104 protein-coding genes, 1 tRNA gene, 1 pseudogene and 1 other annotated feature (1 of these 107 running past the window's edge) are annotated in these 94,234 nt (G+C 39.9%); of the genes and pseudogenes, 12 read left to right on the top strand and 94 right to left on the bottom strand.

The genetic code is table 11. From position 1 onward, the window contains the following. Window positions 1–93 precede the first annotated feature (93 nt). The 9 genes and pseudogenes from HU830_RS07530 to HU830_RS09105 all read right to left on the bottom strand — a co-directional run bounded on the left by HU830_RS07530 (window position 94) and on the right by HU830_RS09105 (window position 9,387). Window positions 94–909, bottom strand: coding sequence for a glutamate ABC transporter substrate-binding protein (locus HU830_RS07530; RefSeq protein WP_176943151.1), 816 nt, complete (start codon window positions 907–909; stop codon window positions 94–96). Window positions 910–921: 12 nt separating this feature from the next. Beyond that, on the bottom strand, window positions 922–1,659 hold the full coding sequence (locus HU830_RS07525) for an amino acid ABC transporter ATP-binding protein (protein WP_324196345.1): 738 nt from the start codon (window positions 1,657–1,659) through the stop codon (window positions 922–924). 351 nt (window positions 1,660–2,010) lie between these two features. After that, window positions 2,011–3,456: a glycoside hydrolase family 1 protein gene (locus HU830_RS07520; RefSeq protein ID WP_176943150.1), complete on the bottom strand. Its 1,446-nt coding sequence runs from the start codon at window positions 3,454–3,456 to the stop codon at window positions 2,011–2,013. A gap of 30 nt (window positions 3,457–3,486) precedes the next feature. Beyond that, on the bottom strand, window positions 3,487–5,361 hold the full coding sequence (locus HU830_RS07515; protein ID WP_176943149.1) for a beta-glucoside-specific PTS transporter subunit IIABC: 1,875 nt from the start codon (window positions 5,359–5,361) through the stop codon (window positions 3,487–3,489). A gap of 92 nt (window positions 5,362–5,453) precedes the next feature. Then, window positions 5,454–6,296, bottom strand: a complete 843-nt coding sequence (gene licT / locus HU830_RS07510; protein WP_176943148.1) for a BglG family transcription antiterminator LicT — start codon at window positions 6,294–6,296, stop codon at window positions 5,454–5,456. A gap of 1,016 nt (window positions 6,297–7,312) precedes the next feature. Beyond that, a complete protein-coding gene (locus HU830_RS07505; RefSeq protein ID WP_176943147.1) occupies window positions 7,313–7,894 on the bottom strand; it encodes an ATP-binding cassette domain-containing protein in 582 nt (193 codons plus the stop codon). Between the two features lie 63 nt (window positions 7,895–7,957). After that, window positions 7,958–8,191 carry a helix-turn-helix domain-containing protein gene (locus HU830_RS07500; RefSeq protein WP_176943146.1) on the bottom strand — a complete coding sequence of 78 codons (234 nt, stop codon included), beginning with the start codon at window positions 8,189–8,191 and terminating at the stop codon, window positions 7,958–7,960. A 334-nt stretch (window positions 8,192–8,525) separates the two neighbouring features. Beyond that, window positions 8,526–8,705: a hypothetical protein gene (locus HU830_RS07495; protein ID WP_176943145.1), complete on the bottom strand. Its 180-nt coding sequence runs from the start codon at window positions 8,703–8,705 to the stop codon at window positions 8,526–8,528. A 416-nt stretch (window positions 8,706–9,121) separates the two neighbouring features. Further along, window positions 9,122–9,387 (bottom strand): annotated as a pseudogene (locus HU830_RS09105) (Txe/YoeB family addiction module toxin). Between the two features lie 678 nt (window positions 9,388–10,065). On the opposite strand from HU830_RS09105, the gene HU830_RS07485 reads away from it, so the two are divergent. Beyond that, window positions 10,066–10,350 carry a type 1 periplasmic-binding domain-containing protein gene (locus tag HU830_RS07485; protein ID WP_176943144.1) on the top strand — a complete coding sequence of 95 codons (285 nt, stop codon included), beginning with the start codon at window positions 10,066–10,068 and terminating at the stop codon, window positions 10,348–10,350. 41 nt (window positions 10,351–10,391) lie between these two features. Further along, entirely contained in the window at window positions 10,392–10,652 is a 261-nt protein-coding gene (locus tag HU830_RS09225) for a substrate-binding domain-containing protein (RefSeq protein WP_176943167.1), read from the top strand. Between the two features lie 136 nt (window positions 10,653–10,788). Here HU830_RS09225 and rplS read toward each other — a convergent pair whose 3' ends face one another. From rplS to HU830_RS07400, 16 genes are all read right to left on the bottom strand, one after another. Continuing rightward, entirely contained in the window at window positions 10,789–11,139 is a 351-nt protein-coding gene (gene rplS / locus HU830_RS07475) for a 50S ribosomal protein L19 (protein WP_176943143.1), read from the bottom strand. A 154-nt stretch (window positions 11,140–11,293) separates the two neighbouring features. Further along, the gene (locus tag HU830_RS07470; RefSeq protein WP_176943142.1) at window positions 11,294–12,472 is read right to left on the bottom strand and encodes a multidrug effflux MFS transporter; all 1,179 of its coding nucleotides are present in this window, start codon (window positions 12,470–12,472) and stop codon (window positions 11,294–11,296) included. Between the two features lie 55 nt (window positions 12,473–12,527). Beyond that, a complete protein-coding gene (gene trmD / locus HU830_RS07465; RefSeq protein WP_176943141.1) occupies window positions 12,528–13,274 on the bottom strand; it encodes a tRNA (guanosine(37)-N1)-methyltransferase TrmD in 747 nt (248 codons plus the stop codon). Further along, a complete protein-coding gene (gene rimM / locus HU830_RS07460) occupies window positions 13,264–13,794 on the bottom strand; it encodes a ribosome maturation factor RimM (protein ID WP_176943140.1) in 531 nt (176 codons plus the stop codon). The genes trmD and rimM overlap by 11 nt, the downstream gene beginning before the upstream one ends. A 209-nt stretch (window positions 13,795–14,003) precedes the next feature. Beyond that, a complete protein-coding gene (locus HU830_RS07455; protein WP_176943139.1) occupies window positions 14,004–14,258 on the bottom strand; it encodes a KH domain-containing protein in 255 nt (84 codons plus the stop codon). A gap of 9 nt (window positions 14,259–14,267) precedes the next feature. Continuing rightward, entirely contained in the window at window positions 14,268–14,546 is a 279-nt protein-coding gene (gene rpsP / locus HU830_RS07450; RefSeq protein ID WP_176943138.1) for a 30S ribosomal protein S16, read from the bottom strand. Between the two features lie 85 nt (window positions 14,547–14,631). Further along, window positions 14,632–16,068: a signal recognition particle protein gene (gene ffh, locus HU830_RS07445; RefSeq protein ID WP_176943137.1), complete on the bottom strand. Its 1,437-nt coding sequence runs from the start codon at window positions 16,066–16,068 to the stop codon at window positions 14,632–14,634. 10 nt (window positions 16,069–16,078) lie between these two features. Further along, entirely contained in the window at window positions 16,079–16,420 is a 342-nt protein-coding gene (locus HU830_RS07440; RefSeq protein ID WP_176943136.1) for a putative DNA-binding protein, read from the bottom strand. A gap of 3 nt (window positions 16,421–16,423) precedes the next feature. After that, window positions 16,424–17,761, bottom strand: coding sequence for a signal recognition particle-docking protein FtsY (gene ftsY, locus HU830_RS07435; protein WP_176943135.1), 1,338 nt, complete (start codon window positions 17,759–17,761; stop codon window positions 16,424–16,426). Continuing rightward, on the bottom strand, window positions 17,761–21,318 hold the full coding sequence (smc, locus tag HU830_RS07430) for a chromosome segregation protein SMC (RefSeq protein ID WP_176943134.1): 3,558 nt from the start codon (window positions 21,316–21,318) through the stop codon (window positions 17,761–17,763). The genes ftsY and smc overlap by 1 nt, the downstream gene beginning before the upstream one ends. Before the next feature lie 11 nt (window positions 21,319–21,329). Next, complete coding sequence (gene rnc, locus HU830_RS07425; protein ID WP_324196347.1) at window positions 21,330–22,028, bottom strand: ribonuclease III; 699 nt, start codon at window positions 22,026–22,028, stop codon at window positions 21,330–21,332. Window positions 22,029–22,074: 46 nt separating this feature from the next. Then, window positions 22,075–22,317, bottom strand: coding sequence for an acyl carrier protein (gene acpP, locus HU830_RS07420; RefSeq protein ID WP_176943133.1), 243 nt, complete (start codon window positions 22,315–22,317; stop codon window positions 22,075–22,077). A gap of 3 nt (window positions 22,318–22,320) precedes the next feature. Beyond that, on the bottom strand, window positions 22,321–23,325 hold the full coding sequence (gene plsX / locus HU830_RS07415; RefSeq protein WP_176943132.1) for a phosphate acyltransferase PlsX: 1,005 nt from the start codon (window positions 23,323–23,325) through the stop codon (window positions 22,321–22,323). A 12-nt stretch (window positions 23,326–23,337) separates the two neighbouring features. After that, window positions 23,338–25,359 (bottom strand): ATP-dependent DNA helicase RecG, encoded by a 2,022-nt coding sequence (gene recG, locus HU830_RS07410; protein ID WP_176943131.1) that lies wholly within the window; start codon window positions 25,357–25,359, stop codon window positions 23,338–23,340. A gap of 25 nt (window positions 25,360–25,384) precedes the next feature. After that, a complete protein-coding gene (locus HU830_RS07405; protein WP_176943165.1) occupies window positions 25,385–27,031 on the bottom strand; it encodes a DAK2 domain-containing protein in 1,647 nt (548 codons plus the stop codon). Between the two features lie 59 nt (window positions 27,032–27,090). Next, window positions 27,091–27,456: an Asp23/Gls24 family envelope stress response protein gene (locus HU830_RS07400; RefSeq protein ID WP_176943130.1), complete on the bottom strand. Its 366-nt coding sequence runs from the start codon at window positions 27,454–27,456 to the stop codon at window positions 27,091–27,093. Between the two features lie 196 nt (window positions 27,457–27,652). Between HU830_RS07400 and rpmB the strand changes: the two genes are divergently transcribed. Then, window positions 27,653–27,838, top strand: a complete 186-nt coding sequence (gene rpmB, locus HU830_RS07395) for a 50S ribosomal protein L28 (protein WP_176943129.1) — start codon at window positions 27,653–27,655, stop codon at window positions 27,836–27,838. A 60-nt stretch (window positions 27,839–27,898) separates the two neighbouring features. On the opposite strand, the gene HU830_RS07390 is transcribed toward rpmB, so the two are convergent. The 30 genes from HU830_RS07390 to nagE form a co-directional block, all read right to left on the bottom strand. Further along, window positions 27,899–28,696 (bottom strand): inositol monophosphatase family protein, encoded by a 798-nt coding sequence (locus HU830_RS07390; protein WP_176943128.1) that lies wholly within the window; start codon window positions 28,694–28,696, stop codon window positions 27,899–27,901. Window positions 28,697–28,713: 17 nt separating this feature from the next. Next, window positions 28,714–29,538: a PTS system mannose/fructose/sorbose family transporter subunit IID gene (locus HU830_RS07385; protein WP_176943127.1), complete on the bottom strand. Its 825-nt coding sequence runs from the start codon at window positions 29,536–29,538 to the stop codon at window positions 28,714–28,716. Then, window positions 29,535–30,356: a PTS mannose/fructose/sorbose/N-acetylgalactosamine transporter subunit IIC gene (locus tag HU830_RS07380; RefSeq protein WP_176943126.1), complete on the bottom strand. Its 822-nt coding sequence runs from the start codon at window positions 30,354–30,356 to the stop codon at window positions 29,535–29,537. Before HU830_RS07380 ends, HU830_RS07385 begins: the two co-directional genes overlap by 4 nt. A gap of 40 nt (window positions 30,357–30,396) precedes the next feature. Then, window positions 30,397–30,870 carry a PTS system mannose/fructose/N-acetylgalactosamine-transporter subunit IIB gene (locus HU830_RS07375; protein ID WP_176943125.1) on the bottom strand — a complete coding sequence of 158 codons (474 nt, stop codon included), beginning with the start codon at window positions 30,868–30,870 and terminating at the stop codon, window positions 30,397–30,399. Between the two features lies 1 nt (window position 30,871). Continuing rightward, a complete protein-coding gene (locus HU830_RS07370) occupies window positions 30,872–31,327 on the bottom strand; it encodes a PTS sugar transporter subunit IIA (RefSeq protein ID WP_176943124.1) in 456 nt (151 codons plus the stop codon). Between the two features lie 437 nt (window positions 31,328–31,764). Next, entirely contained in the window at window positions 31,765–32,418 is a 654-nt protein-coding gene (locus HU830_RS07365; protein ID WP_176943123.1) for a thiamine diphosphokinase, read from the bottom strand. 4 nt (window positions 32,419–32,422) lie between these two features. After that, on the bottom strand, window positions 32,423–33,079 hold the full coding sequence (gene rpe / locus HU830_RS07360; protein WP_176943122.1) for a ribulose-phosphate 3-epimerase: 657 nt from the start codon (window positions 33,077–33,079) through the stop codon (window positions 32,423–32,425). Window positions 33,080–33,083: 4 nt separating this feature from the next. Further along, the gene (gene rsgA / locus HU830_RS07355) at window positions 33,084–33,974 is read right to left on the bottom strand and encodes a ribosome small subunit-dependent GTPase A (RefSeq protein ID WP_176943121.1); all 891 of its coding nucleotides are present in this window, start codon (window positions 33,972–33,974) and stop codon (window positions 33,084–33,086) included. Between the two features lie 8 nt (window positions 33,975–33,982). Next, window positions 33,983–35,926, bottom strand: a complete 1,944-nt coding sequence (gene pknB, locus HU830_RS07350) for a Stk1 family PASTA domain-containing Ser/Thr kinase (protein ID WP_176943120.1) — start codon at window positions 35,924–35,926, stop codon at window positions 33,983–33,985. Then, complete coding sequence (locus HU830_RS07345) at window positions 35,919–36,674, bottom strand: Stp1/IreP family PP2C-type Ser/Thr phosphatase (RefSeq protein WP_176943119.1); 756 nt, start codon at window positions 36,672–36,674, stop codon at window positions 35,919–35,921. Before HU830_RS07345 ends, pknB begins: the two co-directional genes overlap by 8 nt. Before the next feature lie 3 nt (window positions 36,675–36,677). Then, window positions 36,678–38,024 (bottom strand): 16S rRNA (cytosine(967)-C(5))-methyltransferase RsmB, encoded by a 1,347-nt coding sequence (gene rsmB / locus HU830_RS07340; RefSeq protein WP_324196344.1) that lies wholly within the window; start codon window positions 38,022–38,024, stop codon window positions 36,678–36,680. Next, window positions 38,002–38,949, bottom strand: coding sequence for a methionyl-tRNA formyltransferase (fmt, locus tag HU830_RS07335; protein ID WP_176943117.1), 948 nt, complete (start codon window positions 38,947–38,949; stop codon window positions 38,002–38,004). Before fmt ends, rsmB begins: the two co-directional genes overlap by 23 nt. A gap of 4 nt (window positions 38,950–38,953) precedes the next feature. Continuing rightward, complete coding sequence (gene priA / locus HU830_RS07330; protein ID WP_176943116.1) at window positions 38,954–41,332, bottom strand: primosomal protein N'; 2,379 nt, start codon at window positions 41,330–41,332, stop codon at window positions 38,954–38,956. Between the two features lie 84 nt (window positions 41,333–41,416). Beyond that, window positions 41,417–41,686 (bottom strand): DNA-directed RNA polymerase subunit omega, encoded by a 270-nt coding sequence (gene rpoZ, locus HU830_RS07325; protein ID WP_176943115.1) that lies wholly within the window; start codon window positions 41,684–41,686, stop codon window positions 41,417–41,419. After that, complete coding sequence (gmk, locus tag HU830_RS07320) at window positions 41,687–42,304, bottom strand: guanylate kinase (protein WP_176943114.1); 618 nt, start codon at window positions 42,302–42,304, stop codon at window positions 41,687–41,689. It lies immediately after the preceding gene. Window positions 42,305–42,379: 75 nt separating this feature from the next. Further along, a complete protein-coding gene (gene recN, locus HU830_RS07315) occupies window positions 42,380–44,074 on the bottom strand; it encodes a DNA repair protein RecN (protein ID WP_176943113.1) in 1,695 nt (564 codons plus the stop codon). A gap of 21 nt (window positions 44,075–44,095) precedes the next feature. Next, entirely contained in the window at window positions 44,096–44,911 is an 816-nt protein-coding gene (locus tag HU830_RS07310; protein ID WP_176943112.1) for a TlyA family RNA methyltransferase, read from the bottom strand. A gap of 4 nt (window positions 44,912–44,915) precedes the next feature. Beyond that, window positions 44,916–45,794, bottom strand: coding sequence for a polyprenyl synthetase family protein (locus tag HU830_RS07305; RefSeq protein WP_176943111.1), 879 nt, complete (start codon window positions 45,792–45,794; stop codon window positions 44,916–44,918). Further along, on the bottom strand, window positions 45,794–46,033 hold the full coding sequence (locus HU830_RS07300; RefSeq protein ID WP_176943110.1) for an exodeoxyribonuclease VII small subunit: 240 nt from the start codon (window positions 46,031–46,033) through the stop codon (window positions 45,794–45,796). Before HU830_RS07300 ends, HU830_RS07305 begins: the two co-directional genes overlap by 1 nt. Beyond that, the gene (gene xseA, locus HU830_RS07295; protein ID WP_176943109.1) at window positions 46,026–47,366 is read right to left on the bottom strand and encodes an exodeoxyribonuclease VII large subunit; all 1,341 of its coding nucleotides are present in this window, start codon (window positions 47,364–47,366) and stop codon (window positions 46,026–46,028) included. Before xseA ends, HU830_RS07300 begins: the two co-directional genes overlap by 8 nt. After that, the gene (gene folD / locus HU830_RS07290) at window positions 47,359–48,219 is read right to left on the bottom strand and encodes a bifunctional methylenetetrahydrofolate dehydrogenase/methenyltetrahydrofolate cyclohydrolase FolD (RefSeq protein ID WP_176943108.1); all 861 of its coding nucleotides are present in this window, start codon (window positions 48,217–48,219) and stop codon (window positions 47,359–47,361) included. The genes xseA and folD overlap by 8 nt, the downstream gene beginning before the upstream one ends. 56 nt (window positions 48,220–48,275) lie before the next feature. Continuing rightward, window positions 48,276–48,689: a transcription antitermination factor NusB gene (nusB, locus tag HU830_RS07285; protein ID WP_324196343.1), complete on the bottom strand. Its 414-nt coding sequence runs from the start codon at window positions 48,687–48,689 to the stop codon at window positions 48,276–48,278. 18 nt (window positions 48,690–48,707) lie between these two features. Further along, window positions 48,708–49,115, bottom strand: coding sequence for an Asp23/Gls24 family envelope stress response protein (locus HU830_RS07280; RefSeq protein WP_176943107.1), 408 nt, complete (start codon window positions 49,113–49,115; stop codon window positions 48,708–48,710). 144 nt (window positions 49,116–49,259) lie between these two features. After that, a complete protein-coding gene (gene rpmA, locus HU830_RS07275; RefSeq protein ID WP_176943106.1) occupies window positions 49,260–49,541 on the bottom strand; it encodes a 50S ribosomal protein L27 in 282 nt (93 codons plus the stop codon). A 19-nt stretch (window positions 49,542–49,560) separates the two neighbouring features. Continuing rightward, window positions 49,561–49,908 (bottom strand): ribosomal-processing cysteine protease Prp, encoded by a 348-nt coding sequence (locus HU830_RS07270; RefSeq protein WP_176943105.1) that lies wholly within the window; start codon window positions 49,906–49,908, stop codon window positions 49,561–49,563. 8 nt (window positions 49,909–49,916) lie between these two features. Next, window positions 49,917–50,225 carry a 50S ribosomal protein L21 gene (rplU, locus tag HU830_RS07265; protein WP_176943104.1) on the bottom strand — a complete coding sequence of 103 codons (309 nt, stop codon included), beginning with the start codon at window positions 50,223–50,225 and terminating at the stop codon, window positions 49,917–49,919. An 8-nt stretch (window positions 50,226–50,233) separates the two neighbouring features. Then, window positions 50,234–50,303, bottom strand: a sequence feature (ribosomal protein L21 leader region). Between the two features lie 69 nt (window positions 50,304–50,372). Then, entirely contained in the window at window positions 50,373–50,546 is a 174-nt protein-coding gene (locus HU830_RS07260) for a hypothetical protein (protein ID WP_176943103.1), read from the bottom strand. After that, a complete protein-coding gene (locus tag HU830_RS07255) occupies window positions 50,539–51,207 on the bottom strand; it encodes an NAD(P)H-dependent oxidoreductase (protein ID WP_176943102.1) in 669 nt (222 codons plus the stop codon). The genes HU830_RS07260 and HU830_RS07255 overlap by 8 nt, the downstream gene beginning before the upstream one ends. Window positions 51,208–51,261: 54 nt before the next feature. Further along, window positions 51,262–51,453 carry a CsbD family protein gene (locus HU830_RS07250; RefSeq protein WP_176943101.1) on the bottom strand — a complete coding sequence of 64 codons (192 nt, stop codon included), beginning with the start codon at window positions 51,451–51,453 and terminating at the stop codon, window positions 51,262–51,264. A gap of 129 nt (window positions 51,454–51,582) precedes the next feature. Beyond that, complete coding sequence (gene nagE, locus HU830_RS07245; RefSeq protein ID WP_176943100.1) at window positions 51,583–53,565, bottom strand: N-acetylglucosamine-specific PTS transporter subunit IIBC; 1,983 nt, start codon at window positions 53,563–53,565, stop codon at window positions 51,583–51,585. 589 nt (window positions 53,566–54,154) lie between these two features. Between nagE and HU830_RS07240 the strand changes: the two genes are divergently transcribed. Further along, on the top strand, window positions 54,155–54,520 hold the full coding sequence (locus HU830_RS07240) for a DUF805 domain-containing protein (RefSeq protein ID WP_176943099.1): 366 nt from the start codon (window positions 54,155–54,157) through the stop codon (window positions 54,518–54,520). A gap of 256 nt (window positions 54,521–54,776) precedes the next feature. Here HU830_RS07240 and HU830_RS07235 read toward each other — a convergent pair whose 3' ends face one another. From HU830_RS07235 to HU830_RS07225, 3 genes are read right to left on the bottom strand one after another with little or no spacing between them, the layout of a single operon-like run. Next, window positions 54,777–55,049, bottom strand: a complete 273-nt coding sequence (locus HU830_RS07235; RefSeq protein WP_176943098.1) for a GNAT family N-acetyltransferase — start codon at window positions 55,047–55,049, stop codon at window positions 54,777–54,779. Next, window positions 55,040–56,020: a biotin--[acetyl-CoA-carboxylase] ligase gene (locus HU830_RS07230; protein WP_176943097.1), complete on the bottom strand. Its 981-nt coding sequence runs from the start codon at window positions 56,018–56,020 to the stop codon at window positions 55,040–55,042. Before HU830_RS07230 ends, HU830_RS07235 begins: the two co-directional genes overlap by 10 nt. Window positions 56,021–56,032: 12 nt before the next feature. Then, window positions 56,033–56,581: a biotin transporter BioY gene (locus HU830_RS07225; protein WP_176943096.1), complete on the bottom strand. Its 549-nt coding sequence runs from the start codon at window positions 56,579–56,581 to the stop codon at window positions 56,033–56,035. A gap of 232 nt (window positions 56,582–56,813) precedes the next feature. On the opposite strand from HU830_RS07225, the gene ppcA reads away from it, so the two are divergent. Further along, window positions 56,814–58,325 (top strand): phosphoenolpyruvate carboxylase, encoded by a 1,512-nt coding sequence (gene ppcA, locus HU830_RS07220; protein ID WP_176943095.1) that lies wholly within the window; start codon window positions 56,814–56,816, stop codon window positions 58,323–58,325. A 226-nt stretch (window positions 58,326–58,551) separates the two neighbouring features. Here ppcA and HU830_RS07215 read toward each other — a convergent pair whose 3' ends face one another. The 7 genes from HU830_RS07215 to HU830_RS07185 form a co-directional block, all read right to left on the bottom strand. Then, the gene (locus HU830_RS07215; protein WP_176943094.1) at window positions 58,552–59,412 is read right to left on the bottom strand and encodes a helix-turn-helix domain-containing protein; all 861 of its coding nucleotides are present in this window, start codon (window positions 59,410–59,412) and stop codon (window positions 58,552–58,554) included. Between the two features lie 5 nt (window positions 59,413–59,417). Then, window positions 59,418–59,864, bottom strand: coding sequence for a hypothetical protein (locus tag HU830_RS07210; RefSeq protein WP_176943093.1), 447 nt, complete (start codon window positions 59,862–59,864; stop codon window positions 59,418–59,420). Between the two features lie 99 nt (window positions 59,865–59,963). Beyond that, a complete protein-coding gene (locus tag HU830_RS07205) occupies window positions 59,964–60,311 on the bottom strand; it encodes an MDR/zinc-dependent alcohol dehydrogenase-like family protein (RefSeq protein ID WP_176943092.1) in 348 nt (115 codons plus the stop codon). A 151-nt stretch (window positions 60,312–60,462) separates the two neighbouring features. Continuing rightward, window positions 60,463–62,178: a GH32 C-terminal domain-containing protein gene (locus HU830_RS07200; RefSeq protein WP_176943091.1), complete on the bottom strand. Its 1,716-nt coding sequence runs from the start codon at window positions 62,176–62,178 to the stop codon at window positions 60,463–60,465. Between the two features lie 491 nt (window positions 62,179–62,669). After that, window positions 62,670–64,199, bottom strand: coding sequence for a glycosyltransferase family protein (locus tag HU830_RS07195; protein WP_176943090.1), 1,530 nt, complete (start codon window positions 64,197–64,199; stop codon window positions 62,670–62,672). 215 nt (window positions 64,200–64,414) lie between these two features. After that, window positions 64,415–64,687: a helix-turn-helix domain-containing protein gene (locus tag HU830_RS07190; protein WP_176943089.1), complete on the bottom strand. Its 273-nt coding sequence runs from the start codon at window positions 64,685–64,687 to the stop codon at window positions 64,415–64,417. A gap of 214 nt (window positions 64,688–64,901) precedes the next feature. Then, window positions 64,902–65,438 (bottom strand): hypothetical protein, encoded by a 537-nt coding sequence (locus HU830_RS07185; protein WP_176943088.1) that lies wholly within the window; start codon window positions 65,436–65,438, stop codon window positions 64,902–64,904. 741 nt (window positions 65,439–66,179) lie between these two features. Here HU830_RS07185 and HU830_RS07180 point away from each other — a divergent pair. The 4 genes from HU830_RS07180 to HU830_RS09060 are packed head-to-tail and all read left to right on the top strand — an operon-like array spanning window position 66,180 to window position 67,698. Then, entirely contained in the window at window positions 66,180–66,569 is a 390-nt protein-coding gene (locus tag HU830_RS07180) for a type II toxin-antitoxin system HicB family antitoxin (RefSeq protein ID WP_176943087.1), read from the top strand. Between the two features lie 22 nt (window positions 66,570–66,591). Then, window positions 66,592–67,179: a tyrosine-type recombinase/integrase gene (locus HU830_RS07175; RefSeq protein ID WP_176943086.1), complete on the top strand. Its 588-nt coding sequence runs from the start codon at window positions 66,592–66,594 to the stop codon at window positions 67,177–67,179. Next, window positions 67,179–67,445, top strand: coding sequence for a site-specific integrase (locus HU830_RS09220; RefSeq protein WP_407647497.1), 267 nt, complete (start codon window positions 67,179–67,181; stop codon window positions 67,443–67,445). The genes HU830_RS07175 and HU830_RS09220 overlap by 1 nt, the downstream gene beginning before the upstream one ends. Then, complete coding sequence (locus HU830_RS09060) at window positions 67,423–67,698, top strand: tyrosine-type recombinase/integrase (RefSeq protein WP_194946746.1); 276 nt, start codon at window positions 67,423–67,425, stop codon at window positions 67,696–67,698. Before HU830_RS09220 ends, HU830_RS09060 begins: the two co-directional genes overlap by 23 nt. A 240-nt stretch (window positions 67,699–67,938) precedes the next feature. On the opposite strand, the gene HU830_RS07160 is transcribed toward HU830_RS09060, so the two are convergent. From HU830_RS07160 to miaA, 4 genes are all read right to left on the bottom strand, one after another. Beyond that, window positions 67,939–68,012: transfer RNA gene (locus HU830_RS07160), tRNA-Arg, on the bottom strand. A 48-nt stretch (window positions 68,013–68,060) separates the two neighbouring features. After that, on the bottom strand, window positions 68,061–69,401 hold the full coding sequence (gene glnA / locus HU830_RS07155) for a type I glutamate--ammonia ligase (protein WP_176943085.1): 1,341 nt from the start codon (window positions 69,399–69,401) through the stop codon (window positions 68,061–68,063). Window positions 69,402–69,419: 18 nt separating this feature from the next. Beyond that, window positions 69,420–69,791 (bottom strand): MerR family transcriptional regulator, encoded by a 372-nt coding sequence (locus HU830_RS07150; RefSeq protein WP_176943084.1) that lies wholly within the window; start codon window positions 69,789–69,791, stop codon window positions 69,420–69,422. An 83-nt stretch (window positions 69,792–69,874) separates the two neighbouring features. Next, window positions 69,875–70,801 (bottom strand): tRNA (adenosine(37)-N6)-dimethylallyltransferase MiaA, encoded by a 927-nt coding sequence (gene miaA / locus HU830_RS07145; protein ID WP_176943083.1) that lies wholly within the window; start codon window positions 70,799–70,801, stop codon window positions 69,875–69,877. Between the two features lie 103 nt (window positions 70,802–70,904). Between miaA and HU830_RS07140 the strand changes: the two genes are divergently transcribed. Continuing rightward, window positions 70,905–71,090, top strand: coding sequence for a DUF3042 family protein (locus tag HU830_RS07140; protein ID WP_176943082.1), 186 nt, complete (start codon window positions 70,905–70,907; stop codon window positions 71,088–71,090). Between the two features lie 131 nt (window positions 71,091–71,221). On the opposite strand, the gene HU830_RS07135 is transcribed toward HU830_RS07140, so the two are convergent. The 13 genes from HU830_RS07135 to HU830_RS07075 all read right to left on the bottom strand — a co-directional run bounded on the left by HU830_RS07135 (window position 71,222) and on the right by HU830_RS07075 (window position 83,340). Further along, window positions 71,222–71,623, bottom strand: a complete 402-nt coding sequence (locus tag HU830_RS07135; RefSeq protein WP_176943081.1) for a rhodanese-like domain-containing protein — start codon at window positions 71,621–71,623, stop codon at window positions 71,222–71,224. Window positions 71,624–71,638: 15 nt separating this feature from the next. Continuing rightward, entirely contained in the window at window positions 71,639–72,598 is a 960-nt protein-coding gene (locus HU830_RS07130; protein WP_176943080.1) for an ROK family glucokinase, read from the bottom strand. After that, window positions 72,591–72,806 carry a YqgQ family protein gene (locus HU830_RS07125; RefSeq protein WP_176943161.1) on the bottom strand — a complete coding sequence of 72 codons (216 nt, stop codon included), beginning with the start codon at window positions 72,804–72,806 and terminating at the stop codon, window positions 72,591–72,593. Before HU830_RS07125 ends, HU830_RS07130 begins: the two co-directional genes overlap by 8 nt. An 11-nt stretch (window positions 72,807–72,817) precedes the next feature. Then, on the bottom strand, window positions 72,818–73,492 hold the full coding sequence (locus HU830_RS07120; RefSeq protein WP_176943079.1) for a rhomboid family intramembrane serine protease: 675 nt from the start codon (window positions 73,490–73,492) through the stop codon (window positions 72,818–72,820). 60 nt (window positions 73,493–73,552) lie between these two features. Further along, window positions 73,553–73,702: a 50S ribosomal protein L33 gene (rpmG, locus tag HU830_RS07115; RefSeq protein ID WP_176943078.1), complete on the bottom strand. Its 150-nt coding sequence runs from the start codon at window positions 73,700–73,702 to the stop codon at window positions 73,553–73,555. A gap of 78 nt (window positions 73,703–73,780) precedes the next feature. After that, window positions 73,781–75,886 carry a peptidoglycan D,D-transpeptidase FtsI family protein gene (locus HU830_RS07110; RefSeq protein ID WP_407647496.1) on the bottom strand — a complete coding sequence of 702 codons (2,106 nt, stop codon included), beginning with the start codon at window positions 75,884–75,886 and terminating at the stop codon, window positions 73,781–73,783. A gap of 84 nt (window positions 75,887–75,970) precedes the next feature. Then, entirely contained in the window at window positions 75,971–76,267 is a 297-nt protein-coding gene (locus tag HU830_RS07105) for a HesB/YadR/YfhF family protein (RefSeq protein ID WP_176943077.1), read from the bottom strand. A gap of 53 nt (window positions 76,268–76,320) precedes the next feature. Beyond that, a complete protein-coding gene (gene greA / locus HU830_RS07100; protein WP_228765873.1) occupies window positions 76,321–76,794 on the bottom strand; it encodes a transcription elongation factor GreA in 474 nt (157 codons plus the stop codon). Between the two features lie 69 nt (window positions 76,795–76,863). Then, on the bottom strand, window positions 76,864–77,514 hold the full coding sequence (udk, locus tag HU830_RS07095) for a uridine kinase (protein WP_176943076.1): 651 nt from the start codon (window positions 77,512–77,514) through the stop codon (window positions 76,864–76,866). A gap of 53 nt (window positions 77,515–77,567) precedes the next feature. Continuing rightward, a complete protein-coding gene (mltG, locus tag HU830_RS07090; RefSeq protein WP_176943075.1) occupies window positions 77,568–78,722 on the bottom strand; it encodes an endolytic transglycosylase MltG in 1,155 nt (384 codons plus the stop codon). A gap of 71 nt (window positions 78,723–78,793) precedes the next feature. Then, window positions 78,794–81,214 (bottom strand): phenylalanine--tRNA ligase subunit beta, encoded by a 2,421-nt coding sequence (gene pheT, locus HU830_RS07085; RefSeq protein WP_176943074.1) that lies wholly within the window; start codon window positions 81,212–81,214, stop codon window positions 78,794–78,796. 6 nt (window positions 81,215–81,220) lie between these two features. Then, window positions 81,221–82,264: a phenylalanine--tRNA ligase subunit alpha gene (gene pheS, locus HU830_RS07080; protein WP_176943073.1), complete on the bottom strand. Its 1,044-nt coding sequence runs from the start codon at window positions 82,262–82,264 to the stop codon at window positions 81,221–81,223. 311 nt (window positions 82,265–82,575) lie between these two features. Then, a complete protein-coding gene (locus HU830_RS07075; RefSeq protein ID WP_176943072.1) occupies window positions 82,576–83,340 on the bottom strand; it encodes a TrmH family RNA methyltransferase in 765 nt (254 codons plus the stop codon). Window positions 83,341–83,444: 104 nt separating this feature from the next. Between HU830_RS07075 and HU830_RS07070 the strand changes: the two genes are divergently transcribed. Together HU830_RS07070 and yidC are read left to right on the top strand one after the other, a co-directional pair. Next, entirely contained in the window at window positions 83,445–83,717 is a 273-nt protein-coding gene (locus HU830_RS07070) for an acylphosphatase (RefSeq protein ID WP_176943071.1), read from the top strand. 22 nt (window positions 83,718–83,739) lie between these two features. Next, window positions 83,740–84,726 (top strand): membrane protein insertase YidC, encoded by a 987-nt coding sequence (yidC, locus tag HU830_RS07065; RefSeq protein WP_176943070.1) that lies wholly within the window; start codon window positions 83,740–83,742, stop codon window positions 84,724–84,726. Between the two features lie 270 nt (window positions 84,727–84,996). Here yidC and HU830_RS07060 read toward each other — a convergent pair whose 3' ends face one another. The 12 genes from HU830_RS07060 to rplT form a co-directional block, all read right to left on the bottom strand. Beyond that, entirely contained in the window at window positions 84,997–86,499 is a 1,503-nt protein-coding gene (locus HU830_RS07060; protein WP_176943069.1) for a HAMP domain-containing sensor histidine kinase, read from the bottom strand. Further along, entirely contained in the window at window positions 86,496–87,185 is a 690-nt protein-coding gene (locus HU830_RS07055; RefSeq protein ID WP_176943068.1) for a response regulator transcription factor, read from the bottom strand. The genes HU830_RS07060 and HU830_RS07055 overlap by 4 nt, the downstream gene beginning before the upstream one ends. 148 nt (window positions 87,186–87,333) lie before the next feature. Further along, entirely contained in the window at window positions 87,334–88,752 is a 1,419-nt protein-coding gene (gene gndA / locus HU830_RS07050) for an NADP-dependent phosphogluconate dehydrogenase (RefSeq protein ID WP_176943067.1), read from the bottom strand. 41 nt (window positions 88,753–88,793) lie between these two features. Then, the gene (locus HU830_RS07045; RefSeq protein WP_176943066.1) at window positions 88,794–89,345 is read right to left on the bottom strand and encodes a YceD family protein; all 552 of its coding nucleotides are present in this window, start codon (window positions 89,343–89,345) and stop codon (window positions 88,794–88,796) included. Window positions 89,346–89,347: 2 nt separating this feature from the next. Then, window positions 89,348–90,505, bottom strand: a complete 1,158-nt coding sequence (locus tag HU830_RS07040) for a nucleotidyltransferase (RefSeq protein ID WP_176943065.1) — start codon at window positions 90,503–90,505, stop codon at window positions 89,348–89,350. Window position 90,506: 1 nt separating this feature from the next. Next, window positions 90,507–90,842: a ribosome silencing factor gene (gene rsfS, locus HU830_RS07035; protein WP_176943158.1), complete on the bottom strand. Its 336-nt coding sequence runs from the start codon at window positions 90,840–90,842 to the stop codon at window positions 90,507–90,509. A 27-nt stretch (window positions 90,843–90,869) separates the two neighbouring features. Continuing rightward, window positions 90,870–91,451, bottom strand: coding sequence for a bis(5'-nucleosyl)-tetraphosphatase (symmetrical) YqeK (gene yqeK / locus HU830_RS07030; RefSeq protein ID WP_176943064.1), 582 nt, complete (start codon window positions 91,449–91,451; stop codon window positions 90,870–90,872). Beyond that, the gene (locus tag HU830_RS07025) at window positions 91,441–92,088 is read right to left on the bottom strand and encodes a nicotinate-nucleotide adenylyltransferase (RefSeq protein WP_176943063.1); all 648 of its coding nucleotides are present in this window, start codon (window positions 92,086–92,088) and stop codon (window positions 91,441–91,443) included. The genes yqeK and HU830_RS07025 overlap by 11 nt, the downstream gene beginning before the upstream one ends. A gap of 16 nt (window positions 92,089–92,104) precedes the next feature. After that, window positions 92,105–92,416, bottom strand: coding sequence for a YhbY family RNA-binding protein (locus tag HU830_RS07020; protein ID WP_176943062.1), 312 nt, complete (start codon window positions 92,414–92,416; stop codon window positions 92,105–92,107). A gap of 10 nt (window positions 92,417–92,426) precedes the next feature. Beyond that, window positions 92,427–93,548, bottom strand: a complete 1,122-nt coding sequence (gene yqeH, locus HU830_RS07015) for a ribosome biogenesis GTPase YqeH (RefSeq protein WP_176943061.1) — start codon at window positions 93,546–93,548, stop codon at window positions 92,427–92,429. Next, window positions 93,538–94,065, bottom strand: a complete 528-nt coding sequence (locus HU830_RS07010) for a YqeG family HAD IIIA-type phosphatase (protein WP_176943157.1) — start codon at window positions 94,063–94,065, stop codon at window positions 93,538–93,540. Before HU830_RS07010 ends, yqeH begins: the two co-directional genes overlap by 11 nt. Before the next feature lie 96 nt (window positions 94,066–94,161). Beyond that, window positions 94,162–94,234: the 3' portion of a 50S ribosomal protein L20 gene (gene rplT / locus HU830_RS07005; RefSeq protein ID WP_176943060.1), read on the bottom strand. 284 nt of this gene lie beyond the right edge of the window; only the last 73 of its 357 coding nucleotides appear in the window; its start codon lies beyond the right edge, outside the window — the gene reads right to left on this strand; the stop codon is at window positions 94,162–94,164.

Genomic DNA, 94,234 nt, shown 5'->3' with positions numbered 1-94,234 from the left:
TTAAACTGGCGATCAACGCCAAAACACTCGACAACAAGGTCCAGCCGAAACCAACCAGGAGTTGCGAGCCATAATCCGTAAAAATTTTCAGCATTATTGATACAACTCCTTATAATTAAATCCGGGTACCTTACTAAACCATTTTTTGATGAGGCGATTGTATTCTCCATCCGCCTTCATTTCGTCTATTGCCTGATTAATCGCTGCTTGCAGACCCTTTTGACCTTGATTAACAGCGATTCCATAAGGCTCATAGGTAAAGGTACCCCCGCGAACTTCAAAGCCCGGATTTTGGACAGCTAAGCCGTATAAAATTCCGTTATCCGTGGTCATCGCATCTCCTTGACCTGACTTGAGGGCATTCATGGCTTGGGCATAATCTTGGAGTTCTAAAATATGGGCTTTGGGAGCCACTTTCTTAATATTTTGGACCGAATTAGCCCCGACAACCCCGATCACCGTATGACCATTCAATTGTTTAGCATTTTGAATCGGAGAATTTTTCGGAACTAAAAGAGATTGACCAGCTTTGAAATAAGTTTTGGAAAAATCAACGATCTTTTTTCGATCATCAGTAATCGTGAGGGTGGCGATAATTGCATCAATATTTCCGTTCTTTAAGAGTGGGATCCGCGATTGGGAGGTCACAGTTAGAAAATCGGCATGCGCATCTTTTCCCAAAACCCGTTTAGTAACAGCTTTAGCAACATCAACATCAAACCCCTTTTGTTGACCATCGCGGACATCAGTCAGACCAAATAGCCGCACATCCCCCTTAACACCCCAAGTTAAAGTCTTGGAGGACCGAGCATTGGTTAACGCCGACTGTTGGGAAAGACTTTGTCCACAGCCGCTAAAGACAACTAAACTACATAATAGTAACGGCAACAACCATAGTTTCTTCTTCATACCGCTCGCTCCTTAGTGCGTAATAATCTTACTCAAAAATTGTTGGGCCCGTTCCGTTTGCGGATGCTCAAAGAAACTCTGACTGGAATCATCTTCCACGATTTGGCCATTATCCATAAAAATTACCCGGTTAGCAACTTCTTTAGCAAAGCCCATTTCGTGAGTCACAATTAAAGAGGTCATATCGCTATCGGAAGTAATCGTTTTAATAACTTGCAAAACATCATCAATCATTTCCGGATCAAGTGCTGAAGTTGGTTCATCGAACAAGAGTAATTTTGGCCGCATGGCCAAGGAACGCGCAATCGCTACCCGTTGCTTTTGCCCACCAGAAATCTGCGAAGGCATATTATCTGCCTTGCTTTCTAAGCCAACCATCGTTAAAAGCTTCATCGCCCGTTCGCGATTTTCCGCTTCGGGAACATGACTAACAATTCGAGGAGCTAACATAATATTTTCCAAAACACTTTTATTCGCGTATAAATTAAAATGTTGAAAGACCATCCCCACATCCCGTCGCAAAACATTGAGGTTTGTCTTTGGATCAGATAAGTCATGATTATTAACAATCAACTGTCCTTCCTGAATCGACTCCAATCCGTTCACCGTGCGCACTAAGGTACTTTTACCAGAACCTGAAGGTCCGATTAAGACGACGGTCTCACCCTTATCGATCTCCAGATTAATATCCGTCAAAGCGTGAAACTGACCATAATATTTCTGAACATCATGGAATTCGATCATTGACATTGTTTTCACTCCCTAAAATATTTAAATTAATTTAGATTTAAATGGTTTTTCAACACTCAAATTTATAACATTAAAAAAAGCAAATTAAATCTAATAACAAACATTATACCACTAGATAAGAATCTCTGACAATAATTTCTAGGAATATTTTTTGAATTCAACTCATAAATTAGTGTTCTCTAATTTAGCATCATTTAATAAGATAGCGATAACATATCTTGATTCTGGCTTTTTCTGCCTTCATAAAAAAGCTATCTGGGTTTGTCAATTCTGTATTTTTATAAGAAAAAAACACTTCGCATTTCCCGGATTAATTAAAGGAAATCTCGAAATGTTTATTTAGGAAAAATTTTAAATCTCTGCTCCATTGCTGGCAATAACTCTTTGATACCAATCAAAGGAAGCCTTTTTATAACGTCTACCACTACCTTGCCCTTGGTCATCTAAATCAACATAGATAAAGCCGTAACGTTTAGACATTTGCCCCGTGGAGGCACTGACCAAATCAATGCAACCCCAAGGAGTGTAACCCATTAAATTGACGCCATCACTAATTGCTCCACGCAAAGCTTCGATATGGGAACGAAGATATTTAATGCGATAATCATCTTGAACAAGATGTTGCGCATCAGGATGATCAACGGCTCCCAGACCATTTTCGACGACAAAGACTGGTTTTTCATAGCGATCATTTAATTCATTCAAGGCAATCCGTAGACCCATGGGATCAATCTGCCATCCCCAAGCACTTGCTTCTAGGAAAGGATTGGCGACTCCGTGAACCAAATTCCCGTTGACTTTTGCTAAATCTGGATCAGTAACATTAATCGCACTAGACATATAATAGGAAAAACCAATGTAGTCAACTGGATTAGCAGCTAAAGTCTGCAAATCTGTCGCGGTAATTTCTAGATCATCATAATTAACCCCATAACTTTGCATCAAGGAACGCGTATAACTAGGATAGTGTCCCCGGACTTGGACATCTCCACAAAATTGATTCATCGCCTGATTTTCTTTCAAAGCTGCTAACTGGTTAACTGGATTGGCATCATAAGCATAAGTTGTTGCATAAAGTAACATGCAGCCGATCATTAAATCTCGCCGCTGTTGATGAGCATAAGCTACTGCTTGCGCGCCGGCCACAAATTGATTGTGCCAAGCTTGATAACGATTAACCATCGCATCGGCTCCCTGAGCAGCCACTAGTCCCTGCCCCATTACGGGAATATTCAAAGCAGAATTGATTTCATTGAAAGTCATCCAATACTTAACTTGCGGGGCATAACGCTGCAGCACAACTCGAGCGTAACGATCAAAAAATTCAATCAACTGTCGGTTTTTCCAACCACCATATTTGGTAACCAAATTTAAAGGCATTTCATAGTGACTCAGAGTAATTACCGGTTCAATTTGATATCTCAAGCATTCCGCAATCACCTGATCATAGAATTGAAGTCCTTTTTCATTCGGACTAGTTTCATCACCTTGTGGAAAGATTCGCGACCAAGCAATCGAGAAACGGTAACACTTAAAACCCATCTCCGCAAATAAAGCAATATCTTCCTTGAAATGGTGATAGTGATCAATCCCTCGATGATTCGGATATGAATACTTGTTTGAATCAATTTGCCAGTTAAAATCTGGTTGATTGACAATTTTAAACCGGTCTTGACCTCCAGGTAAAGCATCAGCAATGGATAGGCCCTTCCCAGCAGTTTGATAAGCACCTTCCAATTGGTTAGCGGCGGTCGCACCACCCCAAAGAAAATTGTCAGGAAATTTAGTTGGGATCATTAATAATTCCTTTCTAGCTCGTTAGAGACTTTAAATTACATACAAGGCTACATCTTTAATTATAACGCTTTCAGCAGTTGTTGGCACGATATCAATGAAGTCCGGGGTATTAGTCACAACTACAATAGTTATTGGATCATAACCAGCAGCTTTAATGGCTGATAAATCAGCCTCGAGAAGTAAATCTCCCGTTTGGAAATAATCACCGACTTGAACATTTGTCTTATAGGGCTTGCCTTGTAACTCAACGGTATTTAACCCTACGTGAATTAACAGCTCAATTCCTGTATCACTCGTCAATCCTACCGCATGCTTGGTTGGGAGAATCGTCGTTACTTGACCGTTAAAGGGTGCATAAATCTTCGAATCTTGTGGTTGAATAGCAATTCCCAACCCTAAAATTCCTTCCGCAAAAGTCGCATCAGCGACTTTATTTAAAGGACTGACCAGACCAGCCACGGGGCTGTAAACTTTCTGAGTTACTTGTGAACCACTAGCAGGTGTTTGTTTAACAGTTGCTTGATCAGTAATCGAATCCAGCGCCTTCGGCTCAGTAAAGCCAAAAGCTAAAGTTACGATAAAAGTCAAAACTAGCGCTAAAGCAGCCGCAATAAGTGCTGAAATAAAGTTTTGCGGAATTGTATGATTGATAAATTGGGGTAAAGCTAAGAGCGATGGTGAAGCAAAAGCAAAGGCCCGGACATTAAAGATTCCCATGACCAAACCAGCTATTCCTCCACTAACCATGGCGGCATAGAGCGGACGCCGATACTTTAAGGTAACCCCATATAGAGCAGGTTCAGTTACCCCCGCTAAGAGGGCTGAGATTCCGGCAGCAGTGGCTACTTGTTTAGTTTCTTTATTTTTGGCTTTAACAGCTACTGCTAAACTAGCAGCCCCTTGAGCTACATTAGCTATTAACATAGCCGGTAAGATTAAAGAATCTGGATGCGCAATACTAGCTGTTAAAAATAACGGTGCAAAGGCCCAGTGCATTCCGGTCATCACAATTAAAGGCATTAAGGCGGCCATCAAAGCCATCGTCAACCAACTGGCTTTACTTTGGATCAATAAAACTAACCAAGATAAGAAGTTTCCAGCATAACTACCCAAAGGTCCAATCACTACTAAAGCCAAGACCCCCACGATAAAAATTTCCAGAAGAGGCTTTATGATACTTTTGAGACTGACTGGACAAACTTTATCCAAGCCCAATTCAACGTACTTCATGGCCCAAACAACCATTAAAATCGGGATTACCGAACTACTGTAAGTAGCTAAAGTCACGGGTAACCCCATTAAACTAGCAGGTTTAGCTGCTTGGACTAAAGCCGTATAGTTAGGGTGCAACATGATTCCCGCAACTGTCACTGCTAACATCGGATTAACCTTAAAGTATTTAGCAGCCGTAAAAGCTAATTCAACTGGTAAAAAGTAAAAGGGGGCATCCCCAAAGGCGCTCAACAAGCTATAAGTAGTTGTTTTAGTACTTAACCAACCCATGGTTGTTAAAACAATGATGATCACTTTGATCATCCCCCCACCAATTAAGGCGGGAATTAACGGGGACATGCAGGCACTGATAAAATCAGCAAAACGATCAAAAATTTTCTTTTTTTCCTTAGTCTGCGTTGAATTGTCAATCCTCTTTTCCTCGGAAAAATCCCATAATTTACTTAAGGCCGTATAATAATCGGAAACGGCATTACCAATAATTACTTGATATTGACCATTTTGATGATTGACTCCTAAAACTCCCGGAATTGCCTTAACCTGCTCATCGTCTACAATACTTTCATCTTTTAGTTGAAAGCGAAGCCGCGTAACACAATGCGTCAAACTTTTAACATTAGCTGCTTGCCCCACAGCATCATAAATTTGTTGGACCGATTCTTGAATTTTCATTCTTTAAACTCCTTACTTGAAGATTAAAAAAGACCCAGCTCTTCTTGCAAATAGAAGAACTAGGTCATGCGCACTTTTTTTATGCTAACACCCTATAAATTTTTAACTAAGCGATTAATATGAACAGTTAAATATAATAATTCTGAACGATTAATTGCGAAATGGTACTTTTGTTGAACCAAAGTTTGGATTTGTAAAGCACAGGCATATGCTTGAGCATAGCGTTCCTGTAAGATGGTCAAAAGAGTCTCGTCTTCATCATCATCGTAGTGTTTGTGTAACAGAATTCGTTGCGCAAAAAACTTGAGGTGGGTAATAAAGCGATAGTAATTTAATGATTGCTCATCAAACTCCGTATGGAAATAATTTTTGACTAAATCTTCGACTTCTTTGATAATCGTTGTGACTTCTAAAGCTAAATTTTGTTCGGCTGGGGAGCTAGCTTCTGCATTGACAAAATGAAGAGCAATAAAAGCCACCTCATCCTCAACTAATTGCACTCTCAATTGTTCTTGAATGACGGTCAAAGCTTTTTGACCGACAGCAAATTCTTCCGGATAAAAGCGAGCAATATCCCACTTCAATGGATTATGCAAATTAATCCCTTCTTGCTGGCGCTCTACGGCAAGATGTAAGTGATCCGTTAAATTGACATAAATAATTTCATCCAATTGTTTGCCGAGCTTCATCTTCGCGTAATTAATAATTCTTTCGGCAACTTCGACTTGTTCGAGAGGAACATCCAACATTAAATCTGTGAATTTATTCATCGTAGCCGGATTTTTCAACAAGAAAGTTTTTTCTACCTTATCTAAATTAACTTCTTGATTCCGTTTTTTACCGAAAGTAATTCCCGGGCCTAACAACAAGACTTCTGCTCCAGCGTGATTGGTCGAAATCGCTGCGTTGCTATTTAAAACTCGTTTAATTTTCAATCAATCACCACTTTTCTGAATCAAAAATAAAAAGACTTACCCACAGATTATTGTGAATAAGTCATGCTCAATTACTTGATAACACCTTATTTAAAAAAATACTATTAATCTCATTGCACCTGCTTGCCCGTAGCAATCACATTGCAACCGTTTTTATATTAGCACCCACGATATTATCTGTCAATTGTATTTTTTTGAAAAAATGCTAAATTTCGGCAATCTAAATTAGACTCTATTTTAAATATTTCTTCGCCGAAAGACCAGCGAACCTAACAATAGAAACAACTCCAGATAGATTAAATAACAGATACTTATAGCAGTTAAATCCAGCCGAGTTAGTTTAGATAAGTGGGGGTTAACTAATTGCGCTCCCAAATTAGGCATATTCAAAGGTTCCCACTTGAACCAAAGATGTTTGGCTTATACATCATTTCTCCAAAAACTGTTCCCACTAAATAAGTAAACAATCCTGTTGTTAAGGCTAAAGTGGGACTTTTAAACCCGGTTGTTAAACAAAGAATAAAGCTAATAATTAAAAGTACAACCAAGAAATTACTCAATAAATCTCTCAGCCAAATATGGTCTAAACTTGGTCCAGAATTCCTTTGCAAAATCAGAGATAATCGTCGTGGTAGAAAGAAAGTCTTCAAACCAAAGCTAATTTCCCCACTAACAAGATATCATCTCAAACAACTAATAAATAGGGTTAACCACTTACTAATTAAAACCTGAGTATAAGAATGCTGACGATATAACAAGGCCTTCAAGATCCCCGTCTGTATTTCTTGAACAATTATCGTACTGCCTAGAGCAATTAAATATAAGTCAAGCAAGGTTGAAGCGTAAAAATTATTTTCTAAAGCACCTCGAGGATTTAAACTTTGGGGATTATAGCGCGTATAAAGCGCAATTTCTGTTTAGAAAATAAGTAAGGTTAAGAAGAATAATCGTTGACTTGGACGTTTCAATAATTTATATAGTTCTTGTTTAACCAAAAGAAACATGTCTGACCTCCTTTACTTTCCCTGGACCTGAAGAAGATCTAATAGGGATGTCTCCAGATCTCCTCGAATTTGATGAATATCTAAAATTTTAATTTGCTGGTCCAGTAAGCTTTGAAATAATTGATTAGAAGGAAGCGGTTCATCTAGAATTACTAATTGCGGTTGATTAACTAAAGCCAAGGCTAAGCCCAACTTTTGTTTCATTCCCAAAGAATAGCCTTTACTTTTTTGATCGATATAGTTTTCTAAATGTAACTGATAAATAATTCTGGAAACTCGTTGTTTACGATGAGGACCACTGGCAAACATCTGCAATTGCTCACGTCCAGTTAGACTCGGTTGCTCAATCAATGCTCCTACCCTCTTAAGGGCTCGATGGTTCTGTTGACAAACTGGAGTGCCCGCAACTTTAATAGTCCCCGTACAATGAATAAGTCCCAAAATGGCCTTCATCAAAGTGGTTTTTCCCGCCCCATTTGCGCCAACTAAACCTACGATCTGCCCACTAGTCATCGCAAAAGTTACTTTTTTCAAAATTGAATGTGAACCATAATTTTTCGTAACTCCCTCGACCTGTAAAATTTTTTGTTCCAAGAAAAATCCCTCCTATTGTGATGACTCCGAAAAGGTCCAACCTTTGGGAGTCATTACAAGGGACTATTTTTGTGTTTCGATTTGCTCTGAATCCAGTTCTATCAACTCATCTAAAACTTGCCCAGGAGTTTTTTCTAGGGCAGTAGCGATGGCAGTTAGTGTCTTGACTGTGACGCCCGCTAGACCTCGGGGGCTTTCGACCGTAGACTGCAAACTTGACTGAGTTATCCCCGTTTTTTTGCTAATCTGATATCTGGTAATCTGATTCAATTCAAGATACTTTTGTAAAGTTGACATAAAATTTTCCCCTAATTAAATAAATTTATAATGCTCAATATCAATGTTGCAATACTTAACGCTAAAATATCTAAGTATTACTAGTCTTTTTTCATATTATAATGAGTATACACAAACAGAGGCAGTGCCCTTTGAAAATTATTATTTAAGACTGCTTATAAAGTTGCTACTAAATTAATCATTACTGCGATTAGTAATAGTCGGTTAGTTGTTTCTTTCTTGTCAGTTTTTTTTGATGGTTGTGTTTACTCACCATCTCTCTAAAATTAACCTAACACCTTATAACGTGGTACTTGCCAATAGATACGGAAATTAAATCAAAAAATCTAATCTTTTAGCTATTTTTAAACTCTATTGATCTTTTCTTTATCAAGCCACTAAACTCGCTTAGATCTTCTAGGGTTGCTGCTTTTTTTATAAAACTGCGAGCCCGTGATCTATCTGAAAGATATTTTGCTCGTGCTTTGTTCTTCTCCTGCCAGCGCTTGTTGGCTTCAGTTTGTTTATTTGTCATACTAAATCCTCCGTAAAATTATTCTAAGAATTATACCAACTATGATTGCTAGTAAAATTAGTAAAAGATATTTAGTAAGTTGGTGATTAGATTTTTTCATGATAGCATTGAACATACAGCAATAAGCAAGGCTTTTTGTCTTGCTTATGTCTAAAACTCACTTGTGAAAGATTAGCTTGAGTAAACATTTTGTCTGGTAGTCAGCTGGATATGCCCAAGCAACTATTGCAGTTCATTCTGCAATTTCTAAGGTTATCTCTTTACTAGTGAGTTTTTTCTTTCGCTGTCTGTTTAAACTTCTCACCTCCTCTCTATATTTAGATAATGTTATGCGTAGTATAAAATATCAATAGATTATTGAAATTAATCCCAAAAAATACCGCCATATTAGGCGGCCGGATTGCTTGTTCTTTGACCTATTCATAATGACTCCATGCTGCATAAACATAGACTTTTTTTGATATCTCATCTACACGATAAACTACTCGATGTTGTGCATTTAATCGTCTTGAATATAATCCTCGACTAATTGGCTATAACTTTTCAAATGACTGCGTTGGTTGATAGGAATCTTCTTTAAGAGCAATGACTGTTTTTAAAAATTAATTTTTTGGATTTTATTTTTTAGCTTTTTCAGATCGCTTTTGGCAGAATTTTTAATCTCAACTTGATAACTACTCATAGATTATCCCAATCAAGTTCATCAACATTAGTAAAGCCACTTTTATCATTTTCACGTTCATGAACTCTAGCCAATGTGCCGTTATTTTCTAGACATAGTGTTTCAGCAATTGAATCCCAATCTTTTTTAGAAATAATGATTGCTGTCTGATTCTCATCGCCATTAGCTGGTGTGATAGTAACTGGTTTTTTTGCTCATTAATATCTTTCAAAATTTGGTAAAAGTTTTGACGTGCTTTTGTGGGGGAATAATTTTCCATTTCGATCACCTCTAAACAGATTATAACGTACATTATGATTTACATCATTTTACCAAATAATTAGTATTGAATCTGTACTTTTTAGCAAACGGTGTACGACTTTAATATAGGTGGAATCCAATAGATCCTAATGGCTCTTTTTAGAGATTTTAAAATTATCAATTAATTATCATCTGTATCTTGATAGTCAAACAAAAACGTGAGAACAGCTGAAAGAACATAGGTTATAAAAATTCCTATTACAAAAAGAACAAATCCTTGGCCAACAAAGACCGGTAAAGTTAAGATACTTGGAATCACCGAAGCTGAGGCACTAGCACCGGAGATTCCAATAATTGCGACCGAGATTGTAGCAATTACAAATTTTTTTTATATTTTAAAGTGACACCGTAAATCGAAGGCTCGGTGATTCCAAAAAAGTGAATTTAAATCCAACTATTCACTACATTTGCATTGATCGAGAACCTATTCAACATTCTGATACCGTATTTATTTCTTCCAATCATCATCAGGAAGCCTTTGAAGCAACGGAAGAACTCTTTAACTCAGGAGTAAAATTTCCCCTAATTATTCACTATGATAGAGAATCAACTTCTTCTAAAGAACGAAAAAAAGGATTTAAGGATGCTCTACGAAAAAATAACCTTATTTTTGATAACAAAAAAATGAACTTATCTTTAATCCTCAAGAAACACCCTTGTTGAGTTATTAAAACAAGCTCTTTCCCTTCATCCAGATATAGACTATCTTCGCGATTAACGACAACATTGCACTCGATCTACTAGAAACTTTACCTACTTTAAAAAAATCCATTCCATCAGATATTAAAGTAATCGGTTTTGATGATAGTTCAATAGCCAGACACTGTTACCCTAAACTTTCTTCTGTTCGCCAAGATACACAAAAAATTGCTGATTTAGCAGTGGCTTCGCTAATCAATCGCATCGATCAAGTTCACAAAAATATCGAACCGGTAAAATTAATTGTTCGTGCTTCAACCTCTTAATATTTAATTTAACCTGGAAAATTTTTCTGATGATAATCATTGGAATCAGAGAAAATAATTTACCCCACAGAAAAACCCTTGCTGATCAGCAAGGGTTTTTAGTAGTCTTTGAAAAATTAGACTTAATTGAAAATTCTTAACGGCGCTTTTCTGGAATCCGAGCTGCCTTACCACGTAATGAACGTAAGTAGTACAACTTAGCCCGACGAACACGACCATGACGAATAACTTCAATTTGAGAAACACGAGGTGAATGTAATGGGAAAGTTCTTTCCACACCAACACCACTACTAATCTTACGAACAGTATAAGTGGCACTAATTCCGGTTCCCCGGCGCTTGATTACAACACCTTCGAACAACTGAATCCGTTCCCGACTACCTTCAACAACTTTCGCATGAATACGAACGGTGTCTCCAGCACGGAAATCAGGAATATCATCACGCAATTGTGACTTAGTAACTGCATCAATTAATGGGCTTTGCATAAGAGCCCCTCCTTTAGACTGATACTCATGTAAATCGAAATATTACAGCGGAATATCGTTGAATTTTTAACATACAAGTTAGATGATAACACAATCTCCAAATTCTCACAATTGCTTATTATTTTTTTCAAAAAGAAACTTTAGGCTGCTGACTTTAAGATAGACTATTCTTTGGAAGAAGAAAATAAATTCCAATTCCTATTAACCAAGCTCCTAGAATTAGCCCAATCATCGGCAGCGGAGAGTGGCTGTTAAAGCCCCCCACTAAAGGAGTGGCCAAGCCGCCGATAATATTGGTAACCAAACCGATTAAAGCCGAGGCTCCTCCGGCTTGTTGACCCTTTAAATTCATCGCTTGTGCTGTCGCCGCGGTATTGACGATTCCAATTACCAACATCATTAAGAAAAGACCGCTAATTAGAATATAGGCTTGGGGTTGCACTAGCATCAATCCGAAGGTCAATCCGGCTACTCCTAAACCAGCAATCAAAGTTCTGCGCAAAAGCACTTCTTCAGAAATTTTATTTACCAACTGGCCAACTAAATTACTGCCTAAAACAATTCCCAGCCCATTAAAAGCATAGAGTAAACTAAATGCTTGGGGTGAAAAATGATAGATCCCCTGAAAAATGAAGGTTGAACCAGCAATATAAATGAATAGACCGCCTAAAATAAATCCTTGAGTTAAGACATAATTCATAAATTGACGATCGCCCGCCAGACTTCCCAGATCACGAAAAGCTTGCTTTAGATTAGCTTGCCGCCGTTGTAAAGGGAGACTTTCTGGCAGTAGATAGCAGATCCCCAAGAATAAGACCAAGCCGAGGAGTCCCAGAAAGGCAAAAACCCCCTGCCAGGGAGTAAAGTGAATAATTACTCCTCCTAAAATAGGGGCAATAATTGGAAACAAGCCATTAATCGCCATCAAGACCCCAATGAAACGGGACAATTTTGCTCCCGAGAATTGGTCACGTGCAATCGACCGCGCAAGAACTTGACCAGCGGAACCACCTAAACCTTGAATAAAACGCAAAGTAATTAAAATTTCGATTCGGGGTACCAAAATCATCACTCCAGAAGTCAGAGCATAGATAAAAACACCCACCAGTAGAGGTTTTCGCCGGCCAAAATGATCACTTAAAGGTCCAATAAAAATTTGGCCTAAAGCTAGCCCCAAAAGGCAGGCCGTAATTGATAACTGGGCTCCTGCTTGACTAGTATGGAGGTCAGCTTGCAAAGCGGGGAGTGCCGGTAAATACATATCCATCGACAGTGGTCCAAAGGCACTCAAGGTTCCGAGTAAAAAAATCAATATTTTTCGATGTCTAGTCATTGGCTCTACCTTTATTTATCAATCCAACTTTAAAAATCTTGGAGCTCAAATTTACTTAAAGTTCTGTTTCAGCTTCTTTTTCCTTGGCCAACCGTTCTAAGAATTCTTGATCAGCCGAGGTTAAATCAACCTGTTCTAAGAGATCAGGACGTGCAAAATAAGTTTTGCGAAGCGCCTGTTCGTGGCGCCATTGAGCAATTTTAGGATGATTTCCACTTCGTAAAATCTCTGGAACAGTTTGCCCCCGATATTCTACGGGCCTTGTATATTGGGGATACTCTAATAAGCCTTGCGCAAAAGAATCCGTGTAGGCAGAAGTTCCGTTCCCTAATATTCCTGGAATAAAGCGCGCGGTAGCATCAATCATCATCATGGCCGCCATTTCTCCACCGGTAAGAACAAAATCACCAATTGATAATTTATCCGTTGCCAAAGCCTCAATCCGGTGATCAAAGCCTTCATAGTGACCACAAATAAAGACTAAGTGTTCTTCTTGCGCTAACTCTTGGGCCACTTCCTGATCGAACTTTCTTCCTGCTGGATCTAAGAGGATGACTCTTTTAGGCTCCCCATCTTGAGCATTGATGGCATCTAAAGCTCGATAAATTGGCTGGGGTTGTAAGAGCATCCCTGCTCCCCCACCATAAGGCGTATCATCAACATGATGATGCTTATCATCGGAATATTGACGAAAATCACAGAGATTAATTTTCAAAAGTTGCTTAGCTTGCGCCTTTCCCAAGAGAGATTCATCTAGTGGAGCAAACATTTTAGGAAACAAGGTTAGAATATCAATCTTCATCGATCAACCCCGCTGGTAGGGCGACTTGTGCGGTTTGTTCTTGGACATCAACCTGCAACAAAACAGTCGGTAAAATCGGAATCAAAATTTCTGAACCCACTTGATCTTGAACTACCCAAACATCATTCGGACCTAAGGCCATAATATCTTGCACCTTTCCTAGATAGCCTCGTTTTTGGTCGTAAACGGTAATCCCTAAAATCTGATGATAATAGTATTGTTTTTCTGATAAAGGCGGTAAATCAGCTTGAACAATCATTAATTCCCAATTCTTGTACTTTTCAGCCGTTGTCAAATCGGTGATTTGATTTAACTGAACTAGCCAAAATTTCAACTGTGGCCGCGCTTTTTGGACCTCGACAGGTAAATAAGTCGAACCTTGTGGTTGATGTAAATATAATCGCGTTTGGGGGGCAAAACGTTCTTGAGGAGAATCAGTAATTACCTGAATCTTCAATTCGCCCTTTAAACCATGTGTATTAATAATTCGCCCCACACGTAAATAATTTTCTTGTTTCATAACTTGTAAACATCCTTATACTTAACAAAGTTAACCATTGCTAAAATTTGCCAAACGGTTAACTAACTAAAAAAATAGGTGAATGAAAACCAAAATTTTCATTCACCTATCCATAAATTAGCTAGAACTGTTTAGCTTTAAAGCGTAACTTCGTAATTCTTATGTTCAGCAAACACTAAAACTACAGTTCTATTTTATTGATTATTAAATTAGGCTTCTGCTTGGGGAATGATATTTAGCTTAATTCGAGATTGATTATCTCGATTCTGCGAATAAATAATCGTCCGAATTGCCTGGGCCACTCGACCTTGCTTCCCGATAATTCGCCCCGCATCCGCCACACTTAGATACAAATCGTAGGTGAGACAATCGGGACTAGTCTTAACCTCAACACGCACCTGATCCGTATCTTGAACAAGTGGCTTAACAATCGTTTGCAGTAAATTAGGAATATCTCTTTCCATGAATAATGACTACTTAGCTTTCTTAGCCAATTTAGCTTCATGAAATTGCTTCATAATTCCCTGTTTTTGCATGAGATTGCGAACAGTGTCTGATGGTTGAGCACCCTTGCTTAACCAATCCAAAGCAGCTTCAGCATCAATCTTAATTTGTTCACTTCGTAATGGGTTGTAATAACCAATTTCTTGGATAAAACGTCCATCACGTGGAGAGCGAGAATCAGCAACTACGATTCGGTAAAAAGGGCGCTTCTTGCTACCCATCCGACGCATTCTAATCTTAACAGCCATAAATAAATTCCTCCAAAATCAATTCTTAATAAACGTTATTATACTGAATTTCGAAAACTGTGTAAAGTGTTTTTTCTTTACACGGTTAAGATTTAAATCTTTTTACTTTCTTCAAGCGCTTTTTCTTGCGTTTTTTCGTTCGGCGAACCATAGAGCCCATCGCCATCTTTCCCAATTTTCCAGAAATTCCGTTGCCCATCATTTGTTCCATCCCATTAAGGTTACCCTTGGACATCTTTTGCATCATTGTTTGCATTTGCTTAAATTGCTTAATCATCCGATTAACTTCGACAATCGGACGCCCAGCACCGGCAGCAATTCTCCGGCGACGGGAAGGGTTCAATAAATCTGGCTCTTGCCGCTCTTGCAGAGTCATGGAATAAACGATTGCTTTCAGGTGCTCCAAATCTTGGGGATCCATTTGGGCATTTTTTAAAGCTGGATTATTCGCCATACCGGGAATCATCTTCATGATTTCATCCATTGGTCCCATCTTTTGGACTTGTTGGAGTTGATCGACAAAATCATTGAAATCAAAACTATTCTCTTGCATCTTACGCGTTAAGGTTTCGGCCTGTTGCGCGTCATAATCTTTTTCAGCTTTTTCGATCAGGGTCATCATATCGCCCATGCCCAAAATCCGGTTAGCCATCCGATCTGGATGGAAGACCTCTAGAGCCGCTAACTTTTCCCCAGAACCAATAAATTTAATCGGCTTCCCGGTAACCGCGCGAATTGACAAGGCGGCTCCACCACGGGTATCACCATCCAATTTGGTTAAGATTACCCCAGTAATATCCAGTTGCTCATTAAATCCTTCTGCGACGTGGGTAGCTGCCTGCCCCGTCATGGAATCAACGACTAACAAGATTTCATTGGGTTGAGCCAAGTCTTTTATTCGACGAAGTTCGTCCATTAACTGCGTGTCAATTTCCAAACGTCCAGCTGTATCAATCAAGACATAGTCATTTTTTTGTTCTCGAGCTTGCGTTAAACCATGTTCGACAATCGTTACCGGATCAACTTGGGTTCCTTCATCGTAAACCGGGACTTGCAGTTGTTGACCAATAGTCTGTAACTGCTCAATCGCTGCGGGCCGATAAACATCGGCCGCAATTAACAAAGGTCGGGCCTTTTGTTCAGTTTGTAAATAATGGACTAATTTTCCCGCCGAAGTCGTTTTTCCGGCCCCTTGAAGACCAACCATCATAATGATTGTCGGAATTTTAGGAGCGTTATTTAAGGCAACGGCCGTTGTCCCCATCACTTTAGTTAATTCTTCATTAACAATTTTGATTACTTGTTGAGCAGGAGTTAAGCTTTCAAGAACTTCACTCCCAACAGCTCGTTCACGGACGGTTTTAATAAAGGTCTTGGTTACGTCAAAGTTAACATCGGCTTCCAGCAAGGCCAATCGAACCTCACGCATCATTTCCCGAACGTCAGCTTCAGTAACCTTACCTTTACCACGTAATTTTGAAAATGTTTTTTGCAGGCGTTCACTTAATCCTTCAAAGGCCATGATATCTCCCCTATTCACACTGCGCTAATTTTTGAATAATCGTTGTCAACTCAGAATCATGCGCATATTTTGTTTGAACTATTTGTTGAAGCTGCGTCACTAATCGACCGCGGACTTGAAAATCACGATAGAGATGGAGACGTTCTTCGTAATTTTCTAAACTAGTTACGGTTCTTTTTAAATTATCATACACTGCCTGGCGACTAACATGGTGCAATTCAGCAATTTCACCTAAGGAATAATCATCTCCATAATATAATTGGAGATATTCGGCTTGCGTCTTTGTCAACAAGGATTGATAAAAATCGGCTAATAAATTGACCCGCGTCGCTTTCAAAATATCATCACTCATCGCTTACTCCGTCTGTAAAAGTTCACTAAAGAGTCCAGTAGCATATTGTTGAGGATCAAAGTCCCGCAAATCGGTTACTTTTTCACCCAGGCCGACTAATTTAACGGGAATATGAAGTTCTTCATTAATTGCGAGAACGATTCCTCCCTGCGAAGAGCCATCCAATTTCGATAAAACAATTCCCGTTACTTGGGTTGCCTTTTGAAATTGCTTTGCTTGGACAAGACCATTTTGGCCAGTAGTCGCATCGATAACTAGTAAGACTTCTTGTGGGGCTGTCGCTACCTGGCGGGTAATAATTCGCTTAATCTTTTCCAATTCTTTCATCAAGTTGGTATTATTTTGCAGACGACCAGCCGTATCCACTAAGAGTAAATCGTAATCTTCTTGAGCAATCTGTAAAGCCTCATAAACTACCGCAGCCGGATCACTGCCAGCGGGTTTAGCAACTGTTTCTACACCGATTTTACTTCCCCAAGCCTGTAATTGCTCAATTGCTCCAGCTCGAAAAGTATCGGCGGCAGCTAAAAGAACTTTTTTCCCAGCAGCCTGATATCGCGCTGCTAATTTACCAATCGTGGTGGTCTTTCCAGCACCATTTACGCCAACAAATAAAATCACGTTTAAGTTTTGCGGATCTAAATCATTCAACTGTTGTTTCGTGATTGGATTTTCAGTTGTATAAATTTCCGCCATTTTTTGGACAATTACTTGGGCAACATCGGCCTTCGACTTGGCATTTTGTAACTTAACTTCTTCGCGCAAGGCATCCGAAATTTTCAAAGCCATATTATAGCCAACATCAGCTTGAATCAAAAGATCTTCTAAATCTTCAAAGAAATCTTCATCTACACTCCGAAAGTTAGCTAAAAAGCCATTGAGCTTCTCCCGGAAGCTATGTCGGGTCTTCTTTAAACCAGCATCATATTCAGCCGCATCATCTAGTACTGTTGCTTCGACTGCCGGCTGTTTTTTCTCTGAAATATCGGAATTTTCTTCGATTTCCGCAGAATTTTCCGTTGCAGTTAAGTCGGTTCCCGCTGCGGGCTTCGCGGTTTCTTTTTCTATCTTTGGCGACACTACGGCTGCGGTTTCGGTCTCAGAAACAGCCGCTTGCGAACCCTCGACTTTTACTTCTGGAGTTACTTCTACCGAACCTTCAGAAACAGAATCCTCGGTCGCAGACGCTACGGGTGCTGCATCAGTCTTCTCCTCAACATTTGCTTCCGGAGAACTTTCAGGAACAGATTCCTCGGTTGCAGGGGCTACAGGAGCGGTATCTTTTTTTTCTTCAACATCTGTTTTTGGCGTTTTCTTTTTAAAAATATCAAATAATCCCATTAAGACACCTCATTTTCTGCAAGATTCAGTTGAGTTGTCACAACCTTTGATACTCCGTAATCTTGCATCGTAATTCCGTACAGTCTTTTGACATGCATCATTGTTCCCTTTCGATGGGTAATAATGATAAATTGCGTTTGGTCATCGTAATGCCGCAGATAGTTAGCAAAACGTTCGACATTCGCATCATCTAAAGATGCCTCAGCTTCATCAAGAACACAAAAGGGCACTGGCTGGACTTTCAAAATTGCAAATAATAACGTGATTGCAGTCAAGGCCCGTTCTCCGCCCGAAAGTAAACTTAACTGACGGAATTTCTTCCCTGGTGGCTGAGCAATAATTTCAATCCCGCTATTTAATAAGTCATGTTCATCCGTCAAAATCAAACGGGCTTTTCCTCCACCAAACATCTGGGGAAAGATTTTTGCAAAAGCTGCTGCTACTTGTTCAAACATGGCTTGAAAACGGCGACTAACCTCTTGATCCATCTCGTGAATTGTTCCCGTTAATTGTTTGCGTGCCGTTAAGAGATCTTCTTGTTGTTGCTGTAAAAAGTCATAACGTTCTTTGACTTGTTCATAGTCCTCAATTGCCGCCAAGTTTACTGGACCTAAATCATCCAAGCCCAATTTCAATAATTTCACTTGGCTTTGAGCCTTCTCTAAAGACCAATCTTGCTGGGGAACTTGTTGCAGGGCAGCTTCATAACTTAAATGATAATTTTGTTCCAGCTGATTTACTTTATGACTTAACTGGCTTTGTTGAGTAGCTAATTCAATGGCGACCGTTTCTTGTTCTTCGCCTGCTTGAGCTTGTTGCGCCAATGCTTGTTGTAAATGTTGTGCTAAAGCTGAAGCTTGATTCAATAATTCTTGCCGATCTTGTTGTTGTTCTTGCAGTTTTTCCCTGAGCCTGGTTACTTGCCCTTGTAACTCCGTAATCTGTTTTTGCACATCTTGATGCGACGTGGCCAACTGATTATGATCAGAATTCAATTGTTGCAGCTGTTGCATCAATTGTCGGACTTGTTCTTCTTGTTGTTCCAGTTCAGTTTGCGAATATTGGGCCAACTTTTGTTCATTTTGAAGTTCTTTTTTTGTCAAAGTAATCTGGGTTTGATAATGCTGCACTTGTCGTTGATAAAGACGCTCTTGTTCATCAAAATCGGTCAACAAAGCCTGCTGCTGCTTTAATTGCGCTTGATTTTGCGTGATCTTTTGTTGCAGGTGGGTCTGTTGCTCTGAGCTTTGTTGGGCCTGTTGTTCTAATTGCTGTTGCTTGTTTTTATTAGCTTGTACCGCTGCTTGTAATTCTTCAGCCTGTTTTTGCAAAGTCTGCAACTCTTGCTGTTGAAACTTAAACTGACCCGAACGTTCCTGCTGTTCTTGAATTGCTTTTTGTAAGCTTTGTTGCGCTAGTTCAGTTTGTCTTTGTAACTGTTCTTGTTTACTTTGAGCTTCTTGCCATTGTTTTTTAACCGCCACTAATTGTTTTTGGGCAACTTGTAAGCTCTCTGTCAAGTGGTCAAGCTGACTATGTTGGCTAAGTAAGGCTCCTTTGGTCTTAACTTGCCCCCCAGTCATCGCTCCTCCAGGATTGATCAAATCTCCTTGGAGAGTCACAATTCGAAAACGTTGCTGACTGAGATTACTAGCAACAACCGCGGCCTTCATATCCTGAACTACTAGTAAACGACCGAAAATATGTTCCACAATTGCCTGTAATTCAGAGGGAGCTTGAATTAAGTCGCTTGCTAGACCTAGAAAATAGTCCTGTGCTTTTAAATTACGCAATTCAGATTCATTTAGTCGCCGCGATTTAATAACCGATCGAGGTAAGAAAGTAGCCCGACCGGCCTTATGTTGCCGCAAAAAGGTAATTGCCTGGCGAGCAGCAGTTTGATCGACCGTCACTATTGACTGTAGCTGGGCTCCAGCCGCACTTTGCAAAGCCACTTGGTAACGCTCGGGGACTTGAATTAAATCAGCTAAAACTCCCACAATTCCACGCAATTGAGGCGCGGAAAGGATCGCCCGAACTCCCTGATAAAAGCCTTGGTGCTGCTCAATCACCTGTTGTAAAGAACGTTGATTGGCCTGTAATTGCTGTAACTTTTGCAGTTGACCATAGTATTCTCTCTGATAACTTTGAACTTGCTGGGAATTTCGTTGAGTTTTAGTTACTTGCTGTTGATGTTCAGTTTGCGCCTGTTGAACTTCTTTTTGCTGCACCAAACCTTGTTTTTGCAAAGTTTGGACTTGGTCTGCTTGGACTCGGACTCGCTCTTCTTGAAGCTGAACTTTTTCTTGCAACTGTTGAGCTGACTTTTGTTCATGATCTAATTGAACAGTTAAATACTCCTGTTGATTCTTTTGGGAGGTCTGCTGTTGAACCAGTTCAATATACGTCGCTTGCAGTGTTTTGATTTTAGTCGCAATCTGTTCAGGGTCATTGGTGAAATCAGCCTGAATTTGCTTTAAGTCAAGTTCTAACTTGGCTAACTGTTCGCTAGTCGCTGTAATTTGAGCGGCTTGTTGTTGCCGAGTTTGCCGGGTTTTTTGAGCTTGCTGTTGTAGTTTCTCACAACGAACTCGCAATTGCTGCTGGTTGTTGCTATTAAAATCGGAACGTTCAATAGCCAATGCCTGTTGACCTTTGAGAACTTCCAATTGACGACTAAGATTGGTCAGTTGTTCCTGCTGAGTATCAATCGCACTCGTTAATTGCTGACTTTGAGTTCGGTTCTCTGTAACTGCCGTTTGATCAGCCTGAACTCGTTCTTGAACAGCCTGCTTTTGCCGAGTTAGCCGCTGATTCTTTTGCGCTAAATCTTCCTTTTGCTGAGCCAAATTCTGAATTTCAACTGCCAAAATATTTTGTTCCAATTCAGCAAATTGTTTTTTTTGGGTTTGATAATCCCTTGCTAAACTAGCCTGCTGCTTTAAAGGTTCCACCTGACGAGCCAATTCCTGGGTAATATCAGCCACGCGGTATAAGTTAGCATCCGTTTGTTCCAACTGCTGTTGAGCTTCTTGCTTACGCAATCTAAAATGCGCCACACCCGCAGGCTCTTCAATAATCGATCGTCTTTCGACAGGGTTACTATTAAAGATTGCTTCAACTTGTCCCTGAGAAATAATCGCTAAGGAATGCCGTCCTAAGCCGGAATCCAAAAACAAATCTGTGACATCTTTAAGCCGAACCTTTTGATTATTAATCAAAAATTCGCTAGTGCCATTACGAAAAAGCCGCCGCCGCACTTCAACCTGGTCTCGGTTCAAGGCGATTCGGCGATCATGATTATCAAACTGAAGTAAAACCTCTGCTCGGTTGACAGCCGCCTTACTACTACTACCGGCGAAAATAATATCTTGCATTTTTTCTCCCCGGAGATTTTTAGCCGACTGTTCCCCCATTACCCAACGAATTGCATCAATTACGTTACTCTTTCCACTCCCATTCGGTCCAATAATCCCAGTAATCCCCGGTTCAAAGTGAAATTTGGTTTTTTCACCAAACGATTTAAAACCATTAATTTGCAAAGCCACTAGCGTCAACAATAATTCCTCTACTTTTTATGCAAATATTGTAAATACTTTTGGGCAGCACGTTGTTCTGCACTTTTCTTGCTATGCCCGGTTCCAATTGTTAACTCTTTTTCATTAATCAATAATTGAATCCTAAATTTGGTTCCTTGATCAGAATCTTCCGCTAGGAGAACTTGGTAATCAATATTTACATCCCCATTGCGCTGCAATTCTTCTTGCAATTCGGTTTTAAAATCATTTTCATCACTAAACTCACCACTATCAATATGATGATAAACCGTTTGCTGCAAGAATTGTTGGACAGCTTGATTACCCTGATCTAAATACAAAGCACCGTTAAAGGCTTCAAAGACATCTTCTAGTAAGGTGTCTCTTTGACGAGCCCCGGCTTTTTCTTCCCCATTACCAAGATTAATAAAATCTGGTAGACCTACTTCTTGACAAAACTTGGAAAAACTAGCTGTACAGACAATATCAGCTCGTAATTTAGTCAGTTGACCTTCTGATAATTGGGGAAACTTCTTATAAATATATTGCGAAACATTTAATTCTAAGACCGCGTCACCTAAAAACTCCAATCGTTCATAGTCAGGAACATGTAGTTCACGATGTTCATTGGCATAAGAAGAATGGGTCAAAGCAGCCTGCAAGAGACTCCAGTCGCGAAACACAATCCCATACTTTTCTTTTAAAAGGCTCATTAACTCCGAATTAATCACTAATTTCCCCTTCAACTATTCTTCTTATCTCGTGCGAGATTAAATTTTAAGCCTGGTGGTCGGTTATATATTTGACTACGGCGCCAACAGTTTCGATCTTAGTAGCTTCCTCATCGGGAATTTCTTCGCCAAAATCATCTTCTAGTTCTAATTCAAATTCCACCATATCAATCGAGTCGGCGCTGAGATCAGTTTGAAAGTTAGTTTCTCGAGTAATTGTCGTCACATCAACATCGAAACGTTCTGCGAGCATTGCCGCAACTTTTTTAAAAACTTCTTCTTCATTCATTTTTTAAGACTCCTTTTTCTGCTGATCAAAATAGGTCATAACTTGCATCAGCATTCCTTTATTATACATCAATCGTAATTGCACTAAAGCGTAATAAATAGTCCGGGCATCGGAAGATCCATGAGATTTTACTACGGGAGCTTTGACCCCCATTAAAACCGCCCCACCATAAGCCGAGACATCAAAAGTATCTTTAATTGACTTTAAGGCTGGCTTAGCTAAGAGGGCTCCTAGTTTGGATCGTAATCCTTGGGTCAATAAAGCCTGTTTGAGCTGGGAAATCAAAATCTTGACACTACCCTCAGTCGCCTTTAAAACCGCATTGCCGGTGAATCCGTCGGTAACCACAACATCAGCAACACCTTTGAGTAAATTGTCGGCTTCAACATTGCCAACAAAATTCACTGAAGCTAGTTCTTTTAAAGCTTGATAAGCTTCTTGATGCAAGCGGTCACCCTTATCATATTCACTTCCATTATTAAGTAAACCCACTCTTGGTTTAGCAACTCCTAAAACTTCTCGAGCATAAAAAGAAGCCATAACTGCCCATTGTTCCAAATAGCTAACTTTCACCTCAGCATTGGCTCCCGCATCAAGATAACAGATTCCCGGTTGATCACTCATCGCTGGTAAGGTCGGCATCAAAGCTGGCCGAGCAATATTTTTTAATCGGCCGATGATAAAAATCCCAGCTGCCATTAGAGCCCCAGTATTTCCTAGGGAAAATAAAGCGTCTGCTTTTTGATCTTTGACCGCTTGAGCTGCCAAAACCATCGAGGAATCCTTTTTCTTACGGATCGCCTTCATCGGCTCATCGGTTCCCAAAATTTCACTTTTAGTATGCACAACTGTAATTCGTTTGGAATCTTGTAAATACTTTTTAATTTGCTCCTGATCACCAAACAACAAAAATTCTAAATCTGAAAATTCATTTCGAGCTCGTTCAACACCCTCAACTACTACTTTGGGAGCATAGTCGCCACCCATCGTATCTACTGCAATTTTCATTTTCTTACCTCATTAATCTAAGCTAGTTTGAGCTTTCATCTTTAAATATGCTCGCAAGACCGGATACCGATTCAATTGGGGATCAACCGTAAATAAAGCCCGCGCTTCTTGGCGGGCGGTAGTTAACATTGCTGTATCAGCAACTGGATCAGCGACTTTAAATTGCGGTAAGCCCGATTGATTTTGACCAAAAAAATCTCCGGCTCCCCGCAACTGAAGATCTTGTTGGGCTAGGCGGAAGCCATCGTTAGTCTCGGTCATAATCTTCAAGCGCTGTAAAGCAGTTTCATTCTTCGGATCCGCCAAGAGAATACAAGTGGCCGTCTGTTGCCCACGACCAATCCGCCCCCGCAATTGATGTAATTGCGATAAGCCAAAGCGCTCAGCATTACAAATCACCATTACGGTAGCATTAGGAACATCAACCCCAACTTCAACAACCGTCGTCGCTACTAAAATATCTAACTCATGGGCTTGAAAAGCGGCCATTACTTCCTCTTTAGCGGTTGAATTCATCTGACCATGGACTAGGCCCACTTGGGCTTGGGTAAAGTGCTTTTGTAATTTTTGCTGAATTTCTTCCGCATTAGCCAAGTCCAACTGCTCTGATTCACTGACGAGGGGTGCGATCACAAAGGCTTGAGCCTTTTGGGCTAATTGAAGGCGCAAAAAGTGCTCCACTTGATCGAGCTTACTCCAACGCAGCCAATAGGTACTAACCGGTTGTCGTCCTTGGGGTAGTTCATCAATCGTTGATAAGTCTAGTTCTCCATAAGCGGTAATCGCCAAGGTCCGGGGAATCGGTGTTGCGGTCATCATCAAAGTGTCCGGAACCGTTCCCTTTTGTCGAAGAGCTCGCCTTTGTTTAACTCCAAAACGGTGCTGTTCATCGATTACCACTAAGCCTAGCTGCCGATAAGTAACTCCTTTTTGAAACAAAGCATGGGTTCCCACAACGATATTCACGCTGCCCTGCTCAATCTGAGCCACTAGTTCGCGATGCTCTTTAGGAGTTAAATCGCCCGTTAACAAAGCAACTTTCATCTGAAAAGGTTGGTATAAGCGCAGCAGTTTTTGATAATGTTGGCGAGCTAAGATTTCTGTGGGAACCATCAGAGCCGCTTGAAAGCCGGCAGTTACGCTGGCAAAAATTGCGCTTGCGGCCACCGCCGTTTTACCACTACCAACATCCCCCTGTAACAAGCGGGCCATCGGTTGTGGCCGACGCAAGTCGGCTAAAATTTCTTTTAAAACTCGGCTTTGGGCCGAAGTCAATTGAAAAGGAAAGCTTTGAATAAATTGGGCAACATAATCACTACTATAATTTTCCACTAAGCCTGGTGCCTGCTGGTCAGAAGACAAACGCAATTGAATTAGGCGGGCTTGATATAAGAACAGTTCCTGAAACTTAGCTGTCCGCCGCGCTGCCTGGGCTTGGGCTTCATCTTGAGGAAAGTGCATCCCAGCAATCATCTGTCTGGCGGTTAACAAGTGATACTTAGTTCTAATATTTACGGGTACTGGATCTTCAATTTGCTGCTGATACTTCTGCCAAGCTGCCGTAATCAACTTCCGTAAATTTTTTTGCGACAGCCGCTTCTTGGTTTGATAAACCTCGGTCATCCCTGTCTGTTCACGTTGCGATAAAACTTTCATCCCTGTCAAAGATCGCTTAGTTTGACTCCAACGGCCGTAAAGTAAAGCCACTTGACCTTCCACAAAGCGATCTTGTAACCACGGCTGATTAAAAAAAGTAACCGGGATAGCTTCATTTTCCACTATCAACCGGACTACTAATAAACTCTTCTTATAACCCAAACGTTTCAACAAGGGTCTACTAGCTACTAGACCCTCTAAAACTAACTTTTCTTGATCTTGAGCTGTTTGAACTGACTTAATAATCAAATCATCATAACGCTTGGGGAAATAATATAATAAATCATAAATCGTTGTGATTCCCAAATCAGCTAGTCCGGCTTGAGTTTTGGGACCTACCCCGGGCAAATAACTGACCGCTTGCATCAGTTCTGACATTGGCTACTCCCTAGATTACTGATCCTTATTCCACTGCAATCAAGTAATGATAAACTGGTTGATCTCCCTGATGAATTTCGCATTCTAATTCGGGGAATTGGTCTGCAATAGCGGATTCTAAAGCTTGAGCTTCTTTAGACTTTCCTTGAGAACCGACTAAGATTGTCACAATTTCGCTTTCTTCGTCAACCATCTGAGCAATAAGCTCAGTTCCCAATTCCAAGATATCAGTGCCATTAGCAACGATCTTGCCATCTACTAAACCAATATAATCATTTTCTTTAATTTCTAAATTATCCAATTTGCTATCACGAACCGCTGTAGTAATTTGCCCACTTTTGACAGTCGTCAAAGCAGCCGTCATATCTTCTTGGTTACTTGCTAAATCCGCCGTCGTATCAAAAGATAATAGAGCTGTCATGCCTTGGGCAATCGACTTACTTGGAACAATTGCGGTCGGAATCTCCACCACTTGACTAGCCTGTTGAGCGGCCATCACAATATTCCCATTATTTGGTAAAATCAGGACCCGCTGGGCATTAGTTTCTTTAATCGCGGCCACAATATCCTGAGTTGAGGGATTCATGGTTTGTCCCCCGCTAATAATGTTCGTGACTCCCAGGCTCTTAAAAAGCTTCTGCAAGCCTGCTCCCGAAGCAACCACGATAATTCCATAATCTTTTTGCGGTTGAGAAGCTTGGGGCTTTTCCGTTTCAACAATTGACTCGTGCTGAATCCGCATATTATCAATCTTAATTTTACTTAAGGCTCCATAACAGCGCCCGTAAGTAAAAATCTTTTGTGGGTGTTGTGTATGCACATGAACTTTAACAACTTCCTCATCAGCAACGACTAACAAGGAATCTCCTAGTTCACTTAAATGTTCCCGAAAACCTTGGTAATCAAATAATTCCTTGCTTGTAGGATCTTGTCCCAATTGGACCATCATTTCCGTACAAAAACCATTCTTAATATCCGCCGTCGTAATATCAGCGGTTGTAATCTGATTTTGCTGGACAGATTGGCGGTGAGCCGCATTAAGCATTTCGTCCATTTCATCTTCATCGGGTTGATAGTGATCCTTGGAAACAACTTCACCACCCAGAGCCTCTACGAAACCTTCGTAAATAAAAACCAAACCTTGGCCACCGGAATCAACGACTCCGACCTCTTTCAAAACTGGTAAAAGTTCCGGGGTTTGCGCCAACGCTGTTTGCGCTCCTTCTAAAGCAGAGACCATCACCGTTGTGGCATCGCTGGCCTGATTACCAACTGCTTGAGCTTGAACGCTAGCTTGTTTTGCAACTGTTAAAATTGTCCCTTCAACCGGTTTCATCACAGCTTGATAAACAGTCTTAACTCCATCAGCCAAGGCTTGAGCTAAATCCAAGGAGTTTAAAGTGGCCTTTCCTTGGACACTTTTAGCAAAACCACGAAAAATTTGCGAAGTAATTACTCCCGAATTACCCCGAGCTCCCATTAAAAGTCCTTTAGCTAAATACTGGGCCAATTCACCCACATTTTCTGATTCAGCCTCATTAACGGCTTTATAACCCGATTGAAAGGTTAAATTCATATTCGTACCGGTATCTCCATCAGGGACCGGGAAAACATTTAATGAATTAACAAATTGCGCATTCTGTTTTAAATAACGCGATGCCAGCCGCACCATCGTTCTAAATTCACTCGCTGTAATTGTTTTAACAACTGACAATTGCTATTCTCCTCCAACTAATCTTCTTCTAGGATTTTAACACCTTGGACAAAGACATTAACTTTTGCAGTCGGTGCTCCGAGCATGGTTTCTAAGTTATACTTCACTCGATTTTGAACATTGCGTCCCACCTCAGAAATCTTCACACCGTATCCAACAATAATATAAACGTCAACAACCGTCCCAGATTTTTCCTGGCGGACAACGACACCCTTCGTATAATTCTCCCGCTTTAAAATTCCGTTAACTCCATCACGAAGTTGATTCTTGCTAGCCATACCCACAATTCCATAGATATCCGTGGCAGCACAGCCAACAACGGAAGCAATTACTTCGTTGGAAACTTCAACTTGACCGAACTTAGTCTTAATTGATATTGCCATCGAAAACACCTCGATTCCTAATCGTATCAATATTAAATTTTATCATAGCCCCTAGCTTTGCGAAAGAGAAAGAACAACCTTCAGCCTGTCAAGTAATTTCACTTGCAATTACTCTTGCATTCTAATTTTGAAAATGGTACTATCACAAGAGTGTTATATCAACAGAAAGTTTATCTAGGACAAGGAGGTTTGTCCCGTGGCTAAAGATTTTATTACTGGTAAGAAGACTACTTTTGGTAACAAGCGTTCCCACGCCTTGAACTCATCACGGCGTTCATGGAAAGCTAACTTACAAAAAGTGCGGATTTTAGTTGATGGTCAACCAAAGCGCGTCTGGGTTTCTGCTCGGACATTAAAGTCTGGTAAAGTAACTCGAGTTTAATTTTAAATTTCGAGTTTAATTACCAAAAAAGAATTGGGATATTCAATCCCAATTCTTTTTTTATGGCTTGGAAGTCGGAATCGCTGCTAAAATTTCCTGATTTAAGTGGGGACCGGCCGCAATAATATCTTGATCGGTGGGTGTAGTCTGGAAATCAAATTCCTGTCCACTTAAAGTCAAGAATTGAACGCCCGCTTCTTGAGCGAAAGCTAAACCAGGTAGTAAATCCCAAGGTTTCATAGCGCTCTTATTAATCATTCCATCAATTTCTCCCTTAGCCAAAGCCACCATCCCTAAGGAAGCACAACTCATGGTTTTGAGAGTGCGAGCTTGCCGCATAATCTCCATTGAATGCGCCCGATTCTGAGTCAAAAAGTCAAAACGACAACCCAAGGCGCTGTCTTCTAGAGAACGATCTGGTCGAGTTGCTAGCGGTCGATTGTTGACAAAACAACCTTCTCCTGCCAAAGAATGATAAAGTTTATGATCCATAACATCATAGATATAACTGATCTTCCCCTGACCAGCAGCATAGACACTCAAAACAATCGCAAAATCTTTTTTAAAATAAACCAAGTTTGAGGTTCCATCAATAGGATCAATCACCCAAGTTAAATCATCGACTTCAACTTGGGTCTGATTACCATAACCTTCTTCACTAATAATCGCCGCTTGCGGAAATTTCTTTCTAATCATTGTTGTTAAATACTGTTCGATAGATTTATCAATATTCGTGACAAAATCATGAGCATTAGCCTTCGTGTCAATTTCCAATTTTTGCTGTAATTTATTCTGTACCATTTCTCCAGCAGTCAAAACCCACTGTTGGGCCCAAAAATCGATCTGATAAAAATTCATTACAAATTCCTTTCTTCCTAAACAATAATTCCCCACATATAAAGTAAGGTTCCCAGAACCAATAAACCAATAATCAAAGATACAACATGTTTTCCATTCGTCTTTTTTAAGTACCAATAACAAGCATAAGTTAATAAAATTGGGAGCAAATTAGGTAATATCTTATCCAGCATTGATTGAAAGTTGAGGGTTGTTCCTTTGGCCAGCTTTAACTTAATCCCTAATTGTAAATGAACATTGCTGACCACCAAGGCTGCTACAACCACTGTCCCCATGGCGTTAGCAGCTGTCGAAAAGCGTTGAATAGCGGTCTTACTATTGGAATTACTTAATAGAGACACTCCTCGTTCATAGCCTTCTTTTAAGCCGAACCATTTCAAGGGAAACCACAAAGCGTTGATCATAAGAAACATCACGATTGGTCCTAGAATACTCCCTTTAGTCGCTAAAGTAGCTCCGATACTGCCACAAATAGCTAACCAAGTATAACTTAAAATACTATCTCCTAAACCCGCTAGAGGACCCATCAAACTGACCTTAGTGTTGCTGACAATTTCCTTATCATCATCGGCAGTCTTTTCTTCCAAAGCCATGGAAGTCCCAATCAAAAGGAAAAAAGCCACGTGGTGCGTAATAACATACTCTAAGTGCCGTTGCATGGCTTCTTTACGCGCCTCTAAAGAAGCTTCACGATACTTCTTACGTAAGAAAGGCAACATGGAATACAAATAACCTAAGTTGCCTCCCCGCTCGGTATTTCCTGACATGGACAAAGTTTGCATTCGCCAAAATAAATGCTTAATGTCCTTCTTACTCATTAGGTTTTGATCTTTTTCACTCATAGGTCGTAGTCCTCCGCATCATCATCGTCCAATTCTTCTGCTCCAGTTCCAGTTTCTTCGACTTGCACAGTTGAAGTTTGCTGATTTGAACGAGCGGTCATCATTAAATCGTAGAAGTAAGCCACTACAATTCCTAACATCGCAATTCCCAGTGTTGGAACTTTAATATAGGCACAAAAGACATAGCCAATCAGTAAAAAGACCCAAGATTGTTTCTTAATTAGCATCCGTAACAACATCGCAAAACCTACGGCAGCTACTAACTTCGATGAAACGTTCAAGCCATCTAAAACATTTTTAGGAATAAATTTTAAAATTTGGTTAACTACTGGAACACCAAAAAGAGTCACAATAAAGATTGGCACAAACCGAGTCAAGCCCATGATTAAACCACCTGACCAATGGAGCAGAGAAATCTTTTTCGAAAAAAGTTCTCCTCGTTCGGCAACTGCATCAGCGGCATGAGCTAAACCAATATTTAGCGTTAAAGCCACGATATTTAATTGTTGAACTAAAATTGCTGAAGGCATGGCAACCGCAATTCCGGTCGCAATTCCTCCCTTGGCCATGACCCCAATTGAAACTCCAATAATTGAACCCGCGATAATATCCGGTGGAGTATACAGACCCACGTTATTAGTTCCCAACCACATTAATTCTAAAGCAGCGGCAATCGCGATTCCTTGAGTTAAATCACCACAAATTAAAGCAGCTCCAGTTCCTGCTAATAACGGCTTTTGGAAACCCAAATGAAATGCTTTACCGTCGATCATACAAAAGCTCCCCCAGAGGGCTAATAACAATGCTCTTAAAAACATAATTGCCTTCAATCCTTTCCGCTCATTGCCCGAGCTTGGTCTAGTGTAAAAGCTTCAGTAAATCTTTTTTTTCATCCCGCGGAACCGTTTGAATTGTTAGCTTGACTTGCTGTTCACCCAATTTGCGAAAAGCGGCCTGTTCTGCTGCAGTTGCGCTAACGGCCTTCGAAATAATTTCGCGTTCTGGCATCCTGCGCATCCCTCCAACAATAATTTCTGAAATAGGAAAACCCCCTGCGACAAGATCTTCTGCTGTGATCGGATTAGTTAATAAAAGTAAGGTACGGCGTTTAATTTGCGCTCGTTGCATGACATGTTGAAAGCGAGCCGAGGAAAAAACTTTCACCTTAACATCGACTGGTGCAGCTACACTCACCATCGTCTTGCGCATTTCATCTTGGCTAACAGCATCATCGACAATTAAAACTTGCTCAATTTGATAATCCTTTAACCAAGTTGTCGCTACCTGTCCATGAATCAATCGATCATCGATTCGAACTAACTCTACTGCCATCTCATAAATCCTCCTCATCATTAGATCCAAGTCTAGCTTGAAATTGCTGCCATTTAGCTACTTCATCAATAACTGGCACCTGCCAATTTGTTGTTAGCTGCTGGCTGACAATGCCAAGATCAGTTTGTCGATGGGTCAAGATTTCCAAAATCAATCCCAAAGTAAAACCAGAAAAAACTGCCACATTCAAAGGTGTTTGCAAAGCAAACTGCGCGGCAGCATTGGTTGGAGTTCCACCATCTAAATCAGTCAAAATAAGTAATTCTTCTTGTCCTAAAACTTCTTGAGCTTCTTGATATTTAGCAATTAAAGTTTCCAAATTTTCTCCCGGATATAAGCCTACCGTTTGAACTTGTTCTTGCGGTCCCGCAATCATAATTGCTGAATTCAAAGCCTCTTGAGCCAGATTACCGTGACTTGCTAAAATAATCCCCCAAGTATTTTCCTGTTTACTCACGAATCGCTTTTCCTCCTCAAAGATCAAAATGATACCGTTTACGAATAACATGTTAGCGATTTCTTAAAAAAATGTCAATCATTCATGTGACAAATTTGTTATTAATAATAATTGCGAAAAAACTTTGCCGCAGATTTCAAACTATTAAAGTTTAAAAAATTCATTAACTTTAAAATTCTTACTTTGCTTTTAATTTCTGGTTTTAATAATATGCTAATAAATGCTACTCAAGTTATTTGCAAAGAGTAGATCTTCTTTTTTCTTCAGTCTTGGTAAATTTTATTTTTCAACTTTCCTAGCCACTTAACCTTAACAAAATTTGTTAGATAAAGTTTTATTACACTATCTCCCCAAATAAAAAACGTCGGGAAAAACCAAATTTTCCAGACGTTTTTTGAATTAAATAATCTTTACTAAAACCCTTACTTTTATGAAAACTAGCTATTTTGATCGCGACTTTGAATGACTGCCATGACTCCGGATTGAAATTCAAAATCAACTGTGGACCGAACAAACTCGTTACTCGACCAAGAAATTGGTCGCTGTACACTGGCGTCATGGAGGCAATACTTAGCATCAAAAATCGTAAAATGCTCAACCGGTGTAAGATTGAAAAAACCTAAATACTTCATTGAAGCTAACTTAGTTATTTGATATTTTCCCGGTAAATAATAGCTAATAGAATTACCAGCATCTAGAAGTTCTAATTTAGGAATGTCTTGTTTCCGAGGTAAATCCAGGGGCAGAAATAAATTAATCAATTCGTGATCAATTCGTCCGCCTAAGGCGCCATAAATCCGAACATGTTGCGCTTTTAAATCTTCTAACGCAATTTGAACTCCCAATTGAGAATCTGTAAAGTCCTTCACAGGATTAGCATATCGAATATCGGGACAATTTTCTTCTAATTGAATTTTTTCTTTAGAAGTTAAAGAATCAAAGTCGCCAGCACTAACTTCCGGAATGATCTTTTGATTTAATAAGCTAATATTGCCATGATCTAGACCGATCCAAGGTCCTTCTATGGACCGAAAGTCCTCTTTTTGAGCCTCCGGAGCGCCTAATAATAAATTAACAATCGGATAATTCATCTTATTACTGAACCGCCTTTTTTAAACTTCCAATCCTTTGAGCTAGATCATGACCAAAGACATAAGAACCGGCTACAAAAATATCTGCTCCCGCTTGGCGACAGGAAACTATCGTTTGTTCGTTAATTCCACCATCAACTTCTAAACGATAAGTTAACCCTTCTTCCCTGCGGAAATCAGCAAATTGTTTGATTTTACCAGTCATTGCCGGAATAAATTCTTGACCACCAAAACCTGGATTAACTGTCATCACCAAGACATTATCCACCAGAGGTAATAAATCCACTACGCTATAAAAACTGGTTCCTGGATTTAAAACAATTCCGGCTTGAACGCCTTGAACTTTAATCTCCTGAATCAGACGATAGATATGTTTGGTACTTTCTACATGAACATTAATCAAGCTCGCTCCTGCTTGCAATACCGGTTTAAGGTAGTCTTCCGGACAAGCAACCATTAAATGGGCGTCCAAGGGGAGATCAACCGTTCGATGGACGTCTTGCATTATCGCTGGACCAAAGGATAAATTAGGCACAAAAACTCCATCCATCAAATCAATATGCAGTAAGTCGGCCCCCCCTTGTTTAGCAGCAATTAAATCTTTTTCCAAATGCAAAAAATCGGCACTTAAAATTGAGGGTGCTATTTTCCCTGATTGCATACATTTATCCCCTTTTAGTTGATTTTTTCTGATAAATTGGTCGTTCCTCTTTTAATTCTGCTTGAAATTGACAATAATTTTGGTAACGTCGGGCTTTAATTTGTTCTTGGGCCACAGCCTCTTTAACTGCGCAGCCCGGTTCGTTTAAATGTAAGCAACTGCGATATTTACAATCCTTACCATAGGTGACAAACTCCGGAAAAAATTGAGGTAATTTGACCGAATCGACTTGCTGCCAAGCTAAGGATGAAAAGCCCGGTGTATCAGCGATTAATCCTCCCGCGTAAGGATATAAGGTCACTTTTCGAGTCGTATGTTTACCGCGATTTAAACTCGTTGAAATTTCAGCAGTTTCTAAATTAAGTTCAGGACACAAATAATTTAGCAAGGTTGATTTACCAGCACCCGTTTGTCCTGCGAGGACAGTCTCGCGCCCCGTCAATCTTTTTTGAAAACTGGCATGATCTTTGCGAATTTCACTCGTACTAAAGACCAGATAACCCCATTTTTGATAATCTTGAAGTTCAATCTTTAAATTTTCAGCTGCTGTAGTTGAAAGTAAGTCAGTCTTACTAACGCAAATCAAAGGACGCACCTTTTGGGCCTCTAAAACTACAAGAAAACGATCCAAGAGATTAAAGGAAAACTCTGGCTGAGTACTCGAAATAACCACTAGAGCCTGATCAACATTGGCAATTAACGGGCGCACCAATTCATTAGTTCGAGGATGAATTTTCCGCAAATAATCATCTTCAAAATCTACCCAATCACCAACCACCGGTTTAATCTTTTGTTTTCGAAAATTTCCCCGGGCTCGGGTTCGGATAATTTTTTGGTCAGTAGTCAAGACATCGTAAAAACCACTGAGTGACTGAATAATTTTACCAGTTTGCATAAAACTCCTTAATTGTTCGTGACTGTATCACTAAGTAATACTTTATTATTTTGGATAACCCGAAAGGACCCTTGAGCATTACGATTTAGGGTAAAGGGTAACTTGACTTTCGTTGTATCTTTAATATTTAGACTCTGATATAAATCGCGGATATTATGATTATTATCTTGAAGATAAATTTGGACTGGTGTATTACCTTGATTTTTATCATAAGGGATTGAAATTTCTTTGGTAATTGTCTTAGCAGTTGTTGCATTATCGGCTTCTGAATTGATCCCCACAGATAGATTAATAGTTAAGTCATCTCCCGGCGCCAACTGCGTTCCTGGATCAGGAATTTGACTAATTACAGTATCTGGATCTTCTTTAGATTCGACTTTATTAACAACTAGATTTAAACCAGCCCCGCTAGCGTAACTTTGGGCAGCTTTTAGATTATAACCCAAAATTGATTTTACCTTAACCAAATGGAGCTTGGGTCCTAAGGAAACAGTAACTACAATCTGTTTACGATTGACAACTTGTCGGTGAGCTTTGGTTCCCTGTTTAATAACTAACCCCATCGGAACCTTACTAGAGTAACGATTCTGACGTTTAACCCGCAAATGTTGCTGTTGTAACTTACTTTTGGCTGTCGTATAAGCTAAACCAACAACATCGGGAACGGTCCGCATTTGTGGTCCTTGACTCAAAACTAAACGCACTGGGGCATGATGTTTGAGGCGGACTCCCGTAGCGGGTAAAGAGCGAACTACTTTTCCCTTCTCCACACTTCCACTTACCTGATGGCTTAAAGAGCCGCTTTTCAAACCAACACTAGTTAGCATTTCTTGAGCTTGATGGACACTTAAATTGCTTAGATCAGGAACCGCAACTTCGCGGGCATAAAACCAATAGTAACTTCCACCACCAAGAACACAGGCCAAAAGAAGTCCGAAAATCAGCGTCCACCAGCGTTTTTTTCGCCACCAAGGACGATGGATTGCTTTTACTTCCGCTTGCGGACCGGTTGTTTTTCCAGTCGGACCGTCAGCCACAGCCAAACTAGGTAGAATTTTGGTGGCTTCTAATGCTTGTTCAGCTTTAGTAAGTGCCGATAAGGGGACAAAACGACTTTCCTGAGCTCGATTAGGATCTAAGACCGTCTTCAAATCCGTAATCATTTCTAAAACACTAGCATAACGTTCCGCAGGATCTTTGGCTGTGGCTTTTAAAACTACATTCTCCAAAGCTTGCGGTAATTCCGGTGTTAATTTACCTAAAGTGGGAATTGATTCATTAAAGTGCTGTAAGGCAATCGAAACTGAAGTTGTCCCCTCAAAAGGTAAATGATTAGCTAACATTTCATAAAGAATAATCCCTAAGGCATAAATATCTGATTGGACGGTGGCTCGAACCCCCCGTACCCGTTCAGGAGCCATATACTGAATCGAACCCAAAGTAGAGTCTGTCTGCGTAATAGACTGTTCTCCCAAAGAAATAGCGATTCCAAAATCGGTTACTTTGACATGACCATCGGGCGTTAATAAAACATTTTGTGGTTTTAGGTCCCGATGAATAATTCCGTGTTCATGAGCTACTGCCACCCCTTGAAGAATCTCCAACATAAATTGGACAACTTGGGCATAAGGGAGAGGATAGTTACGATGCAGGTACTGTTTTAGCGTCGGCCCAGGAATATACTCCATTACAATATAGGGGAAATCGTCAGCCGCACTGACGTCAAAAATATTAACAATATATGGACTAGACAATTTACTCATTGCTACCGATTCACGTTTGAAACGTAATTTGATATGCTGATTGTCCTGTAAGCCAAAACGGAGACTCTTTAATGCTACCAAGCGATGTAAAAAGGTATCTTCAGCTAGGTAGACATTAGACATCCCGCCTTCGCCTAAAGTATCACGAATTAAATAACGTTGGGCAATTAAATCCCCTTTATTAATCATCGGGCTTGACCTCACAATGAGCTTGTAAATCTAGGATTAAGACTGTGATATTATCCAAACCTCCAGCTTGATTAGCGCATTTTACCAATAGATCACATTTGGCTTGCGTCGTTAAGGGTTGTGCCAAAATTTCGGCGATTTTGGTCTCAGAGACCATGTTTGTTAGACCGTCACTGCACAATAAAACTTGGTCTTGACTTTCCAGGGTTAGGCGTTTAGCTGTCGGTTCAAGACCGGAAGAAACGCCTAAGCTTTGGGTAATAATATTTTTATTTGGATAGTTCTTAGCTTCCAAGGGAGTAATTGCCCCCGCAACTAAGAGTTCATTAACTAAAGAATGATCAAAGCTTAACTGTTGCAATTGTTGCTCTCGAAACAAATAACAACGACTATCACCCACATTGAGAACCAATAAGTCTGGTTCAACAACTACCGCGGCAACTAAGGTGGTGCCCATCCCTTTAAGATCTAGTTGTTCTTGGGAAGCTTTAATCACTCGGCGATTTTCTACAAGTAAGAGTTCCTTGGCCCAATGAGTGATCGTTTCAATGTCAGCCATCTGGGTTTGCTCGAATGCTGAACCTAGATGTTCGACCACCATTTTCGAAGCGACGTCACCACCCCGGTGACCACCCATTCCATCGGCAACCACAGCCAGAGTAGCACCGGCTTGATTGCTATAAGCCTGGACATAGTCTTGATTATTTTGGCGTTGACGCCCAATATCTGTTTGAAAAGCAACTTGCATCAATTATCTCAACCTCTTTAAACAAGCAATAAAGAATCCATCCGTTTGATAATCATCGGGATAAATTTTCACAAATTGATTGCGATGAATCTTAGATAATTCGAACTGAGTTTGTACTGGAACTAAAGCATAATTAGGATGTTGCTGCAAAAAGTGCTGTACCACCTGTTGATTTTCTTGATCAAAAATTGTACATGTACTATACACTAACAAACCATTAACTTTCAACAACGGTGCTACCGTTTCTAAAATATCCTGCTGAATCTGAGCCAAATGTTCAATATCTGCCAAAGTTTTTTCGTAACGAATCTCTGGTTTGCGGCGCATCAGACCAAAACCCGAACATGGAGCATCGACTAGGATCCGATCAAAACTTGCCGCCGCAAAGACTTCTTGGCTCTTACGAGCATCTAGAGCCTGAGTTTTAATCCGGTCCGTAACTTGTAAGCGCTGTGCATTTTCCTCAATTAAGTGTAACTTTTTTCGGTGTAAGTCTAAAGCCGTAATTTTCCCCGTAGATAAATAGGAAGCTAGATGTGTTGTCTTTCCTCCGGGAGCGGCACAAGCGTCCAAAATTTGCTGATCTTTTTCAACTTGTAAAGCTGGAGCTACCAACATCGAACTCTCATCTTGGAGCGTGAATTTTCCGGCTTGAAACAACTCATTTTGACTCCAAGAACCACCATGGGTTGTGACTAAACCAATTGGGCTTAAACTACTTGCACTAACATCAAAGCCTTGGTCTGTCAACTCTTGTTGCAAACTAGCTACCATTGTCTGTTCTAAATTTACTCGCAAAGAATTCCTCGGAGCTTGATTCAAACTAGCTAAAATAGATTTTGTTTTCTCTAATCCAACTTGTTTTTCCAGCTGGACGACAATCCATTCTGGAACACTTGCCTGAAGACTTAACTGTTTACTAGTCGACAAATCGGCAGCCATTTGCGGTCGGCCATGGCGTTGAAGATTACGTAACACCGCTGTAACCAACTTAGCTGCTCCCGGATTTTCAACCTCTTTGGCAATTTGGGTAGCATCGTAAAAAATGGCCCGTTCTGGAATTCGATCTAAATAGTACATCTGATAGACGGAAATTCGTAAAAGGTTACGTAAAAACGGAGCTAATTTTTTATGGGGATTTAAATATTTTTGTAAATAATAATCGATGGTTAATTGATGTTGCAAACTTCCATAAACTAGCTGGACTAAGAGTCGACCATCAGCGGCGGAGAAGGCTTGTCCTTTTAAACAATTATTCAACAAAAGATTGGAATAACCGGCCTGCGAATTTACTTGCTGCAGAATTTTACTTGCCCAGTAACGGGGATTATTGGTCAATGATTTGGTCACCAACTTGAATCTCCCTTCCTTGGCCATTTAAAAAGGCCTGAACTGGCATTATCTTTTTACCTGCCGGTTGCAATTGTTCCAAATATAAAACAGTTTGTTGACCAACAGCAATTGCTAGTTCATTTTTAGTTCGGACAACTACTTGTCCGGGTTCTTTAGTAGTCGTTTGGTCCCCCACTTTGGTCGCAAAAACTTTAACTCGACTACCTAAGAGCGAGAAGTAAGCTCCCGGTTCAGGATTTAAACCGCGAACTTGGCGATTGATCTGGAGGGCTGAATTTTGAACTTGAATAACTTCTTCTTCCGGACTTAAATTGGGAGTAATAGTTACCAAATCTGCTACTTGTTCTTGGCGTGAATTAGTCCCCGCCAAAACCTGGGGTAAGGTCTCTAATAATAAATCTCGCCCTAAATCACTCAAGCGCGCGAATAAATCACCGGCTGTATCAGTGGCGCTAATTGGAGTTGCCACTTGACTAATAATATCACCAGCATCCATCTGCGCAGCCATATACATAATTGTGACCCCTGTTTCTTGGTCGCCATTCATAATTGCCCGTTGAATCGGTGCTCCCCCACGATTGCGAGGTAATAAAGAACCATGAACGTTTAGAGCGGCTAATCGAGCAGCCTTTAATAAGCTCGTAGGCAAAAATTGTCCAAAAGCAGCTGTAATTATTAGATCCGGCTGTAGCTTGATTAAGCCTTGCAATTCTGGACTTCCGCTTAATTTAGCCGGTTGATAGACCTTTAGGCCGTGTTCTTCGGCGTATACCTTGACTGGACTAGCTTGGAGTTTATGCTTGCGTCCAACGGCCTTATCTGGCTGAGTTACAACAGCCATAATCTCATAGTTTTGGGCTAATAATCCGGCCAAAATATTGACCGCAAAGGGTGGGGTTCCCATAAAAATAACTTTCGTCATATATCTACTCCATTTTCTGTGGTTCATTGTCAATACTTACTAAGTAGCCATGGCGGCTTTCCACTTGAACATTATTAGTTATCTGTCTAATTAACTGTAATAAGGGTGGATTTTGCCGATACTTGACTACTAATTGATAATAATACCGATTTTTAATTCGAGCAACCGTCGGTTCGGTGGGTCCTAACAAAACTTCCCGCTTCTGCAAAACTGGTTTAATTTGTTGAGCCAATTGATAAGCTAACTTTAGCGCTGCAGCTCGCTGACGATGGGAAATTGTCAGTTTAATTAGATAAAAATAAGGGGGATATTGGGCCTGATGGCGAAAATTCATTTCTTTTTGGTAAAAACGTTCATAATCTTGTCGCGCCGCTAACTGAATCGCATAATTATCCGGATTATAAGTTTGAATTACCACCCGACCCGGCTTTTGATCACGACCGGCCCGACCGCTAACCTGCGTTAATAGCTGAAAAGTTCGTTCACTTGCCCGAAAATCACTGCTTGCAAGTCCTGTATCCGCATTAATTACTCCCACTAAAGTAACATTGGGAAAATCTAAGCCTTTAGCAATCATCTGCGTTCCCAATAAAATATCAGCTTCTTGTTGACCAAAGCGGTTTAAGAGCCGGCGATGACTCCCCTTCCGTGCCGTAGTATCATTATCCATCCGAATTATCCGCGCGCTAGGTAGGGCTTCTTGGAGTTCTTGCTCCACTTTCTCTGTCCCCGTACCACTAAAACGGAGCTTCCTGCTACCACAATGGTCACACTTTTGAGGAATCGCACAATGGTAGCCACAATAATGACAGAGCAACTGCTTATTTTGGAGATGAACGGTTAAAGAAATATCGCAATTCGGACATTGAGGCACCTGCCCACAAGTTCGACATAACAAAAAATTTGAAAAACCTCGTCGATTAAGCAGTAAAATTGCCTGTTCTTTTTTTTGTAAACAAAATTGTAAGTTTTGAATCAGCGGCTGTGATAAATCTAATTGCACTGATAAATTATAACTTTCCCGCAGATCAACTATTTGAACTGGGGGCAGTGGCTGCTGGTGCACTCGTTGAGTTAATTGAACTAATTGGTAAAGCTTTTTTTGCCCGCGAGCCCGAGACTCCAAGCTGGGGGTAGCACTTCCCAAAACCACGGGGCAGTGTGCATAACGCCCCCGCCATAGGGCGACTGACCGGGCATGATAGCGGGGATTATCTTCTTGTTTATAACTACTTTCGTGTTCTTCATCAATAACAATAATTCCCAAATTCTTTAATGGAGCAAAAACCGCCGATCGGGCACCGACGACAACTGTGGCTTGCCCCAATTGGATTCGCTGCCATTCATCATAACGTTCTCCTTGAGATAAGCCGCTATGTAAAACGGCTACTCGAGAACCGAAACGCCCTTGGACTTGAGCCACCATCTGCGGGGTCAAAGAAATTTCCGGGACCAGCATCAAGGCTGTTTTGCCCTGTTGCAAAAAATATTGCATAGCCTGTAAATAAATCTCCGTTTTGCCACTTCCCGTAACTCCTTCTAGCAGAATTGGCTTTGCTTGCGCTTGAATGATCGTCTGATAGGCCTGTTGCTGCTGTGCAGTAAGGGTTCGAGCTTGCGTATTGACAATGGGTCCAGTATCCGGTTGGCGCCATTGAACTACTTTATCTTTGGTAAAGTAGCCCCTTTTGACAAGCGTATTCGCGGTTGCCGCACTGATCTGATATTTTTGTTCTAATTCCTGATAGCTAATTTGTTTGAGTTGGGGATGATCCCAAAAGAACTGCATCAGTTGTTGCTGTTTGCTTGCTCGACCACTTAGAGTCATTAGTAATTCTTGATAGTTAAGCGACTTCCGTTTTAAAACCAATTGCTGACGATGATGGGCCTGGTTGGCAACTTGATAATTAACTTCAATTAAACCCTGATTTTTCCATTTGGCCAATTGTTGTTGCGCCAAAGCAGTCGTCGGAAAAGGGATTATCGGTCGCCCTTGAAATAAAGAAGAAGCTTGGATTGCTGACGTTTGGGCAACCGCGACCTTTTCAACTTTAGACCGCATAACTCCCGGCAGCATGGTCTGTAAACAGGAAATCCAAAAGGAAAAGCTTTCTTGGGTCAACCAACTAGATAAGGCCAATAATTCGGAATTCAATACTGGCGTTAAGTCTAAAACATGATGAATAGGTTTGACCTGGCGTTTAAATTGGGAAGTTTCCAAAACTTGAATAACAAAGCCGACAACGAGTCGTTTCCCTCGACCAAAGGGGACTACTACCCGAACTCCAGGAACAACCACGCTTTCTAGTAGCTCAGGAATTAAATAATCATAGCTATGGTTTGTCTGTTGAGTTGGTACATCAACCACCACTTGGGCATACAAAGAGCTGTCAGCCTCCTTTTTTATGAAAAAAAATCCATTAGAATCCCAAGGTCCTAATGGAAGTTACCGTTCAAAACTCCAAATTTAAGATTGAAGTTTCTCTTGTTTATTTTCAGCCATTAATTCTTCTGCTTCCGCTGTCCGTTCAGAAAGAATCGAATCAGGATTGATATCAACTTTTTGATCCGCAATTTCTTCTAACGCCTGTCCGACTGAACGCGGTGACTTGTAATTCGACAACATTTTAGTGTCCCCATTTTCTAACTCATGGGATCTCTTAGCAGCTAAAATAGCCAAAGAATAACGTGAATCGACTTGATTTAATAACTTATCAATCGAAGGATATGAAATCATTTATTTATCTCCAATCATTTTTCGATAACTATCAATTACCCGGGGAACTCGCAAATGTTCACTTTGCACAATCTGATTAATCCGAGCTACTGCTCGGGGAACTTGGTCATTAACCACCGCATAATCGTAGTTCGACATCATCTTAATTTCTTCGCGGGCCTTAGCCATCCGCTTATCAATTGTCGCTTGATCTTCTGAACCTCGTCCGGTAATTCGATGCCGGAGACTTTTTAGGTCCGGCGGAGTCAAAAAGATAAACACTCCATCAGGCATCTTTTGGCGCACTTGCATAGCTCCATTAACTTCAATCTCTAGGAAAACATCCCAACCACTATCCAATGTTTCCTGAACATATTTTAAAGGTGTTCCATAGTAATTATCAACATATTGCGCATATTCCAGCATTCCGCCTTGGGCAATCTGCTCTTCAAACTGGGCTCGCGTTCGGAAAAAATAATCAACACCATCTTGCTCGCCGGGACGCTTCTCTCGAGTCGTCATTGAAACTGAATATTTAAAATGATTCAAAGAACCCTCACGTAACATTGCTTTCCGCACAGTTCCTTTACCTACTCCCGACGGACCAGATAAAACAATCAGCATTCCTTTTTCCACCAACACGCATCCACCTTTAACAAAAATAATATAATTACTATATTGCAACAATTTTAGCAAATTTTCAAGATTGTAAGGCTATTTTTCCAAATCTAACTGCGGATGAGCTAATTTTAATAACTCATGAGCATGTTGTTTGGTAATGGCTGTAACTTTGGTTCCCTCTAACATTTCGGCAATTACTTCCACTCGTTGGCGTGGTTTTAAAATTTGAATTGTTGTTCGCGTGCTTTGATTTTGCACCTGTTTGGCAACCAAGTATTGCTTATCACTTACTGCAGCCACTTGCGGAAGGTGGGTAATACAAAGAACTTGAATCTGCTGGGCAATTTGGGCCATCTTTTCACCAATTGCCTGCGCTACGCGACCACTAACCCCAGTATCAATCTCATCAAAGATCAAAGTTCCAACAGGCTGATACTGGGCCAAAACGGTTTTCAAAGCCAGCATTATGCGCGCCAACTCACCTCCAGAAGCAATTTGAACTAATGGTTGAAAATCGGTTCCAAGATTGGTTCGCAAGTAAAACTCGACTCGTTCTTGACCCCAAATTGTAAATTTTGTGGGGATTAAACGCACCTTGAACTCGGTATGTGCCATATACATGGCCCGTAATTGTTGCGCCACTTTCCTTTCCAATCGATGAGCAATTTGGGTCCGAATCTGCGTTATCTTTTGCGCCGCTGCGGTTAAAATTTCCGTTTGTTGCGCCAACTTCCGTTCTAAAGCTTGCGGATCTTGAACTTGAGCCTGTAATTGTTCTAATTGTTGTTGCGCCTGATCACCAAAGGCCAACACGGCAGCAATATCAGCCCCATACTTCTTCTCCAAATTTCGAATCACCTGTAACCGCTGTTCAATTTCTGGTAACTGCGTCGGATCATAGTCTTGCAATTCTAACTTCTGAGCTAACTGCTCTTGGCTATCTTGCAAATCATAGTAAGAGTTTTGGAAAACTTGGGTCAACTGTTCATATTCCGGCGCATAGGGCGCGATCTTCTGGAGCAATTTAACTACCTCCGCCAATCGATCAACTAAATTTGCCGGACTCTGCGCTAGCAGCTGATAGGCGCTTTGTAAATTATCATGAATCATCACAAAATTAGCCAGTTGTTGTTGTTGAGCCTGCAACTGTTCTTCTTCTCCGACTTGTAAATTGGCTGCAGTAATTTCTTGAACTTGAAATTGCAAAATATCAATCTGTTGCGCTTGTTGCTGTTGATTAGTCTGCAAAGCTCTTGCCTGCTGTTGCAGTTGTTGATACTTTTGATACTCAACTTGATAACTAGCCTGCAAACTACCTAAATCTTGGGCACCAAATTGATCCAAAGTCGCCGTATGAATTTTAGGATCCAAAAGGCTTTGACTCTGATTTTGTCCCGAAATATCAACCAATAACCGCCCTAATTCTTTCAAGGTTCCCGCTGTCACCAGTTGATCATTCACCCGACATAAATTACGACCATTACTGTGCAATTCTCGTTTAATAATTAAAGACTGTTCTTTAAAGTCCCAACCCTGTTCTTCACAAAAATTTTGAATTGGCTTTTGGTTTGGGGCATTCCAAATGAACAATCCTTGAATGACCGCTTTGGAACAACCCTGACGAACCGCTTCACTACGAGCCCGCTGGCCTAAAAGTAAGCTAACCGCATCCAAAATAATTGATTTACCAGCACCAGTTTCTCCAGTTAAAGCATTGAGTCCATTATGAAACTGAATATCGACTTGCTTAATAATCGCAAAATCTTGAATAATTAATTCCTGTAACATTCCTGTACCTCAAGGACCTACTTAGCGTAGTTGCGCATAAGCTTGGGTCAAAACCTGCTCCAGATCAAGCTGGGGATTCATTTTCCCTACTTGATTTCGTAAGCGAAGATGGAGTAAGAATTCAATATTTCCCGAACCGCCAGTAATTGGAGAATAATCTAAATCACAGACATCATAATGTTGTTCTAGAGCAAACTGGGTGATCATTGTGAGAACTTGACGATGAACTTGGGGATCCCGGACAATTCCGTGTTTTCCTACATTTTCTGGTCCCGCTTCAAATTGCGGCTTAACTAGACAAACCACATCATGATCGGGCAATAAGATTTGACGCAGCGGCACCAAAATCAACTTTAAGGAGATAAAAGAAACATCCGTCATCGCAAACTCGGGCAGTCCGAGTTGAAAATCTTCCGGTTGGCTATAACGAAAATTAACTCTTTCCATCACTTCAACTCGCGGATCATTGCGTAATTTCCAGGCCAATTGGTTATAGCCAACATCCAAAGCGTAAACTTTTCGAGCTCCATTTTGTAAGGCTACATCCGTAAAACCGCCAGTTGAAGCGCCAATATCCAAGCAGAGACGATCTTTTAAATCTAATTGAAAAACTCGCAAAGCCTTCTCTAATTTATAAGCTCCCCGACCCACATATTGTTCATGGGCTAGTTGTTTGAGATGTAAGACAGTAGTTGCAGCAATCTTTTCTCCCGGTTTATCTAAACGCAAATTATTGTTATCGTAAACTTGTCCGGCCATGATTGCCCGGCGGGCCTGTTCTCGAGAGCCGGTTAATTGCTGTTGAAAAACTAAAACATCAACGCGTTCTTTTTTCAAATTATTACTCCTGTTTAAAGTAGTCCAAGCTGCTATCTAACAAGCTAGTATCTAACTGCAGAGCTTGTAATTGGCGCTGGGCTTCTCGGATTAATTCTTGTAGTTTCTTTTGGGCTTGGGAAATCCCCAAGAGTTGCGGGTAAGTATTTTTACCAGCAACAGCATCTTTTCCCACTGCTTTGCCCATTGCTTGCGAAGTACTTTGTAGATCCAATAAATCATCGTAAATTTGAAAAGCAATTCCATAAGAGCCTGCAAACTGCTGCAAATGCTGTCTTTGACTTGAGTTTGCTTGCGCACAAAGAGCCCCCATCAAAACAGAAGCTTGGAGTAAGGCTCCCGTTTTTTGGGCATCTAATTGGCGAATTACGGGATAATCTAAAGTTCGACCTGTATTAATAATATCTAACATTTGTCCCGCCACCATGCCTTGGGGACCAGCAGCTTGGGATAAAGTTTGAATTAGGGCGCTTTTTAAGCTTGAGTCTAAATTATTATCACTCAGCCAAAAAAAAGCTTGCGTCAATAAAGCATCTCCAGCTAAAACTGCCCGGCCGACGGAGAAATACTTATGGTTAGTTAATTTACCCCGGCGATAGTCATCATTATCCATTTCCGGTAAGTCATCATGAATCAAAGAATAAGTGTGAATTAACTCGATTGCCCCGAAGATTCGCAAATAAGGTTTTAAGTCCACTTGTGCTTGAAAAGTCTTTAAAGTTGCTAAGGCTAATAGCGGGCGCAATCTCTTCCCCCCGGCATCAAGCGAGTACAACATTCCCTCCCGCAATTCGGCCTGCTTAACTTCGCGGCTAATTTGTTCATGGAGATATCGATTTATTTGCGGACGCCAACTAGTACAAAACTGGGTAAAATCTTCCATTAAGCTTCATCCTTAGAGGAACTATCGAGTTGAAAGTCAGATTCTTGACCATTCGTATCCATTACTTTAGTTAACTTTTGTTCAGCTTGTTTTAAGGTTTGGTCAAGTTCTTGGATTAACTGCATTCCCGTTTGGAACTTAGTCATTGCTTGTTCCAGAGGAACATCCCCTTTTTGTAACTGGTCAACAATCTCTTGCAATGTTGCCAAATTATCTTCAAAACTTTTTTTATTAGCCATGATCTGACTCCTTACTATTTTCTACCTGAGCTTCAATAACGCCATCTTGGAGTTTGATGGTCAAAGGCAATTTAAGCTGCAACTTGGCCACTTTCGTCAAGGGTTGTCCAGCTTGTGAAACAACAGCATAACCTCGTTGTAATGTTTTTAAAGGACTTAAGTTATCTAAGTTCTTAATTAAATTACCTACGTTTTGCCTTTGTTGGCCCAAATAATGATCATAATTCAGCTGTAAGTTATTTTGTAACTGTTGAACTTGCTCTTGCAATGGTGAAATCTTCGGCTGTGTATATTGCAATGATTGCTGCAGGATTCGCCAATGTTGACGTTGGGTTTGGATAAGCTGCATCGTTTGCGTTTCTAATTTGGTCGTTAACTGATCCACCCGCTGCAAATAATCTTGGTAGAGCGTTTGCGGATGTTGAAATAAATAACTTTGTTGGTAGATATCTAATTGTTGGCGCTTATGTTGCAAGTAAACACGGACCGCTTGTAGAAGGTTGGTTCGCAATTGTTGCAAATCAAATAACAATTGCTGTAAATCCGGCGTAGCCAGTTCCGCCGCTGCCGTCGGCGTTGGCGCCCGTAAGTCGGCCACTAAATCAGAAATCGTCGTATCAGTCTCGTGACCAACCGAAGAAATCACGGGAATCTGCGAAGCCAAAATTGCTCGCGCAACCCGTTCTTCATTGAACGGCCATAAGTCTTCAATTGAGCCTCCACCTCGACCCATAATAATAGTATCAAAGTTTCCCAGTTCATTTACTCGGGCCAACTGTTGCACTAGGCTATCTGCAGCCTGCGTTCCTTGGACTTGCGTAGGAAAAAGGACTAATTGAACAATCGGAAACCGTCTTTGGACCGTGGTTACAATATCGCGTAAAACCGCTCCTGAAGGACTAGTAATCACCGCAATGCGCTGTGGAAACTTAGAGATTAGACGTTTGGGTAAATTAAAAACGCCTTCTTCTTGTAATTTAGTCTTTAACTGCTCAAAGGCTTGATATAAAGCACCAACTCCATCAGGCTGCATTGTATCAACATAAATTTGATATTGTCCACTAGCCTCATAGAGACTTACGTAACCACTAACTAAAACTTTCATTCCCTCTTCGGGACGAAATTTAAGTTTGGCAAAAGCGCTTTGAAACATGATTGCTGAGATTTTGGCTCGTTGATCTTTCAAAGAAAAATACTGATGCTTAGGCCGAAGGCGAAAATTGGAAATTTCCCCCGTCAAATAGACCCGTTTTAAATACGGATCAGCTTCAAACTTGCGTTTTAAATATTTTGTTAGAACACTAACCGTTAAATATTCCAAGTTCCTAGTCATTTTGCTCGACTCGACGCTGGGCCAGAGTTACCACTTGTTCCAACAAACCAGTGATCGTCATTGGACCAACTCCCCCGGGAACTGGAGTTACCATTTTGGCAACTTGAGCAACACTAGGAAAATCAATATCTCCCACTAATTTTCCAGCCTCGTTCCGATTCATCCCGACATCAACTACCACGGCTCCAGGTTTAATGTCGGCTCCAGAAATTAAACCGGCTTGACCAACTGCGACCACTAAAATATCGGCTTGACGCGTTAAAGAACGTAAATCTCGCGTGTGGGAATGAGCGATTGTGACCGTTGCGTTCTCCCGCAATAGTAAAGCAGCCATTGGCTTACCAACAATATCGCTGCGTCCAATAACTACGGCATGTTGACCAGCAATCGGAACCTGATATTCATGCAGAAGACGCATAATTCCGCGGGGAGTTCCCGGAAAATTACCGAACATCCCACTCCAAAGCCGCCCAACATTAGCGATACTAAAACCATCAACGTCCTTTTCAGGAGCAATGGTATTCATTACTACCATGGCGTCAATTTGGGCTGGTAAAGGCATCTGGACCATTAAGCCATCAACTTGAGGATCTTGATTCAAACGTTGAATTAATTCTAAAAGTTCATCTTGGCTAACTGTCACGGGTAAATGAAATAATTGATAATTTAAGCCAATTTTTTCCGCACGCCGTTGTTTATTACGAACATAAACTGCACTCGCCGGATTATCACCGACTAAAATCACGGCTAATCCAGGAATGATTTGATGTTGTTTTAATTCTTGTACTGTTTCTTGAAAAACCTGATCGGCTCTTTTTGCTACCTTAGTTCCATCTAAAATGGTTGCTGTCATCAGCTTCACCTTCTCAAAAAAAGTGCTGTCACCTGTGGTGGAGCACTTACGCTAAACTATTCCGGCTGAGATTCTGGTACAAAATTCGACAAAATCGCATTAATAAACTTCTTGGAATCTTGATCACTATACTGATTAACCAATTCTAAAGTTTCATTAATCGCTACTTTATCCGGAATTGCTGGACTCTTGGTAATTTCAAACAATCCCAAACGTAAAAGATTTAAGTCAGCTCGACTCAATCTTTCTAACGACCAGCCTGTTTTTAAACAAGGCTTGAGTTGCTGGTCTAAACTCGTCTTATCTTCCCAAATTGAATTTACTAAAAAACGGAGATAATCTGGTGCTTGGGTTTGCTGCCATTGCTCTAAAACTTGTTGGAGGGCCGTTTCGGGGTCAGTCTCAGTTGAACTGAGTAAAAACAAGCTTTGAAAGGCCATCTCTCGTATATTGTGTCTAGTTAGAGTCACTTTAATTCCACTTTCTCGTTATTGCGCAGAAGCAATATTATTTTCTTTCGAAGCTAATAAACCGACAACATGAATATTAACGGCCATCATTTCCATATTAGTCATTAATTGTAGTTGTTGCTTCAATGTCTTTTGTAAGTCTAAAGCAACTTTGGGAACTGAACTACCATACTTTAAATAAACATAAACATCAGCTACTAATTGACTTTGATCCGCACTATAGGAAACCACAACCCCTTTACCACGCGTAGAACGTCCAAGTAGGGAGTTTAGATTATTGGTTAATGTCCCGTGCATCTGATCGACTCCTGCGACTTGCGATGCAGCAATTCCCAAAACGACTTCTAGAACTTCCGGGGCAATACTAACATTACCTAGGTCATTACTACTTTCATGATCAATAACAATATACTTACTGTCAGCCATTATCCAGCCTCCTTTGGTTTAGCAGCTTTTCCAATTAACGTAAAAACTGCCAATAATCCCATGGTTTATTGCCTATACTATATCAATTTGTTCCCCGAGAAATCAAGCTAACAAAAACAAAAAAAGCCGCAACCGCGGCTTTTTTTAATTTTCTGTAACGACTGAAACTTGCTTACGATCACGACCCAAACGTTCAAACTTCACAACGCCTGACTTTAGGGCAAACAAAGTGTCATCATTGCCGCGACCAACATTAGCACCTGGATGAATCTTAGTTCCCCGTTGCCGGTAGATGATCGAACCAGCGTTAATATGTTGACCATCAGCACGCTTAGCACCTAAACGACGACCAGCAGAATCGCGTCCGTTAGCAGTTGATCCGCCCCCCTTATGGTGAGCAAAAAACTGTAAATTCATTTTTAACATAAAATTGACCTCCTAACAATTAGGAATTTTTTAATTGAACTTGAATAAAATCAGCATAATCAGTTGTTAAAGCAAATAAGTTCTGGTAACAAGCCAACATTAAAGTTTGGGCGGCAATTAAGTGATCATGATTTGTCAAAACTTGGTAATCCAAGTGACATTGAAGATAACCACCTTCAGTCTCATTTTGTATTACCTGAGGGGAAGTCTGGGCAATTGCTTGCAGGCAGTTAATGGTACCCAAACTGGTAATTGAGACGGCTGCACAAACGATATCTTGACCGTAAGGACCAGAATCAGCATGACCAGTAATTAAAAAATCCGTTATCTGATCTTGCTGATTACGCTGAAACACAGCGGTAATCATAATTGAAATTAAACTTCGATCTTCTTAATAACAACTTTAGTATAAGGCTGACGATGACCCTTTTTGGTATGAGAATGCTTCTTCGGTTTATATTTGAAAGTAACAACTTTCTTTTCCCGACCTTGCTTTTCAACCTTACCAGTAACTTTGGCACCATCAATCGTTGGGTTACCTAAAGTGATCGAACGACTACCAACTAACAATACTTGATCAAAAACAACTTCTTGACCTTCTTGAGCGTCTAATTTTTCAATAAAAATTGCTTTATTTTCTTCAACTTTGTATTGTTTTCCGCCCGTTTTAATAATTGCGTACATTTGTACACCTCCATTCTTAGACTCGCCACACTAGGCGCTCGAAAGCTTAAACCTAGTTATGTGCGGTTGCAGCTGTGGTTGACAATTACAACTGTTTAATTGTACAAAAAAAAACAGTCCTCGTCAATCTTTTGCCAACAATTACCGTTACCAATTATCATGACTCCACAAACGACCGTCAATTTCCCCTTGTAATTGTTCTATTCGCTGATCTTGTTGGCGTAAAAGCGTAATTAAGCCCTGATAAAAAGCTCGCTGGGTGAAATCAGGTTCAACCTTAATCCGCTCTTCCAACTGATCAATAATTTCTGAACTAGACATTAGCTTCCTCTTCATTCATCTTGATTAATCGTAACGTATCTTGGAGTCCCTCTAACTCTTGAGTTCGTTGTTCCAGATACTCAGCAAGGATTAATTGCCCATCATCCTGATTTGTTTTGGGGAGTTGGTTTAAAAACCAGTAACTACGATTTAATAAAGAATCTGGCGCGGTCTGGGTTAAATACCGTCGATAATCTGACAATAACTGTAATTGCGCGATTTCATCATAATAAGCAAACTGATAAATCGCAAACGTTGGCAGAAATTTCATCTGGGCCTGTAACCCCCAGGCCCTATAAGGAAGTAGAAACTGATCTAAAGAAAAATGGGCCGCTCCCCCCATCCGAAAGGCACTTTGCGGTAAACCAGTTGTCACGACCAAAGCTAGTTCTTTATCATGCAGAGAACTTAAAAAATTATTTGTTAGAACTTGGTCTTGCCAAGACTTCAAACTTGCTGGTGCCGCATACCAATAGAGCGGAAACTGTAAAATTATCCGTTGGTGTTGTCGAAGAAGTTGTCTTTCTTGAGCAACATTCAAATTAGTAATCGCATCCAAATGATGCCAAGTGACTCCTTCGATCTGGCCAGCTTGTTGTAAAAATTGTTGACTCTGTGAGGCATCCAAATCAGGGTGCGCCACAATAACTAAAGTTGCCATGAAATCCTCCTCTAAGAAATCGAAAGAAAAAATCCTCCGTTAGGAGGATTTTAATTACTTTGATTTCTTTTTGTCAATCTTCTGATTAACTTTCTCGGCAACATTGTCTTTAGCATCAGTAAACTTTTCTTTAACCTTCCCAGCAAATTGTTCCGCTTTTCCTTTCAGTTCTTTGGAACTATCACCGGTGGCTTTGCCCCAACCTTCTTCAGCTTTACCTTTAATTTGATCTTTCAAGTTACCCATCTTATTTCCTCCTTAAGTTATTCTACCCTTATAGTAGAGTTTTAAATTTCAGAAATAAAATAATTTGCTTCCTGATCAAAGCAAAAAAAAAAACTTCTTAGTTACGAAGTGTCTTTTTAAAAGATTGATTTACTTATGCGTAGCTTCAGCAACTGCTTCAGTTGCGGTAACTGTTGCGCCAGTTTGAACTCGCAGGTAAGAAACTTCGATCATGTTAGTAATAATCACCATCACGGTCGTCTTCTTACCCGCAGTTTCAATCGCCTTAAGATCCATTTGAGCCAATGGTTGACCAGCTTTCACTTGGTCACCTTGAGCTACTTGAACATCAAAGCCAGCACCATTTAATTCAACGGTATCAATTCCCATATGAATTAAAACTTCTAAGCCATTGCTGGTCTTCAAACCAAGAGCATGTTTAGTTGGGAAGACAGTAGTAATCTCAGCATCAACTGGAGCTACAATCTGACCATCACTTGGATTGATCGCAAAACCATCACCAATCATCTTTTGTGCAAAAGTTGGATCGTCAACTTGATCAAGGTTAATTAATTCCCCATTTAAACCAGCATTCAAAGTTACGCTTTGACCACTGAATTCGCTCTTTTCTTCTGCAGCAGGAGCTTCAGCTTTAGCAGCCGTTGTTCCTGTTTCAATTGGAGCCTTAGCTTCAAACAATTGTTTCAAAGCATCAGCCACGAATTGAACTTCCGTTCCAACAATAACTTGAATATTAGTCTTATCGAGAACGTTGATTCCGGCAATTTTAGCTTGGCGAATTGTTGCTTGGTTAACCTTATCAGTATCAACTAATTGTAAACGTAAACGAGTTGTACAATTATCGATTGCGGTAATATTGTCAGCTCCACCTAAACCAGCGTAGATAATCTTAGCGGAAACCATATATTTATCATCGTCATCGGAAACTTGAACTTGACTGGCTTCACCTTCGTCACCATTTTCTTCTAATGGTTCGCGACCAGGAGTAGCTAAGTTAAATTTCTTAATACAGAAATCAAATAAAATATAGTAGATAATCGCAAAGAGGATTCCTTGAACTAACAGCATCCAAGGTTCATGAGCCTTAGGCATTCTAAAACTCAAGGTATAGTCAACCAACCCGGCTGAGAAAGTAAAACCGGCAATCCAATGCATAGAAGCTGCTAAAGCTAATGAGCAGCCAGTTAAGACGGCATGGACTAAATATAAAGGCCATGCAGTAAACATAAAGGAAAACTCTAAAGGTTCAGTAACTCCGGTAAAAATAGCGGCAAAACTGCTGGCAAACAACATTGATCCAGCATCTTTTTTCCGTTCTGGAAAAGCATTCCGGTACATAGCGTAAGCTCCAGCCGGTAAACCAAACATCATAATTGGGAAGAAACCAGCTAAGTACATACCGGTAACCCCGGTTGTTCCTTTGCTAGACCAGAATTGATGAATATCGTCGATTCCCGCAATGTTAAACCAGAAAACAGAATTCAGAGCTTGGTGCAGGCCGGTTGGAATCAGTAACCGGTTGAAGAAACCGAATAATCCGGCACCAATAGCACCTAAGCCAACCATGAACTTCCCGAAGGAAACTAAAGCATCATAGAAAAACGGCCACACAAAGTATAAAACAACACTTAATAAAGCCATTACAAAAGCGGCCATAATTGGGGCTAAACGTCGTCCACTAAAGAACGATAAGGCCATCGGCAATTTAGTATTATGGAAACGATTGTACATTGCGGCAGCAATCAAGCCGGCAATGATCCCAATAAAGACGTTCCCTTCAATCGCCTGATAAGCTGGATTCAAAGAACTCTTACTAATATTCTGAATTTGAGAAACCACATCCGGTCCACAAACTGTAATTGGAACAAAGTAAGCCACAACTCCGGCTAAAGCAGCAGCGCCGTTGTTATCTTCCGACATCCCCAAAGCTAAACCGACAGCGAACAAAAGTGCTAGTTGTCCCAAAATGGCATTCCCAGCTCCTTGTAAAAAGGTAGCGGCAGGCCAATTCTGAGGTAAGTAGTGTCCAATACCCTGTAAGAGGGCAGCGGCAGGTAAAACCGAAACAGGTAACTGTAACGATCGACCCATCCGTTGAATATATGACTTCATTGCATCTCTCTCCTTCAAACGTTTTCAAACATTTTACATTGTAGCACCTGCTCTTAAAAATGACAACTCATCTTATTAGATTATTTAAGATAAATTTTAACTTTCATGGACTCTTCAATTTTTATGCATATTTGCTAAAATATTGTTTCTCTAAGGTGGGTATCATTTTTTAATTTTGTAATTATAATTTAGACCAGCAAACTTTTGCTAAACTTGGAATTATTTATAAAATAACTCCAATTAACTCTAACTTTTTCAAAAAATTAATTACATATTATATAATCAAACTCACATTTCCCAATTTACGAAAAAATTACAATTACTGAAAAACAGATTCTGGATTTCTGTAAGAATAACTTTTTCTTTTCTTAGATTTTTCAAACCGAAATTTTTTTATTTCTTCTATCACCTGAAAGGTTTAATAATTCCTCTAATATTTTTCAATTTCAAAAAATTACTATGGATTATTTTGAATTAATACAGCTTTTTAAAACCAAAAAATTGTTTTTTGAGCATTAATTTAGATAACAATTTTCTTTTAGCCTATACTTATTTATAAGGTAGATTACTTCACAAAGGACGTGAGCGCATGGTTCAAAGCTATCAAGAATTTTGGCATAATATCTTAAACTTTTCGGGAACAGCTCGTAGACGACAATACTGGTGGCCGATTATTATTAACTATCTTTTAGGGGCCTTTATTATTGCCTTGATCGAACATAGTGCTGGTCATCCAATTACCGATATTTACAATTGGACTGACTGGAGTGTTAACTTCGGTTCTCAAGTGGTGACCTTCATCGTCTGGCTGGGAACCTTATCTTTGAAATTTCGCCGGCTTCATGACAGTGACCATTCTGGTGGCTGGGTCTTAATGGAATTAATTCCAATTATTGGGACTATTTGGTTCTTCATTTTGATGATTCTCCCCTCACGAGCTAATCGTTGGGATTAACTTTTCAAAGTTTTGGAATAAATTTGAATAAGTTATTAAAAAATAGGCGCTGAGAAAATTCTTCTCTTCGTCTATTTTTATTGTAAAGTTTAAAAAACTAATCTACTAATTTAAGGGATCTTTACGAGCAGCATGGTGTCACACTTCTATAGAAAAGAAGATACCTGAAATCTAACTCTTTTAACCCATTTTAATTTAGAAAGACGCCATCTGGATTGGAAATTTAAATTATCTTCCCTCCGCTAGCTTGAGTTTCTTAATTTATTTTTTTCTCTAAAATCAGATCGGTCTGAAGATCGCTACCCAATTGAAAAGTATGTTGATCGACCCTTTGAAGTCCCAATTGAGCGTAAAACCTTTGCGCTGCTAAATTATGCTCCCAAACTCCCAACCAAATAATTGATTTTCCCTTGGTCTGGGCAATTCGGAGGGCCTTTTGCCAGAGCTTAGTTCCTATTCCCTGTCTTTTCCAACCTTTTGCGCAACAGTTACTTTTTGAATAAATATTAGTTTGCCCCCCTACTGCCAATGAACTTTAGTTACTTCACCACTGGTAAAAGTTCGAACTTGTCCCGCCTTATTTTTAATGATCAATCCCCCCTGATCGTCAATTCCTTGCACAACCCCGGAAGCCATTTGACTTCCCAACTGTAAACTAACTTCCTTATTTAATAATAAGGAACGTTGGCGATATTCATCTAAAAGTTGGGCATCAGCTAATCGTAAATAATTGTTGATCAAAACTTCAATCAAATGAGCTAACAAAAGATTCCGATCAATTTTGCCACTGGGATCAATTCCGCGCACCTTTGTCATCAAATCTTGCGGGAAATTGGCGGTTGTTAAATTAAGACCGAAGCCAATCACAAAAGCAGCGGTTGATGAGGATTCCAAGTCTAAAACCGCTTCCGTTAAAATCCCCCCCACTTTCCGCTGCCCGACATACAAGTCATTAACCCACTTAAGTTTAATTTTTTCTTGGGGAAAAAATTCTTCCAACACTCGGGCAATTAACACAGCAATACTGGTGGTTAAAAGTCCGGCTGAGGGCCAATCATTCGTCGGATTAGGTAAAATTAAACTACAATAAAGTCCTGTTTTGGCCGGAGCATAGAAAGCCCGTCCCCGACGGCCATAAGCCTGACTCTGTTCTTCGGCTGCAAAAATTGTCGGCTGCAGGACTTGATGGGTGCTTAAAAATTCTTTGGCCAAACTCTGAGTTGAAGTTACTTGATCAAAGATTTGGAGCCGATTTTGAAATTGATGTTGGGTATCAAAATCGACCACGTCTTGATCGAGACGGTCAATTCCCTGATATTGATAGCCTTGACTTTTACGACTAGCAATTCGGTGCCCTTGATTTCTTAGAGCCGTAATTGCTTTCCAAATACTAGCTCGACTAAGTCCGAGGGCTTGACCTAGATCATCTCCGGAAACCCACTCTTGTTGTTGAGCTAATAATTGCCATAAGACTTGCTGCTTTGTTGTACCTACTTGCAAGCTTTCAACCTCCTAAACAAAGCGTTTAATTTTTCGTAAACGGCGAGCTAAAAAGACCGCCACTAGCGTTTTGATGATATCTCCCGGTATAAAGATTAAGTTGGACCAGAGGGCACTTGTCAAAGGAATTCGGGCTTGCCAAGAAAGTCCCAAAGAACCACAAAAATCGATCACAGCAACCCCCGCCACTAGAACGACAATTAATTCTTTCCACCAAGTTTGTTGGCTTCGCCCCAGTTGATTGCCGTAACCGATAGCTAAGGGTGCTAGCAGCCAGCCAATTAAATAGCCCCCCGTCGGACCAACGAAAACCGCAATTCCCCCATGACCTCCAGATAAAAATGGTAAGCCACTAGCAACTAAAATTAGAAATAAACCCACGGCGGTCGTCCCCCAACGGGCACCTAACAAGGTCGCGGCCAACAAGACACCCATATTTTGAAGAACAATAGGAACGGGAATAATTCCCAAGGGAATTCCCGGAAAGAGTCCTAAAATCACTAAGATCGCGACCATTAAGGCGGTAATTATCATTTTTTTCAAAGTTAAATTTTGCTGCATCTCTTTGCTCCTTTTGATTTTAAAACTTCTCTGCAAGATCAGCAATATTATAAAAGATAGTCAACCACATTTCAACAATTGGTTTACTACTTTAAAAAGATTGATACAAGATTAGATTTATATTTAACTAATTTTCTTTAAAAAACTGGTTTTTAATCTCTTCTTAAACGTGCTAAGATAAAACTAATTTAGTTTGACTAATCGTAGTATAGTTTAAAGGAGAACGAAACTAATGCGTAAAATACCAGTTACCATGGGAACACAACATCCCGACAATGCTCAGGCGGCTTTTTGGGATCTAAATCAAAACCCTTTCATCTCAGCTTATAACGAAACAACGGAAGCTTTTGAAAATTTTTCGACGCTCGACGTTGATGAATACATGTGGGATTGGGAAGGAAAACATGCCGACGCAGCAGTGATCGATCGTCTCTTTTCTACGAAGTACGATTATTTTAAAGAACATCAATTGGGAATAGATAAATTTATTACCTTCCGCTTTCCGAACATTTGGGAAGAAAAAGGCTACAGTTTAATGCAAGCTATGACGACCTTCTTGTCTGCGGAAGACTTTGCTCAAGATTTAAATTTTCAAAAACGTCCTTTATTTGAAGCCATTTTACCGATGGCTCAACGAGCCGAACAAATCTTTACAATGCAAGAACGTTTTGAACAATTAGCAACCTTTAAGCAGCAAGTCTTTACTGCCCAACGAAAAAATAATCCCTATCTGGAAATGATTCCGCTTTTCGAAAATTTTGATACCCAACTCAATGCTTCGAAAATCTTAGACAAATACCTGCAAATGCACTTGGACTACTTTGGTTTTCGTCCACCCTATTTACGGATTTTCCTAGCTAGTTCCGATTCTGCCCTTTCTTCTGGCTTTATGAATTCGATCACCGGTAATAAACTAGCCATTGCGCGTCTATATGAATTTTCTCAGCAAGAAAACATCCCCGTTTATCCAATTACGGGGATGGGTTCAGCAATTTTTAGAGGTGGCCTTTCCCCTCGGAGAATTGACCGTTTTGTACAAGAATTTTCTGGCGTCCGAACGGTTACCGCCCAAAGTGCTTTTCGCTACGATTATCCTTTAGCTGAAGTCCAAACGGCGATTAAACAACTAAAAGAACAATTACCGGCAGCTCAACCATTAGTTATCGAAGCCGACGATCAAGAAACCCTGATTGCTATTGCAGAAAAATCAGCTCAATTTTATCGACAAACTTTAGATCAATTAATTCCCGATATGCAGGCTATTTTCCAAGCCTTTCCTAAACGACGAGACCGGCGCCAACACGTGGGCGTTTTAGGTTATTCTCGGGAAGTTGATGGTCAAGCTTTGCCACGGGCAATTAACTTTACCGGTTCTTTTTATGCAATTGGCGTTCCCCCAGAATTTATTGGTTTTGGACGAGCTTTAGCTTCCCTATCCGCTCTTGAACTGGGCGTTTTCGTGCGCCATTATCCGCACTTAAAAGCTGACTTTACCGAATTAGCCGCTTACGTCAATCTTGATAGTCTAGCAATTTTAGCGGCCACTAATCCGGCTTGGAATGAAGTAAAAACGGATATCTTAACTCTCCAACAAATTTTAGGCTTTGATTTGGGTCCCCAAACCAAGGAGCAAGAATTGCATCATCAACTGACCCAACAGATTGTTCAGATTAAGGATGGCGCTAGTGTGGCGATTACCGCTTTAATTGACCGGCAAGCTCAACTACGCCACTTCTTAGGCTAAAACTTAAATTTTTCAACAAAAACCAAGAATCCTAGTTCTTTATGCAACTAAAATCCTTGGCTTCTACGATTCGACTGCTAAAGTTGCGGTTGAATCGTTTTTGTTTTGCGCTGTGCTGCTTGGACTTTCTTCTAAGTTCGCTGTATTTTCTTAATTTGTTGGGGCGTTAATCCTTGCCAATCAGAACGTGAAGTTCAAGCGCTAATTCCCCGCAACTAAGATCTTATTAAAGATTATGAAAAACTTCATAACGCTGCTGATATTGAGCAGCTTGGTCAAGTCTTCCTAAGTGCTGATAGCAATCCACCAATGATAAAGCATAATCAGCCAGCATAAAATAGGACTCCCCTCGTACTACCTGATCAAAACCAGTAATTAAAGTTCTTTGGGCAGCTAAAAAGTCTCCTAAATTCATTAAAAATATTCCGTAGTAATAATTAATGACATTCAAGTTTTCTGCTGGATCCGCAAGCTTTTCTAAGCCAGTTTGTGATTTTTTAAATAGAACTTGTGACCGTTTGGACTCCTCCAATTGCGCTTTAATTGTCGCTAAGGCATTGACAATTAAAATCTCAATCTCTGTTTGCGGAATTGCCTGCGAAGTTAATTTGGTGTAGGAAAGAGCCATCTTTAAGTAACGTTGACTAGTAGCTAAATTATGAATTGCTTGATAAGTAGCACAAGCGTAATAATAGTAATAAATTTGAAAGTCACTAGCAGCCGTTAAACTAATCATCGTTGCTGGCCGATCCAAAAACTGTAACATTTCTCGATAACGTCGCTCCTTACAAAGAGTAAAAACTTTACTGGCCAAAGCAGCCTCTTGAAAGGGTAGTTTAGTATTCAAAAAATTTTGATCTAAAGAGACCTGCAACCGCTGACAAAGTTGAATTAAAACAGCCGTATTTGGTAAGTATTCCCCTTTCTCTAGACTACTAATTAAAGCCTGTGAACAAATATCTTGAGCTAACTGGGCTTGAGACAACTGAATCTTTCGCCGCTTGCCTCTAATTAAATTCCCAATTCTTTGGCGAATCGTGGCCGCATAATTTTCCAGATTTCTTCCTCCCTCAAAATTATTTTTCAAATACACTATACTCTAGGAAAGGGCAGCAAGTGTCGCCCCCGGTGGGGAGCTTGCTGTTGATATTTAAAAGCAGCTAAAAAATCATTCAACGGAAATTGCCGAGCAATAGGTAAGTGGATTTGTCCAGTCTGCATTAAATATAATAAGTGTCGATAATCAGCTGGCCAAATGGGGCCACTAATAAATTGGATTCCCACCGTCTGGGATAAAATTAAACTCCAAACCGGTAATCTTTGCTGAATAAGAGGCACTAAATTTTCAACCCTACCAGCTAAGTCAATGACGAGTGTTGAAGCCGCTTCTAAGCCTCTTGGTAACAATTGCTGATAGGCTGGTAAATCGTACTCTTGACGACGACTGTGAAAATAAGTTTGGGCTGTTGAACGAACTTGAGACCAAATCTTGATTATTGGCTTGGACTTTAATAATTGCAGGATGCTTAAGCCGATCACCGAATCTGCTCCAAAAATTATAATCTGCCGATAATTAGAACGAATTATCTTCTTGAATAATAAGTAAGCCGTATCTAATCCACCAACGATTGTCGCGGCTTACTGATCAGAGATTCCTTCCGGAATAATCATCAAAAAAGGCGGAATTGTGGTCGATAAGCTCTCTTGCCAAGTCCCTCGAGGATTGAGCACTAAAACTCCTTGCTGTAATAATCCAGAATTACGAAATTGTCCCACTTTGGTCACTTTTCCTACAGCTCCGTAGCCCAAAACCCGCGGAGTTTTCCCTGGTAATTCGCCTTGAACTTGTCGTAAATCATAAGGTAATAAGGGTACCGTTGTGACTTGGACTTCAACCGTCAGTGGCGCTAATGCTTGCTGGGGTAAATTTACAAGTTGAATTGAACTTAATCTTCCATCATTGCTAGTCTGAACTAAAGCTTGCATAATTATTATCCTTTGCTGTTAAACTAGCTTTCAGGATAAACAATTTCTTCTTTTTTTAATAATCAGAATTCTGATAACTCTTTGATTTCTATAAGAAAACTGATTATCGTTGATTAACGATAATCAGTTTTTTGATCTTTCTAATTGTTATTTAACCTAAATCGGCTTGGCTAATTAAAACTTGGTTGGCACCTGTTGGATCTTCAGTATAAATCTTAAAATCTTGTTGAGCTGCACTACCAAAACGAGCTACAGTATAACTTTGACCATTAGGAAAGAAAATTTCAATTGAGTTTTGGTCAGTAAAGACTTGCAGTTGAATTTCACTTTGCTGGCTAACTCCAGAATTATTGAAGTAGCCTCTTCCTTGACCTAATTCGCCATTGGCGTAATAATCAGCTCCTCCTTGACCATTAAAACCGTTCTTTAATTCACCAGATTCGCCGTTTACAAGATAAGCCCCATTGCTAGGATCATAGTTAAATTTTACATAATCAGAGCCTTGCCAGATATGCAGATAAATTCGTCCCTGATAATTAGCTTGGGTATTTTTAAACTTTAGGTTATAGAATTTATTTATGCCCAAGTTCGGTTTATCAAATAAATTCCAAATTTTACCATTGGTATCTTGGCCAATACTGTATTTCTTCTGACCGGTGCGATCATTAACCGGTTCTTCCACCGTGGCTTTGGTTTCTGTTTGTTTTTTAGGAATTGGATAAATTGGGGTCTGCTTTAAAGTTAAATCGCTTTGTAATTGCAGTTTACGGGCCAAGCTGTAAGAACCTAACCGTTGAGCATAAGGAGATTGACCGGCAGGATCACTATGCACTCCATTCGAAATATAATTCCAATTGCCAACCCATCCCATCGAAATAATCTCAGAATCGGCTTGTTTCAAATCTGAATTACCACTAAAGTTGGCGCCATAATAATCGGAACCTTGATCTAAACGTTTGGCATCGGTTTCTGGTTGAAAGATTCCAGCATCGTTTAAGTGACCGACAACGTAATAAGTACCCGTTGTTTGTCCATTATGAGGCGCTTTCCCGCCATAGAAGAGTACTTGTTTACTTTGACCATTGGGTAAAGTCAAAGTTTTTAAAGTCGGACATTCCACCGGAGCGCTATCGCGAGAATCTAAACCTCGCATAAAGTCCGCCGGACCAATTTTAGAAGTTGTTCCGGCTTCAGCCTTCGACCATTTCAGGCCATCTTGCGACTGATAAACACCTAACTGAGAACCTTCAGCAACGTACATAATTAACTTCTTGTTCCAGTAAAAAACCCCGGGATCACGTTCGTCACTGTGATTGGGAGAGGCCCAAGTCCAAGAATGATCTAAAACTGGTGCTCCATTATTAAGTGGATGCGTAAAAGTCTTACCTTGGTCATCAGACCAAGCCGCCCAAATATTTTGTGAACCATCCTTTTGAGATAATCCACTAAAATAAGAAACTAAGGCTCCTTGGGGAACTCCCTTAATTTGACCTTGATTAGCGATTACTGTTCCTGTCCAAGCACTTTTCCAACTAGTGCTTTTTTGGGGCCCAAAAGCTTTCAAAGCGTTATTTTGAGGAGTAAATTTAACAAAATCTTTGGTTGTTGTATGATTCCAATTTTGTCCCTGTGGTCCAAAGGGATTTCTAGCTCCATCAGCTGAATGTAAAAAGTAAAGATCATAATATTGTCCCTGAGCATTCCAAATAATTGATTGTAAGTCATTAGACCAACCATCCACTGTTGTTAGATGATAACGTCCTACGTGTTCTGTAGAGGTTAAAGATTCTGCCTGCGCAGAACTTACCCCTGCGCTTATCCCCAAGAGCACTCCCATTGCTAGGCTCCAAATCTGCCATTTTTTCATAATACACAACTTCTTTCCCCATTCAATTTGTATTAACTATCTTAATTGTAGTTGAATTCGCTTTCAAAAGCTATTTTAAAATCTAATATTTTAAAAAAGCACTTATACTATAATAAAATGGAAATAATTAATAATGCGGGAAATAATAATAGATGGATAAAAATTTACATACACATCCCAGCAACTACCAACTGCGGTTAGATTTAGGCTCCCAAGCGGGTTTATTTGAACGCTTGCCGAGGTAAAAGCTCAGGTAAATGACCAAACTAGAGAAGTGAAATTTTTCATAATCTCCGACGGCTACCAAACTAATTCAAAAGGTATCCAAAGTGCCCTAATGGATAAATAGAAAAATGACCAAAAATAAGCCAAATGAGAATCAAATCTCATTCGGCTTATGACATCTTGAATAAATTTTCTGTTTCGTAGAAGGTATTTATTCGGACTTAGCAAATAGCGTACTTTTCTATAAATATATTTTTATTTAGATCTTAAGCTTTCAACTTTTGTTGACGATAATTAGTCCACCAATTACTAATTCCCACCGAAGATAGTATCAGCATAAACGGTAAATATTGAATCAAATAACGTGAGCGGCCACCTTCAAATAAGAGTAAATAAATCAGCCCACCAATCATTGTTAATTTCATCCCAATTAATAAATATGATTTTCCTTGGACCTTAAAGGTTAAGGCCATTCCGGTTAGTAAAACTAACCAAATAACCTGCATATAAAAACGCATAATATTAGTCTTTCGTCCCTGCTGGTAGTAAGTATCTCGCAAAGCTGACTGGATCCGATTATGGGCCTTATGTTTAGGTACCTGTCCATTACCATCAGTACCCCAACCGAAATCTCCCCGATCGGTATTATTGAAATACTTTTGAATTAAAAATTTAGCATAACCAGCTATTTTATAATCGTTTAGACGCTGCTTAATAATATGAATGTTTGACTCTTTCCGCAAAGTGGGGTCGGCAATCGCCTTATCTACCTCTAAGTCGGGATGATTAAAACCACCATTACCGGTAATGCCCATCATGACAAAATGAGTCCAAGGCAGCGCCTGTCTGGAATCAATTGTCACCAAAGTTTGGATTCTCATAAACTGTTGAAAAGCGACATTCGGAAGCGCAAAACTAACTAATAAAACTCCCAAAATAACTAATTTGCGAATTAGAAACTTTTTCCCTCGCCAGCTTTGAAGTAAATTAATTAAGAACCAGGCGATCAAGTAGACGATTGCTGATGGTTTGAACAAATAAATGATTCCGGTTAAGATGCCAATCAAAACCATTAAGCTCCAATAAGCTTTGGGAGCTTGGAAATTCAAAATAGAATATAAATATAAGACGATACTCACCAATAAGAAACTAATCTCGTCTGTGTAGGGCACCATGATCCAAGGGGACAATAAGAATAAAAACATATAGAAATATAGTGTTAAATAAGCCACTTTGCGGTTTAATAAATTCTTAGTTGCTTTAAACAAGACAAAACCGGAAAGATCCATAATAAAAATGTTTAATAACTGAAAACTAAACCAGTGGCCGTTTAAGGCTGGAATAAAGGTCGAAACAATTTTATTGTAAACGTAGATAACAAAGAAAAACAAGGAGTTATTGGGATTAATTGAAAGATAAGTATCCATGGAACGAATGTCTAATACTCCGTGAATTACATAGCTTGGATCCCAGTTAATGGACGAGGTTACATTGGCTAAAACAAAGATCTGTAAGAGAACAATAATTCCAAAAATCCACCGCGTTATTCCAACCAAATGTTGCCGAAAAAACTGACTTCCCTTTTGTAGAAAAACAACTGCTTTCTGTCGCAAAAAAGGATGTGCCAAAATAACGAAAACAATCACTAACAACAAAAAGACGGTAAAAATAAACTTCGGGCTAATTCGATAAAGATCAAAATTACTAGCACGAATGGCGCCATAAACTGCAAAAAGCATAAAAAATAAATATAAATAATTAATCTGTCGAAACAGATACTGGGACAACTTCTTCATGATACCGATTTCTCCTACTCTAAAAGTACTTCTAACTTCGTTTAACTGGTAATTTTCAGGGTCTTTTTAAACCACAACGAGAATAATACCATATTAAAAGTAAATATTGAAATCACAATTTCCGATTTTTCACCAAGACAAAACCGCAAAAAAACTAGCCCATATCTAAATAGAGATTTAAGCTAGTCTTCAGCTTCTTTCATCAATTAATTAAATTAATCAAACTTTGAAACTGCAATATGATAAGTAAAGTGATTGAATTCCTTTAATAGTTGGGAATATTCAATTTGCCATCCTTGGGCAATTAGAGACATTATTTTTAAATTTGCCAGATCCATCTGACCCAGTTCAATAGCCTCTAAATCACTCATTTGCCAGTGATAATCGTTAGCTAAGCCGATATTTTTCATTACATCTTCTAAAGTCAAGTTTTGACTTTCACGGATTCGCTTTAAATATTTTCCAAATAAAATCGTATTTTTGGTCATCAATCATACCCTCTGTTTTTAATCTAGAACTTGTTAGTGAAGCCTAATACTTTCCTTCTCAATTGGACTTTCACCAATTTTTATTATCTTTTCTGTCAAAAGTTTATTATTCATTTTTTTTAGTTTAATCAGCAAAATAGTCGTTGACTTAATTATTGATAATCAGAAAATTTACTTTTCATATCGATAATTTTCTGCGTCTAATTATTCTCGATCACTTTTTTGCCTGGGTCTGTTGGATCTGATCCAGTTTCTGGGTTGATCTATTCACTGATGCTGGTAATTCATCAGCACTGACTTTCAATTCAGTTTCTAACTGAGAAATTTCCTGATTCAAGCGTTGGGCAACTTTTTTAGCACTGGCTTTATTTTGCGATAGTAATTGAGCAAATTGTCTTAAGTCGCCTGTAAATTGGAGTAAATGACTAGTAGTCGTATGATTTAAAGAATTATTACGAATTCTCCGATCCAACGCTGCAGTATCCCGATCAATCTTGGCTGCCGGTTGGGCCATCAAGTTTTTCTGTTGGGAAATACTGTCGGCATACTTATCCATCAAATGGCCATAATCATCCATTTGTTTTAAAAAAGCTTCTTTTAGCTGGACATTGCTGACCATTACTTCTTCAGTCGACGATTTTTTGCTAGCTGTACTGTGTGTTTGCTTCCCCTGACAGCCAGTCATCATCACTAACCCGATTAAACTCATGATAAATACTTTGCCAAATTTAGATTTTTTTACGCTCATCATATTTTAGCCCCATTAAGATTTTATAGTTAATTCTATCATGAAGCTCTTCGTAAAAGAAACCAACTTTTTCCCTTAAAGAAAATATTAAATTATCATATTTAGCAGCAGTCAAAATGGTATTTTCTTGACCTCTCGAGTCATAAAACCAAGGAATAAAGAACAAAACATTAACTTTAATTGAATCTTAATTAATGTTTTAAAACTAATTTTACTCCTTATTGAAACTATTATAATAACGCAAAAATTAGCAAATTTGATCTAACCCGATCCCTTAACAACACATTTAAAATTCAACAAGACGAATTATATATTGCAAGAAAAAAATGGTCGAAAATAAGAAAGCCTCACAAGTTATTCAAAATAGATAATTTATATTTGATAGAATGCCCTGTAGTGACCTCCAGAAGTTAGATTTTTGGGGATCGGTACAGGTGATAGCCAGTTCTGAGGCTATTTTTTATTTAAGTTCATACTTTACACGTATCAATAACACGTGTATAATAAGTATTGTAATTAAGAAAGGAGCAACAATGAAACGAAACGTTCTTCTAAAATTGTTAAAGCAAAAAGGTTGATACTTATACCGTCATGGCGGTAATCATGATATCTGGAGTAATGGAAAGACTAAAGAGACAATTCCCCGTCACCCAGATATTAATGAACGACTTGCTAAAGCAATTATTAAGAAACATGACCTGAAATAAGGTCTGTTTCATTGTTGTCAAATTAGGAGGCAAAATTATGAACGTAGTTTATCCAATTATTATTACTAAAGATTCTCAAGATAAGGTCCCGTACTTCGTCCAAATTCCTGACTTAAATGGATTTACCCAAGGAACTTCTATTGCTAATGCTATGGAGATGGCTCGTGACTATATTGGCTTAACAATCTTAGATCGCGAAGATAACCATGAATCCATTCCTGAATCAAATACTGCTTTGCCACATATAGATGAAGGAACCGCTACGTTAATCGATGTAAATATAGATACGTATCGAAGAAAGCATGATCAAAAGGCTATCAAGAAAACTTTGACAATCCCTAATTATTTAAACGAATTGGGCAAAGAGCAAAATATCAACTTCAGTCAAGTGTTAACTGATGGTTTAAAATCAATTTTAGAAAATTAGTTACGCTAAGGGAGGTCTAACTATGGCCCAAATCTATAAACGTGGAAAAACGTGGGGATGTCGTGTGTCTTTTATTGATAAATCTGGATTCAAACGAAAATCTGATGCAACGGATGCAGCCCGAGAAATTGAATTAAGAAAAAAAGCTACAAATGTAGAAAAACGTGAAATAATTACATTTGCTGATTATTTTAGTAACTGGATTCAAGTTTATAAACTTGGAAAATATTCGCGTAATACAGAATTAAGATACCTTGCTTTCGGAAAAAAGATTTACGAATACTTTGGTAATACTCTTCTTAAAGATATTACTAAAGCTAATTATCAGCAATTTATAGATCAGTATTCTGTTAATCGTTCAAAAGCTAGTGTACGAAGAGTAAACGGATATGTAAGCACGATTGTTCATGAAGCCATTGAGGAACAATTAATCTATCGTGATTTTACTCATAATATTTTGATTAGTGGTTCAGAACCCAAAGCAGATAATTTAAAGTTTTTAGAATTAGACGAGGCTTCACGACTCAAACAGTACGCTTATGAAAGACGCTCCTTAAAAGCAGTATCATTCTCTTTGCACTTGCCACAGGGTGTCGCTATGGCGAAATAGTGGGACTTACTTGGCCTGATATTGATTTTAATAATAAAACTGTAAACATCAATAAAACTTATGATTATATTACTCGCGTAGGTTTTAAACCAACTAAAACAAAGAGTTCCGTTAGATCCATTGATATAGACACTAAAACCTGTGAGTTACTAAAGGAATTGAAACAAATTCAGCGTAAACTCTTTTTTAAGCAAGGATTTAAGAATACCAATCAATTAATTTTTCTCAATAACCGTCATTATATTGTCTCTGAATATTGTCTCTGACAATGGCGCTAACAAAGTTTTGGTAGCTGCTTTAAAAAGCCCTGAAGTTCATTCTCAAAACATTATTACTTTCCATGGGTTGCGTCATACCCATGCTTCAATTCTGATTTCTAAAGGCGTCGACGTTGATTACATTGCCGAACGATTGGGTCATTCTGATACTAGTATTACATTAAGAGTTTATATTCATCTGCTTCAAGATAAGCGTATCGAAGATAAAAACAATGCTCTAAAAGCTATTGGTGAAATTTAAAGTGCACTTCAAATTTGGAGTGTCCTTTTTTATACCCTTTATCGTTGATTTGCCAGCCTTTTTTAGCCACTAAATTGTGCACATAATGTGCACGCAAATTAATATTTTTTAAAATGTGCACCAATTGTGCACACAAATCTCGAAGGCTTTAATACTGGTCTTCTGCCCGGTCTATCAAGCTTTTTAAAGTATTAAAAAACCGCAAGGCTAAGGTTAGCTTGCGGTTGAATTACGCTTTTATGTCGCAGGTGAGATTCGAACTCACGACCTACGGTTTAGAAGACCGTTGCTCTATCCAGCTGAGCCACTGCGACAAACAAGTAACATTATAGATAAATCCTTAGTTACTTGTCAACACTATTTTAGAAGCGTTTCAGGTATTGCTTCCGTTCCCAACTAGAAACCGTCTGACAATAAGCTGACCATTCGAGCTCTCTTGAATCGACAAAGCTCTTATAAATATGGTCTCCTAAAGAAGCAATCACAATCGGGTCGCGTTTCAACGCCTTAACCGCATTGTGTAAGGTTGAAGGCAGATCATCGATTTGATTAGCTGCTCGCTCTTCTTCGGTCATGGTATAAATATTCCGGTTAACTGGAGCCACAGGATCCTTTTGTTCTTTAATCCCTTGCAAGCCACAATCTAAAATTGCTGCAATTGTTAAATAAGGATTAGCCGTCGGGTCAACACTCCGCATCTCTAGACGAGTTCCTTGTTTTCTCGACATTGGCACCCGAATTAACGGTGAGCGATTCTTTCCCGACCAGGCAACGTAAACTGGAGCTTCATATCCAGGCACTAAACGTTTATAAGAATTTACAGTTGGATTATTAATGGCGGTCAAAGCCCGTGCATGCTCCATTAAACCGTTAAGGAAATACATTGCTGTTTGGGAAAGCTGATTCTTAGTCTCTGGATCATAGAAGACATTTTGCCCTTTTTGAAAGAGAGACATGTTAATATGCATTCCGGAACCATTAATTCCTTCAAGTGGTTTTGGCATAAAGGTAGCATGCAAGCCATGCTTGCGGGCAATTGTTCGAACAACTAATTTAAAGGTTTGAATATCGTCAGCGGCCTCAAGTGCGTCAGCATATTTAAAGTCGATTTCATGTTGCCCTGGAGCAACTTCATGGTGACTAGCCTCAACCTCGAAGCCCATCTTCTCTAACTCTAAAACGATATCGCGGCGGCAATTCTCTCCTAAATCAACCGGCTCGAAGTCAAAATAACCACCATTATCGTTTAGATTTAAGGTTGGCTCACCTTTCTCATCTAATTTAAATAAGAAAAATTCTGGTTCCGGCCCAATATTAAAACTAGAAAAACCGGCGGCTTGCATCTTTTTAATCACTCGGATTAAGTTATTCCGGGGATCACCTACAAACTCAGTGCCATCGGCCATGTGAATGTTACAGATTAGGCGAGCAACCTTGCCATGCTCCGAATTCCAAGGAAAGATTAACCAAGTACTAAGATCAGGATAGAGAAGCATATCACTTTCTTCAATTCGTACAAAGCCATCGATTGAAGAACCATCTAGAGTCGCTTTATTAGCTAGAACTTTATCCAATTGATCGATTGGTACTTCGACATTTTTAATAATTCCATTAATATCTGTAAACATCAACCGCAAAAATGCAACTTGTTCTGCTTGAGCCATACTTCGAATTTCATCCGCCGTATACTGTTTTCTAGCCATTAAAAAGTCCGCTCCTTATTAACCTAAACTATTCGGGCCTTGATTATCTAACCATTGACCCGCCCGCAACATATCTTCTTGAAAAATCTTTCGAGCTTGAGTATCCGTGATCGCCGAAGTAGTGGTCGCTGTAACTTCTGGCTTAATTGAGGCTCCCAAAACACGCCGAACCTCTTTCATAGTCATTCCCGAATCCAAGTAATCTTTTATTTCTAATAAACGATTAATATCATTTAAAGAATATAGACGTTGATTACCTGTACTTCGTTGGGGTTTAACTAACTCAAAAGATTCGTAATAACGTAATTGGCGCGCCGATAAGCCTGTTAATTTCATGGTTGAACTAACGGTTAAAACCGCTAAACTCTGACGTAATTCTTTTTCACGCATCTCTTTAACCTCGAACTGGGATCACTATAACAACTTCTGAGAAAACCGTCAATATTTCATGTTAGCTTTCCTGACATCAAATATTATTTTTGCCAAAATTTTTGAACCATTAACTCCAAGCGGCATCGCTGCTGGGGTTCTTCTAATAAATCAAACCAATGAACTGTTAGCTGATGCCGAAAATAAGTTAGTTGTCGTTTGGCAAAACGACGAGAATTTCGTTGAATTAGTTCCACTGTTCGCGCCTTAGTTTGGCTTCCGTCAAAATAAGGAAACCACTCTTTATAGCCGATAGCTTGTAAGGCCGAACCGGCAGCTTGACGACGTTCATACAACCAGCGGGCTTCTTGCTCTAACCCCTGATTCACCATCTGTTCCACCCGTTGGTCAATTCTTTGATACAATAATTTCCGATCCGCAGTCAATCCTAAAATTAAACAATCTAGTGATTGTTCAGGAGCTAATTGCTGACTGAAAGTTTGGCCCGTTAACTGCAAAACCGTCAGGGCTCGTAGTAAGCGATGCGTATTTTGCGGAGGAATTTTTGCGGCTGCTTCTGGGTCTTGGGCGGCTAGCTCTTGCCATAAAGCTTGCGCCCCCTCCTGCTGCAAACGACGCTCCAATTGTTGGCGGATCTGATGGTTCTGATCAGTACTGTGTTCGCCCCCTAAATTCAAATGATCAATGAGAGCTTTCAAGTAAAAACCGGTTCCGCCAACGACAATTGGTAATTTTTTCTCTTGATTTATCCGGATAATTAACCTCTGGGCTGCTTGTTGGAATTGGTAGGCACTATAATCTGCTTGAATCGTTTGAATATCTAAAAGATGATGGGGAATTTGTTTTCTTTCTGCCGGCGTAGCTTTAGCCGTGCCAATATCCAAATGGCGATAAATCTGCATGGAATCACCAGAAATAATCTCTCCCGAAAATCGCTGGGCTAATTCAATGCCGAGAGCTGTTTTGCCAACTGCTGTTGGTCCTAAAATAATAATGGCTTTGGGTTTCATAAATTTCTCCTAATAGCATCAACTAAGGTAAAAAGTTAGTTTTGGTTGAAATTAGAACTCAAGTTGGTGATAATAAAAGTAGATCTTTAAGGAGGTAAACATTATGAGTTCTAAAGGCAGTTTAATCAAAGGGGTCATCATCGGTTCTTTAGCTACTGCGGGTGCAGTTGCCGGATCAGTTTTTACTTACAAGAAAAGGGTTATTCAACCCCAATCCCAGGCTGACCAGCGGATTGAAGATAACCGCCGCCGAGCTAATCGGAAGGCTCATTCCGCACACGTGCACTAATTTAACTCTTAATTAGTAGGATTAGCAATAAGTGTGACCAAGATGCCTTTTTCCAGTTAAATAATTCCATTTGATACACGAAAGAGCGAATGAAAAATCCATTCGCTCTTTAATTTTGTTTACCTTTATATTTAAATCTTAGTAGTTTTTTTAGTTTTACCATTCCATTCGCTATAACCGTGTTTCAGCCATTTAACGGAAGTAAAACCCTTTTTCTTAAGTTTTAAAGCTGCTCGAACGCTTAAACTACTACCCTGTTCATACAAATAAACCGGTAAATCAGGGCGCAATTCTGTAGCCAACATTTTTAATTGAGTATAAGGTAAATTACGTGCTCCTAAAATATGTCCCGAATCAAAATATTTCTTTTCACGCAGATCAATTAATTGGGCTTTGCGCATGGTTGATTCAAATTCTTCTTCTTCTAAGGCACCACCTAATTGCCGGGCCCGTAAGTAATAATAAAGCCATGAACCACCATAGTAAACTGCAAAAATTAAAATAACTAAAATTAACGAATTAAGAAAAGACACTTTGTTTCCTCCCTACTAATTATCTAAAACTAAGGAAGCTGCGCCGATTACGCCGGCTTCGTTACCCAAAGTTGCTAATTTCAAAGTCGTGGTTTTAGAAACTGCGGGGAAAACATATTTTTGATAGGCAGTATCAACTTTTTCTAATAGAAAGTCACCAGCATTAGAGACGCCACCGCCAATAATAATGTATTCGGGGTTTAAAGTAACTCCGACAACACTTAAGGCTAATCCCAACTGGTTGCAGACATAGTCAACTACTCGAAGTGCTAAAGGATCATCTTGTTTTGCTAAATCAAAAATATCCTTAGAGGTAATATCTTGGCCATCGTCTAGTTTAGCCTTTAGTTGAGAATCACCAGCATATTCTTGTGCAGCATCGCGAGCTACCCGGACTACACCGGTAGCTGAGGCAACCGTCTCTAAACAGCCCTTTTTGCCACAGGTACATTGGTAGCCCGCCGGATCCAAAGTCATATGTCCAATTTCCCCAGCTGAACCTCCGTGACCATGAACAATGTGACCGCCTTGAACAATTCCGCCACCAACTCCGGTACCTAAGGTTACAAAGGCAACATCTAGAGCATTATCGCCAGCACCTTTCCAACGTTCGCCTAAAGCAGCCACGTTAGCGTCATTTTCAACAATAACTTTAATTCCAGTTCCAGCTTCAATCTCTTGTCTGATCGCGATTGGTCGATCCCAATTAAGGTTAAAGGCGCTTTCAACAGTTCCAGTTGAATAGTCAACACTTCCTGGTGTCCCAATTCCAATTCCTAAAAATTGTTCGGGACTCATTTGATACATCTTCAAATGATGATTAATTGTCTCAATGATATTGGGAATAATATTATTACCATCATTTAAAACATCAGTTTGAATACTCCAACGTTGTTGAACTTCTCCTGCGAGAGTTAAAATCGCGAATTTGGTGGTCGTCCCTCCTAAATCAATACCAATTAATTTCTTATCCATCTATAATTCCTGCCTTTTTCTTTTCCAGCTCATGTTCACGGTTGAGAACCAATTTACAGGTTATAAAAGTAGGCTGGTCAATCACTTGCTCATGATATAACCGATCCAATTCTAGAGCCATTAATTCAATATCCCAAATTCTCTTGCCTACATAAACATAAATTCCAAACTGTTTGAGAACTTGTTGGACATCGTATAAGGTGCGAATATTGGTTTCTTTCATACTTTCACAACCCCAATTCCATATAAACCAAGAGCCATAATAATTAAAAATCCAATGATTATTATACGCCATAAATTAGAGATTTCGGGAGGAATTTGAGCGACTTTCGTAACTAAACCAAGCCCTAATCCTGTCAAAGCTCCACCAAGATGGCCCCATAAATCAATTCCCGGAGTAAATAAATCCAGACCTAGGTTGAGAATAATCAAGACACCAAACTGTCGCGACCATTGCCGAATAACAGGATTTTCTCGAAAAGTGACCCCTAAGGCCACATAGAGGCCGAAAAGACCAAATAAGGCGGTACTGGCTCCGGCACTAATTCCACTAGCACCAACAGCAAAACTGAACAGATTACCGCCAATTCCTGTTAAAAGATACAAAATTAGAAAACGTAGTGAGCCATATAGGGGCTCTAAATTCAAGCCAATAAAATACAAAGTTATCGCATTCAATAGTAAGTGTTGCCAGCCAATATGCACAAACATGGGGGTAATCAGCCGCCACCATTGACCGTGAGCCACCAAAAGGTCAACTTTTGCCCCACTTTGTACTAAAGTTAAAGCATTAGTACTGCCTCCATGAGTGACTTCCCAAAAAAAGACAGCTATTTGAAGTGCTAACAGAAAATAAGTCGCCCAAGCAACTTTCGTGTTTCTAAAACGCTCCATTATCTTACCTACTCTCGACTTTACTGTACAAAAAAACAACAGGAACTACCTGCTGTTTTTTTACTTAGTTTCCCGATGCAATGTAACTTTTCGTTCACGAGGGCAATACTTGTTCAATTCCATCCGGTTAGGATTATTACGTTTGTTTTTGTTAGTTAAGTAATTGCGTTCGTGGCATTCGGTACATTCAAGTGTAATATTAACGCGCATAAACAATGAGCTCCTTTATCAACTGAGTGATATAACAACTCCATTATCGTATCATTTTTGAACTCGTTTGACCAGTATTTATTTTGCGTCTTTTTTATCTTCTGTCTTAAAGTAATCAGTTATCATGCTTTTGGCAATTGTTAAATTATAGCCACCTTTTTCACTACTCAAGTTAGGCAGGACAATCGCAATCGCTAAAGTCGGATGATCCGCGGGAGCATAAGCCACCATACTCAAGGTAATCGTCGAAGGTGGATTAGGACTATTAGGGTTATCGGCATCATAGTAGAAAGACTGGGCGGTCCCCGTCTTTCCAGCGACGGTTGGTTTAATATTAGCCAAAGAACGAGCAGTTGTCCAATCATTATTTCCATGAACTACATTATAGAATCCGGTTTGGACCACTCCTAACTGCGCTGGAGTAAAGTTCACTTGATTTAAAACTTGAGGTTTAGTTTGATTAATAACCGGCCCCAGAGAACCATCGCGTTCACTCTTTTGAATCGACTGCACAATATAAGGACGCATTCGATAACCACCATTAGCAATGGTTGAAACATACTGTCCCATTTGCATTAAGGTATAAGCGTCATAGTTCCCGTAAGATTCATCCAAAGCAGAACCAGCCTTAACCATCCCACCACTCATCGTTGGTCCTTCAATACCATCCGATTCGCCGGGTAAATCAATTCCTGTTTTTACGCCTAAGCCAAAAAGATTATAGTTACTGCGTAATTTCTGAAAAATATCAGGATCAATCTTAATATATTGGCGAGGAGTATATTTTGCGTGACCCTGCCGCATAACCAAGCGCATCATGTAAATGTTTGAAGAAACCTCTAAAGCTTGCGAAGCTCCCAAAGATCCAAAAGTTCCAATTGGATAGACAGATTTTTTAATTGGTGTACTTGGCAGATAAATCGGCTCATCTGACAAGACATTATCTGTCGGACTAATTGCGCCCGACATTAATCCACCCAAGACAGTGGCTCCCTTAACTGCTGACCCCATAACAAAGGTCCGATTGATAACCCCTAAAGAATCATCCGTCACTTTATTGGTTTTGGGATTGTAGTGCACACCTGACATTGCTAAAATTGCGCCAGTTTGGGGATTTAAGGCAACTGCATAGGCCCCATCAGAATATTGGGTAACTCCATTAGATTGGGCCGACGCAAAAGTCGACTTCAAGGCCTGATCCACTTTCTTTTGGTAATCAGAATCAATCGTCAAATTCAGATTAAGTCCTTGGGCACCTTTATACTTTTGAATCGAATCTGTCAGACGATTATTTGATCCAACAGAGATTTGCGTTTTAGACTTACTACCTCGCAAAATCGGTTCATACTCTTGTTCCAAATAGCTCGTCCCCACACGATCATTGCGAGAATAGCCTTGAGCTAGTAACTGGTTGATCCGATCATCTGGTAAGCCCTGTTTTTCAGTAGAGACTTTCCCAATCACACTGGTCATCGAATCTCCCATCGGGTAAGAACGCTGGGAATCAATTCCAACTTGAATCCCGGGTAATTCGATTTGATGTTCACTAACTTCCGCCACTTCTTTCGGGGTGGTTTTATTGTTTTTAATATAGACAGTTGAGTATTGATAAGCAGCATTCATCTTTTGAAAAATTTCTGCAGCTTGAATCTGTTCCGGCGTATAGGTAATTTCACGCTGCTGAACAACTTTTAATAAGCGATTATAAAGCTTCTTATCGGTTAAGGCATTAATTGCTTCCTTGTCCATTCCCTTAGTGGCCTGCTTATAAATTCGCTTATAATTTTTCTTGTCAGCCAAATAATAATCAGCTTTACTTCGATCGGTTAAATTATCGGCTTCAATATGCACATAATGCTGCAAACGATTAGCAATCTGATACATATCCTTAGCCTTAACGTTACCGCTCTTGGTATAGGTAATCGCACTGTTTGGTTCATTTCCCACGATTAACCGCCCCTTGGAATCATAAATCAACCCCCGTGGTACATTTCCTTTAATTACCGTCCGATCGGACAGTTCCACCTCAGCCTGAAATTTATGACCATTTAATAGCTGTAAATTAGCTAATTGGCCGATTAATAAGGCACATAGCAAAAAGACAATTACTAATAATAAATTCAGCCGAAATGGTAGTAAAAATTGGGTAGTTTTAGATTTCTTAAAACGTTCCAGTAATTTCACGGAAAACTCTCCTCAAGGTAGACTTACGTTGATTATTATAACAAAAAAAGACAACTTGCAATATGCAAATTGCAAAAGTCGTCTTTAAGCTTCCGCTACAAAAGTATAGCTAGGACTATCATGTTTGGCGTCATAATCAATTTCCAAATCATAACCAGTAAAGAACCATTCATCAATATCGTCAAAGAAATAACTAATTTCCTGATATTGAACTTCATAAAACGGTTTTTGTGGTTTTTCTGGTCGAAAGGCAATTGAAAACCCCTCATGAACATTAGTCTTTCCATAGACTTTCCCGTAGAAATGAATTCCATCTCCCGATTTTAAGTCCAAGTTAGTTTGATACCACTCTTGTGCCGCTGTACTGACTGTCATCTTCATTTATATCACCCAATTCATCCTAGCATGAAAACGATTTGAAAGCCAACTAAATTCTAATTTTCAACTTTAATAATTTTAACTTGAAAACTAGCCGCTGGCGTTTCAATCATCACTTCATCGCCAACTTTTTTTCCAACTAATGATTTCGCGATTGGAGAATCATTACTGATTTTTCCTTGATCAGGATCTGATTCAGCGGAACCAACAATCTTGTAGGTTTCTGGTTCTTCACCTTCTTCTTGGAAAGTTACTGATTTGCCAACCGAAACTTCATTTGAATCAACATCGTTGACATCCACCACGTCAGCATACTGCAACATAGTTTTAATCTCTGAAATTCTTGATTCAACGACACTTTGTTCGTCCTTTGCCGAAGAATATTCCGAGTTTTCCGATAAATCCCCAAAACTCCGGGCAATCTTAATTCGTTCAATAATTTCTGGCCGTTTCTTTAATTTCAAATCTTCCAATTCTTGTTCTAAGTTTTGTTTGCCCTCAGCTGTCATTGGGTATCTTTTCTCAGCCAATTGTTACACCCCATTATTCTTAGATTATTAACATTATGCAATACAATCAAAATATGTCAAATAAAAGTCCTACTGTAATTTCGATTGCTCGTGAATTAAATACTTAATTTTAGAAATCAATAAATCAATGGCAACTTTATTAGCGCCGCCTTCAGGAATAATTAAATCAGCAAATCGTTTGGTGGGTTCAATAAATTGTTGATACATGGGACGAACATGTTCTAAATATTGACTAAAGACTGTCTCTAAGGTGTAGCCTCGTTCATTAACATCTCGTTTGATTCGGCGAATAAGACGCAAATCATCTGCCGTCTCGACGAAAACTTTAATATCCATTAAGTCCCGCAAACGTTGATCATAGAGAGTTAAAATACCTTCTAAAATAATCACGCTTGCCGGTTCTTGATGGTGAGTCTTTATTGTTCGATTACTAGCAACAAAATCATAAATTGGAACCTCGATCCCTTGAAATTGACACAACTTTTGCAAATCAGCAACTAGTAAATCTAAATCAAAAGCTAAGGGATGATCAAAATTTTGTTCTTTGCGTTGTTCATAAGGTAGATCCAACTTCTTATAATACGAATCCATTTGTAATAAGGCAATCGATTCAGCATCAAAAGCTTGGACCAGCTGCTGAGCAATTGTGGTTTTCCCGCTCCCTGACCCCCCACTAACTCCAATGATTAACGGTTTTTTCGTTGTCTGTTGGAAACCCAATTTGCATAACTCCTATCAAAAGAGACTGACAAGGGTCCTGCCAGTCTCTAAAATTATTGATCTAACTGAGAATTGGTATCTAAATGCTGCGAGTACGAAGTTGAGTAGTAAACTTTCCCAGTCTTCAAGTTCGCTACAAAGTAGAGATAACCTCGATCGCGTTCAGCTGGATTCAAAACTGCTTGAATCGAAGCTAAACTCGGTGAATTAAATGGTCCGGGACCATAGCCCTTGTTTTTATACAAGTTATACGGTGATTTTACACTAGTATCCTTATTAGTCAAACTGCGTTTATGCTTATTTAAGGCATACATTACCGAAATATCAGATTGGAGCGGCATTTCTTTATCGATCCGGTTGAAGAAAACGCCGGCAATTTTGCGCCGATCAGTATTTGTAACCCCTTCTCGTTCTACTAGAGAGGCGAGGGTTAAAGTCTGTTGAACTGTCAAATGTTTATCTTTGATTTCATCTAAAAATGGGGTCAACTCTTGATTAGATTTATTCAACATCTGCTTAACCAACTGTTTCAAGGACATCCCTGGATAGTAAGAATAGGTTGCTGGAAACAGGTAACCTTCCAGATGATAACGAATATCCTTTACCGCCATTGTCGAATCTAATAGCTTGGGATACTGTTGCTGCATTTCTTTAAGAAACTTCGAATTTTTCATTAATTGTAAAAATTGTTTTTTGGAATAGCTCGTTCGTTTCGCAACAACATCTCCGATTTGGTCAATGGTTACCCCTTCTTTGACCAATACCGTATGAACTACAGATCCTGTTGGTTCAGAACTACCACCCTTTTGTAGTCGAGCAATAATTTGGGTTAAAGTCATCGACGGTTTAAAAGTATAATACCCCGCCTGAAAATCAGTATAATTGTGCGACTTAACGTAGTAATTGAAGACCGTCGCATTTCGAATAATCTTGTGTTCCTGTAATTTGGCCGCAATTTGTCCGTTTGAGGAGCCAATTGGGATTCGAACTTCAATCTCCTGCTGATCTTTGCGATCAAACGGCTGCAATGATTCGTTAACAAAATTATAGCCCAAAACACCAAGCGTCAAGATCAAGATAACGATAATTCCCAAAATCCAGTAAACGATCCGATTGACGACACTTTTTTCTTGTTGAAATTCTTGCTTACGTTGGGCTGCAGTTTGCAACTTATCCGGTTGCTGCTGACTAGGGTCTGAATTAGCCACAAATTAATCCTCCAAAGACTAATCTATTTGTTAACAAATAGATTAAGATTCTAACCTTAAACAAAATAAAGTTACCGAATTTGCGCTGCTAATTCTGTCTCCAAGGCGGTTTGAACATCCGTCATCCACTTATTAACAAGAGTATCAGTAAGCGTCATTTCCGAATTTTGGAATGTTAGTTGATAAGCCATGGACTTTTTGTGGCTTGCTGCCAAATTACCTTCATAAATATCGAAAAGATGAACAGTAATTAAGTCTGGACCAGCATTTTCTTGAATTACTTTTATCAACTGAGCATTCGTCACTTCTTGAGCCACGGCAACCGCGATATCTCGACTAACTGCCGGGAACTTCGGAGTTGCTTGAGAAACTTCTATTTTTGCAGGTGCGGCCATGATCCGATCCAAATTCAATTGGAAGACAACTGTTACCGGAAGTCCATTTTTCTTGGCATAAGCCGGATGCAAACTACCAATAAAACCGATAGTTTCTTCATCAAGCTTAACCCAAGCTGTTTGTCCCGGATGGAGTTGGGGAATTTGGTCTGTCGCAACGAAACTAACTTTTCCCTTCCGATTCATGCTAGTAAGTAGTTGTTCAAGATCGCCTTTGACATCGTAAAAGTCAACTTGACGTTTAGCTTCCTGCCAAGAAGCGGGAACAACTTCACCGGTCAAAACCCCAGCCAAATATTCAATTTCTTGGGGACGGACGGTTTCAACGTTCGGCTTCGGGAATACACGGCCCTGCTCAAATAAAGCAACATTATTTTGCTTACGAGCTACATTATATAATAAATTATCTAGTAAGCCACTAATCAAATTCAGCCGAAGATACTCATGATCATGCGTCATCGACCAATTAACCTTCGTCAAAGCTGCTGGCTCTAAGGCAAAAGCCTCCGCTTGGTCTTGGGTTAAGAGAGAATAACTAATAGCTTCATCGTATCCCAATTCTACCATTACTTGCTTCGCGTGACGGATAAATTTTTGCTGCGGGGTATAACTACCAATTGTTTGCGAGCTCACAGGCAAAGTGCTCGGCAATTTATCAAAGCCATAAATTCGGGCTACTTCTTCTACCAAATCGGCTTCAATACTGATGTCCCAGCGTCTTAAAGGTACAATCACACACAATTTATCATCTTCAGGGCGAACTTCAAAACCTAAGCGCTTGAAAATGGCGGTCATTTCAGCCGACGAAATTTCAGTTCCCAAGATATGGTTAATTCGAGCTGGCTGAATTGTAACTTCCGCAGGATTTAAAGGCGCTTGAATCGCAACTAATTGATCTTGCAAAACCTGTCCTTGAGCTAATTCTTGCAACATTTGGGCTGCCATATCCAAAGCTTCTGCAGTGGCTTCTAAATCAACCCCTTTTTCAAATCGAGAGGAAGCTTCTGTGCGTAAATTATGCCGTTGAGCTGTTTTCCGAATTCGAGTAGGATTAAAAACACCAGCTTCTAAGACTACATTTTGCGTCTTAGCTTCGATCATCGTACTTGCTCCACCCATCACTCCGGCCAAACCGATTGGCTTAATATCATTGGAAATAATGATATCTTGATCCGTTAATTCATATTCATTGCCATTTAAAGCGGCAAATTGTTCTCCATCTTGGGCTAGGCGAACATTTAATTTCTTACTACCTAATTTATCAAAGTCATACGCATGCAAAGGTTGGCCATAATCTAACAAAATATAATTAGTTACATCAACCACATTATTAATTGGCTTAATTCCATTATTCCAAAGTTTAATTTGCAACCAAAGAGGACTTGCCTGAACCTGAACATTTTGGACAATTCGGGTTCGATAACTGGAAGCTAAGGCTGGATCTTGAATTTGAACTTCTAATAATTCTGCTGTTTGGGGACTTGTTTCTTGGACTGTCGGTTGGGGAAAATGTGGCTTACGATCATACATTGCCGCTACTTCCCAAGCGGCTCCCCGCATCCCTAAAGCATCCGCCCGGTTGGGAGTTGTATCAAAATTTAAAATCGTATCGTCCATTCCTAAAGCGGCTGAAGCTGATTGACCTAATTCCAATTTAGCTTCAGCTGGGAAAACATAGATTCCATCTTTGAAAGCTTCCGGAACAACACTTTCGTCAAAACCAATTTCTTGCAGAGAACAAATCATTCCTTGGGATTCCACCCCCCGAAACTTACCGCGTTTGATTTTAGTATTCCCAGCAACACGGGCTCCATTCAAAGCCACAATCACCGTTTGGCCAGCGGCCACATTGGGAGCTCCACAGACAATCTGGAGTGGTTCGGTTTCACCCACTTCAACTTGACAAACTTTTAAGTGATCAGAATCGGGATGCTTTTCTAAGCTTGTAATTTTCCCAACTACTAGATTCTTTAAACCGGCGTCAGGTTGGATGATCTCATCGACTTCAATTCCGGTCACAGATTCCCGTTCAGCAATCGCAGTGGGAGTTTCAGGTAAATCTACATATTGTGCTAACCATTTTGTCGAAATCTTCATTTATATCTACTCTCCCTGGAATTGTTCTAAAAATCTAACATCATTCAAATAGAATTCTCGAATATCGTTAATTCCATACTTTAACATTGCAAAACGATCAGGTCCCAAACCAAAGGCAAAACCACCATAGACTTGGGGATCAACACCAGCATTAGTCAAGACATTAGGATGAACTAAGCCGGCACCAAGAACTTCGATCCAACCAGTCTGCTTACAAATCCGACAACCAGCACCACTGCAAGCAAAGCAAGAAATATCAACTTCTACTGAAGGTTCAGTAAAGGGAAAATAACTTGGTCGCAAGCGAATTTCGCGTTCTGCACCAAAGATATGCCGCGCCAATAATTCTAAGGTTCCCTTGAGATCAGCCATTGTAATATGTTTATCAATCACCAAACCTTCGATTTGATTGAATTGGTGTGAATGCGTGGCATCATCGGTATCTCGACGATAAACTTTTCCCGGACTAATCATTTTCAAAGGGCCTTGATTAAAATCATGTTTTTCCATGGTCCGGGCCTGAACAGGTGAGGTTTGAGTTCGCATCAAAATATCTTTAGTGATGTAGAAAGTATCTTGCATGTCTCGAGCCGGGTGATCCTTGGGCAAATTCAACATTTCAAAGTTATAATGATCTTCTTCGACTTCCGGACCATTAATCACCTGATAACCTAAACCAATAAACAAGGCTTCAATGTCATCAATCACTTGATTAATAACATGTTTATGTCCTTGGTGGCGCGTCCGACCTGGCAAAGTAACATCAATCTTTTCTTGGGCCAATTGAGATTGAGTAGCTTCTAACTCTAAATCTTCCTGAACCTGAGTTAAAGCAGCCTTCAGGTCATCGCGAATACTATTAGCTAAAGCTCCTATTTGGGGGCGTTCTTGCGCCGATAAATCTTTCATTTGCCGTAAAGCTTGGGTTAATTTTCCCTTTTTTCCCAAGAGTTGGACCCGGACTTGATTTAATTTATCCAAGCTATCAATTGTTGTAATTTGTTGTAAACCATTCTGACGTAAGTCAGTTAGGAGCGTTTTTAATTCCATAATTTCCTCCAGTTCCTTTCTCACCCTTCTCGTCAATTTATTTACGAGAAAGAAAAAAGCCCCGTCCCTCAAAGGGACGAAGCTCGCGGTACCACCCTAGTTTGCAGTCTTCAAATAAGACTCCACACTTAATTGTCGAATAACGCTGACCAACGTCTCAGACTCCAGACTGAATTCACACGAAAGTTAATCAATTGTTCTCACTATTATCAACTGTCACTAAATAAAAACCGCTTCGTGTTACTACGTTCCTTCATAGTCGTTGCTCTTATTTTAAAACTTTTAGAAAATAATTTCAATCTTTTCTTAACCTAAAGGCTATACATCAAAATTCCCGCCGCAATTGCAACATTCAAAGACTCGGCCTGTCCCCGCAAAGGGATATACAGATTTTGGTCAGTCAACTGCGCCGTAGCCTCTGTCAGACCCCCAGCCTCATTGCCCATGATTAAGGCCCAATCAGCTGGAGCTTGATAATTCTGGTAATCTTGAGCCTGAGCATCTACCAGAGTTCCCAAGATTGTTAAATTAGCTTCTTGTTTCAATTGGCGAATCATTGGTGCTAACTCAGCAGTAATGATTGGTAAATGAAATTGACTTCCCTGCATCGCTCTTTGGACCTTTGATTGCCAAACATCGGCACTATCAGGACTAATAATTACTCCTTGAAGTCCAGCAGCATCAGCCGTCCGAATCATGGTCCCTAAGTTTCCCGGATCCTGAATTCGTTCTAACAAGAGCCATTTTCCATGAAGTTCAGAGGGAAGAGTGACCTGGGGTAAGGTTAAAACTGCAAAAATTCCCTGCGGATGAACTGTCGCTGTTAACTCTTGCGCCACGGCTTCGGAAATTTCCGTAGTTTGATCAAATAGTTGCTTTACTAAGTGTTTAGGATCATGTTGAAGAAATTTTGTCGTAACATATAATTGTTGAATTTCAGCATGATTCTGTAACGCTTCCTCAACTAGATGTTCGCCTTCCAGTAAATAACGTCCTTGCCGACGCCGCCCACGAGCAGTAGCTAATTTTTTTAGTTCTTTAATTGAATTGTTTTTCGGTGAAGCCAAATATTGCATAAATGAACCCTTCCTTAATAACCGGCAAACAAAGATTTTAGTTTGCATGTTCTTAAAAGTTATAATAACATTGTAATCAATGTGTAAGTGAGGGGAAACTAAAATTGATAAAACATTTCAGTATTGATGTCTATGGTCAAGTTCAAGGTGTGGGCTTTCGCTACGCAACCTATACTTACGCTCAAAAATATCAAATCTTGGGTGGTGTAGAAAATTGCAACGATGGTCGAGTTCATATCGAGGCTCAGGGACCGGCCACCCAGCTATTAACTTTTCTTGAAATTATCAAGCAAGGACCAACTAAATGGGCTCAGGTCACTGATGTTCAAGTTCAAAGTCGACCTCTAGCTACTTATACAAAATTTGCATTATCTTAAACCAACTAAACTGGAGAATTAAATGAAGAAAAATTACAAAACCGGACTTTTAGGATCGCTTATTTTAGCTTTAACCTTAGTAACTTCAGCTTGTTCCAATGCTGGTCTCGGTGGTGGCAACGCCAAACCACCAACAGGTGGGCCGTATGGTTTCTTATACCAATATTTGGCAACTCCCTTCCAGCATTTAATCTTATATACTTCGCAAACTATTGGGGGAGCCAATGGTTATGCTTGGGGAATTATCATTATTTCCTTTGTTGTCCGCCTTATTTTACTACCTTTATCTCTAATGCAACAAAAAAAATCGATTGTCCAACAAGAGAAGATGAAGGGAATTCAACCGCAACTAAAATTAATTCAAAAGTATCAAAAAGAAGCAACCGATCAGGCTACCCAAGCTCAGATCAGCCAATTAATGATGCAGGTTTATTCAAAAAATAATATTAAATTGACTGGGGGAATCGGCTGTCTTCCTCTTTTACTCCAATTTCCAGTTTTTATTGCTATTTATCAGGCTGTACAATATTCCACAGAAATTTCTAAAGCTCAATTTTTAGGCATTCCCCTTTCCAAACCGAGTCTAATCATCGCCATTATTGCTACATTATTCTATGTCCTGCAAAGTTGGATGATGCTCAAAAGTGTCCCTGAAGAACAACGCCAACAGATGAAAACCATGTTATTCGTTAGCCCAGCAATGACCTTCTTCATCAGTGTCGCTTCTTCCGCCGCTTTGGGTCTCTATTTCCTAATCGGGGGTATCATCATCATTATTCAACAACTGATTAGTGATTACATTTTGACTCCTCGGGTTCGAAAACAGGTCGATCAAGAACTAAAACAAACTCCTGTGGTAACCGTTGTCGATGAAGAAAAACTTCAAGCCATGATTCAAACCCCAGCTACTAGTAATGATTCTCCTGCCAAAGCTCCTAGCCCTCAAAATGAGCAACAACATCAACGCAATCGCCAACGAAATGCTGGTAAGCAACAGCACCATAAATAGATCTGAATAATTCAAAAAAGGATGAAAACTTAATTCATCCTTTTTTATTTGCGGTAAAACTAAATTGTCAAATTAACAGAAGTTGAGGTGATTGGGGTAAACAAATTCTCTTCAAAGATTTCTTCAATAAAGGCTGGAAAAAGCCTTTATCAATCTGGAATTGCCCCAATACCAAGATTCCAAGAATAGAATCTCCCCATAAATTTAATCTAGCAAAAAACTGTTATCTAGAAGCCTCTTGGCTTTCAGATAACAGTTTTAAGAAATTCATTATTTACTTTTCTTTGGCGCTAGGGGTAGATTTACTCGAAAAATAGTTCCCGAACCAACGGCACTTTCGGCAGTGATTGTTCCCTTATACATTTCGACAATCTTCTTAGCGATGGGCAACCCTAAGCCATTGCCCCCGCTTTCCCGTGAACGAGCCTTATCAACCCGATAGAAACGAGCAAAGATTCGCTGAAGATCCTCTTGATCGATTCCAACGCCAAAGTCTTGAACCGCGATAGATAACATTTGACCTTCGGTGGAAGCCGACAAATTAATTTCTTTACGATCCCGTGAATACTTCACAGCGTTATCCAAGAGAATAATCAAGATTTGCATCAAATGATTACGATAAATTTGAACAATTGTCTTCGGCGGAACTGTATCGTCCATATTGATCTTAAAGTCAGGATGCAACATTACAAAATCACCATAAACTTGCTTCAAGGTTTCATTAGCCTGCGTTGTCTCATGGATATAATTAACTTCAATTTGTTCTGCTCGAGTTAAATCCAGCATCTCTTGAATTAATTTTTTCATTCGTGAGACTTCAGCCACCGAGGCATCCAAAGATTCTGCCAAAACCTGAGGATCATCTTTCCCCCAACGCTGTAACATCTTTAAATGCCCTTCTAAGACAGCAACTGGCGTCCGCAACTCATGGGAGACGTCTTGAACAAATTCTTTTTGTTGATTCGTGTATTCCTGCATTCGATCAAGCATTTTATTAAAGCGATCCGCTAAGTCGGTAATTTCATCATTCGACTTTTGCTTGGCAATCCGATCTTGCGAATCTGGATTATCATTAATCTTATCAATTGTTCGATTAACCTGCTTAATCCGTCTTACCAAAGGTTGAGTTAAAACATAACCCAAGAAAATACTGAGGATGATTGCTAAAACAACGGTTAATAGTAACTTACCATTGAGCTGTTGAAAAGCTCGATGATAAGAACGCATTCCATTATTAACTTTGACATAACCAATTAGCTTTTTGCTTGTATTGGAATAAATGGGAGCCACTGTTTCCAAGTAACTAGAACGCTTGAGCCCCTTTTTTAAAACAATCTCCCTAGATTGTCGATGGTTAAGTTTGGAATTAATTTGGCCAATCTTAAAGAGAGGGTGCAGTTGTGGATCGTATAGAACCATCGCCAAGTCACCCCGAGCCAATTGTTTAGACAAACTGTCACGATAAAAAGCTTCTGGATAACGTAATAAGCTATCACGTTCATCCTGATTACTAGAATCAGGGTTAGTTAGACTAGGGGCCAAGCGCAGGCGCACTTGTTCTTTCGTAAGCGGTTCTCGATAGACACTAAAGCGGGCATCAACAGCAGAAACAGTATCGCGGACATTATTCTCTTCAATCTGGACGAAAGCTTGTCCCACCGCTGTATAAATCAGTGTGGCTAAGATTCCAAAAATTAGAAAGAGCGCCAAACTAAGAAAACAGGTCCACTTGAGGCGAATCGTTAAGCGTAAGCTGGCTAATTTTTGTTTCATGGCCGAACAACATAACCGGTCCCACGAACAGTTTGGATATAACTTTCCTTATCCGGCAAATCAATTTTATTCCGCAAATAACGGACATAAACATCAACAATATTAGTTTCACTTTGGGTTGTATCACTACCCCAAACGTTCTTTAATAATTGTTCTCGACTCAAAACTTTTCCCATATTACTTAAAAGGGTCAAGAAGAGATCATATTCTCGGCGAGTTAATTCAATAATCTTACCATTGCGCGTTAGAGTATGCGCCTCTTTGTCCATAATCAGATCTCGATATTCAATCTTGGTGGAGTGCGGCGCCATCTTTTGGTCTTCAATATCAATTCGTCGCAATAAAGCCCGCAAGCGAGCCAATAATTCTTCAATCGCAAAAGGCTTAACAATATAATCATCTGCCCCATGATCTAAACCGGAAACTCGATCAATAATTGAATCCCGAGCAGTCATCATAATAATCGGTGTATTCTTTTCTTGCCGAATTCGCCGACAAACCTCAAGACCATTCAAAGTCGGCAACATCAAATCTAAAAGAATCGCATCCCAATCTTCACTCAAAGCAGCATCTAAGCCTTGACGACCATCTAATTCAATTTGAGTTTCGTAACTTTCATGTTGTAATTCTAATTCTACAAAACGTGCTAAATTCTTCTCATCTTCAATAATCAAAATTTTTGCCATATTATCGCTCCAATTCTTAACTCATCTTAATTTTATTAATTTTACAAATTCATTTTAGCATAGAAATCCCTCTAACTCCGAATTTAACACTAAATGAGAAGACAGAACATTGTTTCTGAGCAATGCCCTGCCTCAATGGTTCTCAATTCTATTGTTCTTCATACCAAGAATAATGGAAAATCCCTGGTTGATCAACCCGTTCATAGGTGTGTGCTCCAAAGTAGTCTCTTTGGGCTTGAGTCAAATTAGCGGGCAAGACCGCAGCTCGATAAGAGTCATAGTAAGCAATTGCCGCTGAAAAGGCCGGTACTGGCACTCCAGCTTGAACGGCCCAAGAAACTACTTCCCGAGTTGCATCTTGGTATTGATCACAAATCTTCTTAAAGTAATCATCTAAGAGCAAATTATCTAATTCAGGCTGAGCTTGGTAAGCTGCCGTAATCTTTTGTAAGAATTGAGCCCGGATGATACAGCCTTCACGCCAAATATTGGCGATCTCACCGTAATCTAAATTCCAGTCATAATGCTGAGAAGCGGTCTTAAGTTGAGCAAAACCTTGAGCATAACTCATGATTTTACTGAAATAAAGAGCTTGACGAACCTTATCAGTAAAGTCAGCAGCTAATTTCACCGCCGGCAATTTAGGACCTGAAAGAACTTGGCTGGCAGCTAAACGTTCTTTTTTGAAAGTCGAAATATAACGTGCATAGACGGCTTCCGTAATTAAAGATTGGGGAACTCCTAATTCTAAGGCACTTTGGGAACTCCACTTTCCGGTTCCCTTATTGCCCGCAGTATCTAAAATCATATCGACAATCGGTTTCTTAGACCCAAGATCATCTTCTTGTTGTAAAATATCCGCGGTAATTTCAATTAGATAACTAGAAAGCTCACCCTGATTCCAGTCCGTAAAGACCTGGGCTAACTGAGCGGTGCTTTCTTGTCCCACTTGCCGCATCAAGTTGTAACTTTCCGCGATTAACTCCATATCCCCATATTCAATTCCATTATGCACCATCTTTACACAGTGACCGGCACCATTGGGTCCAATATAAGTTACGCAAGGTTGACCATCATCAGTTTTAGCAGCAATTTGTTGCAAAACGGGAGCGACAAGGTCATAAGCTTCTTTTTGGCCACCAGGCATCAAAGATGGTCCTTGTAAGGCACCTAATTCTCCACCAGAAACACCCATCCCGATGAAATTAATCCCGGATTGATCTAAACGTTGATTTCGGGCAATGGTATCTTCAAAGAAAGTATTTCCGCCATCAATTAAAATATCACCTTGATCTAAGAGCGGCAATAAACTATCAATCACGGCATCCGTCGGCTTACCGGCTTTGACCATCATGATAATCCGCCGGGGTTTTTCTAAGGAATTAACAAAATCTTCTAAATTATAACTAGGGACTAATTTTAAGTCGGAATGATCCTTGACTACCTGTTCGGTCTTCGAACCGGTTCGATTAAAAATTGCGACGGTATAGCCACGACTTTCAATATTTAATGCCAAGTTTTTACCCATGACAGCCATCCCAATGACGCCAATTGTTGGTTTACTCATTAATTTGCCTCCTATTAAATACTCTAATTACCTCACTAAAATCAATCTTGATCTTCTTGGGGGAACAATGATTTCAACTTTGCTAGTTCTGGATTAACCTTATTTTCTTGCTGTTGTTGATACTGTTCTTCAGACATTACCGTCCACTGTTTTCCAGCGGGCATAACCTCGCTATTTTGCTCTTGCAGGGTCAATACTTGTGTCGGAATACTTAATAGTAAATTATCTTCTAAAACTTTCAAAAAATCCAACTCATCATGCGCAACAAACAATAAGACTTCAGCCTGTTCACGCTCTTCTGAAGTTAATTGCTGCTCCGATACATTAGTATAAGCTTCGTGAATCATAAAATCTAGCTTTAATTCCACCGGTGTCAGGCTTCTCGTTGACGGATAAGTTAACTGGGTTTGGACGTGAAAATCACCCCAAAAGAATGGTTTTTTCCAGGTTAAACTTCCTTGGACCAATACTGGTGTTAAGGCAATAATTTCCGGATCACGAATCTGTAAGTGCTCTTGAACATCAAAAGTTTGATCAATTTCTAAAGATTTTTGCTGATAGTTGGTTAAAGATAATTTCTGCCAATTTAACAAGGCTAAACCTCCCTTTGATATAACGGCCGACGTCCAAAATTCTGTTCTGGTGCTTGGCCGAGCAACAACAAACGATCAGCTTGAATTGCCCGAGCCATGATCCCCTGCCGATTTCCTAATTTTTGAGTTACCTTAGTAATCACCGGGAGGGTCAAGTTTTGAGACTTCAAGACATGTAAATGCTGCTGTCCCACCTGATTAAAGCCTAACACATGTAAATAAGCTCGCATACGCATTTCTTGCATTTGTTCGGTCGTCAGATTAAGAACTGTATACAGACAAAGTCGCCGGAGACGAGCCCAAGTGAAACGTTTGCTCTTAATCTGATACAAAAAATTCGTAAAATCTGTCGCTGAAACAGCCGCTTGTTGCAATTTATATTGCAGCCCTTCATTCATTTGATAAATAGCTTGTAAATCAGCTGCTGTGGCTGTTAACAAACGATACCGCAACAAAGGATAGAACTGGCTCCAATAATAGTGGGGTTTTTGCTCCAGTAAAGCCCAACTTGTTGCCGGAACGGTCTCTTGGTAGGCTCGCCCTGCTTGAATAGCCGTGCGAATCGCTGTGGCACTAGAAATCTCACCCTGCAGGGTGACTTGATTATGCTCTGTCAATCCCGTCCGCAAGTAAGGATGAAAATTTAGAGGATAATTCAATTGCAGACTAGCTTGGGCATAGGCTAGACCCAACATTTGATTTGGCTTGGTTAATTGAAAGCCCAAATAACGTTCCAAAAGTTGATTCAATTGGGTCGCATAAGTTTGCCGATAATCTTGAAAGGCTGCTGCTTGCCGCGGAATTTTTTGAATTTTTCGGGCGACTGTAAGATAGTCAAGTTCAGGATTTTCACTCCCAAAAACTAAATCGGTAACTCCCAATTGCTGCAACAAGCGTAAAGCCTCTAGAGCGAAGATATCTGCCGGTTGCACGGATGCATAAATAGGTAACTCGACGACTAAATCAACTCCGGCCGCTAAAGCCATTTTGGTTCGTTGCCACTTATCCACTAGCGCAACTTCACCTCGCTGGACAAAATTGCCCGACATCACGACGACTAAAACATCAGGTTGCAGTCGCCGGCGAATCTCTTTTAACTGCCAAAGATGTCCGTTATGAAAAGGATTATATTCAGCGATGACTCCACAAACTCTGGACATCTTACTGAATTAAATCACTAACATCAACTACTTGGGCATCAGACCAGAGTTTATCTAATTGATAAAAGGAACGCATTTCTGGTGTGAAAACATGGACAATAACATCCCCAATATCGATTAAAATCCAGGCCGAATCTTTCTGACCCTCCACATGGTTAACCTGCACACCAGCTTGGCCTTCAATTTCCAAAATGTTATCAACGACCGCATTAACTTGTCTTTGGGTGGTCGCCGTTGCGATCACAAAATAATCGGCCAGTAGACTAACAGCCTGCATATCTAATACCTTAATCTCGCTAGCCCGTTTATCATTGGCCGCTTGGACCGCTAGATTCATAATTTTTTGACTATTCAAGCCCTTACCTCACTTTGATTGAACTACCCAAGCATTGTAGCTTAGAATGGTTTTCGGATAAATCTGTTGTTTTTTTGCTAATAAATGTTGGAGAGTGTGCTCAATTTGATAAGCTACACCGGCATCTAAGTTCTGATCGGTTAATTTTCGAGCCGTTGCGGCTTCCGGAAAATCTCGACCACTTTCTGTATAATCCGCCATAAAAACGATCTTATCCAATAAAGTCATATGAACCGCTGCCGTCGTGTGTCGCCGGACCGCATTGAGAATATCTTCATCGTAAATTCCTAAATCGTACTTGATAATCTCCGCTCCCACAATTCCATGCCAAATTGCATTTCCATAATTCAATAAATCAGGATCCAAATCTTCTTGTTGAATAATGCGAATAAATTCTGCATCGCTACATTCTTTAGCATAATCATGCACTAAACCTGCTACTCCCGCCTTTACTTCATCAGCATGGTGTAACTGGGCCAACTCTATGGCTCTTTGACTTGTTCGGACACAATGTCGGTAGCGATAATCGGATAATTTCTTTTGGACTTGTTCTTGTAACCAAGCTCGATCTGAAGCACTATCAATGTTCATCTTTAAGGTACAACCCCTTTTCTTGAATGTACTGGCGGACAGCTTCCGGAACAAAATAACGAATTGAACCACCAGTTTGGACTGTTTGCCGAATCCAAGTCGAACTGACATCAGAAGTTGGCATATTAACCCAGATCAGAGGATAGGTGGATCGCTTTTCATAACCCTTGCGGCAGACGCCAACTAACTGGGCTAATTGAACAATCTTTTCAATTTGATGCCATTTGGGCAAGTAATTGACCATATCGCCACCAATGATCAAATAATATTGATTTTCGGGATGGGCTTGGTGTAATTGTTGCAAAGTATCACAGGTATAGCTAATTCCTCCCCGCTGAACTTCCATTAAACCTAACTCAAATTGCGGATGATCCAAAATAGCCCGCTGCACCATCTCTACCCGGTCTTGCACCGCCAAAGTTTCCTTGCGATCAATATGCGGTGGCTGCGCATCAGGAATAAAAATGATTTTTTCCAGACCTAATTGTTGATAAACTTGATCAGCCATCATTAAATGACCAATATGGGGCGGATTAAAAGTCCCCCCTAAAATTCCGATTCGATGAGTCGAAGAGGTCGAAGCCGGCTTAACTTGGACATCAGTTTGAATTCGATTTTGGAGTACCGTTTTCGTCATTCATCTCACCTCAATTTTAAAGTGCATCAACTTCCAGGCTCAGATGACGATTACTAATTTTTGAAGCTCGTTTATAAAAGACTAGCGTTCGGCCAATTGTCTGAACCAATAAAATACGCGGATCAAAGTCTTGTACCGCAGCAACAACCGTACTAGTTAAAGCAGCAGAATTTTGTAAAATACTTACTTTCACTAATTCATGGACGTTTAACTGCGCCTGTAATTGTTGCAAGGCAGCTCCATTAAGACCATTTTTTCCAATTTGAAAACTGGCGTTTAAAGACTGTGCTTGTTGTTTTAAATAACGTTTCTGCTTATTGTTTAACATACTTACCTCTTTAATTAACTAATGCGGGACGAACTTCTGCCGTTAAACCGACTGGTAAATAAACTCGAACCTGCACTCCTTGGGGAACACTAATCCAACCTAGACCAGCTAAGAGAATATCACTCGGTTCCGTGGTTTTAATCAATTGGGGATCAAATGGCGGAAATTCTTGCTGATCTTGGGGGGGATTTAGGAGCTCCCCTAACTGACGCTGATAAAAATCATCAGCGTTTTCTAATTTAGTTCGATGAATATAAAGATGATTTTCAACATAAACTAAGAAAGATCCTGCTGAGCCTTCGATAAAGTCCAAGCGTGCCAAACCAGCGATAAATAAGGTTTGCTCAGCCTGTAATTGAAAAATCCGAGGATGAATCTCAGTTTGGGGAGCGATATATTTCAATTGTTTAGGCAACAAAAAATGAGCCATTTGATCGCGCTTCACAATTCCAGGAGTGTCAATTAAATTATGACCATCAGCTAGGGGAATCTTGATTTGATCTAAAGTAGTTCCGGGAAAGCTCGATGTCGTAATTAATTCTTGCCAAGTCGTGCGCGCTTGTAAGATAGCATTGAGTAAAGTTGATTTACCAACGTTAGTGGTTCCGATAATATAAACATCTTGATGTTGCCGTAATTGCTCAATGGTCTCTAAAAGCTGATCAACTTGAACTAGCTTTTTAGCACTAACTAACTTCGTGGCTAAAGGCTTAAGTCCGACTCGTTTAGCCTGTTGTTGTAACCAATTTTTAACCCGATTAACCTTGAAAGAATGCGGTAAAAGATCAGTTTTGTTACCAACCAGCAAGAGCCGATTGGAGCCAATATAAGAGTCTAAGTTAGGAATTAAGCTGCCCGAAAAGTTAAACACATCTACCACATAGACAATTAGAGCTCGTTGTTTACGTAAAGATCGTAATAAGTTCTTGAACTCTTGATCCGCAATCTCCACGGGGGCAATTTCATTATAATGGCGCAAGCGGAAACAACGTTGGCAATATAATTGCTCAACTTCAGCTTGTTCTTGATACTTTTTTAAAGTTCCCGCAGGTAAAAAACCCGGTTTATTCGCAGTTTCAGTCTGGAGAATAGCTCCACAACCAATACAGCTCAGTTCGTTTTCACTTGTCATCTAAATGCTGCCTCCATCTTAATTGAGAATCGAATTTTTGATTCCACCACATTAATGGACGTTCGAAAAAACGATTGATCCGGGTCTTCTTGGCATCTGTAGCAACTAATGGTCGCACCAAAATTGTTTGTAAATGAGCTAAATTTCCCGCTAAAACATCTGTCAATACTTGATCACCCACAAACACAACTTCTTTTGACGACCATTGCTGTTGGCGCAAAAATTTTTGAATGACAAAAGGTAGCGGCTTATGGGCACGCGCCAAAACAGTCACGTGTAAGCCAGCGACTGCTTTTTCCACTCTTTCTTGGCTATTGTTAGAAGCTACAACCAGTTGAATTTGCTTATCAACCAAGGCTTGCGTCCAATTTAATAACTTTTGATCGCGGCGTTGTCTTTCATTCCAAGGCACCAGCGTATTATCCAGATCAGAAAGAATTACCGTAATTCCCCGATCCAAAAATTCCTGGGGATCAATATCTAGAATCTGGTCAATCATCATCGTCGGCTTAAAAATTCGCAGAAGCTTTCCCTCCTTTACCCTTGATTAGTTAATTTAACTTTATACAATTTACAAAAAAACGCAACTAGCATGACTACTAGTTACGTGATCTTACTTAGAAGCCTCTTTAGCAGTATCAACTAACTTTTTAAAAGCTCGTTGATCGTTAACTGCTAAATCAGCT

The sequence above is a fragment of the Bombilactobacillus apium genome (assembly GCF_013385145.1).
Lineage (GTDB): Bacteria > Bacillota > Bacilli > Lactobacillales > Lactobacillaceae > Bombilactobacillus > Bombilactobacillus apium.
The sequence above is the reverse complement of the archived record's forward strand: the minus strand, read 5'-3'. Positions and strand labels throughout refer to the sequence as shown.

Excerpts from the sequence above, each read along its gene's own strand:
- HU830_RS07225 (WP_176943096.1), bottom strand. The coding sequence starts at position 56,581 with ATGCAGCAAAATTTAACTTTGAAAAAAATGATAATTACCGCCTTAATG.
- HU830_RS07495 (WP_176943145.1), bottom strand. The coding sequence starts at position 8,705 with ATGACAAATAAACAAACTGAAGCCAACAAGCGCTGGCAGGAGAAGAAC.
- HU830_RS07025 (WP_176943063.1), bottom strand. The coding sequence starts at position 92,088 with ATGACGAAAACGGTACTCCAAAATCGAATTCAAACTGATGTCCAAGTT.
- nagE (WP_176943100.1), bottom strand. The coding sequence starts at position 53,565 with ATGAAGTCATATATTCAACGGATGGGTCGATCGTTACAGTTACCTGTT.
- HU830_RS07440 (WP_176943136.1), bottom strand. The coding sequence starts at position 16,420 with ATGAGTGATGATATTTTGAAAGCGACGCGGGTCAATTTATTAGCCGAT.
- HU830_RS07130 (WP_176943080.1), bottom strand. The coding sequence starts at position 72,598 with ATGGATAAGAAATTAATTGGTATTGATTTAGGAGGGACGACCACCAAA.
- rpoZ (WP_176943115.1), bottom strand. The coding sequence starts at position 41,686 with ATGATTTCATATCCTTCGATTGATAAGTTATTAAATCAAGTCGATTCA.
- HU830_RS07190 (WP_176943089.1), bottom strand. The coding sequence starts at position 64,687 with ATGACCAAAAATACGATTTTATTTGGAAAATATTTAAAGCGAATCCGT.
- HU830_RS07120 (WP_176943079.1), bottom strand. The coding sequence starts at position 73,492 with ATGGAGCGTTTTAGAAACACGAAAGTTGCTTGGGCGACTTATTTTCTG.
- plsX (WP_176943132.1), bottom strand. The coding sequence starts at position 23,325 with ATGAAAATTGCAGTAGATACGATGGGTGGCGACTATGCTCCCAAAGTA.
- HU830_RS07470 (WP_176943142.1), bottom strand. The coding sequence starts at position 12,472 with ATGACTAGACATCGAAAAATATTGATTTTTTTACTCGGAACCTTGAGT.
- HU830_RS07250 (WP_176943101.1), bottom strand. The coding sequence starts at position 51,453 with ATGGGTAACTTGAAAGATCAAATTAAAGGTAAAGCTGAAGAAGGTTGG.
- HU830_RS07150 (WP_176943084.1), bottom strand. The coding sequence starts at position 69,791 with ATGCGTGAAAAAGAATTACGTCAGAGTTTAGCGGTTTTAACCGTTAGT.
- pheS (WP_176943073.1), bottom strand. The coding sequence starts at position 82,264 with ATGGAATTAAAAACGCTCCTAACTGACTTACGTCAGAATGGTTTACAA.
- recN (WP_176943113.1), bottom strand. The coding sequence starts at position 44,074 with ATGTTACAGGAATTAATTATTCAAGATTTTGCGATTATTAAGCAAGTC.
- HU830_RS07105 (WP_176943077.1), bottom strand. The coding sequence starts at position 76,267 with ATGAAGATGACAGTCAGTACAGCGGCACAAGAGTGGTATCAAACTAAC.
- HU830_RS07400 (WP_176943130.1), bottom strand. The coding sequence starts at position 27,456 with ATGGCAATATCAATTAAGACTAAGTTCGGTCAAGTTGAAGTTTCCAAC.
- miaA (WP_176943083.1), bottom strand. The coding sequence starts at position 70,801 with ATGAAACCCAAAGCCATTATTATTTTAGGACCAACAGCAGTTGGCAAA.
- pheT (WP_176943074.1), bottom strand. The coding sequence starts at position 81,214 with ATGAAGATTTCGACAAAATGGTTAGCACAATATGTAGATTTACCTGAA.
- HU830_RS07455 (WP_176943139.1), bottom strand. The coding sequence starts at position 14,258 with ATGGAAAGAGATATTCCTAATTTACTGCAAACGATTGTTAAGCCACTT.
- HU830_RS07300 (WP_176943110.1), bottom strand. The coding sequence starts at position 46,033 with ATGGCTAATAAAAAAAGTTTTGAAGATAATTTGGCAACATTGCAAGAG.
- folD (WP_176943108.1), bottom strand. The coding sequence starts at position 48,219 with ATGACAGCAACCATTTTAGATGGAACTAAGGTAGCAAAAAGAGCCGAT.
- HU830_RS07525 (WP_324196345.1), bottom strand. The coding sequence starts at position 1,659 with ATGTCAATGATCGAATTCCATGATGTTCAGAAATATTATGGTCAGTTT.
- yqeH (WP_176943061.1), bottom strand. The coding sequence starts at position 93,548 with ATGACAAGTGAAAACGAACTGAGCTGTATTGGTTGTGGAGCTATTCTC.
- HU830_RS07175 (WP_176943086.1), top strand. The coding sequence starts at position 66,592 with ATGGCCCAAATCTATAAACGTGGAAAAACGTGGGGATGTCGTGTGTCT.
- HU830_RS07270 (WP_176943105.1), bottom strand. The coding sequence starts at position 49,908 with ATGATTACCGCTGTGTTTCAGCGTAATCAGCAAGATCAGATAACGGAT.
- HU830_RS07500 (WP_176943146.1), bottom strand. The coding sequence starts at position 8,191 with ATGTCAACTTTACAAAAGTATCTTGAATTGAATCAGATTACCAGATAT.
- HU830_RS07375 (WP_176943125.1), bottom strand. The coding sequence starts at position 30,870 with ATGGCAGTAGAGTTAGTTCGAATCGATGATCGATTGATTCATGGACAG.
- HU830_RS07055 (WP_176943068.1), bottom strand. The coding sequence starts at position 87,185 with ATGGCAAAAATTTTGATTATTGAAGATGAGAAGAATTTAGCACGTTTT.
- HU830_RS07200 (WP_176943091.1), bottom strand. The coding sequence starts at position 62,178 with ATGAAAAAATGGCAGATTTGGAGCCTAGCAATGGGAGTGCTCTTGGGG.
- HU830_RS07260 (WP_176943103.1), bottom strand. The coding sequence starts at position 50,546 with ATGTCTAGTTCAGAAATTATTGATCAGTTGGAAGAGCGGATTAAGGTT.
- HU830_RS07140 (WP_176943082.1), top strand. The coding sequence starts at position 70,905 with ATGAGTTCTAAAGGCAGTTTAATCAAAGGGGTCATCATCGGTTCTTTA.
- recG (WP_176943131.1), bottom strand. The coding sequence starts at position 25,359 with ATGTCAGAACTGATGCAAGCGGTCAGTTATTTGCCCGGGGTAGGTCCC.
- HU830_RS07180 (WP_176943087.1), top strand. The coding sequence starts at position 66,180 with ATGAACGTAGTTTATCCAATTATTATTACTAAAGATTCTCAAGATAAG.
- HU830_RS07280 (WP_176943107.1), bottom strand. The coding sequence starts at position 49,115 with ATGGCTGACAGTAAGTATATTGTTATTGATCATGAAAGTAGTAATGAC.
- HU830_RS07040 (WP_176943065.1), bottom strand. The coding sequence starts at position 90,505 with ATGTCCAGAGTTTGTGGAGTCATCGCTGAATATAATCCTTTTCATAAC.
- fmt (WP_176943117.1), bottom strand. The coding sequence starts at position 38,949 with ATGACGAAAGTTATTTTTATGGGAACCCCACCCTTTGCGGTCAATATT.
- rpmA (WP_176943106.1), bottom strand. The coding sequence starts at position 49,541 with ATGTTAAAAATGAATTTACAGTTTTTTGCTCACCATAAGGGGGGCGGA.
- glnA (WP_176943085.1), bottom strand. The coding sequence starts at position 69,401 with ATGGCTAGAAAACAGTATACGGCGGATGAAATTCGAAGTATGGCTCAA.
- gndA (WP_176943067.1), bottom strand. The coding sequence starts at position 88,752 with ATGAGTAAACCAACAATTGGCGTCATTGGGATGGCTGTCATGGGTAAA.
- HU830_RS07380 (WP_176943126.1), bottom strand. The coding sequence starts at position 30,356 with ATGTTTTTAAGAGCATTGTTATTAGCCCTCTGGGGGAGCTTTTGTATG.
- HU830_RS07390 (WP_176943128.1), bottom strand. The coding sequence starts at position 28,696 with ATGAATTTTTATCAGATCGATTTTTGGGCCCAACAGTGGGTTTTGACT.
- HU830_RS07240 (WP_176943099.1), top strand. The coding sequence starts at position 54,155 with ATGGTTCAAAGCTATCAAGAATTTTGGCATAATATCTTAAACTTTTCG.
- rpsP (WP_176943138.1), bottom strand. The coding sequence starts at position 14,546 with ATGGCTGTTAAGATTAGAATGCGTCGGATGGGTAGCAAGAAGCGCCCT.
- rplU (WP_176943104.1), bottom strand. The coding sequence starts at position 50,225 with ATGTACGCAATTATTAAAACGGGCGGAAAACAATACAAAGTTGAAGAA.
- xseA (WP_176943109.1), bottom strand. The coding sequence starts at position 47,366 with ATGACTAGGAACTTGGAATATTTAACGGTTAGTGTTCTAACAAAATAT.
- HU830_RS07255 (WP_176943102.1), bottom strand. The coding sequence starts at position 51,207 with ATGGCAACTTTAGTTATTGTGGCGCACCCTGATTTGGATGCCTCACAG.
- HU830_RS07515 (WP_176943149.1), bottom strand. The coding sequence starts at position 5,361 with ATGAAAATTCAAGAATCGGTCCAACAAATTTATGATGCTGTGGGGCAA.
- rimM (WP_176943140.1), bottom strand. The coding sequence starts at position 13,794 with ATGAAACAAGAAAATTATTTACGTGTGGGGCGAATTATTAATACACAT.
- rsgA (WP_176943121.1), bottom strand. The coding sequence starts at position 33,974 with ATGCAAACTGGTAAAATTATTCAGTCACTCAGTGGTTTTTACGATGTC.
- HU830_RS07205 (WP_176943092.1), bottom strand. The coding sequence starts at position 60,311 with ATGCAAGCTTTAGTTCAGACTAGCAATGATGGAAGATTAAGTTCAATT.
- ffh (WP_176943137.1), bottom strand. The coding sequence starts at position 16,068 with ATGGCCTTTGAAGGATTAAGTGAACGCCTGCAAAAAACATTTTCAAAA.
- yqeK (WP_176943064.1), bottom strand. The coding sequence starts at position 91,451 with ATGAACATTGATAGTGCTTCAGATCGAGCTTGGTTACAAGAACAAGTC.
- pknB (WP_176943120.1), bottom strand. The coding sequence starts at position 35,926 with ATGATTAATAAAGGGGATTTAATTGCCCAACGTTATTTAATTCGTGAT.
- HU830_RS07185 (WP_176943088.1), bottom strand. The coding sequence starts at position 65,438 with ATGATGAGCGTAAAAAAATCTAAATTTGGCAAAGTATTTATCATGAGT.
- HU830_RS07520 (WP_176943150.1), bottom strand. The coding sequence starts at position 3,456 with ATGATCCCAACTAAATTTCCTGACAATTTTCTTTGGGGTGGTGCGACC.
- rplS (WP_176943143.1), bottom strand. The coding sequence starts at position 11,139 with ATGCAAAGCCCATTAATTGATGCAGTTACTAAGTCACAATTGCGTGAT.
- HU830_RS07060 (WP_176943069.1), bottom strand. The coding sequence starts at position 86,499 with ATGAAACAAAAATTAGCCAGCTTACGCTTAACGATTCGCCTCAAGTGG.
- HU830_RS07365 (WP_176943123.1), bottom strand. The coding sequence starts at position 32,418 with ATGAATTATCCGATTGTTAATTTATTATTAGGCGCTCCGGAGGCTCAA.
- rpe (WP_176943122.1), bottom strand. The coding sequence starts at position 33,079 with ATGCAATCAGGGAAAATAGCACCCTCAATTTTAAGTGCCGATTTTTTG.
- trmD (WP_176943141.1), bottom strand. The coding sequence starts at position 13,274 with ATGAAGATTGATATTCTAACCTTGTTTCCTAAAATGTTTGCTCCACTA.
- HU830_RS07345 (WP_176943119.1), bottom strand. The coding sequence starts at position 36,674 with ATGCAAGTTGCTTTTCAAACAGATATTGGGCGTCAACGCCAAAATAAT.
- HU830_RS07530 (WP_176943151.1), bottom strand. The coding sequence starts at position 909 with ATGAAGAAGAAACTATGGTTGTTGCCGTTACTATTATGTAGTTTAGTT.
- rpmG (WP_176943078.1), bottom strand. The coding sequence starts at position 73,702 with ATGCGCGTTAATATTACACTTGAATGTACCGAATGCCACGAACGCAAT.
- ppcA (WP_176943095.1), top strand. The coding sequence starts at position 56,814 with ATGCGTAAAATACCAGTTACCATGGGAACACAACATCCCGACAATGCT.
- ftsY (WP_176943135.1), bottom strand. The coding sequence starts at position 17,761 with ATGGGATTATTTGATATTTTTAAAAAGAAAACGCCAAAAACAGATGTT.
- HU830_RS07405 (WP_176943165.1), bottom strand. The coding sequence starts at position 27,031 with ATGGTGCGGCTGGCATCGCGTTATTTAAAACAGAATGCGCAATTTGTT.
- HU830_RS07305 (WP_176943111.1), bottom strand. The coding sequence starts at position 45,794 with ATGGAAGATTTTACCCAGTTTTGTACTAGTTGGCGTCCGCAAATAAAT.
- rsfS (WP_176943158.1), bottom strand. The coding sequence starts at position 90,842 with ATGAATCTAGCGGTCCAAGCGGCCAATGATAAACGGGCTAGCGAGATT.
- HU830_RS07385 (WP_176943127.1), bottom strand. The coding sequence starts at position 29,538 with ATGAGTGAAAAAGATCAAAACCTAATGAGTAAGAAGGACATTAAGCAT.
- HU830_RS07075 (WP_176943072.1), bottom strand. The coding sequence starts at position 83,340 with ATGCAATATTTGGCTTCACCGAAAAACAATTCAATTAAAGAACTAAAA.
- acpP (WP_176943133.1), bottom strand. The coding sequence starts at position 22,317 with ATGAATGAAGAAGAAGTTTTTAAAAAAGTTGCGGCAATGCTCGCAGAA.
- yidC (WP_176943070.1), top strand. The coding sequence starts at position 83,740 with ATGAAGAAAAATTACAAAACCGGACTTTTAGGATCGCTTATTTTAGCT.
- HU830_RS07020 (WP_176943062.1), bottom strand. The coding sequence starts at position 92,416 with ATGTTAAACAATAAGCAGAAACGTTATTTAAAACAACAAGCACAGTCT.
- HU830_RS07195 (WP_176943090.1), bottom strand. The coding sequence starts at position 64,199 with ATGAAGAAGTTGTCCCAGTATCTGTTTCGACAGATTAATTATTTATAT.